The following is a 94,099-nucleotide window of genomic DNA, read 5'->3' as shown; positions in this document are numbered from 1 at the left end:
CGGGGGCGAGTCGAGGGGGGAGCGCGAGCTCCCCCCTTTTTTCATATGGAGACTTCTTATGTCGTATATCGCCTTTGTTATTGGCAACCTTGCATCTGGTAAGTCAACTGCCTCCCGTTATCTGTCCTCTCGTGGCGCACGACACATCGACCTTGATCGAATGGCAAAAGAGCTTTATGTGCCGGGCTCTGATCTGACACAGGCAATTGCCGATGAATTCGGCTGGGATGTTCTCGACGAATATGGCGACATTCGTACACCTGTTTTGGCTGAACGAGCTTTTGCCACTCCCGAGACAACTCATATCCTTAACGATCTTGTGCACCCTGTTTTGATTGAGCGGCTGAGCACGCTGCTTCTTCCCATCCAGTGTTGTTCAACGCTCGTACCTTCCTTTCCTCTCACTGTCGTTGAGGTTTCCGCACCTGCGGCGTTTTCTGATGCGTTTGGACTTGCAGATGAGGTGATCGCCGTCAGCGCGCCATTGGAAGTCCGTCGCGAGCGCGCGATTGCCCGGGGTATGTCCGTCGTGGATTTTGATGCGCGAGCTTCGGTTCAGCCTTCCGAAGATGAAATCATCGCCATGGCGGATCATTGTATCGACAACACTCGAGGCGATGATTCGTTGTTCGATGCCCTTGATGCATGGGTACGTCTTCGAGGTATTGAGAGCCTTCACGAAGGTGAGCGATAATGATCAAGCGATCCCGTTTTTTTACGTGGTATCGGGTGCTTCCACTCGCTATTGTTCTGGTGTTCGGCGTGATCTCATATGCCTATTCATTTGCCCCCTCGTTGATTTTCAAGTCCCTGTATCCTCTTTCATATGAAGACGAAATCACTTCGTCTGCCGCCGCCCATGGCGTTGATCCGTATCTTGTCGCAGCAATTATTCGCTCGGAATCAAGCTGGGATGCAGAGGCGCAGTCTCATCGCGGGGCCATGGGCTTGATGCAGCTCATGCCCGAGACCGCTTCTGACATGGTGAGCAAGGGTCTGGTCGATGGTTCTCAGTTCTCCGCCGATGACCTTCTTGATCCCCAGACGAATATCGAGTTCGGTTGCGCGTATCTCTCGTATCTCCTTTCGTATTTCAATGGCGCTACGGACAAGGCTATCGCTGCTTACAATGCCGGCATGGGTAATGTCGATATTTGGACACAGGAAGACGATCTGCTGCGAAACGCGATCACGTTCCCCGAAACTCAGGCATATCTCGTCCGCGTTACGATGGCACAAACTCGTTACCGGGAACTGTATCCCCAGGCTTTTTGCTAGCCGTCCGTGGTTCTGCCACGCACTAGCCCTGTCTTGAGATTGACATCCTGGGGTATCAACACATAGAATGCGTGACCCCCGAGAATCGAGCGAGTGGATGGTGCGGTATGGCCGATTTTGAAGTTGAGCGTGTGGGTGGTGAGCTTCGGCGATTCGGAGTCAGCGGTACGTCGGCCTCCTTTGAGGTGGTCTCGCCGTTTGAACCTTCGGGCGATCAACCGGAGGCGATTGCCTCGCTCGTTGAGGGTGTGGAACAAGGTGATCGCTACCAGGTTCTCCTTGGAGTAACAGGATCAGGCAAGACCTTTACGATGGCCAAGACAATCGAGGCTCTTGGAAAGCCGACCTTGGTCATGGCTCCGAACAAAACGCTCGCCGCGCAGCTTGCGAGCGAGCTCAAGGAGTTCTTTCCGCATAATTCGGTCGTGTATTTCGTCTCCTATTACGATTACTACCAGCCCGAGGCGTACGTACCTTCCAGTGACACCTATATCGAGAAGGACTCTTCGATCAATGAAGAGGTCGAGATGCTTCGGCATCAGGCAACGGCAAGCTTGCTGTCACGCCGCGATGTGATCGTGGTCGCCTCCGTCTCGTGTATCTACGGTATCGGTTCGCCTGAGGATTACGCGGGCCTTGCCCCCAATGTGGACAAGAAGGTTCCATTGGAACGCGATGAGTTCATCCATGCTCTCATCGATATTCAGTACGATCGCAATGACTACGACCTGTCGCGCGGAACGTTCCGCGTGCGTGGTGATGTGGTCGATGTGTATCCACCCTATGCCGAGCATCCGTTGCGATTCGAGTTCTTTGGCGATGAGGTCGAGGTGATTGCCGAAATCGACGAGGTGACCGGAGAACTCCTGCGCGAGTACGACGCCATTCCCGTTTGGCCGGCATCGCACTATGTGACCGAGAAGCCCAAGGTGACGGCTGCGCTCAAATCAATCGAAGAGGAGCTTGAAGAGCGCGTGGCAGAGCTTAAAGCCAACGACAAGCTTCTTGAGGCGCAGCGGTTGGAACAGCGGACGAGCTACGATCTCGAAATGCTGGAGACCATGGGTTTCACGACGGGTATTGAAAACTACTCGCGCCATCTTGATGGCCGAAAGCCCGGCGAGCCCCCCTTCACCCTCATCGACTACTTCCCCAAGGACATGCTCTGCATCATAGATGAGAGTCATGTGACTGTGCCTCAAATTCGCGGTATGCACGAGGGCGATCGCTCGCGCAAGGTGACGTTGGTCGAGCACGGTTTCAGGTTGCCCTCCGCTCTGGACAATCGACCGCTGAGGTTCGATGAATTCGAGGCTCGGATTCCACAATTCATTTACGTGAGCGCGACGCCGGGCGATTACGAGCTGCGCGTGAGTCAGAATAATGTTGAGCAAATCATTCGTCCTACCGGCTTACTCGATCCAAAGATCGACGTACGTCCGGTACGTGGGCAAATCGATGACCTTATCGATGAGATCCGCGAGCGCGTCGCTCGGCACGAACGCGTGCTGGTGACGACACTTACCAAGCGCATGGCCGAAGATTTGACGGACCATCTGCTTGATGCGGGTATTCGCGTTAATTACATGCACTCAGATACGGCGACGATGGATCGCGTTGAGATCCTGCGGAGTCTTCGTCAGGGGAAAATCGACGTGCTCGTGGGCATTAACTTGCTGCGAGAGGGTCTTGACCTGCCAGAGGTGTCCCTCGTCGCCATTTTGGACGCCGACAAAGAGGGCTTTCTGCGCAATCGCCGCTCGCTTATCCAAACTATCGGCCGCGCGGCACGCAATGCCGAGGGCGAGGTCATCATGTATGCCGACACGGTGACCGACTCGATGCGCGAGGCAATTGACGAGACGAGCCGACGTCGTGCCATCCAGATGCGTTTCAACGATGAGCATGGAATCAGGCCGCAAACGGTGCGCAAGGCAATCAGCGATATCTCGAGTTTTATCGCCGAAGCTGAGGAAAATGTGGGCAAAAAAGACCGCTCCCGCGGAGACAGCCTTGGTCACGGAGCCTTTTTCTCTCCTGTCGAGTCGACAGCGTCTGGAGCGGATGGTGGTCCCACAACGGGGGAGCGCCTTGCCAACGAGCTCTCGGAGCTGCCTCACGATGAGTTGATGCGCGTGATCGCCACCATGGAGGAGGACATGCGCGCCGCATCCGAGGCTATGGACTTTGAGGAAGCGGCCCGCTTGCGCGATGCCGTGGTGAGCCTCAAGGCGATGGTAGAGGGTACCAGTGAGGACGAGGTTATCGAGGCGCTTCGCAAGAGCGCCCGCAAGGGGTCTGCGTTCGCATCTGGCCGCAAGCGCCAGGGTACCCGATTCAAGAAGTAGGATGGTATACTTATCCTCGGGAAAACGTGCGGCGAAAGCCGTTGGGGAGGGATGGACATGACTAATTTCGATGCGATATTCGACCGCTTGCATGGGCTCTCATGGAGCCATGCGGTAATGGCCGCCGCCTGCTTCGTACTGGGTTGTGCGCTGTTTGTCGCACCGCTTTGGGATTATGCCGACACGATGAGCGCATTGCACCTGCTATCGTGGTTTGGCATTGGCGCGGGTGCACTCTCGGTGATCGGCGCATTTGCCTCCACGGCCCCGTTCACCCTGCGGGGTGCCGAGCCTGCTGTGGGTGCCCTTCTGCTTGTTTCCGGACTGTGGACGTTGAACTTCCCGGTCGCGGCGGGTGCGCTCAAGATCTCCCTCTTCGCCACGTGTGCTTTCATGGCTCTGTATATCCTCGTCACTGCCGTTGCTATGGAGTGCCGCGGCGTCGGTCGCTGGACGGTGCAGGTCGCCGTTGCGGTTGCCGCTCTCTTGGCCGCGTTTGCCGGGCTGTTTGGCTTGTTCGGCGCCGCGGGGATGCTTCCCGCGTTCGCCCTCGCCCTCTACGTGGCGGCATGGGGTTTCGTGTATGCAGCCGTCTCGCTTTCCGTTTCGGGCGGAGTCGAGGGTGCCCGCGGTTAAAGAGTCGACAAAAGGGCCTGTGCGCAGCGGATGCCGTCAGTTGCGGCGCTCATGATGCCACCCGCGTAGCCCGCACCCTCGCCGCAGGGATAGAGACCGGGAGTGCTGACGGAGACGCAGTTCGCACGATCGCGGACAACCGTGACGGGTGAGCTTGAGCGCGTTTCGGGTGCGGTGAGGACGGCGTCTGGATCATCGTAGCCCTTGAGCTTGCGCCCAAGCACCGGAATGCCCTCGCGTAGCGTTTCGGTGACGTGCGCCGGCAAGATGCCCTCAAGGGAGCCCCAGGTAACGCCTCTCGGATAGGTTGGCTCAATGCGTCCGTGGCCCGTGCTAGGCTGACGGGAGAGAAAGTCCCCGACTGTTTGCGCCGGCGCGCGATAGGCTCCGCCTCCGAGCTCGAATGCACACTGTTCACAGGATCGCTGCAGATGCATGCCCGCGAGCGGATTATCGCCGGGAAGATCGTTGGGCTCGATATTGACGAGGAGCGCCGCGTTGGCGTTGCGGCCGTTGCGTGCGCTGAGGCTCGCCCCGTTTGTCACCACGCCGCCCGGCTCTGATGCGGCGGCGACGACTTCGCCGCCGGGGCACATGCAGAAGGAGAAGAGGCTCCTGCCGTTTTTGAGGTGCGCGACGAGGCTGTAGGGAGCCGCGCCGAGCGAGGGATGCCCCGCTGCCGTGCCATAGAGGGCATTGTCAATATCGACTTGCAGATGTTCGATACGGACCCCCATGGCGAAGGTCTTGCGTGCGAGCGAGACATTGCGGCTAAGCAAGAGCTCGAAGACGTCTCGCGCGGAATGACCGCAGGCAAGAATGAGGTGTGAGGCGGGAAGATGCTCTCTTCGCCCGCCATGTTCGACGGTGATTCCGGCTATCTTCCCCTGGTCATCCATCGTGACGTCGACGAGCTTGGTGCGGAAGCGGACCGTGCCGCCGCAGGCGCGAATGCGGTCGATCATATGAGTGACGACGGTGGGAAGAACATCTGAGCCGATGTGCGGTTTGGCGTCCCAGAGAATGTCGCGCGGTGCGCCCGCCTCGACCAAAGTCCTCAGCACGAGACGGTGCAGGGGATTCTTGGTGCCCGTGTTGAGCTTGCCGTCGGAGAACGTTCCAGCGCCGCCGAGGCCGAACTGGATATTGGAGGCGGGGTCGAGTTCGCCCGTGGCGTTGAAGCGCGCGACTGCATCGGTGCGCCGCTCTGCGTCGTCGCCCATCTCAATGAGCAGAGGAGAGAGGCCTGCTTCGGCTAAGGTGAGCGCGGCGAAGAGTCCCGCGCATCCAGCTCCCACCACGATGGGTTGAGGATGGGGTTCGTTGTGCGAGGAACGCGTGAAGCCGTGCTCAAATGTGGGCTCGGAGAAATCAACCACACGTACGCGCCGCGCATCACGGGTGGAGACGCTCTCGATGAGCTCGAGTTCATCGAGGGCCGGGTCGACCTCAAAGCGTGCGCTCAGGGTGAAGTGCACCTGTGCCTTTTTGCGCGCATCAATCGACTTGCGATGAAGCGTGACGCTACGGAACGTCTTTGGGTCGCAGCGGAGTAACCGTGCGGCCTCGCGTTTGCATACGTCGAGGCAGCTCGCCTCCGTTGCGCCCTGCTTAAGCGAGCAAGGGATTTCCGAAATCTCTAGCATGAAGTTCCTTTCGAGGCGCACAGGCCCGCACGCATGCCCGACGCCCATGCCCATGCGAGGTTGTAACCTCCGCAATCGGCATCCATATCCAGCGCCTCTCCACATGCGAAGAGGCCGCTGGGAGATGTTCCGTCGTGAAAGCTCACAATGCCGCACGTCTCGAGGTTTACGGACGAAAGGGGGATGCCGCCGCGGTGTATGTGCGCTTGTGCATGTTCCGTCGTTCCATGGACGCGGAAGCGCAGGTGGTGAAGGAGGGTGGCGGCGTGTGCCATGGGATCGGCGGAGTCGTTGAGCATGGCGCAAAGCAGAGACGCAAGAGGACGGGCGACCAAGCCGTCGAACCACGATGCATCGCCGCAGCACGACCCGATGCTGCTGGCGCGCGAGCGGAGGAGCTCGGTCATGTCGGCTTGGCCCAGGCTGGGAAAGAGGTCGAGTTCGATGATGTCACCGGGCTCGATCCTCCGGGAGAGGTTGAGCGCCGCTATTCCGGAGATGCCATAGGGGCGGAAGAGGACCTCGCCTGCCTCGGACGCAATGACGGCGCCCTCGCGCATGAGCGAAAGCGCGCCTTCGACCCTCAGCCCGTCGAGATGCTCGAGGGCGAGTGCGTGCCGTGTCGCGCCTGGTGCGTTGGAATCGATTTCGCAGGCGATGGGACATAGGACGGGAATTTCATTGAGGTGTGCAAGGCGGAAGACCTCGCACGTGGATGCCGAGCGCCCGCCGACCGCGATGATGACCCGTCGAGCATGGAGCGTCCGTTCGGTGCGCTCTGCAACGGCGAGTGCCTTGCGCGCGTTGCGAACGCGAGCCTTGGCATCGCGCCCCTGCTTGAACGAGAGTGCGGCAGCGGGAACGCTCAATGTGAGGTCCCAATAGCCGGATGGAGACGTGCATGGAGCTGCGTGCGAGACGGTTGCACAGGTGAGAATGTCGACCCCGAGACGACTGCATGCGTTGAGGAGTACATCGCGTACGGATTCGGCCCGACGTGTCACGGGGTAGAGGCGCCCTTCGCCTTCCTCGGCGAGCATGAGCCCCAGACGCTCGAAAAAGTCGGCGATATCCCGCTCTGCGTGCGCACCGAACATGGCTCGTGCCGCATCTTCATGCAAGAAATGCCGGGGTGCCAGCCTGGCATTGGAGATATTGCAGCGGCCGTTGCCGGTGGCGAGGATACCCAAACCCGCCTCGACGTCTGCCTCCACGATGCAGCAGCGGGCGCCGGCGCGCGCTGCGGTGATCGCCGCGGCGAGCCCACTTGCGCCTCCGCCGATGATGGCGACGTCGTAGATGACGTCGCCGTTCTTCGTCCGCTTGTCCACGCCCACGGTTGTTACGCCGAGGCTTCGCCGGAGTCGGCGGGTTCCACGTGCTCCGGCATTTCGCTGACCTTGGCAAGCGCGCGGGGAAGGAGGCCCGATGGCAGATCGGCCTCGATGGAGCCCGCGTCGCAGGCGGCGGCGAGGGCGGGATTGATGGGAAGACGGCCGAGGACCTCGAGGCCGTATTGCTCGGCAACGGCGTCAAGCTTGCTGGGCCCAAAGACCTCGATTTTCTTGCCGCAATCGGGGCACTCCACGTAGCTCATGTTCTCGACCACGCCAAGGACCGGGATGTTCATCTTCTCTGCCATGTTGACGGCCTTGGCAACGATCATGGAGACGAGATCCTGCGGGCTCGTCACGATAACGATGCCGTCGACGGGAAGGGATTGGAAAACGGTGAGGGCGACGTCGGCGGTGCCGGGAGGCATGTCGACGAGCAGATAGTCGAGCGGGCCCCAGGAGGTCTCACTCCAGAATTGGCGGATGGCGCCGGCGATCACGGGGCCGCGCCAAAGAACGGGATCGGTCTCGTTTTTAAGCAGGAGGTTGCTCGACATGACCTTTACGCCGTGCTCGGAAATCTCGGGCAGTAGCAGGTTGCCCAGGCCCATGGCGTGGCGACCGCTCATGCCGAACATCTTGGGGATAGACGGGCCGGTGATATCGGCATCCAAAATGCCGACCTTGTGGCCGCCACGTGCCAGCTCAACGGCGAGAGACCCCGTCACAAGGGACTTTCCAACGCCGCCTTTGCCGGAAAGCACGGCGATAACGCGCTTGACCTCGGACAGGTTGTTCTCCTCAAATTCCTGCGGCGCGGACTGTCCGCCCGCCGCGGTTGCGTGCTCACAGCTCATGTGCGCATCCTTTCCTCATGATGCATAACTTTTTCCATTGTACCCCGAAGCGATTCGCATCCGATTGGCTCCAGGTTTTGCGCCGAGAAGCCGCGAGGATCTGATGTTTCTTCAGGCCGTCATTCCCAATCGGGTGCATGCTCCCCGCGCGACCTGTTTGACCGTCTGCCGAGGGACGGCTTGCCGTAGGGAGACAAAGCGGCGTTCCCTGTACGGGCTATTCGCTATAGTGGAAAAGATGGGCGCCGAGCATAGGGTGCGCCCCGTATTCGAAAGGGGAGCACGCTATGTTGCTCGAAGGCAAGAAGGCAATCATCACCGGCGGCACTCGCGGTATCGGCTACGCCATCGCGGCCCGCTTCATTGAGGAGGGCGCTTCCGTGACCGTGTTCGGTTCTCGTCAGGAGACGGCCAATCACGCGGTCGATCAGCTGCTCGCTACGTATCCCGAAGCCAAGGTCTGGGGCCGCACGTGCGACCTCGCCTCCCTCGACGCCGTGACCGAGGCGTTCCACGCCGCCGCCGAGGACATGGGCGGCGTCGACACGATCGTCAACAACGCCGGCATCTCCCAGTCCACCCCGCTGCTCGATTACACCGCCGACGAATGGCAGAAGGTCATGGACCTCAACGTAACCGCGGTCTTCAACGGTTGCCGCGCCGGCGCCCAGCTCATGATCGAAGCGGGTCACGGCGGCACCATCACCACCACCAGCTCCATGGTCTCCAAGTACGGTCAGCCCTCCGGCTGTGGGTATCCGACCTCCAAGTACGCCGTCAACGGCCTCACGCAGAGCCTGTCTCGCGAGCTTGCCCCCAAGGGCATCCGTGTGAACGCCGTTGCCCCTGGCGTCACTAAGACCGATATGGTTGCCGCACTGCCCGAAGAGGTCATCAAGCCGCTCATCGCCACCATCCCGCTCGGTCGTATCGGCGAGCCCGAGGACGTCGCCAATGCCTTTGTCTACTTGGCGAGCGACATGAGTTCCTACGTGACCGGCGCGGTCATTCCCGTTGATGGTGCTGCTCGCAGCTAAGCGCACCTCGCAGGCACGTCCACACTTAGCGGTTACGTGCGCTAAGAGCGCCCATTTGCAGCGCGCATAACCATACAGGCGACTCAGCGGCCCGGGAACGATCCCGGGCCGTTTTGCTCTTCGTGCCGGGCCCGCGCCGAGGATTGCGGTCTTGGGGCTATCGAGCACCCCGCCAAATCGAACAAAGCGTGCAGGAAACGTGGGCTCTCTCCAAGCGAACAGGCGTGCGCCGCGGTGGCGGTACACTAAAGGGTCGGATACGAATGTGTCCATAGAACATATCCGAATTCACGTCAGATAAGGACCTTCCATGTCTGATTCCTCCATCGTCATCAAAGGCGCCCGCGAGCACAACCTGCAGGATATCGATGTCGAAATCCCGCGCGACAAGCTCGTGGTGATCACGGGCCTTTCCGGTTCGGGTAAGTCGAGCCTCGCCTTCGATACCATCTATGCCGAGGGACAGCGCCGCTATGTCGAATCGCTGTCCAGCTACGCCCGCCAGTTCCTGGGTCAGATGGACAAGCCGGATCTCGACTCCATCGACGGCCTGTCGCCGGCGGTCTCCATCGACCAGAAAACGACCTCGAAGAACCCCCGTTCCACCGTGGGCACCGTCACCGAGATCTACGACTACCTGCGACTTCTGTACGCGCGAATCGGTATTCCGCATTGTCCCGAGTGCGGCCGCGAGATCGAGCGCCAGACAACCGACCAGGTTGCCGACAAGATCCTCGAGGCAGGGCAGGGCCGTCGTGCCCTTGTGCTCGCCCCCGTGGTTCAAGGCCGCAAGGGCGAGTTTGCCAAGCTGCTCGAGGACCTGCGCGCCGAGGGCTTTTCGCGCGTGCGTATCGACGGCGAGGTCCGCGGGTTGGACGAGACCATCGAGCTCGATAAGAAGTTCAAGCACACCATCGAGGTCGTGGTGGACCGCATCGTGATCCGCGACACGAGCTTGGGTCGCATCGCGGAATCTGTGGAGCAAGCGACCAAGCTCGCTCACGGCAACGTGAGCGTTTACCTGCTGCCCGATCGCGACGCGCCGGAAGGCACCGAAGGCGACCTGCTCACCTACTCGCTCGCGCTCGCCTGCCCCGAGCACGGGCATTCCATCGACGACCTGCAGCCGCGCGACTTCTCCTTCAACGCTCCCTATGGCGCCTGCCCCGAGTGCGATGGCCTGGGCTTCAAGAAGGTCGTGGACGCGGAGGCCCTCATCGAGGACCCGAACCTTTCCATCGAGGATGGCGTGTTCGGCAGCTTCTTCGGCAAATCGAACTATTATCCGCAGATCTTCCGTGCGCTGTGCTTGCATCTGAAGGTCGACCCCGCCACGCCTTGGAAGGATCTGCCCGCCCGCGTGCGTAAAGTGTTCCTCGATGGCATGGGTGACAAGAAGATGCGTGTGGACTACCACACGCAGGACGGCCGCGATACGCACTGGTTCACCAAGTATTCCGGCGTGCGCAACATTTTGTACGAGCGTTATGTCGAGACCACCAACGAGAACACCAAGGCGAAGCTCGAGCGGTATATCCGCGAGGAGCCCTGCACCACCTGCAAGGGAGCGCGCCTGCGCCCCGAGATGCTCGCCGTCACGGTGGGCGGCAAGTCCATTTACGAGGTCTGCTGCATGAGCTGCCGCGAGTCGCTTGCGTTCTTCAAGGGCCTCGAGCTCACCGAGCGCGAGGCGTTCATAGGCCGTGCCATCGTCAAGGAAATCATCGAGCGCCTGCGCTTCCTCGTGGACGTCGGCCTTGACTACCTCACCCTCGACCGCGCCTCCGCCACGCTCTCGGGTGGCGAGGCCCAGCGCATCCGCCTGGCCACGCAGATCGGTGCCGGCCTCATGGGCGTGCTCTACATCCTAGACGAGCCCTCGATTGGCCTGCACCAGCGTGACAACGAACGACTCATCGCCACGCTCGAGCGTCTGCGTGACTTAGGGAATACCGTAATCGTGGTCGAGCATGACGAGGACACCATTCGTGCCGCGGATTACGTGGTCGACATGGGGCCCGGTGCGGGCGAACACGGCGGCAAGGTGGTGTGCGCCGGCACGCCGGAAGAGATCATGGCCTGTCCGGATTCTTGCACGGGAGCCTACCTCACGGGCGCGCGCATGGTGCGTCTTCCCGATGAGCGCCGCAATCCTGGGCGCGGCGCGCTCAAGATCACGGGCGCCAAGGCGAACAACCTGAAGAACGTCTCCGCCCAGATCGAGTTCGGCACGCTCACCGTGGTGACGGGCGTCTCGGGTTCGGGCAAGAGTTCGCTGGTCACAGATACGATTGCTCCTGCCCTCACCAACGCGGTGCACCATTCGACGCGCGTGGTGGGGCCGTACAAGACCCTCGAGGGCATCGACCAAATCGACAAGGTCATCGATATCGACCAGAGTCCCATTGGTCGCACGCCGCGCTCCAACCCTGCGACCTATATCGGCCTGTGGGATGATCTGCGCGCGCTGTTCGCCAGCGTGCCGGAGTCCAAGGCGCGCGGTTACTCGCCTGGGCGCTTTTCCTTTAACGTGCCCGGCGGTCGCTGCGAGGCATGCAAGGGCGATGGTCAGATCAAGATCGAGATGCACTTCCTGCCCGATATCTACGTGCCGTGCGAGGTCTGTGGCGGCAAGCGCTACAACCGCGAGACACTCGAGGTGCGCTACCGCAACAAGACCATCGCCGATGTGCTCGACATGAGTGTGACCGAGGCGCTTGCCTTCTTTGGCAACATCCCGCAGATCAAGCGCAAGCTGCAGACCCTCTACGATGTCGGCCTGGGCTACGTGCGCTTGGGCCAGCCCGCCACCACGCTTTCCGGTGGCGAGGCGCAGCGCGTGAAGCTCGCCAAGGAACTGCACCGCAAGCAGACGGGCAAGACGTTCTATATCCTGGACGAGCCCACCACGGGCCTGCACTTCGAGGATGTGCGCCAACTCGTCGACGTGCTCCAGCGCTTGGTGGACGCCGGCAACACGGTGCTCGTCATCGAGCACAACCTCGACGTGATCAAGGTGGCCGACCGCATCATCGACCTCGGCCCCGAGGGCGGCAACGGCGGTGGGCGCATTGTGGTCTCGGGCGCGCCCGAGAAGGTCGCCGCGTGCAAGAAGAGCTACACGGGCACATTCCTCAAGCCCCTCCTCGAGCGCGACCGCATGCGGATGGCGGCAATCCCTGGTGCCTGATCTTGACGTTCAAGCTGCCGCTCGCGTGCTCGCCCGCGGCAGCTCTTACACGGTAATCTCGGGCATCTGAGGCATCCTCGACGAGCGGAGCACCCCTCCTTCTCACGTCGTTTTTGGAACTTGGGAGGTCGTTTATGGCCAAGCCGGCCAAATTGCAGAAGACCAACGCGATGCGCGAACTCGAGCGCGCCGGTATCGCCTTCACGGTTCATACCTATGAGGACGATGGCGAGGAGGCGCGGGGCCTGGGCGAGGCGATAGCCGAGCAGCTGGGCGAGGATCCCGGCCAGGGCTTCAAGACCCTCGTCACGTTGGGCGCGTCGGGCGCGCATGTGGTGTGCTGCGTGCCCGTTGCGGGGGAGCTCGATTTCAAGGCGGCTGCTCGGGCGGCGGGGGAGAAGGCGCTTGCCATGCTCCCCACCAAGCAGCTCACCGATGTCACGGGCTACGTGAGGGGCGGATGCTCCCCTGTGGGTATGAAGAAGCGCCTCCCCGTTGTCATTGACGAGACATGCCAGTTGTATGATGAAATTTTCATTTCGGGCGGTCGACGCGGTGTTCAACTTGCGCTCGCGCCCGATGACCTGATTGCATTCACCGGGGCGATCGTCGCCCCGATCGTGAGGGAGAGGTAGTCGCATGGCTCACGACGACGAAGCGTCACGCCCGGCCGGAGCTCACTTCGCGCAGCGCCCGACAATCGATCCGCGCGCGCCTCAGCGCCCGGATGAGACATCCCAATTCATCATGGCGGCTCAGGCGGGTGCTTCCTCCATGCGAGGAAACCGTCCCGTCTCACCCGATGAGACTGCCGTGTTCCTGCGTGCTGCGGCCTCACGCGATGCCGCTCCTGCCCCCCGGTTCGAGCCTGCGCCTATGGATGCATTTGACGAGACGAACGTATTCGACGAGATTCAGCCCGAGCCTGTCGCCTCAGTCGAGCTTTCCGAGCCGCAAGACACCTCCGTTGAGGAGGACGACCTTAGCCAGTCCGACTATGAGCAGGCTGGACGCTCGGCGGGCATGATGACCGCCCTCATCCTGGTGAGCCGTCTCACCGGCTTCGTGCGCACGTGGGCGATGGGCGCCGCGCTCGGCCTGTCCCTGCTCTCGTCTTCCTATCAGATCGCCTACAACCTGCCAAGCATGCTCTATGAGCTTGTGATCGGCGGCATGCTCATCACGGCGTTCCTGCCGGTCTACCTCGAGGTGCGCCGCGAACGTGGCGTCGCGGCGGGCAACGAGTACGTGGGCAATCTTCTCGGTATTCTGCTGCTCGTGCTGGGCGTCGCATCGGTTGTCGCCACCATCGGCGCGCCTGCGGTGATTTGGACGCAATCGTTCATGAGCGCCGACACCGGGCAGATGGACACGGCGATTTACCTCTTCCGCTTTTTCGCTATCGAGATCCTGTTCTATGGCCTGGGCTCGGTGTTCTCGGGTGTGCTCAATGCGCATCGTGATTACTTCTGGAGCAATTTCGCCCCGGTGTTGAATAACGTCGTGGTCATCGCGAGTTTCGCCGCATTCTTCGTCCTTGACGAGGTCCTCCACGTCGACCAGATCATCAGCGTCACTGTGCTCGCCGTGGGTACGACGCTCGGCGTGTTCATCCAGATGGCGTGCCAGATCCCCGCGTTGAAAAAGCACGGGGTGCATCCGCGCCTGCACGTTGATTTCTCCGACCCCAATCTGCGCAAGACCCTGGCCCTGGGCATCCCCACGCTCGCCGCGACGGTTTGCGCCTTCATAACCGCCAGCGTCCAGAATGCGGCTGCTCTGAACGTCCAACCCGAGACGGGCGCCTCGGTGGTGGCCTATTCGCGCCTGTGGTACACGCTGCCCTACGCCCTGTTCGCCGTCCCCATCACGACCGCCCTCTACACCGAGCTCGCCCGTGACGCGGCGCGCCACGATGACGATGCCGTGCGCGAGGGCGTCGCCCGGGGCATCGCGCAGATGCTCTTCATCCTCATCCCATTCGCGCTGTACCTCATCGTGTTCAGCGAGCCGCTCAATATGGTGTATTGCGTGGGCAAATTCGGGCTCGAAGGTGTGAGTCTGGTGAGCGAATACCTTTGCTGGCTCGCTCCGGCGCTGCCCATTTACGGCGTATGCGTCTTGCTCCAGAAGAGCTGCTCCGCCCTTATGGACATGAAGCCCTATGCCTTCTCGACCGTGCTCGGCGCCCTTGCGCTCGTCGTGGTCGCCTTGGGCGGCGGCGTGGCCTTGGGCGGCGGCATGCCCGTCATCGCATTTGCGACGAGCGCCTTTTACATCGTCGCCATCGTCATCACGTTGGTGTGGATGCGCAGGCGCCTCCACGGGCTGATGCTCGGCACCATGGCTCGGGGCCTGTTCTTCGGGCTCATCTTGGGTGGGATCGGCGCCGTGGCTGGCTGGGGCGCGATGCAGGCCCTCCAGTCGATTTTTGGCCCCATCATCATCCAGTCGGCGACGGGTCCAGTTGCCGCCCCCATTCTCAAGACGGTCGGCTATATCGCCGTCGCGGGTATCGTGTCCCTGATCGTGACGTTTGTGCCCGCGGTTGTCATGAAACTGCCCGAGGCGAGCATGTTCACCTCGATTCTCCGACGCTTTGCGCGTCGTTAGCGGTGGTGCTCGAGGTAATACGAAACGCAGCGGTCGGCGAGGACGTCCATCGAGTCGATGAGGTAATCGGGTTTATGCGTGAGGTCCTGATAGACGACTGATAGCTCGGTGCAGCCCACGATCACCGCATCGCACCCGTTCTCGTGCATTCGCCGTGCGAGGTCGAGGAACGCCGTGGGGTCGTAGGGGAGGTTTCGCTTGACGCGGTCGTAGATAAGCGGCATCACGATGCCGCGCTGGTCCTTCTCGCTCGGCGCCATCACCGAGAGTCCCGCATCGGACAGATAGCTTTGGAACACCCCGGAGGACAACGTGCCATCGGTCGCAAGGAGGCCGATGGTCGCGTGCTCCCCATGCATCTCGACGATTCGGGCGGTCGTTTCCCGCATGATGTTGAGTACGGGGACCGTCGCGCTTTCGGCGATCTGTTCGTAGAAATAGTGGGCGGTGTTGCAGGGAATCGCGATGAAATCGGCACCTGCGCGCTCGAGCCACAGCACGACGCGCGTCATCTCCGGAAGGGGATTGGGATTGCCGCCATCGAGGATATAGGCAGTGCGATCCGGGATCTGAGGGTCGTTGAAGACGATCATGGGGATGTTGTCCTGGTCGCAGCTGGCCGGCGTCTTCTTGATGACGAGCTCCATGAAGTATGCGGTCGCCAGCGGGCCCACGCCCCCAAGCACGCCGAGAACAGGCTTATGCATGTTTTGCTCCCTCGATGGTCTCTTGCTCACGGTAGGTCGAATCGCGCCCCGGGCCTGCCGATAAAGGGTAGAATGCGGGGTCGATGGAACGTTCGCGCCGTACGCGGTCCCACGCGACGGCGTCCATTATAGCGAAGGGATTTGTAGCTTATGAGACCCGCCCGCCCCGCCCAAAGCGACCTGCCGCGCGTGCTCGCTCCCGTCATCTTGGGGTCCGATTTCTGCTGCTATTCATATATCCGCTGCTTCTGGGAGGCGTATGGCGTCAAGCCGATCGTCCTGGCGTCTGCGGACATCAAGTCGGTGCGCAGCCGGTTTTGCGACTACCGCGTCATCCCCGGCATCGACAAGCCAGAGGTCTGCCTGCCTGAGCTCGCGCGCTTGGGCGATGAGCTCATCGCCGCGGGCAAGGTCCCGTTCCTCGTGGGCTGCGGCGACCATTATGCCCGCCTGGTGTCCGAGAACAAGCCCCAGATTGAGGAGCACTGGTACACGCCCTACCTCGACTTCGAGCTTCTCGACGACATCACGCAGAAGGAGCGCTTTTACGAGATCTGCGAGGAGATCGGCGTTCCGTACCCCAAGACGGTCTACCTCGATTGCGGCGACAAGACCGCGACGGTGGACGACGGCGGCTTCATGTATCCAGTGATCGCCAAGCCGTCGAACTCGGCTGCCTGGCACTACGCCGAGTTCGAGGGGCAGCAGAAGGTGTACCTCATCCACAGCCGCGAACAGCTCGAGGCGCTCTATAAGCAGCTCCAGGAGACGACCTACGACAAGCTCCTCATCGTCCAGGAGTTCATCCCGGGCGACGATACGCAGATCCGCATTCTGTCGACGTACCTGGACGCCGCCGGCGATCCCATCTTCATGGTGGGTGGCCGCGTGATGGTGGAGGACCACTCCCCAACTGCCATCGGCAATCCGGCGGTGATCGTGTCCGAGCAGCTCGATGCCGTGAGCAACGACGCCCTGCGCTTCATGCGCCATGTGGGGTATCGCGGCATGGCGAATTTCGACGTCAAGTACGACGAGCGTGACGGCACGTACAAGTTCTTCGAGATCAACGCCCGCCCCGGCCGTAGCTCCGATTTCGTGCGTCAGGCGGGCATCAACTTCGCCCAAGTCCAGGTGGACGATGTCCTCATGGGGGAGAAGCGCGCCCGCATCTCCAACACCAAGCCCTTCATCTACACCACGGTCCCTCCCTATGTGGTCAAGCGCTCCATTGACGACGCCGCGATTCGCAGACAGGTCCTCGATGGCTTCCGCTCCGGGCTCACCCATTACGCCCTCGATTGGGATAAGGACTGTCTGGGTCAGCGCTTCTGGTCGAGGGTGACCTACTACCACCAGATTGACAAGTTCCGCAAGTACTTCTGGGGCGACGGCGCCAAGGACTTGGCGTAACGCCGTCCGTCCAGCGGCCCAACGGCCCGAGCGCCTGAATTCCGAGGACCTATGGCAGATCCGAATACAACGCCGTCAAAGTTGCAGGTAGCGCACCCCGGCGTGCATATGCCCGTAGCGCCCTTCTCCGTGAGGGCGGCAAGCGAGCATGTGCGCGAGCAGGGCGCCGGGCATGCCCCGAGTCTTGTGGATCAGGTGGCGAAGGTGCCCACCGATCCCGGGTGTTACCTGTGGAAAGACGCCGATGGCGCCGTCATATACGTGGGCAAGGCCAAGAACCTGCGCGCGCGTCTTCGCCAGTACGTGACGCTCACCGACGATCGCGCCAAGATCCCGCTCATGATGCAGCTCGTCGCCTCGTTCGACTACATCGTGGTCGAAAGCGAGCACGAGGCGCTTGTGTTGGAGCGCGAGCTCATCGCTCAGTATCATCCGTACTTCAACGTCGATTACAAGGACGATAAATCCTATCCGTATATCGCCATCACGCGCGGGGACCTGTTTCCCGCCATCAAGTACACGCGTGAACGGCATCGCCCGGATACGCGCTATTACGGTCCCTACACCGATAGTCGCGCCGCGCGAGAGACGATCGACACGCTGCGCAAGGTGTGTCCTGTCTGCTCCGCCTCGTGTGCGGAGTGGAAGCGCGTGCGCCGTCTGCTCGACAAACGCCCCGCAGATGCCGACGTTATCGAGCTCATATGCGCACAAAAGGGGCGCCCGTGCTTTGACTACCATGTGGGAAGGGGCCCGGGCGTATGCGCCGGGATGATCTCATCGGACGAGTACGCCAAGAACGTGCGCCGTGTCGAGCGCTTCCTGTCCGGTCAGCGTCGCGAACTCACGAATGAGCTCAAGGTGGACATGGCGGATGCCGCGGCCTCACTTGATTTCGAACGCGCGGGGCGCATCAAGCGTCGGCTCGAGGTCATCGACGGCCTGGACGATCGACAGCAGGTCGTGTTTCCCACGGGCGTCGACCTCGATCTTATAGGCTTTTACCGTGAGGAGACCATTGCCGGTGCCTGCGTTTTCGTGGTGCGAGAGGGACGAGTTCAGCGCACGTGCGAGTTCATCTTGGACAAAGGCTTCGATGTGGATGAGGCTGAGCTCGTCGCGGGCTTTGTAAAACGCTATTACGATGAGACCGCCGACATTCCGGGTGAGGTGGATGTGCCGGTTGAGCTTGCCGACGCCGAGGTGATGGGGGGGTGGCTCGCCGCCAAACGCGGTCGTGCGTGCCGTCTGCATCATCCGCAACGGGGCGAAAAGCGCCGGCTGCTCGATATGGCGGCAAAGAACGCCCGGCATGCCCTCATGCGTTACATGATGCGAACGGGGTATTCCGACGATCGCACGAACCAAGCCCTGCTGCAGCTTGAGAGTGCGTTGGCCCTCGACGCGCCTCCCCTGCGCATCGAGTGCTTCGATATCTCGACCCTGCACGGCGCGTTCACCGTCGCCTCGATGGTCGTGTTCACCAATGGAAAACCCGACAAGTCTCAGTATCGCCGGTTCAAGATCCGGGCAGAGCTCGACGAGGCGAACGACTTCGTATCCATGTCCGAGGTCCTGGGACGGCGTTATGCACCCGATCGGATGGCAGATGAGCGCTTTGGCAGCCGACCCGACCTGCTTGTGGTCGACGGTGGCAAGCCGCAACTTACCGCTGCGATGCGGCAGCTCGCCGAGCTCGGGCTCGACATTCCCGTTTGCGGCCTTGCGAAGGCGGACGAGGAGGTGTTCGTCCCTTGGGATGACACTCCCATTGTGCTGCCGAGCGGCTCGGCGTCGCTGTACCTCATCAAGCAGGTGCGTGACGAGAGCCACCGGTTCGCCATCACGTTCCACCGCGAGCTGCGCGGCAAGGCCATGACGACCTCGATTCTGGATGAGGTCCCCGGCGTGGGTCCTACGCGGAAGAAGGCGATTATGCGCCACTTCGGCTCCATGAAGAAGCTCCGCGCGGCGCGTGTCGAGGAAATCGCGGCGGTGAAGGGCGTTCCCGCGGACGTGGCGCGGGCGATCTATGAGAGCCTGCGCGCACTGGATGCCGATCGTTCCGAGTAGCCCGGAGTATCTCCGGGCTCGGGGAGCACGCTGGTCGTCCCGTGTATGAAACTGGTATGAAATGTGGCAGGTTAAAAGATAGGTTTTCGATGAGTCTTAATACCAGTGAAACAAAGCAATAAGCTGCGCACTTTAGATAAATAAAGCGCTAGAATCCAGAACTGGTATTAGCGCTAGTACCAATACTGGGGAATGTCAAGAATCTCGTGAACGGTTCGATTTGCCGCCTGCGCGGAAGTCGAACCGTTCATCGAAGGGATTCTCAAAAAGCAAGGAGGTGCCGTTAGTCTTAACTTGTCTGTAATATGCGCCGCGGATGCGGCATATGAGCGCTTGATTGGAGTACCCATGCGCGATCTTCTGAACAAGGGTCTGTCCCGCCGCTCCTTCATCGGTCTCGCCGGTGGCACCGCTGCCGTTGCGGGCCTCGGCCTTGCCGGATGCGGCGGCGGTGGCAACGATGAGGGTTCCGCTCCTGCCGAGGGCGGCACCAAGGGTGGCGGCGTGATCACCGCCGGCTCCGCTTATACCACCACCAACTTCGACCCCTCCAGCACCTCCTCCGCTCTCGCTTGCGGCACCAACTGGCATGTCGTCGAGGGCCTCTATGGTCTTGACTTCCATGACTACAGCGTGTTCAACGAGCTTGCAGCCGACGATCCCGAGCAGGTCGACGACACCACCTTCGATATCGCCCTGCGCGAGGATGCCAAGTTCTCCGACGGCAATCCCGTCACCGCAGACGACGTCGTCGAGTCCTTCAAGCGCGCCAACGCCGACGGCAACATCTACGTTCCGATGCTCGCTCCTATCGCCGATATCGTGAAGAAGGATGACACCACCGTCACCGTTACCACCACGGTCCCGAACTTCTCGCTGCTCAAAGAGCGCCTCGCTATCGTCCGCGTGGTTCCCGCCTCCTCCACCAAGGAGGACATGACCGCCAAGCCCGTCGGCTCCGGCCCCTGGATGTATGAGACCATCAGTGACTCCGTTGTCGAGATGGTTCCCAACCCCGAGTACAACGGTGATCACCCGGCTCTCGACGAGAAGCTGCACTACGACATCCTCGTCGACCCGACCGCCCGCGTTCAGGCCCAGCAGGAGGGCACCACGCTCGTTATGGAGATGGTCACCGCTGACGCCGTCGATCAGCTCCAGTCCGCTGGTTGCCAGATGGACACCGTCGACGGCTTCGGCACCCGTTTCATGCTCTTCAACACCCAGAAGGCCCCGTGGGACAACGTCAAGGCCCGTCAGGCCATCATGTACGCCCTCGATTACGACAAGATGATCGAGAACGCGTTCGCCGGCCTCGCCACCGCCCCCACCTGCTACCTGCCCAGCAGCTACACCAACTACCATGAGGCCGGCACGGTCTACACTCACGATGTCGACAAGGCTAAGTCGCTTCTGGAGGAGGCCGGCGTGACCGGTGGCTCCATCAAGCTCCTCACCACCGACAACGAGCAGGTCAAGAGCATGTCCGTCCAGGTTCAGCAAGACCTCAAGGAGCTTGGTTTCGAGGCTGAGATCGTGACCCGCACCTCCGCCGACACCTATGCCGACATCGACGGCGGCGGCGATTTCGACCTCCTCCTCGCCCCTGGTGATCCTTCCTGCTTCGGCGCCGACCCCGACCTTCTCATGAACTGGTGGTATGGCGACAACGCTTGGATGAAGGTCCGTGCCCGCTGGAGCGAGTCCGCTGAGTGGAAGGAGCTCACCGAGCTCATGGCTTCCGCTCTCGGCCAGACAGGCGATGAACAGCAGGAGACCTGGAACAAGTGCTTCGACATGATCGCCGAGCAGGCCGTCCTCTACCCGGTGCTCCAGGTCAAGACGGTCACCGCCTCTTGGCGCGACACCCCGAACGGCGAAGGTGTCCGCATCGACGGCTTCAAGGGTATCGGCACCACCGGTATGTCCTTCATCGACTGCGCCACGGTTTCCGAGTAGACCGTATCATCGCAGTTTGCCCATCCTCTGTGGATGAGATGAGTACATGAACGTGGGGGGCTCGGGAGACGTGGTCTGCCCGGGTCCCCCACAAGTCATTTGCAAGTGAAGAGGGGGAAGTAGTGAATAACCTTTTGCGCCTCATCGGTCGACGTCTCGTCGCGCTGCCCATCATGGCGCTCGGCGTCACGCTGCTGGTGTTCGGCCTTATGTCGTTCACCGATCCGAGTATTCCTGCCCGCAATGCGCTTGGAGAGGGCGCATCGCAAGAGGCAATCGAGCAGTATATGGACGAGCAGGGCCTCAACGACCCGCTTCCCGAGCGGTATGTCAACTACATTGGTGGACTGCTGCAGGGTGATTTGGGCACGTACGGTGCCGGCCGCACGCCCGTTATCGACCGCATCTCGACGGCTTTGCCCGTTACGATGCAGCTCACGTTCATCGGCTTGATCATTGGCGCCGTCGTCTCGTTCGTGCTCGGCGTCATCGCCGCCCTGTATCGCGATAAATGGCCCGATCAACTCATCCGCGTGTTCTCGATCGCCGGCATCGCCACGCCGTCGTTCTGGTTCGCCGTTTTGCTGATTCTGCTGTTCTCGTCTTACATGGGTGTTCTTCCGGCGTCCGGCCCGCTGCCGCACTTCACCGCCAATCCCGGTGGGTACCTGGCCCGTATGCTCATGCCCGCCGTCGCCCTCGCGTTCCCGCTCACGGGCCAGATGACCCGTATTGTGCGTACCGCTATGGTCGAGGAGCTCGATAAGGATTACGTGCGCACGGCCCGCGGCGGCGGCCTTCCCGAGTTCGTCGTCATCGCGCGCAACGTGTTGCGTAACGCCCTCATCACGCCGGTCACCACGCTCGGCCTCAAGATCGGATACCTCATGGGCGGTGCTGTCGTCATCGAGGTCATCTTCAACCTGCCCGGCATGGGCACGGCCATCCTCGCTGGCATCACGGGCGGCGAGACCATGCTCGTCCAGGGCGTCGTCATTGTCGTGGCTCTGGCCTTCGTCATCATCAACATCGTGGTTGACATGTTGTACCTGCTCATCAACCCGCGCATTAGGACGGTGTAGGCCATGGTTAAGATTCGTGAAGAGCAGACCTCCAAACTCGAGGAGGCTGCTTCCAAGGGCATGAAGTTCGGCGGCTTCAAGAACATGAAGATGAGTAGCAAGATTTCGCTCATCCTTCTCGTTCTTGTGGCGCTCACCGCCATCTTGGCTCCGATCATCGCTCCGCATGACCCGCTCGAGATCTTTACGGCGCGTCAGGCTCCGGGCAACGGTTTCTTGTTCGGCACCGATGACAAGGGCCGCGACATCTTGTCCCGCATGCTGTACGGCGGGCGCTACTCGCTCGTCATCGGCTTTGGCGCCACCCTGTTCGCGTTGTTCTTCGGCTCGATCATCGGAGCCATCGCCGCGGTTGCCCGCAAGAGCATCTCCGAGGTCATCATGCGCCTGCTGGACATCATCATGTCCGTGCCCGGCATCGCCCTCGCCGCCGTCCTCGTGTTGATCTTGGGCAACTCCGTTCCCGCGATCATCTTCTCCATCGGTTTTATGTACACGCCGCAAATCGCCCGCATCGTGCGTGCGAACATCGTTTCGGAGTACGGTGAGGACTACGTTCGCGCCGTCATTGTCTCCGGTGCCCAGGCTCCGTGGATCCTTATCAAGCACGTCCTGCGCAACTGCATCGCCCCGATTATGGTCTTCACCGTGACCCTCGTGGCAGACGCCATCATCTTCGAGGCCTCCCTGACCTTCATCGGGGCCGGCATCACCGAGCCCACGGCCACGTGGGGCAACATCTTGGCAGATGCTCGCGGCGGCGTTCTCGCCGGTCGTTGGTGGCAGGCACTCTTCCCGGGCATCGCCATCATGGTCACCTGCCTTGCTCTGAACATCCTATCCGAGGGCCTCACCGACGCCATGGCAGCCAAGCCCGGCGCAATGGTCGCCACCGATGACGAGGACGCGGAGTCCCGCCGTGCCGACGATATTCTCGCCTCCGACCCGGTTCGCGCTTACGCCGAGCAGGCCGAGAGCCTCAATCGCCGCCTGGCTGCCCTGCGCGACGTGGAGCTCAAGCGCACGGATCGCCATGTACCCGACTTGAGCGTCCCGCCGCTGCTGCGGGTCAAGAACCTCTCGATCAACTTCGACCACCACGGCGACGTCAATGTCGTCGACAGCGTGTCCTTTGACGTGCGACCGGGTCAGTGCATGGCTTTGGTGGGTGAGTCCGGATGCGGAAAGTCCATCACCACCAAGGTCATCATGAGCCTGACCGATGCCGATGAGCATATGACTGGCGAGGTCCTCTTCGATGGTCAGGATCTTCTCAAACTGACCAAAGAAGAGCACCGTCAACTTCTCGGGCACGAGATCGCCATGGTGTATCAGGACGCCTTGTCCTCGCTCAATCCCTCCATGCTCATCTCGGCTCAGATGAAGCAGCTCACGAGCCGTGGCGGCACCCGTTCCGCCGAAGAGCTCCTCGAGCTCGTCGGCCTCGATCCCAAACGCACGCTCGAGAGCTATCCCCACGAGCTCTCTGGCGGCCAGCGCCAGCGTGTGCTCATCGCCATGGCCCTCACCCGCGATCCCAAGCTCGTCATCTGCGACGAGCCCACGACCGCCTTGGACGTGACCGTCCAAAAGCAGGTCATCAAGCTTTTGAACGACCTGCAGTCCCAGCTCGGCTTCGCCATGATCTTCGTCTCCCATGACCTCGCGCTCGTCGCCGAGGTGGCAAGCGAGATCACGGTCATGTACGCCGGCCAGGTCATCGAGCAGGCGCCTACCAAGGAGCTCCTCACCAACCCGATCCACGAGTATACGCGCGGCCTGCTCGGCTCAGTGCTCTCCATCGAGGAGGGCGCTAAGGACGGCACGCGCCTGCACCAGGTTCCCGGTTCGGTCCCGTCCCCACAGGACTTCCCCAAGGGCGATCGCTTCGCTCCGCGCTCGAGCCATCCGACGCTCGGCCTAGACGTCCATCCCGTCATGAAGCAGCTGCCCGGCAAGAACCACGTGTTCTCCGAGTTGCCTGACGCGTATCTCAAGGAGAACGGCCTCACGCCGTATCTTGAGAAGATTGCCACCACGACCGCACAGGAGGTGATGTAGATGAGCGCCGCCGCTGAGAAGGAGCCGACCATCTTCCTCGACGACATCTCCGTCACGTTCAAGACGCGCACCGGCTCGCTTTTGCATCCCAATCTGGTGCACGCCGTCAATCACGTCACCATCAAGCTCATGCCCGGCGAGACGATCGGCATTGTGGGCGAGTCCGGTTGTGGCAAGTCCACCACCGCGAACGTCATGTGCGGCCTGCAGTCGCCGACGTCCGGCAAGGTCTATTTCAAGGGCGAGGACGTGACCAAGCGCACTGCCGACCTGCGTCGCAAGATGGGTCGCGTGGTCTCCGTCGTCTTCCAGGACCCCGCCACCGCGCTCAACCCGCGCATGATCGTTCACGACCAGCTACTCGACCCGTTGCTCGTCCATAAGGTCGGCAGCACCGCCGAGCAGGAGAAGCGCATCAAGGAGCTCGTCGAGCTCGTCGGCCTGCCCAAGAGCGCGCTTCGTGCCATGCCCGGCCAGCTTTCCGGCGGTCAGCGCCAGCGCGTCGCCATCGCCCGTGCGATGTCGCTCAACCCGTCCGCTATCATCGCAGACGAGCCGACATCCGCCCTCGACGTATCAGTCCGCGCACAGATTCTGAATCTGCTCACCGATCTTAAGAAGGACCTGGGCCTGTCGATGATGTTCATCTCGCATGATATTCAGACGGTTCGCTATATCTCCGATAAGATCGTCGTCATGAATCACGGCCAGATTATGGAGGAGGGGCCGGCAAAGCAGGTCTTTGAGAACCCGCAAGACCCCTACACAAAGATGCTGCTCGGTGCAGCGCCCTCGCTGCTTCACCCGAACCTCGGGAAATAAGCGGCTGTCAGTCGCGGCGCGTACGGGCCTCGTGCGCGCCGCCTTTCTTCGCGGGCATGCGCGAAGTATGCCTTTTGCGAGCCAGGTATGATAGATGCCCGGCGTGTGCCGGGAATACGGATAAGGAGTACACAACAATGGCTAACAAACTTTATCGTGGCGTCATCCCGCCGGTTGTCGTCCCCGACACCGAGGACCGTCAGCTCGACGTCGCCTCGTTCGAGCGCAATATCAACCGCATGATCGAAGCGGGTGTCGACGGCCTGTTCTTCCTCGGCTCCTCGGGCGAGGTCGTATTTTCGACCGACGAGCGTCGCGACGAGATCATCCGTGAGGCCGTTCGCATCGTCGACCATCGTGTTCCCGTGTTCGTGGGCATTATCGATACCGAGACCGAGCGCGTGCTCGAGCACGGCCGTCGCGCACAGGAGCTTGGTGCCGATGTCCTCGTCGCAACCTGCCCGTTCTATGCCCTTGGTGGCCTTGCCGAGGTGGAGGAGCACTTCCGCATCCTGCATGAGGAGCTCGATCTTCCCATCTTTGCCTACGACATCCCCGTGTGCGTCCACACCAAGCTTCCTTGGAGGCTCCTTGCCAAGCTTGGTGCCGAGGGCGTTCTCGCCGGCGTCAAAGACTCCTCCGGCGACGACATTTCCTTCCGCTATCTCTGCCAGGAGAACGAGAAGCTCGGCCACCCGCTGAGCTTGCTCACCGGTCACGAGATCGTGGTCGATGGCGCATATCTCTCCGGCGCCGATGGTTCCGTGCCCGGTTTGGGTAACGTTGACCCCGATGGCTACGTGCGCATGTGGAAGGCCGCCGAGGCGGGAGACTGGGCGACGGTCAAGCTCGAGCAGGATAAGCTCAACGAGCTCTCCCATATCTTTGATTGTACCGATGGCGTGCAGGGTTACGGCGCGGGTGTGGGTGCTTTCAAGACCGCCCTCATGCTCATGGGTATCTTTGAGTCCAACCAGATGCTTCGCCCGGTCAAGGCACTCGAGGGCAAGAACGTTGAGGCGATCCGCGAGGTCCTCGCTGCCAGCGGCCTGCTGTAAGATTCGGCAAAGTCCGACCGCGTGCACGTTGAAGGGCACGCGGTCGGTACGTGTATTGGGAGGTTGAGCATGTCTCTTGAACCCCGCTACGTGTGTTCCGTCGATATCGGTGGTACCAAGATCGCCAGCGCCATCCTTGAGTATCCCGCTTCGGGCGGCCGCCCCCAGGTGGTGTATAGCGCCGAGGTGCCCACGTGCGCCCAAGAGGGTGGCGAGGCCGTGTACGCGCGCATCGAAGGCGCAATCCGTGCGGCGCTCGAGGAAAAACCTGAGCTCAGGGTGCTCGGCGTAGGCTTAGGTTCGGCTGGCGTGGTCGATCCCAAGACGGGGGCAATCGCCTATGCTAACGCGATCATGCCCGGCTGGAGTGGGATCGAGCTTGGGCCGCGTTTGCGCGAGGCTCTGAATATGCCGGTCGAGGTCATAGGCGATGTGCAGGCACATGCGCTGGGCGAGGCCCATTGGGGCGCGGGCCGCGGCCATTACTCCGTGTTGTGTTTGGGTATCGGCACGGGCATCGGCGGCGGCTACGTTGAGGACGGTCGCGCCATGCGCGGCTTCCACGGTGCCGCCGGCCACATGGGTCACATCGAGTGCACGGCTGCGGCAGGCATCGACTGCGCCTGTGGGCGTTCGGGCCATCTCGAGTCCGTGGCCTCAGGCACTTCGATCGGGCGCATGTTCGATGAGCGCTACGGTCGAGTGGATGGAAGCCGTCCCTCAGTGGGCCGCGACGTCAACGATCTGTGTTGTGCTGCTGACGAGCGCGGCGTCGACGTCATCCACGATGCCGGCTTTTCGCTCGGTGCGAGCCTGGGCTCCCTGGCCAACATTCTCGACCCCGAGGTGATTGTCCTTTCCGGTGGCGTCATCCATGGCAAGGACGGTTGGAGAAGCGTCACTTGGCGCGACTCCATCCGTGAGGGCTTTGCCAGCCAAGCGCTCGACCCACTGCTCGACACGCCGATTCTCATCGGCACCCTCGAGGGCGAGGCCCCTCTTATCGGCGCCGCCGAGAACCTTTTAGCGTCACTTTAGTCGGGCGGCTTTCCACTGCACCCCACCTCGCCCTTCAATCGTCGGGTGCCGCACGCCGGGCGTGCGCCCTCCTCATTCAAGGCGATCTGCAGCACTTGGGAAGGCCTTGGAAACCCCATACATCCGGGTAGATTTAACCTGCAAGGAGTAATCCTATGAACCCCATTATTGAATCGCTTAAGGGCAGGCTCATTGTGAGCGTCCAGGCATACCCCGGCGAACCACTGCGTACGCCCGAGCACATGGCGGCCATGAGCCGCGCCTGCGAGCTCGGCGGGGCGGCCGCCATCCGCTGTCAGGGTCTTTCCGACATCGCGGCCATCAAGGGCCGCGTGGAGATTCCCGTCATCGGCCTGTGGAAGGACGGACACGAGGGCGTCTATATCACCCCGACGCTGCGCCATGCCCGCGCGTGCATCGCCGCCGGTGCCGATATCGTTGCCATTGATGCCACGGACCGCCCGCGCCCCGACGGTAAAACGCTTGAGGACACGGTTCGCCCCCTCAAGGAGGAGGGCATCCTGCTCATGGCCGACTGCATGACCATCGAGGATATCCGCCGTGCCGTCGAGCTTGGATTCGACCTCGTGTCGACCACGTTGTCGCACAACAAACCGGCGATCGAAACCACGCTGGACGAGGGTCCGGACCTACCGCTGCTGCGTCAAGCCACCTCGGAGTTCCCTAACCTGCCCATCATTTGCGAGGGTCATGTCCACACCCCCGCCGAGGGCCGCGCCGCCATCGACGCCGGTGCCTGGGCCGTGGTGGTGGGCACTGCAATCACGCACCCCACAAGCCTCACCAGCTGGTTCAAGGCCGCGCTTGAGGAGTAGGCCCACCTGTCGGCCGGGGATATATTCTCTGCGGGCGCGGTTCCGCTTCGCTCCACAAAACACCCTCCAAGAATATACCCCCGGCTTTAAGGCGATATTGACGATCGAAAATGCCCCGCCTCATGTGAGGTGGGGCTTTTTACTGAGAAGGCTCATGATGCCGTAACGCGAAAGAGTGGGGCATATCATTCCGCACACAGTTTCGCACGAGCCGGGACTGTTTGAGCACGGGGATGATATGCCCGCCCTCTCGAGCAGTCGACCAAGTAGGTATACTGGTGGCAGTTGAACAGGAGGCACCATGTCAGATTCGAACAGCATCACCTCGGCTGAGCTTGCCGATCGCGTACCGGACATCGTCATCATCACGGGCATGTCGGGCTCGGGCCGTACGCAGGCGATGCACGTGTTCGAAGACATGGGTTACTACTGCATCGATAACCTGCCGCCGAGCCTCATCTTGCAACTCGCTGAAATCATCGGCATCAACTCCGGCGTGGGGCGCCACCTATGTGTGACGAGCGACCTGCGCAGCCAAGGCCTGTTTGACGAGTTGCTCGATACCATCGACTCACTGCGAGCTCATGAGATGACCTGCAAGGTCGTGTTCCTCGAGGCCTCCGATGAGGTGCTCATCCGCCGGTACAGTGAGAATCGTCGTCGCCATCCACTCGCGAAGCAGGGCGATACCACGGCAGATGCCATCCAGCGTGAGCGCATCGCCCTTTCGAGCATCCGCGAACGAGCCGACATGGTCATCGATACGAGCCGCATGCGCACGTCCGCCCTGCGCAAGCGTCTCCAGACCGCTTTTTCCGAGCTGACCGACCAACAGCTCATGGATGTCCATGTGTTCTCGTTCGGCTTCAAACACGGCTTGCCCGTCGAGGCCGATCTCATGATTGACGTCCGCTTCCTGCCCAATCCCTTCTACGACCCCGAAATGCGGACACTCACGGGCCTCGATGCAATGGTGGCGGACTTCGTGATCGAGCATCCCAAGACGAAGGAGTTCCTCGATGCGTGGTTCAAGCTTCTCGACGTCGTGATGCCGGGTTACATCGCGGAGGGCAAGCCCCAACTTTCCATTGCCGTGGGCTGTACGGGCGGCCAGCATCGTAGCGTTGCCATTGCGGAGGCGACCGGCCGCTATCTCGAGCGCCAGCACTATCACGTGGGCATCTCGCATCGCGATCTTGCCAAGGCGAACCTCAGGGGGTAGTCCGTGTCGTTTACCGCCGAAGTCCGCGACGAGCTCGCGCGCTGTGCGCCCGAGTGCGCATACTGCGACGTCTCCACACTCTCAGCGCTCGTGCGCGTGTGCGGCACCCTTTCCATCACGGGCAAGGGAGGCTATCAGCTGCAGGTCGCCACCGAGACAGGTGCCGTGGCACGTACGATGATCGAGCTCACGCACAAGATCCTCAAGCTCAAAACCGATCTCACGGTCCGCCGATCGATTTTGCATAAAGTCCGTAACTACCTCATCGTCCTGCCCGACCAGCCCGACCTTGAGAAGGCCCTCGTTTTACTGGGGATTCTCGATCGGTCGGGGAGCCTGGTCCAAGGGGTGCCCCGACATGTCGCCAACCGCGCCTGCTGTCGAAGGGCCTTTGTGCGTGGGAGCCTCATCGCCGGCGGGTTCGTCGCCGATCCCAAGGGCGACTTTCATTTGGAGATCGCTGTGCAGGGGGAGCAGTTTGCCCACGACCTTGCGAGCCTCATCGCGGGCATGGGCGTGAAGGCGCGCGTCAACCCCCGTCGCGGCGCGTATGCGGTCTACATAAAGAGCGCGGAGGACATTAAGCGCTTGCTCTCGCGCTTGGGTGCCGAGCGCGCAGTGTCTGAGATCGAGGACGCCCGTGCGGTCAAGTCGGTCAAGAACGAGGTGAATCGCCGGGTCAATGCCGAGCTTGCAAACCAGACGCGGTCGGCTGGCGCTGCGCAACGGCAACTCGAGCTCATTGAAGCTCTTGAGAAACTGGGCTTGCGGCGCAGCTTGCCCGAGGGACTCGAGACCTTTTGCGCGTTGCGCGAGTCCCATCCAGACTTGTCTCTCAGAGATCTGGGGGAGCTTGCGGATCCGCCGCTTTCGAAATCGGCCTTGTACCATCGCGTCTTGCGCCTCGAGAAGATGGTGGAGGAGGCGCACACGGGCACCGCCGAACCGTGACCCCCTGCTTGAAGGCTCATGGCGGGGGAGAAAGATACGCTCAGACATGATGAAGCGTTTCAACAGGCGAGATTTATCCGAAAGTTCCCAATCCCGCGAATGAGCAAGCGGAAAACGGTTATATTTGGTGAGTGGTTAGTTTTCGGACTTCAACGGCGGGCAGGGAGCCCGCGGGAGGTCCAATGAAAGGAGACACACATGGCAGTTAAGGTTGCTATCAACGGCTTCGGTCGTATCGGTCGTCTGGCCTTCCGTCAGATGTTCGGTCACGAGGGCTCCGAGATCGTCGCCATCAACGACCTCACCTCTCCCGACATGCTCGCGTACCTGCTGAAGTACGACTCCACGCAGGGCAACTACTCCCGCGATCACAAGGTTGAGGCCACCGAGGACTCCATCATCGTCGACGGCAAGGAGATCAAGATCTACGCCGAGGCTGACGCTAACAACCTGCCTTGGGGCGACCTCGACGTCGACGTCGTGCTCGAGTGCACCGGTTTCTACACCTCCAAGGCCAAGGCCCAGGCTCACATCAACGCTGGCGCCAAGAAGGTCGTCATCTCCGCTCCTGCGGGCAACGACCTCCCGACCATCGTCTACAACGTGAACCACGAGGATCTCACGGCTGAGGACAACATCATCTCCGCCGCTTCCTGCACCACCAACTGCCTCGCCCCGATGGCCAAGGGTCTGAACGACTTCGCTCCCATCGTGTCCGGCATCATGACCACCATTCACGCCTGGACCGGCGACCAGATGCCGCTCGACGGCCCGCAGCGCAAGGGCAACAAGCGTCGTGGCCGCGCCTGCGCCGTCAACATCGTCCCCAACAGCACCGGTGCCGCCAAGGCCATCGGCCTCGTTCTCCCCGAGCTCAACGGCAAGCTCATCGGTGCCGCTCAGCGCGTTCCTACGCCGACCGGCTCCCTCACCAACCTCTACGCCGTTGTTGACAAGGAGGTCACCGTCGATGAGGTCAACGCCGCTATGAAGGCTTACGCCGAGACCATCTCCGAGACCTTCGCCTACAACGAGGACGACATCGTCTCCACCGACATCATCGGCGAGACCCACGGCTCCATCTTCGACGCCACCCAGACCATGTGCAACCCGCTGGGCAACGGCCAGACCCTGGTGCAGGTCGTCTCTTGGTACGACAACGAGAACTCCTACACCTCCCAGATGGTCCGCACCATCAAGTACTTCGAGAAGTTCGTCGCCTAAGTTGAGCGGCTTCTCTCGCATCTAGACCAAGCGTCTATAGGAGGGCGCGGCCTCATGGCGTATGCCCGGGGTCGCGCCCTTTTTACCTGCAAGAGGCGATACCGCCCTTGCTCGATACAGAAAGGATTGGACATGGCTTTCACTAAGAAGACCGTCCGCGACATCGACGTCGACGGCAAGCGCGTCCTCGTCCGCGTCGACTTCAACGTGCCGATCAAGGATGGCGTCGTGGGCGACACCACCCGCATCCAGGCCGCTCTCCCGACCATCAAGTACCTGGTCGATCACAACGCTCGCGTCATCCTCATGAGCCACCTCGGCCGTCCGGATGGCACCGGCTTCCAGGCTGAGTTCTCCCTCGAGCCCGTTGCCGCCAAGCTCGCCGAGCTCTCCGGTCTTGACGTGACCTTCGTTGCCGATACCTATGGCGAGAAGGCCGCCGCTGCCGTTGAGGCGCTCGAGGCCGGCAAGGTTCTCGTGCTCGAGAACGTCCGCTTTGACAAGCGCGAGAAGAAGAACGACCCCGAGATCGCCAAGATCCTGGCCTCCTACGGTGACGTCTTCGTGCTCGACGCCTTTGGTACCGCTCACCGCTCTCAGGGATCCGTGGTCGGCCCCGCCGCCTACCTGCCCGCCGTCGCTGGCTTCCTGCTCGAGAAGGAGGTCGACACGCTGACCGGCATCTTCGCCGCTCCCGAGCGTCCCTTCGTCGCTATCGTCGGCGGCTCCAAGGTCTCCTCTAAGATCGGCGTGCTCGATCACCTCATCGATTCTGCCGACACCCTGATCATCGGCGGTGGCATGGCCTACACCTTCTTCCTGGCCAAGGGCTACAAGACCGTCGGTACCTCCCTCAAAGAGGAGGACTGGGTCGAGCGCGCTGCCGAGATGCTCAAGAAGGCCGAGGACAAGGGCGTTCAGATTCTGCTTCCGATCGACAACGTCGTTGCCGACCACTTCGGTGAGGACGCTACCGGCGAGGTCGTCGCTTCCGACTCCATCCCCGAAGACCGCATGGGCATGGACATCGGACCCAAGACCGAGGCGCTGTACGCCGAGGCCATCAAGGGCGCCAAGACCGTGTTCTGGAACGGCCCCATGGGCGTCTTCGAGTTCGATAACTTCGCCCACGGCACTCAGGCTGTCGCCGAGGCTGTTGCCGAGCTCAAGGACAACGGTGGAACGTCCATCATCGGTGGCGGCGATTCCGTCGCGGCCGTCAACAAGTTCGACCTTGCCGACAAGATGAGCTGGATCTCCACCGGTGGTGGCGCTTCCATGGAGCTCGTCGAGGGCAAGGCTCTTCCTGGAGTGGAGGCTCTGAACGATGCCGAGTAACCGTACCACCTTTATTGCGGGCAACTGGAAGATGAACAACGACCGCGAGGAGGCCAAGGCTCTCGCCTCCGCCCTCGTCGAGGCCCTGCCCGAGGTTCCCGCGGGCGTCGAGGTGTGCGTCTGCCCCCCGACGATCGATCTGTGCTGCGTCTCCCACAAGCTTGACGGCTCCGCTGTCAAGCTCGGTGCCCAGAACGTCTACTTTGAGGCCAAGGGTGCCTATACCGGTGAGACCTCCGTTGCCATGCTCAAGTCCGTTCCGGTGCAGTACTGCATCATCGGTCACTCCGAGCGTCGCGACTGCTTCCACGAGACCGACGAAGATCAGAACAAGAAGGCCGCCGCGCTCATCGCCGGTGGCATCGTTCCGATCTTCTGCTGCGGCGAGCCCCTTGAGGTCCGCGAGTCCGGCACCTATGTTGAGCACGTGGTGGCTCAGGTGAAGGCTGGCTTGACCGGTCTCGAGGTCACCGATCCTTCCCAGCTCGTTGTCGCTTACGAGCCCATTTGGGCCATCGGCACCGGCAAGACCGCCACTGCCGATGATGCCCAGGAGGTCTGCGGCGCCGTGCGTGAGGCTCTCGCCGAGATCTTCGGCGCCGAGCTCGCCGAAGGCATCCGCGTTCTGTACGGCGGCTCCGCCAAGCCCGGCAATATCGCCGAGCTCGTGGCCAAGCCCGATGTGGACGGCGCCCTCGTGGGTGGCGCGTCCCTCGTGGCCGAGGACTTTGCTTCGATGGTCGTGAAGGCCGCGGAGTAGCACCCGTTAGGTCCCGGGCCGTGGCGCAGCGCGCTGCGGCCCACTCTTTTGAAAAGGGGATAATTAGCCATGGCTAACCATCATCTTCCCGCACTCCTGTGTATCATGGACGGCTTCGGCCTTGCGCCCGAGGGAGCCAACAACGCCGTGAGCGCTGCCAGCACGCCGTTCATCGACGGTCTGTACGCCAAGTATCCGCATACCACCCTCGGCGCCTCTGGCGAGGACGTCGGCTTGCCCGACGGCCAGATGGGCAACTCCGAGGTCGGCCACCTCAACATTGGTGCCGGCCGCATCGTGTTCCAGGAGCTCTCCCGCATCAACAACGCCATCAAGGATGGCTCGATCAAGGAGAACGAGGTTTTCGTCAAGGCCATGGACGACGTTGCCGCTACTGGTAAGACGCTGCACCTCATGGGCCTTATGAGCCCTGGTGGCGTGCACTCCATGCAGAGCCACTGCGAGGCGCTCGTCTCCATGGCCGCCGAGCGCGGCGTTAAGACCGTGCGCATCCACTGCTTCATGGATGGCCGCGATGTCGACCCGCAGTCCGGCGCCGGTTATGTATCCGAGCTTGTCGCCTTCCTGGGCGAGTTGTCCGAGAAGACCGGTTGCGATGCTCGCGTCGCCACCGTCTCCGGCCGTTACTGGGCCATGGACCGCGACAACCGCTGGGAGCGCATCGAGCGCGCCTATGACGTGCTCGTGAACGCTTGCGACGCCGATGCCGACCCGGTCGAGGGCATCAAGGCCTTCTACGAGAAGGATCCGCGCGGCGACGAGTTCGTCGATCCCTTCGCCTGCCACAACGAGGGCATTCACGCCGGCGATGCTGTCATCTTCTTCAATTTCCGCCCCGACCGTGCCCGTCAGATGACCCGCGCCTTCACCGATGCGGAGTTCGACGGCTTCGAGCGCGAGAAGATCGCCCTTTCTCACTTTGTGACTATGACTGAGTACGACCCCACGTTCGACGTCGAGGTCGCCTTCCCCAAGACGTTCCCCGAGAATGTCCTGGCCGACGTCATTGCCGACAATGGGCTTAAGCAGCTCCACACCGCCGAAACCGAGAAGTACGCCCACGTGACGTTCTTCCTGAACGGCGGTATTGAGGAGCCCAAGGCCGGTGAGGAGCGCGTGCTCGTGGCTTCGCCGAAGGTCGCCACCTACGACCTCAAGCCCGAGATGAGCGCCCCGGAGGTCACCGAGAAGCTCGTCGCTGCCATCAACGAGGATCGCGCCGACTTCTACATCGTGAACTTCGCCAACTGCGACATGGTGGGCCACACCGGCGTGTTCGAGGCTGCCGTTAAGGCTGTCGAGGCCGTGGACCACGCGCTGTCCCAGGTCATTCCGGCCATCCAGGCCAAGGGTGGCTTCGCGCTCATCACCGCCGACCACGGCAACGCCGACCACATGTACGACGTGGTTGACGGCGAGAAGAAGCCCTTCACCGCGCACACCACCAACCGCGTGCCGTTCATCATCGTGAGCGACACCGCTAAGCTCACCGGCATCGAGGATGGTCGCCTGTCCGACATCGCCCCGACCATGCTCACCATGGCCGGCCTCGAGCCCAGTGCCGAGATGACCGGCCGCGTGCTCGCTGTCGAGGAGTAGCCGGACTCGCCAAAAGCCCCCGGCCCTTTTGGTTGGAAAGCTGTCACCTGTTCGAGGTGGCAGCTTTTTTCTTAGGCATTGGGTACAAGGTGGAACACGCGGGCCGATGGGGGAGGGGTTGCTATGGCAAGAGCGTCTCGATTGCTTTCGAGTACGGGCGTCTACCATGTTATGACGCGAGGTGCAGGACGTCAGATTATCTTCAACGATGACCTGGATCGTCGAATGTACCTTGATTTTTTACGGCAGGCTATCAAAAAGTACGATATCTCGTTGCTTGCATGGTGCTTGATGGACAACCACACTCACCTGCTGATTGAAGACGGCGGGGACGGTCTCGTTCGGGCGATTCACTATCTTGACTCGCGATATGCCCAGCATTTCAACATCCGAAACGGGCATATCGGCCCGGTGTTCCAAGGCAGGTTTCTGAGCAAGCCGGTTGAGAGCCAGGCATATATGCTCCAGGCAATTCGGTACATTCACGACAATCCCTGTTCATTGGGAATCGGGCGAGATGAGTATCGATGGAGCAGCTATTCTGAATATGCAAGAGGGGACGGCCTGGTGGATTCTCGATTTCTATTCGAGGCGATTGGCGGACGCGAGCACTTCGAGGAGTTCAGCGCTGCCGGCAAGGCAGACGTGTACTACCCGCGTATGGGTAGCCGGATGGACCAGGCAGAGCTTGCGGAAGCCGCGCGTATTGCGACGGAGGGAAAGGACCCGTCAGCGGTAGCCGCGCTGCCCGTTCCCGAACGCGATCGCATCTTGAGGAGAATGAAGGAGGTTGGCCTTTCATACCGGCAGATCGAGCGTTTGACCGGGCTGGGCCGTTATCTCATCAAGCGCGTTGTTGGATGAGTGAAGTACCAACCAGCCAAAAGGGCCGGGGGCTTTTAGTTGGGGAGGTTTCATGCTCGTATTGAGAAACGAAACGGCCATCCTGCGTGATTTTATCGAAAGCGATATCGCTGACCACATCCGCTGGGAAACGGACGAGACGGAATGGAAGCTGTGGGACGCTCCTTGGGAGCATGAGGGGAAGTCCGACAAAGAGCGTGCAGTCGAGCTCGAAGGGGATATCGAGCGCATGCGCGGATGGGTTGCGCGCAACAAGGCGCTTGCCGACGACGTGCGCCGTACCAAGTTCGAGGTTTGCCTGGCGGACTCTGACAACCCGCTTCGAGCGATCCATGTGGGCAGTTGTGCGACCTATCAGCAACCAAAAGGGCCGGGGGCTTTTGGTTGGGCTCTGAGCAGGCGCGTCCCGATGCCACGGTGCCAATGCGAACGCCGTACGGATATGCCGAGCTCCTCGCGATGAGCCAAGCGAGGGCGCGTGCTGCCAGCAAGATTGCCGTCGCCCACGACCTCGCCTTCCTCGACCGCAACGAGTAAAACGCTTTCGGGTGCCTCATGCGCGCTCGGCCTCAACGGAAGAGGCAACACATTCCGAGCCGAACGTGAGGTTATCGGTCTCTCCGCCCACGGTTTTCAAGCAGGAGAGCAGCGCCTCTGCGTCTTCACCGTGCGCTTCTCAGATAACAAGGTGATAGTCCGCCATGCGTGCTCCCCTCTTGATGTCTTTCTTGCCGCTATGATACTGCTTGAAAAAGGACGGAAACACCATGATGCTCGTTGGCGCGGGGTGTGTATGCACGCCTTGGCATCTGGGCCAACCGGGAGGTTCCATGGATCGGATAGTCTTCTTCGACATCGACGGGACGCTTACAAGGGGAGTGACCTCGGGTGCCTATCTCGCAAATCTGCTCGGCCATGGGCACACCATGGAAGAGGCGGAGGCAGCTTGCGCGCGAGGCGAGATTACAAACGACGACGTCTGCCGGATAGACGCTGCGGGATATGTGGGACGCTCTGCCAGCGAGCTATTCGATATGCTCGAGGACATGCCACTTGTGGACGGCATCACTCAAGCTGTCGATGCGATTCATGCGGCTGGCGGTGAGGCCCATATTGCTTCACTTGCTTGGGGCATTGTGGGGGAGTACTTCTGCAAGCGCTTTCGGTTTGATGGTTATGTTGGTTCGGAGCTGGAAGTCGAGAATGGCGTATACACGGGCGGCGTGGCGCATGCGCTTGAGGGCGAGGGAAAGTGCTCATACGCGCGTGAACTCTGTGAAAAGCGCGGCGTAGCTCTTGCGTCCTGCATGGCTATTGGCGACAGCCGTTCCGACATCCCGCTGTTCGAGCTGGTAGGCACTTCGATTGCCTTCAACGCCACCGAAGAAGCAGAGCGTGCGGCAACGAACGCCTACCGTGGGGGTAATATCGCCGAAGCGCTGGCGTGCGCCTTATAGGCAGCGAGAAAGCGTGGCCAACCAAAAGGGCCGGGGGCTTTTGGTTGCGAGGGCCTCACAAGGCCCGCACGAGGTCCGCTCGCCTACTCTCCATTTGTAGTTTCGTGGAAGAACAGGGGGAGTGTGGTACCATTACCCGCTGTACGTGAATTCAGCTTAGAAGGAGTCCTCGTGGGTCCGTTCCAGATCATCCTCTTTGGCGTGTGGGCGCTGTCCACGCTTCTGCTCATCGCGCTCGTCCTCATGCATTCCGGCAAGGGCACCGGCGTCTCCGATATGATCGCCAGCTCTCTGTACAACGCCAGCACCGCCACGGGTGTCATGGAGAAGAATCTCGACAAGCTCACCGTGATTGTGGCCTGCGTCTTCGCCGCCTGCGTCGTGCTCGCCATGTTCTTCTTCCCACAGGGCATCGTCGGTCTGTAGGCCAAACGCCCACCAACCACATTGCGTGCATCGGCCCGTTCGGAGTGAATCCGGACGGGCTTTGTCATGGGGCGATCGGGAGCCTATGCATGTCTGCATCAAGTGTTACACACTTGAAACAATACGTTGGCGAAAGATATCCATTTGATCGTTCTTTTATGCACTAAAGTACGGTTTATCATGCAAATGCTTCGCCAAACTAAAGAAAATGTGCGCCGATTACCAGAAACCTCATACTCCATTATGCAAAAGTGCGCTAATGTATTGACCATCGCGCGTGACCGATCAGCCTAACGGTCTCGCGAAGAGCAAGCGGGATGCGATACGTGTTCGCACCTCCGGTCGCACCAAAGGGGTGCATATCCGGCTCCGCGTTCCGTGAACCTGCATTATAAGGAGGATGGCATGGCTGATACCAAATTTACCCAGCCCGTGATGGGTCGTCGTACGTTTGTGGGCGGCGCCCTCGCCACGGGTGCCCTTGCTGCTCTCGCCGGTTGCGGCGGCGGTGGCGGCACTGAGGGCAGCGGCACCACCGCGGCTCCCGCCGGCGACAACGTGATGGGCTTCTATCTCTCCGAGCCCGCCTACATCGACCCGTACAACGCTCAGGAGAATCAGGGCACCGCTATCGCGCGCGCCATGTTCGATGGCCTCATGACCTGGGACTGGGACACCAACTCCGCTGTGCCCGTGTGTGCCGCCGAGGCCCCGACCGTCTCCGAGGATGGTCTGGTCTACACCTTCAAGCTCAAGGAGGGCATGAAGTTCCACAACGGTGACGCCGTCGACGCCGAGTCCTTCGTCCGCGGCTGGAAGCGCGTTGCCTCCCCCAAGATGGAGACCCCGTCCGACATCTGCTACCACCTCGCCCCGGTCGCGGGTTACGCCGAGTTCAACGCCGGCGACACCGATGAGTTCACCGGTCTCAAGGTCGTGGACGAGCTCACCTTCGAGGTCACCCTTTCCGCTCCGATGGCCGACTTCCCGGCCGTGTGCTGCCACCCTGGCCTTGTGCCGGTTCCCCAGGCCGCCGTGGACGATCCGAAGTCCTTCCTCGAGCAGCCGATCGGCAACGGCCCCTTCAAGATGGACGAGCCCTGGAAGCACAACCAGTACATCAACCTCGTGAAGTTCGACGAGTATCACGGCGAGGCCCCCAAGATCGACGGCGTGTACTGCTCCATCCAGAAGGACCCGGACACCGCTTACAACGAGTTCAAGGCCGGCACCATCGACTTCGCTCAGATCCCGACGGGCCAGATCAAGGACAATGTGGACAAGTACGGCAAGTCCGAGGACGGCTACACCTCCACCCCGGGCAAGCAGTGCCTGTTGGGCGTCGAGCTCTCCACCTACTTCATGATTCCGTGCTCCCAGGATCCGGTGCTCGCCGACGTGAACGTCCGCCGCGCCCTCTCCCTGGCCATCAACCGTCAGAACATCGTGGACACCCTGTACGAGGGTTCCCGCACACCCGCCACCTCCATCATGCCGACCGCCATTGACGACTCGGAGGAGAATGTCTGGCAGTACTGCAAGTACGATCCCGATCAGGCCAAGCAGATTCTCGAGGACGCTGGCTACACCGCAGACGCCGATGGCAAGCGCGGTCTTGAGGTTACGCTGAACTACAACGGTGACGGTGGTCACGAGGATCTCATGTCCACCATCCAGCTCGACCTTGAGGCCGTTGGCTTCACTGTCAAGCAGGACGCCGTCGAGTGGGCTACCTACCTCGACAACCTCTCCAAGGACGAGTTCTCCCTTGGCCGCCTTGGTTGGACTGCCGACTATCCGACCATGGACAACTTCCTGTATCCGAACTTCTACACGGGTGCCGACAACAACTACGAGAAGTACTCCAACCCTGAGGTCGACAAGATGATGGAAGAGGCCCGTCAGATCCAGGACGAGGAGGAGCGTAAGGCAGCTTGCCGCAAGGTCTGCGCTCTCATCGGTGAGGATATGCCGGTTATTCCGATCATGTTCTACGCTCACAACTACGTCGCCTCTGAGCGCATGAAGAACTTCAACTACGACGCTCAGACCATCCCACACTTCGAGACGGCTGAGATCGCCTAGCGACCGGGATCAAAACCCGATAGCGCATGAACAGCAGGACATCGCGCAAGCGGTGTCCTGCCTTTGTTTGGCGGGTAATGCTGCAAAGTGCGGAATCGATCGTGTATATCTACGCATAATCCCCGCAGTATTCCTTAGCGGGTGACGTATAATTGCAATTTACGCTGCGACATACTGCAGCAAAGTGTAGTGTCCAAGAGACTAGGGAGGGTATCGCTGTGCTCAGGTACATCCTCAAGCGAATCCTGCAGTTCATCCCGGTCTTCCTCGGCGTCACGCTCATTCTGTTCATCATGCAGAATGTCGTGCCCGGCGATCCCATCAAGCTGATCGCCGGCGAGAAGAAGCTCGACCCGGTTACCGAGATGAACATCCGCGCCGCTCACGGCTTAATCGTGACGGACGAGAACGGCGACATCGTTTTCGACGAGAACGGTGACACCATCGAAACCCCCATGTGGGATCGTTACTTCACTTATCTGAGCGGCCTGCTCCATGGTGACCTTGGCCGTTCCTACCAGCGTGGCATCGACGTGTCGACCATGATTCTCGATGCCTATCCCTACACGGTGCAGATCGCCGTTGTCGCCATCGTCATCGAGGCAATTGTGGGCATTGGCGCCGGTATCATCTCGGCTATTAAGCGGTACTCCTTCTGGGACATCCTCGTGACCCTCACCACCTCGATGCTCGTGGCGATGCCCGCGTTCTGGCTCGGTCTGCTCCTCCAGTTGATATTTGGCATCTGGCTTAAAGACGCTACCGGCGGTGCCGTTGCGTTGCCCGTCTCGGGCGTCCCCGGTCCGCGCCCGATGTTCCCCGGCTGGATGTACTACATCCTTCCCGCCATCACGTTGGCTGCGGTATCCACCGCCTACACGGCCCGTATCATGCGTTCGCAGCTGATCGAGGTCATGAACCAGGACTACATCCGCACTGCCAAGGCCAAGGGCCTCTCCAAGCGCTCGATCATCTTCCACCACGCGCTCAAGAACGCCCTGATCCCGGTCGTTACCTATGTGGGCATGGACTTCGGTGCGATGCTCGCCGGTGCCATCCTGACCGAGACAGTCTTCAACTGGCCCGGTATCGGCCAGATGACGTACACCGCTATCACTCGCCGCGACTGGCCCATCGTCATGGGCGCCGTCACGGTCATCGTCATCGTGGTCATGATCATCAACCTGATCGTCGACGTGAGCTACGCGTTCCTCGATCCGCGTATCCGCCTTGGTAACAAGAGCGATAAGTAGGAGGCAAGAGACGTGCAGTACCCAATGAATACAATGGGCGAGCAGGTTCGCGCCGCCGCGGCCGAGGCCCATGTCGTTGCCAATGGCTCCGACAAACCCACGCGCACCCTGTGGGGTGACGCCTTCAAGCGCCTGAGGAAGAACAGGCTCGCGATGTTCGCCATCGTGTGGATCCTCATCGTCGTCGTCATCGCGGTCACCGCGGACCTGTGGGTTCCGAGTGTGCTCGGCGATCCGAACGCATCCGACACGGCCACCATGGTTATGAACTCCCGCCTTGCACCGTCCCTCCAGCATCCTTTTGGCACCGACACCCTTGGCCGCGATGTGCTCTCCCGCGTCATCTACGGCGCGCGCATCTCGCTGACCGTCGGTATCGTCGCCACGGGCATCTCCACTGCCATCGGACTGGTCATGGGCGCACTCGCCGCATACTACGGCGGCATCTGGGATACCATCATCATGCGTCTGGCCGACATCTTCCTGGCGTTCCCCTACACGCTGTTCGTCATCGCTATGATCGCGGTCATCGGCAATGGTATTCAGAACGTGTTTATCGCCATCGGCATCCTTGGCTGGCCCTCGATCGCCCGCGTGTTCCGCTCCGCCATCCTCTCCGTCAAGGAGAGCGACTACGTGGATGCCGCCCGATCCATGGGCGCTTCCGACGCGCGCATCATCGCCCGCCATATCTTCCCCAACTCCGTTGCTTCTATCGTGGTCTATGCCACTATGAACATCGGTGGCGCCATCCTGACCGAGTCCGCCCTGTCCTTCTTGGGTCTCGGCGTCGTCCCGCCCGATCCGTCGTGGGGCACCCTCATCCAGGAGGGTCAGAAGTACCTGCAGACCGAGCCGTGGCTTATGATCATGCCCGGCATCGCCATCCTGACCACCGTGCTCGCGTTCACGCTGCTCGGCGACGGCCTGCGTGACGCTCTCGACGTGAAGATGAAGGACGCGTAAAACCATGGCTAAGAACAACGATACTTTCGTGGACCTCAAGACGCAGCCGATCCCCGAGGGCCAGCATCTGCTCGAGGTCGACGACCTGAAGATGTACTTCCACACCGAGGACGGCGTCGTGCATGCCGTTGACGGCGTGAGCTACACGCTCGATCGCGGCGAGACGCTCGGCGTGGTGGGCGAATCCGGCTCCGGCAAGTCCGTGACCGCCATGACCATCATGGGCCTCATCTCCATGCCTCCCGGTAAGATCGAGGGCGGTTCCGTGACCTATCGCGGTCGCGACCTCCTCAATATGTCTGAGGAGGAGATGCAGCACGTCCGCGGCAATGACATTGCGATGATCTTCCAGGACCCCATGACCTCGCTCAACCCGGTTTACAAGATCGGTCGTCAGGTGGGGGAGGGCCTTCGTCTGCACCGCGGCTACTCCAAGCAGGAGGCGCTCAAGCGCGCCACTGAGCTGCTCGACCTCGTGGGCATCCCTGAGCCCGAGAAGCGCGTGAACGAGTATCCGCACCAGTTCTCCGGCGGCATGCGCCAGCGCGTCATGATCGCCATGGCTCTCGCCTGCGATCCCGACATCCTGATTGCCGACGAGCCCACTACGGCCCTCGATGTGACCATCCAGGCGCAGATTATCGAACTTATGCAGGAGATGCAGGAGAAGAACGGTAACGCCATCATCATGATCACCCACGACCTGGGCGTCGTCGCCGACATGGCCGACAAGATCATGGTCATGTACGCAGGTCACCCCGTGGAGTTCGGCACTGCCGACGAGATCTTTTACGAGAGCCGCCACCCCTACACCTGGGGCCTCATTCGCTCCATTCCCGAGCAGGCTACCGACGAGAAGAAGCCGCTTACGCCAATTCACGGCAATCCACCGTCGCTCGTCAACCTGCCGCAGGGTTGCGCGTTCGCGCCTCGTTGCCCGTATGCCACGGAGCTCTGCCACAAGGAACGCCCCAAGAAGTTCGTCATGGACAACGGCCATTACTCCGAGTGTCATTACGCCGATGATGATGCCTTCGTGAAGAAGTTCGCACCCGACACCTCCCGCTCCCGCGGGACCATGCCGACCGCGATTCCCGATAACGTGGATGTCGCAGCTTCGAAGGGAGGCGAGGCCTAAATGGCAGACAACAATACTCCGCTGCTCAAGGTTGAGCACCTCACGAAGGAGTTCCCCACCGGCTCCGGTTTCCTGGGCGGTAGGTTCTCCAAGAAGGTCGTCTCTGCGGTGAATGACGTCTCGTTCGAGATCCGCGCTGGCGAGACCTTCGGTCTAGTGGGCGAATCCGGTTGCGGTAAGTCCACCACCGGCCGCGCCATCATGCACCTCGACCCGCCGACGTCCGGCAAGGTGTACTTTGAGGGCAAAGATATCTCCAAGATGAACAAGGCCGAGCTCAAGGATATGCGCCGCGACATGCAGTTCATCTTCCAGGATCCGTATGCATCGCTCAATCCGCGTATGACGATCGGCGAGATTGTTTCCGAGCCCATGGTCATCCATGGCATCGGTACGCCCGAGGAGCGCATGGATCGCGTTCGCGAGCTGCTCGACGTCGTTGGCCTCAATCCCGAGCACATTAACCGATATCCGCATGAGTTCTCTGGTGGCCAGCGTCAGCGCGTCGGTATCGCCCGCTCGTTCATTCTGCGTCCGAAGCTGATCATCTGTGACGAGCCCGTTTCCGCGCTCGACGTCTCCATTCAGGCCCAGGTTCTGAACTTGCTGAAGGACCTTCAGCAGCAGTACGGTACCGCCTATCTGTTCATTGCCCACGACCTTTCCGTCGTTCAGCACATTTCCGATCGCGTCGCCGTCATGTACCTCGGTAAGATGGTCGAGCTGTCCGACTGGAAGAGTCTGTACGCCGAACCGAACCATCCGTATACGCAGTCGCTGCTCTCCGCCGTGCCGGTCCCCGATCCGGACGTGCAGAAGAGCCGCAAGCGCATCATTCTTGCCGGTGATCCGCCGAGTCCGATCGACCCGCCGAGCGGTTGCCGTTTCCACACGCGTTGCCCGATCGCGCAGGGCAGATGTGCCGAGGAAGTGCCCGAGTTCCGTGAAATCGGCGCGGGCCACTTCTGTGCTTGTCATTATGCGACGCCGTTCCCCATCAAGGAGTCGTACATCGACCTGTAAGGGCCCCTCAGCCCTCATGACGCCAACCGATCAAACGTCCTCGAAAGCCCGCCTTTGGCGGGCTTTCTGCGGAATGTACGCTTGGATGTGAAACGCGAGGGCTGTCCGTACTTAGTCGCGAGCGTGGACGAGAAAAGTCTCATGCATGAGGGGACTTTGCTGGGATGGTCACTGCTCGGTTGGGGTTGCGCGGGTTTTGCTTTAGAGTGGTGGGATGAAAGTGCATCTGTGCAATAGATCCGGGAAGGGGCCGAGATGATCGACAGGCGTGCATTCCTAGGCGCTGCGGCATGCGGTGTGATGGGGCTTGGACTAAGCGGGTGCAGCCAGGTTGAGGGTGGCGATGCGGGCTCAAGTGATGACGTCCCGCCCTCATGGGTGACGTGTCGTATCGGCAAGCCCTCGGCAATCGACCCCCTGCTCGTCTCCGATCGGTTTGGCCTCCAGGTGCTTCATGCGCTTTTTTGCCCCCTCACGCGCATTGTGGACGGCGTGGCGACACCCGCTGCAGCCCGCAGCATTACCGCTTCCGATGACGCGCGCACGTTCACCTTCAGCCTTGTCGAAGGTGCGACGTTCCACAATGGTGAATCCGTCACGGCCTCTTGCTTCAAGCGGGCGTGGGAGCGTTTGGTCAAGCCGATGTCCGACGATACGGATGAGGATCGGACACACAAGGAGAATGGTGGCGAGGGCCCTCGTAGCCGCTGGGGATCCTTGCTTTCCGCCATCGATGGGTATGATGCCCTGTCTGGCGGCCGGGCCTCGGAATTGGTCGGTTTGCGCTGTCCTGACGACCTCACGCTTACCGTGTCGCTTACCGAGCCGCATGCAGCCTTCGCCTCGATTGTCTCGCATCCAGCTCTCGGTCCTGTTCCCGCGAGTGCGGAGGACAATCCCGTTATGTTTTCGGAACAGCCCATGGGCAATGGACCGTTCATGTTAGACCGCCCGTGGAAGGGAAAGGGCGACATTCGGCTCACGCGCTTTGACGAGTGCGCATATGGTGCGAGCTTGGTGGATGGCGTCCTACTCGCCATTCATGACGACACCGTTGCCGCATACAACCATTTCCAGGCGGGTGTCCTCGATATCTGCGATGTGCCCGTTGACCAGTTGAAGGATGCCGAAGATGCGCGCGGCATTTCGTCGAGCGTGGGGATCATGAAACCGGGCGAGCGGTTCGTTCAGGGGCCTGAAGCCGGGTTGACGTACATGGTGTGCAACACGCGTGTGGCCCCGTTCGACAACGCCGTCTTTCGCCGTGCGATTTCCTGCGGTATCGACCGCGAAGCCCTTTGCAAGAAGGTGCTCAATTACAGCGCCGCTTCCGCCATGAGCCCGGTTGCCCCATGCGTGGGCGAGGCGGTGTCGTGGGAGGCGTGCGCGTTTGATGCTGACCGGGCTCTGGAGCTCATAGAGGGGCTGAGCGCGCAGGAGCGGGAGGACGAGGCCCAGCAGACCATGGGTTCTGCCGAAGAGTCAAAAGACGCTCCAGAGATGACGGCGGAGCCGCTGAATCTCGATTTCACCCTAACGTATCGCGAGGGGGGCGTGCAGGGGCGCATCGCCGACCAAATCGCGAGCGATTTGTCCGACTTGGGGCTGACGGTGAAGACCGCTGCGCTGGCAGCGGAAGACCTCGCCGAAAGCCTTGATAAGGGCGATTGTGCGTGCTGCCTCGTCACGTTCGACCCGGCGGCTGCCACAATCGACACGGTGGTGTCCCAGTTGCTTGGCACCACGTCTGAGCGAGGCTCATGGGCGGGATACGAAGATGATGCGCTCACCGCCGCCCTCACCACCATGGCCGAGCAGCGCGACGCGACGGAGCGTACCGAGCGCGCAAGGGAGGCCCTTGTCCTTGCGTCCGAGGCGATGCCGATGATCCCCCTGGTGCATCCGGCGTATGCCAAGGTCGCATCTGATCGCGTGCAGATGGCGAATGTCTTGCCGAACGGGCTCGTCGATCTTGGTTCCGTAGAGCTCGTCTAGCCCTAAATCCCCAGCGGGGAAGGGCGGATCTTTCTTACTGCCAGGCCCCGCCTCTCACCTGCGTTCAGAGGGATCTTTGCAGGTACTTCTTGCAAGGAAGTCTTCTGCAGGCCCTTTCGCAAAACTTTTTTGAAAAAGGGGCTTGCGCGAATGATGGGACTCGGGGTACTATCTTCCTCGTTGCAGACGCGGTAACGCGAAAGCAAACGTCGGAGTGGCGGAATTGGCAGACGCGCTAGCTTGAGGTGCTAGTGACCACATTTCGGTCATGCGGGTTCAAGTCCCGCCTCCGACACCACGCATGTGAAACGCGAGCCCGGTTTGGGTTCGCGTTTTTGCTATATATCGCACGCGGCCGTGCGATTCGCCGGCAGCCCCCTCGCGCGTCCGCGTTATGTTGGTACGGCGGAGGTGGCGCATGGAACATATGCACAACGAGGAATTGAGCGACGTCGCCCGTTTGGTCGAGGTGACGAGTGACGCCGTCGCTATCTGTGATGCCGACGGCGCGGTACGCCATGTCAACCGCCAGTTTCTCGTCCTCCAGAAGATGAGCCGCTCCCAAGTCGTCGGCGCCGACATCAAAGACCTGCTCTACAGTTCGGGATTTGAGCGAGCCGCCGGTCACAAGATGCCTTTTTCGTCCGATGGCGAAGAGAACACGCTGATGCTCAAATTGCCCGACGGCTCCTTCATCCCCGTACGCGTACGTGCGCTTGAGCTCATCGAGACGGAGAAGGGCGACTGCCATGCGCATCGATATGTGGTCGCCATCCGCAGCCTCGAGGAGCAGTACGCCCACGATCGCAAGACGCAGCGCCTGCTTTCTGAGCTCCAAGCCGCCAATAAACGCCTCTCGGGCACGCTGTCGGTCATCATGTCCACGGTGGGCTCCAGCGATATGTCGACGTTGCTGGACACGGTGCTCAACCGCATGGCCGACACGCTCGATGCGGCGGGAACGACCATCTACTTTGCCGAGGGTGGCGGCTTCAAGCTGCGCGGTGTGAGCCGAGGCATTGCGGCCAGGTATGTACCCGATTTCATTCCCTATGGCGCGGGTGTGCCCACCCACGTCCTACGCGAGCAACGAGCCTGCCGACTGTCGCTGGTGCCCGTCGATCCCGCAGACCCTACGGCACCCGGCGCCTTTTATGACCTCGATGCCCGTGTGCGGCACAACGTGCGCCTGCAGGACATGCCTCCATTCAAGACCATGATTGCGGTCCCCGTGTACTTTGGAACGCAGGTTTTGGGCGTTGTTGAGCTCGGCTGGACGCGCCCGTGCAATCCGCGCATCTACGACGTCCGTGTTCTCGAGGTCATATGCGATTATCTGTCCATTGAGTTGATGGGGGTGGTGAGCAGTCTGCGTGCCGCGCGCACCTCGTCCCTCACGCGCTCGCTTAGTCGAATTCGCGAGCTTTTGTACGCGAACGGAAAGGACCCCATTGCGGCATGGACCGAGATGACAAGCGAAGTCACTGAGCAGTTGTCTTGCCACCTTTTGCCCGTGTTACATGATGTGGAGCGCGGTGCCTACGTGATTGACTTTGATGGCGGAAGCCGCATGGACCTTCCCTGCGACGTTGAGGAAATGTTTTTCTCGGTGACGACTCCCGCTGCCCGAGTGGGCGCTCCCGCATCGGCCGACCTGCTTGGTGACGAGGCGGGTGCCCTCGCGGCGCCCGAGCCTCCCAAGCAGATTCGCTTGGCGCGTGTGGACCGCATCACCTGGGTCGGTGAGTGGCTTGAGCGTCACGGCCTTCCGTGCCAGGGCGTTTTCGTGGATATGGGTCGCGAGCAAGACGAGGGCGCATTTGTCGAAGACGACGGCCCGTTCGCCGCCGTCCTCCCGCCCCGTCGATTCTTGTTGCTACGTGATGATTCCCAAGAACCCGTGGACGATATGGAGTTCGATTACCTGACGCATCTCGCGCATGACTTCGAGCTCATCATGGACGGGGCCGTGCAGCAGAAGAGCGAGCGTCGCATTGCCCAGACCTTGCAGGCTGGCATGCGCAACGACCTTGGGGTTGTTCCGGGCATCACCTCGGATTCGCTGTATTCTTCCGCCACGCGCCAAGCGCTCGTGGGGGGCGACTTCTACACCCTCATCCGCCTGCCCGACGATCGCGCCGTGATGATTTTGGGCGATGTGTCGGGAAAGGGCGTGGAGGCTGCGTCGATGTCCGCGCTCGTCAAGACGGCACTCACCGCATATGCCTGGGAGGGGGCGAGCCCGGCGCGTATGGCGCGGTCGCTCAACCGCATGCTCATGAGTTTCTCGCGCGTGGAGACCTTCGTGACCATGTTCATCGCAAAGCTCGATCTGCGCCATGGGCGCGCGACGTATTGTTCGGCCGGCCATCCCCCCACCATGCTCGTGAAGGCCAACGAGGCCGATGGCGTGGAGGCGGAGTTGCTGAGCGTCCAGTCGGGTGTGGTGGGCGCCTTCTCGAGTATGGTGTACGAGAACGGTACCTTCTCGTTTAACCCCGGGGACATTCTCTTTATGTACACCGACGGTGCCATCGAGGCCCGCGATGCTGCAGGCGAGTTCTTTGGCGAGGCTCGTTTGCGTGAGGTGCTGCTTCGTGCCGCTGCTGAGGGCGTTGAAGGCCTGTGCGCACAGGTTCTGGATGAGCTCGATGCATTTACGGGTTCGGCACTCGATGACGATATCGCCCTCGTGGCGTTGAGGTTCGACCGGCGCGGCGTCTGATGCGTTTGCGTGCGAGGGTATCGGTGGACGGTGAACGGGGAACCATAGCAACATGAACGAGTGGAATGACATAGCCGTAATCGCCCCGGCGGGCGATATCGATATCGCTTCGGTACCGCGCCTGCGTGAGCAGGTCGATGCCCTCATCGAAAACGGGGTACGGCGCATTCTGGTGAACTGCCAGAATGTGAGTTTCATCGACTCGACGGGGCTGGCGTTCCTGCTCGTGCGCGCGCGGACGCTATTCGATCGCGAAGGGCTGCTCTCGCTGGTGAACACCTCTCCCCAGGTGGTTCGCTTTCTCCAGATCGCCCGCCTGCTGGACGCCCTGCATGTTTCGGCCGCAGAAAAGCCGCCTATTCCGGTGCTTGCGCCCGATGCGCCGCCCCTGTGGAGCAAAACGCTCGCCATTCGACCCGGCGTCGAGAACCTGGGCATGTACCGGCACCGCATCGCTGAGTTGCTGGGTGGCCTGCCGCTGTCGCGCGATGACTGCTTCGACACCGCTTTGGCGGCGGGCGAAGCGCTGTCGAATGCCTACGATCATGCCTGCGGCGGCAAGGGGAGCACCATGACGGTGATCGCCTACACCGACCGCGTGGTGATCGAGGTGCGTGATTGCGGGTGCGGATTCGAGATCGCGGACGGCGAGGAACCTCCAGAGAGTCGAGAGCGCGGTCGCGGCATCCGACTCATGCGCATGTTGGTCGATAGCGTCGACGTGCGCCGTCGCGTCGACGCGCCTGGCACGCAGGTGCGCCTTATCAAGATGATCGCTTGATGCTCCTGCGGCGGGGCGGGGATCGCATTCGTTGCCACTGGTTTTGTTTTGGCGCCTGGGCAATGACCCCTCTTGACGAGCATGGTCTGGTACGGAAAAGGGCACCCCAAAGGATGCCCTCAATCAAATCATATGGAGGCGGCTCCCGGATTCGAACCGGGGGTAAAGGCTTTGCAGGCCTCTGCCTTACCACTTGGCCAAGCCGCCGAATGAATAGAGCCGATTCTTCAATCGGCTCTTTACAAACGATGGAGCGGACAACGGGGCTCGAACCCGCGACCCCAACCTTGGCAAGGTTGTGCTCTACCAACTGAGCCATGTCCGCTTGCGAGAAAGTACTATACGCAATCAGACGATAATGTGCAAGTCATTTTTCATGATTGTTTACGCTGCTGGGGTGATCCTTGGGGTCGTCCAGACAGCGACCGCCTGTCCTCACGGGCACGCCGCGACAAGTCCGCACCGGTGCCGCGGCGACGAGTTCTTGCCGCAGGGCTCGTTGGCTTGCGTGAGTCGCAGGCATCCTCCTCGAGATCGGTGCGCGGTAATCTGCGTAAAACCCGAGATTAGACTGCTGTTTCAAACAATTTTAAAAAAGATGGAAAAAGTTGTTGACCGAACGCTCGTATCTGGGCTATATTAATCCCCGCGCTGATGCGCACCTGAGTTGGGCGATTAGCTCAGGGGGAGAGCACTACCTTGACACGGTAGGGGTCACAAGTTCAAATCTTGTATCGCCCACCATAAGCGGACATGGCTCAGTTGGTAGAGCACAACCTTGCCAAGGTTGGGGTCGCGGGTTCGAGCCCCGTTGTCCGCTCCATTATATGCGCCAGGGCCGATTTCAATCGGCCCTTTGCATATAAGGCGAAGTGGCCAAGTGGTAAGGCAGAGGCCTGCAAAGCCTTTACCCCCGGTTCGAATCCGGGCTTCGCCTCCATATGGTTTAAGAAGGGCATCCAACGAGGTGCCCTTTTTTCAGCATGAGTCTAATTGCAAGTTCATACGCTCAATCACAACATATAGGCTTCCTGCGGTTATGGTGAGGGTCTCTTGTTCCACTTGTCGGCGACTGGCGGAGAACTTGTGGACACCTCGGTTGCGGCTCCCGCGCGCATTTTGGCATCAATGCAGGTGGGGGAGGGTGAGCCCTCTTCTACTAAGCGTGCGATTTTTGCAACTGTGAATGAGAGGTAAAAAAAGCACATTGCTGTTGACCTGCTAAAACACAACATATAGTGATTCCGTTTACGGATGTCACCAGATATTGATGACAAAATGCCGTATCATACTTGTGAAAGGCAATGATGAGCCTCGACCCCGCTGCCATATGCAAATGCGTGGGGCCGGGGCTTTCCTATCCCGTAACGAAGTCACGAGCAAGCTTGGGTCGCGGAGGAGTCACATGAAGATCATCAAGCGCAGCGGTTCCGAGGTCACGTTTGACCTCCAGAAGATCATCAACGCCATCAACGGCGCCAACAGTGAGGTCAAGAGCAGTGAGCGCCTCACCGATCGTCAGGTTCGCTACGCCGCGGAAAACGTCGCCGACCGCTGCGAAGAGGCCGGCCACACGGTCTCCGTCGAGGAGATCCAGGACATGGTCGAGGATGAGCTTATGGCCCTCGACCGCTTCGAAGTCGCCCGTCGTTACATCATCTACCGTTACGTGCAGGGCCTCAAGCGCCAGAAGAACACCACCGACGACAAGATCCTGTCACTCATCGAGTGCAACAACGAGGAAGTCAAGCAGGAGAACTCCAACAAGAACCCGACCGTCAATTCGGTGCAGCGCGATTACATGGCCGGTGAGGTTTCCAAGGACCTCACGCAGCGCGTCCTGCTTCCCGCCGAGGTCGTTGAGGCCCACAACGAGGGCATCATCCACTTCCACGACTCCGATTACTTCGCCCAGCATATGCATAACTGCGACCTCGTGAACCTTGAGGACATGCTGCAGAACGGCACGGTCATTTCCGGCACGCTCATTGAGCGCCCCCACAGCTTCTCCACCGCCTGCAATATCGCCACGCAGATCATCGCCCAGGTCGCCTCCTGTCAGTATGGCGGCCAGTCCATCTCGCTCACGCACCTCGCACCGTTCGTCGAGGTCAGCCGTCAGAAGATCCGTCGTCAGGTCGAGGCGGAGCTCGTCGAGCTTGGCGTGGATGCCCCCGAGGAGAAGGTGTCCGAGGTCGTGGAGACCCGCCTGCGCGATGAGATCCGCCGTGGCGTGCAGACCATCCAGTATCAGGTCGTCACCCTCATGACCACCAACGGCCAGGCGCCCTTTGTGACGGTGTTCATGTACCTCAATGAGGCCCGCAGCGAGGCCGAGAAGCGCGATCTTGCCATGATCATCGAGGAGACCCTGCGCCAGCGCTACGAGGGCGTGAAGAACGAGGCGGGCGTGTGGGTCACCCCCGCGTTCCCCAAGCTCATCTACGTCCTCGAGGAGGATAACGTCCGCGAGGGCTCCGAGTACTTCTACCTGACCCAGCTCGCGGCCAAGTGCACCGCCAAGCGCATGGTGCCCGATTACATCTCCGAGAAGAAGATGCGCGAGTTCAAGCTCTCAAAGGGTGAGACCGAGGGCAACGGCGATTGCTACACCTGCATGGGCTGCCGCAGCTTCCTCACGCCCGATCGCTCCGGCAACGGGTATGACAACGTGGCCCGCGCCAAGAACTACGAGCCCGGCAAGCCCAAGTACTATGGTCGCTTCAACCAGGGCGTCGTGACCATCAACCTGCCCGACGTCGCGCTCTCCTCGCAGGGCGACATGGACAAGTTTTGGGAAATCTTCGATGAGCGTCTGGAGCTGTGTCATCGCGCCCTGCGCTGCCGCCATGAGCGCCTTCTGGGCACCCTGTCCGACGCCGCGCCCATTTTGTGGCAGTACGGTGCTCTGGCGCGCCTGGACAAGGGCGAGAAGATCGACAAGCTGCTTTTTGGCGGCTACTCGACCATCAGCCTCGGCTATGCCGGCCTGTACGAGTGCGTGAAGTTCATGACGGGCGCCAGCCACACCGATGAGAAGGGCACGCCGTTCGCCATGGCGGTCATGCAGCGCATGAACGACAAGTGCAACGAGTGGAAGGCCGCGGAGGACATCGACTACTCCATCTACGGCACCCCGCTGGAGTCGACCACCTACAAGTTCTCCAAGTGCCTGCAGCGCCGCTTCGGCATCATCCCCGGCGTGACGGACAAGGGCTACATCACCAACAGCTACCACGTCCATGTCTCGGAGGAGATCGACGCCTTCGACAAGCTCAAGTTCGAGAGCCAGTTCCAGCGCCTGTCCCCGGGCGGCGCCATCTCCTACGTCGAGGTGCCCAACATGCAGGACAACCTCAAGGCGGTCATCCGCGTCATGCAGTACATCTACGACAACATCATGTACGCGGAGCTCAACACCAAGAGCGACTACTGCCAGGAGTGCGGCTACGACGGCGAGATCAAGATCGTCGAGGACGACGGCAAGCTGGTGTGGGAGTGCCCGCATTGCGGCAATCGCAACCAGGAGACGCTGAATGTCGCCCGCCGCACCTGCGGCTACATCGGCACGCAGTTCTGGAACCAGGGCCGCACGGAGGAGATCCGCGATCGCGTGCTGCATCTGTAGAGGGCGATCCCGATGGGCCGGAGGGGCGGCGTTATGAACTACGCAGAGATCAAGCATTTCGATATCGCCAACGGCGAGGGGGTTCGTACGACGCTGTTTGTGAGCGGGTGCCGCCGTGGGTGTAAGAATTGCTTTAACGAGGTGGCGTGGAACTTCGCCGCGGGCAAGCCCTTCACGGCCGAGGTGGCCGACGAGATCATCGGGAGCCTGCGCCCCGATTACGTGGACGGGCTGACGCTGTTGGGCGGCGAGCCCATGGAGCCCGAGAACCAAGAGGGCCTGGTCGAGTTCGTGGAGCGCGTTCGCAAGGAGTTCCCGCGCAGCTGCGGCAAGACCATCTGGTGCTTTACAGGCGACACATGGGACCGCGAGCTCGTGGCGGGTGGGCGACACCATACGGAGTTCACCGACCGCTTGCTTGCCTGCATCGACGTGCTGGTGGATGGCCCCTTCGTCCAAGACCTGCACGACATCACGCTGCGTTTTCGCGGTTCGTCCAACCAGCGCATCATCGACATGCCCGCCACGCTCGCCGCGCTCGCTGCGGGGGAGGCCCCCGCGGACGCTGTGCGTCTGTGGAGGGACGCCGAGGTGTACGCAGCGCATTCGATGTAGGCGCGGTCGGCGAGGACGGGATGGGCCGCGCGGTGGTCACGGCATCGCGGCAGTCGGTGGCGTTTGATGTGTGTCACCACGGCATGTGGCGCACGGGAAAGGGGAGACGATGCGAACGTTGGAGACAGATAGGCTCGTGCTGCGTCGCTTTACCGAGGCGGACGCGTCGGCGCTGTTCCCCATGATGAGCGATGCGCAGGTGAATCGTTTCTTGCCGTACGCCGTGCACGGGAGTGTGGCAGATACGGCGAGCTATCTTGAGGAGAATTACCTGCGATGGTATCGCGCGGCCGACGCGGACGAACGCCGCTCGGATGGGCTGCCGCTCGACATGCATTGCGCGATTTGCCGCAAGCGCGGCCGCGTAGAGGCGGGCGAGTTGCTCGGCTTCGTGAGCATCGACGCTGAGGGCGACGCATATGATATGGGGTACGCCCTGGCTCGCGATGCGCAGAGCCAAGGTTTCGCGACCGAGGCGGTGCGAGCGATGCTCGGTGAGGCTCGCCGAGCGGGCTATCCATTCGTCACGGCGACGCACGATGAGCTCAACCCGGCATCTGGTCGCGTGATGGAGCACTGTGGCATGACATATCGCTATTCGTATCGAGAGCACTGGCAGCCCAAGGGCATTGACGTGGTATTCAAACTCTGTCAAATCGACTTCGCGCCCGATGCGTCAACCTACTCGGGCTATTGGGAGCGCTACCCACAGCATTGGGTGTAGAGGCCGCATGGTGCGGCTCGTGTCTTCCGGCGCGTGGTACGATTGTCGATATTATCTGCGGAAAGTGAGTGAAACATGGTCGATCAAGATAAGGTGTGCGAGGCGGTTCGCCTGCTGCTCGAGGGCATTGGCGAGGACCCGACGCGTGAAGGGCTCCTCGAGACGCCCGATCGAGTTGCACGCATGTACGCCGAGCTCGCGGGCGGCATGGATCAAAGCGCGGCCGCGCATCTATCTAAGACCTTTTCCGTTACCGAGAGCGGCCTCGTCATAGAGCGCGATATCCCGTTCTACTCCCTGTGCGAACATCATCTGCTGCCCTTTTACGGCACGGTGACCATCGGGTATATTCCGAATGGGCGCGTGGCGGGGCTTTCCAAACTTGCACGCACGGTCGAAGTGTTCGCCCGCCGACTTCAGCTGCAAGAGCAGCTCACCGGCCAGATTGCCGACGCCCTCATGGACAATCTCGACTGTGCCGGGGCCATCGTGCTCATCGAGGCCGAGCACCTGTGCATGACCATGCGCGGCGTGCAGAAGCCCGGCACCAAGACCACCACGCTTGCCCGTCGTGGCGTATGTGCCGAGTCCGGCGTCGAGGCCGCGCAGTGGGAAGAGCGTTTCTTCCGCATGTTGGGGAGATGACACCGGCTGGCGTGCGGATGGTAGCATAACTAGGAAAAACCCCCCGATTTCGCGAAGTTTTGTCGAGTTGTGCTACCAGTTGGCCGGGCATCCGTGGGAGGTCTACCGGCCGTCAGCGGGGAGGAAGATGGCGGGGCCTTATGGACAGTCTAGAACCGATCGAACTGCGCTCTGAAGTGCCCTCGACGAACGCCGAGATGAAGAGGCGCGGCCGCGTGGGTGCGCCCCATGGTGCCGCGCTCAGGGCACTCGTCCAAACTGCGGGACGCGGGCAGCGCTCGCACGACTGGGCGTCGCCCGAGGGTGGCTTGTACCTATCCGTCCTCATCCGTCCCGAAGTCCCGGGCGAGGCCCTGCCCGCCCTGCCCGTTGCCTGCGCCTTGGGCGCCCTGGGGGCACTTCGCGAGGTGGGATGTCCCCGTGCTCGACTCAAATGGCCAAACGACATCGTGGTAGGTAATCACAAGCTCGCTGGTATCCTGACCGAACTTGTCGCAACGGGCGAGGACGTTTTCGCGGTGTGCGGTATTGGGGTGAACATGGAAGCCCCCGTCGTATCGACGCGATCGGGGAGCATTGCCGCGCTGCATCCGACGGGCTTGTTGGACGAGCTCGCACCGGGCATGACGCCTCCGTCGCTCGAGGACCTGGCAGAGCTCGTTCGAAAGCGCATCTTGGATGCCGCCTCGGATTGGGAGGCCGCTTACGGGAAAACCGCGGCGTACCGCGGGTCGGGGAGGCCTGGTGTGCGCGTTCCGGGATATGACATTGCCCGATGGGCGGAAGACCCCGTTCGCGGCGGCGCCGAAGGTCCTCTGGCACCCCTTCTGGCACCTTATAACGCTTGCCTTGCCTTTGTGGGACAGCGGGTGCGCGTATATGCCATCGACGGCGAGGAGCGAGCGCAGGGGACGTTTTTGGGAGTCGACGGGTATGGCCGCGCGCTCGTCGCGCAGCGGGACGGTTCGGTTGCCGGCTATGATGCGGCGGATGTCTCGATTCGTCCGCTCTCGCTCATGGGCGAGTAGCCCGAGTGCCTTAAGGTCGGAGACGAGGGGCCAGCTCCGTCTCGGCGGTTTACGGCGACGAGGCACGTGTCCAAGCGTGGTCTCCATGAGGGAGTTTGCGGGGTCAGAGACGTCGTTTCCAGTCCGTCGATCCTCGGGCTCACGCCGTCCTTGCCGAACCGATCTCGGCCCGCAAAAAGCGCCCGCGGCGTTGCGTGCCGCGGGCGCTGTGCGTTCATGGTGGCGGCCGAGCAGGATATCGGGCCGGGAGCTTGACGTCGGGCCGGGAGCCGGCCTGACTGTCCGGAGCCCCCTATGCCACGTCGATGGAAACGTTGACCTCCTGCACGGGGACGTCGTAGAACGGGTCCTCGCGGCGGCCGAGGAAGTCGCGTGCCTGCTCGGGGAACAGGGCGTAGGACAACACATCCTCCTCCGAGCGGGCGTACTGCGAGATCTCCTCGCGCAGGCGCGGCATCGCGGGTTCGATCAGGTCGGCCGGGCGGCAGGTGATGACCTCGTCGTCGCCGATGATCTGGCGGCGGATCTTCTCTGAGATGGTCACGGGCGGACGGCCGTATTGACCGCGCACGTAGTCCTTGATCTCGGCGGGAACGACTTTGTAGCGCTCGCCGGAGATGACGTTCATGAGCGCCTGGGAGCCCACCATCTGGGACAGCGGGGTCACGAGCGGCGGGTAGCCCAGGTCGGCGCGGACGCGCGGGACCTCGGCGAGCACCTCGGCGTACTTGTCCTCCACATGCATGTCCTTCAGGTTGGCAAGCAGATTGGAGAGCATGCCGCCGGGGACCTTGTACAGCAGCGCCTTGGGCTCGACGGCCATGACCTTGGGGTTCAGGCCACCCTCGTCCAAAAAGCGGTTGCGGATGGGCAGGAAGTGCGCTGCCACGGCCTCGAGCTTCTCGATGTCCAGGCCGGTCTTGTAGCCGAGGGCCTCCAGCGCGATGGCCATGGACTCGGTGGCGGGCTGGCTCGTGCCCTCCGCGAAGGGGGAGGAGCAGGTGTCGATGATGTCGGCGCCCGCCTCGACGGCCTTGAGGTAGGTCATCTGGGCGATGCCGGCGGTGCCGTGCGTGTGCACCTGCAGCGGCAGGTCGCAGGAGGCCTTGATCTCGCTCACGAGCTCGAAGGCGACGTCGGGCGTGAGGACGCCGGCCATGTCCTTGATGCAAATGGAGTCGGCGCCGGCGCGGGCCATCTCGTTGGCGAGGCTCACGAAGTAGCGCACGGTGTGCACGTCGCTGGTGGTGTAGGAGATGGCGGCCTGGACCTCGCCGCCCGCCTCCTTGGCGGCGCGGATGGAGGTCTGGAGGTTACGGGTGTCGTTCAGCGCGTCGAAGATGCGGATGACGTCGATGCCGTTCTCCACCGACTTCTTGACCAGGGCCTCGACCACGTCGTCGGCGTAGTTGCGGTAGCCGAGCAGGTTTTGGCCGCGCAGCAGCATCTGGAGCTTGGTGTTCTTGACGTGGGCGCGGATGGTGCGCAGGCGCTCCCAGGGATCTTCGTTGAGATAGCGTAGACAGCTGTCGAAGGTGGCACCGCCCCAGACCTCGAGCGACTCGAAGCCGCACTCGTCGAGGGTTTCCAGGATGGGGAGCATGTCCTCGATGGGCATGCGCGTGGCGATCTGACTTTGCTGGCCGTCGCGCAGGACGGTCTCCATGAAGCGGATCTTGCGGGTCATGCTAGGCCTCCTTCGACGGCGGGAAGAGTCGGGCGAGGGCGAGCGAGATCACGTAGATGACGAACATGACGATGAAGATGCCGCCCCAGCCTAAGATGAGGATCTGGATGGCGAGGGACAGGTCGGTGGAAAGTCCGAGCGATGCGATGAGATTGGTCATTACCAGCACCCCTTTCTAGAGCAAAAGGCCGAGGACGAGACCGCCGGCGACGACCGAGGCGATCTGACCGGCGACGTTGGCGGCAGCGGCCTGCATGAGGATGAAGTTGCCGGGATCCTCCTCAGTGGCGAGCTTTTGCACCACGCGCGAGGCCATGGGGAACGCGGAGATGCCCGCGGCGCCCACCATGGGGTTGATCTTCTCCTTGCGGAACAGGTTCAGGAGCTTGGCGAACATGACGCCGCCCACGGAGTCCATGATGAAGCCGATGAGGCCGAGGCCCATGATGATGAGCGTGTCGAATTGCAGGAACTCGCTGTACTCCATCTTCACGGAGACGCACAGGCCCAAAAGGATGGAGATGAGGTTCACGAGCTCGTTTTGGGCGGAGGCGGAAAGCGAGTTGAGCACGCCGCACTCGCGCAGGAGGTTGCCGAACATGAGGAAGCCCACGAGCGGCAGGGACACCGGGGCGATGAGGCCGGCGACCACGCAGATGGTGACGGGGAAGAGGATCTTGGCCGTCTGCGAAACCTGGCCGGGGCGGTAGGTCATGCGGATGGCGCGCTCCTTCTTGGTGGTGCAGGCCTTGATGGCGATGGGCTGGATGATGGGGACGAGCGCCATGTAGGAGTACGCCGCGACCATGATCGCGCCCATGTACTTCGAACCGAGCGAGTTGGCCACGAAGATCGAGGTGGGGCCGTCCGCGGCGGCGATGATGCCCGCGGAGGCGGCGTCGGCGATGTCGAAGCCGAACACGCCCGTGGCCACGATGGTCACGAAGAAGATGCCGAACTGCGCGGCCGCGCCGAATAGCAGCAGGAACGGGTTGGCGAGCAGCGGGCCGAAGTCGATCATGGCGCCGATGCCGATGAACAGCAGCAGCGGGAACAGCTCGGTCTCGATGCCGGCGTCGAACAGGATCTGGAACGGTCCGGGCTCGGTGCCGGTCATGAGGACGCCGGATGCGGGAATGTTCACCAGGATGGTGCCGAGTCCCATGGGCACGAGCAGCGTGGGCTCGTACTCCTTCTTGATGCCCAAGTACATGAGGACGCAGCCGATGAGGATCATCGCGATGCGTCCCGGCTCGGCGATGAGCGCCTGCACGCCGTCGAGTAGGATTTCCATAGTGCCTCTTTCTGGAAGAAAGCGCCGCCTTGGCGGCGGCGCGTCGGGGTGTACTTAGGCGAGGGTGAAGAGCGTGTCGCCCGGGTTCACCATGGCGCCCTTTTCGACGTTGATGGAAGCGATGGTGCCCGCCTGCTCGGCGACGACCTCGTTCTCCATCTTCATGGCCTCGAGGATCATGATGGGCTGGTTGGCGGCGACGGTATCGCCAACGTGCACGTGGATGTCGAGGATGGTGCCAGGCATGGGTGCGGTCTGAGAGAAGGCGCCGGCCGGAGCGGGGGCGGGGGCTACAGGAGCGGGCTCGGGCGTTGGAGCCGGAGCCGGTGCGGGCGCAGGTGCGGGGGCTGCGACGGGAACAGGCGCCGGTGCGGCGTCCGCCGGGGTCGGGGTCGGGGCGCCGACCTCCTCCATCTCCACCAAATACTGGGTCCCATCGATTGAGATCTTGAATTTACGCAGCATGGCTGCCCTCCTCTTTCATCTTGTAGATGTTCTTGACCGTGAACGAGCTTTGCTCGAGCGCACCGGCGGCGAGCGCCGTGGCGATGATCGAGACCGTGCGGTGCTCCGGATTCGCAATCAGCACGCGTTTGACGCGAAATTCGCTCGCGGGGTGGTCCCCCGCGGCAATGGCCGATGCGATAACACATGCGTGTGCGTGTTCGCGGGCATCGACCGGCAGGTATGCGGGAACCGGTTCCCACGCATCCTGCGCCTGCGTGCTCGACGCTGCCTCGGCTGCGGATTGTGGTGCTTCGACGGACGCGGGGGCCTGCTGCGCCCGCGAAGTCTGCGGAGCATCATGGTGCCCGATGTGCCTCTTAATCCAAGAACGTAGTCCCATGGCCCTTCCTTTCCCGTGGGGACGTGCCGTGACGCAATGGGGCAAGACCTCACGAATGCCTATGCTAGCGAGATTTGTAGGAATTGTGGCGCTTGGTTGGGGCTTCTTCGGTGACTGGTAGGAATTGGGCGGTGCGGTGGTGTTTCGTTTTACCAAAGCCGTTCACGCCGCTTTGTGCATGGATTGGGTACAACAGCTAAACAGCTGGCGATTGATGGAGACGAACATGCGACGTGTTCATGCGATAGAAGATAGCTTCGCATTCCGCGGGCACATGAGGCGCATCGAGGATGCCGAGCAAACGCGGGAGTTTTGCAAACATGGTATGACGCACCTGCTGGACGTCGCGCGCATCGCTTGGATTTTCAATCTCGAGCGTGGGCTCGGCTTTGACCGCGAGGTCGTCTACGCCGCCGCCCTCCTGCACGACCTCGGCCGCTCTGAGCAGTACGCGACGGGCGAGGACCACGACGTCGCGGGCGCACGGATAGCCGCCGACATCCTAGACAGCTTGCCCGATGGCCTTCGATTCGACGCCGATGAGCGGGCTGTCATCCTTGCCGCCGTCTCCGGACATCGGGGTGCGTGCGCGGACGGGGAGGTCGTTGTCGCACCGCGGGCTGCAGAGGTCCCTACGGGTGAAGCTGACGACCGGGGGTACATGGGCAGTGCGCGTCATGCGAGCGGGACGCGTCGCGGCGAAGGGGCGGAGTCACTCGCCCATCTCATCAAAGAAGCCGACAACCGTTCGCGCGCCTGCTACGCCTGCCGCGTCCGCGACACCTGCTATTGGCCAGACGAGCGCAAGAACCTTTCGATAGATATATAAGTGCGTGGAAACGTGAGGAGCACACCATGGATATGAAACATCTGCCCGAGAACATCGTCGACGACCGCGGTACGCTTGCCCGACGCGAGGCCGGCCTTCCCGCCACGCGCACGCAGCTCGCGCGCCTGGACCCGGAGCAGCTGCATACACTCGACAAAATCGCCATCGAGGGGCTCGAGGTGTTCGCCAACCACGGCGTCTTTCCCGAGGAGAACAAGCTCGGCCAGAAGTTCGTGGTGAGCGTGACGCTCTATACCGATACGCGTCGTGCGGGGGAGACCGATGACCTTTCCGTGTCGATTCATTACGGCGAGGCGGCTCATGCCATCGACGAGTTCATGCGTGTGCATACCTTCAAACTCATCGAGACGGCGGCCGAAAGCGTTGCCGCCATGTTGCTCGACCGTTACCCGGGCGCGTACGGCGTGCGCGTCAAGCTCGAGAAGCCCTGGGCGCCGGTGGGTTTGCCGCTGCGCACCGTTTCCGTCGAGATCGAGCGCACGCGGGCATAGGGCTCGCGTCGGCGGCGCTAGGGGCGCAGTACGATGCCGAACGTGATGGTGTCGACGCCGTTGGTCGTGCACAGGGCCTTGCCATGGTGCGCCTCGGCGATGGCGCGCTTTGCCAGTTCGGAGAGATCGCAATCCTCCATATCGAGCTCGCCGCCCTCGTCCATTTTCGCCAAAAAGACGAGGCGTTCGGTGAGCTGAGCCATGCGTGCGACCTGCTCGTGGATGCCTTTGGTCCATTCGCTCTCACCGTCGGTCATCTCTATGACCTCGGTGTTGGCGTTTATGACGGAGAGCGGGGTCTTGGGTTCGTGGCTTGCATCGGTGACGAACCGCCGCTGCTTGGCGTAACTTTCCGCTGTGGGCTTGATCGCCATGCCCGAAAGGCACGCTACCAATGCGTACACAAGCGCAAGGCCCACGCCGCTGATGATGCTGCTCGCTGTGCTCGAGGATGGTCGCGAGGGCACGGGCGAGGTTTTGTTCGTCTTCGGCGTTTTGGGCGGCATCGCCGGCGCCGCCGCGATGAGTGCAGCGACATCGTCGGGGATATTGTTGGAGCGCATGGGTAAATCGAGGAGATTGGTGGGTACGTCCCGCCATGGCGATACTGTTCGCCGCCGAGGTGCGCCGATGGCTCACTGCGGTTGGCGTGGGTCTTGGTGTGTTGGCGTGCCTAGCCGGTCCGTTTGCGTGGACGGCGGAGACCATCGCCTCGGGACATCACAGCTCATTGCCGACGGCTGGCCCCTCGGGTGAGGGTGAGCCCGGCGGTCAAAGTGGCGCATCCGGCCAGGACGGAGCGGGAGGTCTGCTCGGTGGCGGCGATACGAGTGACGAGCTTGTGAGCCTGCTGCTTGAGAACGCCTCCGGGTACCGTTGGGCCGCCGCGACGACGGGCTCGCAAAACGCAGCGGGCTATCAGCTCGCGAGCGAGTTGCCCGTGATGGCCATCGGCGGCTTCAACGGCAGCGATCCCGCACCTACGCTCGCGCCGTTCAGCTGCGCGCCAACCGCGCCTAGCGTGCAAGGGGAGAGCGGTCGCAAGCTTCTGAATCGCCCTGTGGTACAGTCATGGGAAACTTGAGCGCACGCGTAAGGAGGGCCTCATGGATTCGTCCCAGAGCAGTTCGGACACCCAGAGTGGCATTGACCCTGCCAAGGGCTGCCTGCCGTCTTGCGACCGTTCGATTGAGGGCGGGCGTCTCGGAGGCCCGACGCCTCCCGCGGGATACGAGCGTGACGTGCGCGTGCGAACGCCGGCGCCATCGTCGGGGGCGCCCGCCGCGCCGGGCACCTCCCGTGCGCTTCATTTCGTCAAGTGGACTCTCGCCATGGTCGGCGTGCTCGCCCTGTATCTCCTGCTGCAAATCGTCGTGTCGCTGATAGGGGGGACGGTCATCGTCTCCATCAGCTTCGCGGTCGGCGGCGCGGGCACCGAAGTCGGCGACGCGTTGTTCGACAACGGCATCCAGGTGGTCATGGCGGTATCGCAGCTCATCGCTGCCGCGATCTTCGGGCTCTGGTGGCGGCGCGTCCGGCTCGGCTCGTTCGCCGGGCGCCGCGGGGCGGGCGCTTCCGCAGGCGCCCCCGTCATGAAGACGATCGCCTCCCTGCTGCTCGTCGGCTTCGCCGCCCAGTTTTTCGTGAGCGGCATCCTCGGTTTTGTCGAGCTGTTCTTCCCCGAGACGATGGCGGAGTACGCCGAGCTCATGGAGGATTCCGCCGTCGGGGTGTTCGCGATTATCCAGGTGATCTCGACGGTCATCCTCGCGCCGCTCAACGAGGAGATCGTGTGCCGCGGCGTCATGCTCGAGTACGCGATGCGCGCCGTGAGCCCCGGTTGGGACCCTCGCCACCGCGCTCGTCGCAGGACCGTCTCCGTGCGCGCGTTTTGGGTCGCCAACGTGTTGCAGGCGCTCGCGTTCGGCGTCCTCCACATGAACATCATCCAGGGGAGCTATGCCTTCGCCCTGGGCATCCTACAGGGCTGGGTCTTCTGGCGAACGGGCAAGCTCGGGTACGCCATGCTGCTGCACTTCGCCCTCAACGCCTCGTCCTATCTCGTCGCGCCGTTGGCTCCCATGGTCAACGTGCTGCCCACGCCCATCGTGTTCGCAGTCTTTGGGGGCTTGCTTGCCGGAGGCATCGCCATGTTCGAGCGCGCCTGGCACGTCTCGGACGCCCTGCCTGAGGTCGAGGTGGCCGAGGACGACGAGGAGGACGGGGCGCCGGCGGATGACGATGCGATTCTGGGTGACGTTCTGCCAACCGACGATGCCGCCGCGCGGGCTTCTGCCGTCAGCACCGGCCCTGGTAAAGGAGGCAGCCCACTATAGAAGCGCAAGCGTCTTGGCGCAGTTCTCGCACACGGCGCCGAGCATGCGCTCGCGCAGTTCGCCGGCGCCCGGAATGCCCTTCGCTTCGGCCTCGTCGAATACCTCTGCCATGCTCACGGGAATCTCCTGGGCAAGATCGGCCATAATCGCCGTGCAAGAGTCTTCCGTAAACTCGGCTTTTTCGAGCATCGCGGCGAGCGCGGGGTCGTTGCCGCCCATGTAGCGGTGGATAGCCCCCGAGCCCACGCGACCGAAGCGGTTCTCCCCGCCGACCGCCATGGCAAGTCGCCCCTTGCGGCGCAGATTCTCGTAGGCCAGCCCGGACGCCACATCGTACATGGGAGCTATGATCCTGTCGTTATCGGGTCCGAGAAGCAGCGAATAGTTCTTGGCGTGGGCATCGGGGGCCCCAATAAGGCAGTTGAAGAACAGGATTTGCGTGAAAACCAAAAGATTGAAGTGAGCGCGATTGGTGCTGCATAGCAGGGCCAGCGCATCGCGTGTGGTCGGACCGCCATCTGAGGTGTACTTCTGGTTTGGCATTATTCCCAAAGCTTGGCAAAAGTCTTCTTGGTGCAGCCGGACGACGTTGCCGTTGGAGCGGCGGGCACGGTCGTAGCGAGTGACGATTAAGGCCGGTTCATCTTCGAAGAGGCGATATTCAACATCGGAAGTTGCGACACCGCAGCGCTTGGAGGTCGCCATGCAAATGTACTCGTTGAGGGCCTGAAACTTAAATCCTATGACGCCGTTTTTGAAAATGTGGGTCGTGCGAGCGGATCCCTGGCACTCGCACCATATGCCGTCATGTAGGCCCAATGCGAACTTGCCCTGATTGCCTCCTAGAGACCAACTTTCTTCGCCTCCCATCCACGAGGAATCGCCATCCTGCCTAATGCTGGCAAGGCGTGCTGCGATTGCCTGGTCGCTCAGCGGGAGGTAAGAGCCTTTGCGTCTGCGTGCCGCGCTGAGGTCCTCTTCCCTGTAAAATTGAACCCCTCCCGGACAGTCGAGACCGATGTGTTCCAAAAGCGCAAGCGGATTATTGGGCCTTACTTCGTATTCGGCTGCAATGGCGCGGCGCTGCTGCTCGCTGTCAGGAAGGAGCCCGAACAGGTAAGGGAGAACGGTTTTTTGGTCATAGCTTCTGTTGCTTATGGGCATGGAGCTCGAGAGGGGTATTCCGGAATAGCCTTCGTCATAACTAAAGCTAATGGCACCATGAGCATTCTGTTCGAGGGTTCCTGCTATGTCGTTGCAGACGATGACCTTGAGAGACCGTGCAGGCATGGCTTACCTCCTTGCAACAAAAGACGTTGCCACATCATCTATACCTTGATGTTTCAAAAAATCGTCAAAGACGGAATCGTAGTCGGCTGGTGATTTCGACGTATCGGTGCGTGGACGGCGTTGTGCGGCCCTGGTTCGATTTCTGGCTTGAATGATTGGGGAGCTGCTAGTGCTGGGATTGATTGCATGATTTTGCTTTTCGCCTGTGGCGATCACGTTGCGCCCGATGTCATCGCCTTGCGCGGCGAGGCCGATGCCGAGCGCGCCGAAGACGGCGAGGAGCTTGTCGAGGCGGATGCCGGTGGCGTCGCCGAGCTCGAGGGATGCCAACAAGCGCTCGGACACGCCCGCCGCCGCAGCGAGCCGGGCGCGCGTAAGACCCTGGCTCTCGCGGGAGCGGCGTACGTAGATTCCGGCTTGGCGCGGCGTGACAATCGGCATCGTGTCCATGGACTCCTCCTCATGCAAAAGTATGCAGATTAGTATATCTGCAAAAGTATGCATACCAAGAATAGTATATCGACAAGGTTTGATTGCATCTGTGCCGTGAATTGCTTCGATAGCCCTCTAGGCAAAGGTTCGGCGGGAAGCAGTTCCATGTTATTTCCGCCTACCGAAGAGCTCTTGCATATAGAACACAACGCTCTATATTAAGAACGAAGTATCCTATGGCATGGAAGGTGATTATGCGACTTGCCTCCCACATCGTTCGCTTTGATATGCGGGGCATTCCCGTAATCGGCAACACGGCTTCCGGCGCCCTTGTGGGCCTCACGCCGGAAGGGGCTGAGCTGTGCGACGCTATGTTGGAGCGTGAAGTCGCCATGGATGAGGTTCCCGCTGGATGCAAGGAGCTCGTGGCTCATCTTGCTGGTCATGGGTTTACGGAAGAGGCTGAAGCGGGTGGGTGCAACCACCTCGCGTCCGCCTATCTCCATGTGTCGAATACCTGCAACCTCTCGTGTGTTGGGTGCTACTCGGCCGACTGCAATCGCAACCGAGCTGTCGACCCGAGTCTTGATGATCTGTGCCACGCGATTGACGTCCTTGCCTGCCTGGGTGTCACGCGCTTGGTGATTTCGGGCGGCGAGCCGTTCTTGCGCGAAGATCTGCCGGAAATCGCGCAGCATGCGCGCGAGCAGGGGATGACGAGCATAACTGTTCTGACCAACGGCACGCATTGCGGTGACGAGATGCTCGCGAAGCTCGTGGGCAACGTCGACGTGGTTTCTGTCTCCTTCGACGGCGCGAGCCCGGATGCCCTTGCGCTCATCAGGGGAGAGCAGCTGTTCGAGGTGCTTGTCGACACCGTTAAACGCATCCAGTCTGCGGGAATCCACGCGCATATGCTGCCCACGCTGCATGCGCGCAACGTTCAGGATGTCCCCGCTTACGTCGAGTTGTCAAAACAATTGGGATGCACGGTTGGCTTTAGCCTGTTGAGCGGCACGCATGCAGACTTGGGCGACCTCATGCCCGACGATTCTTGTCTTGCCGAGCTTGCGGAAATCATGGTCGAGGTGGCGAGCAAGGGCGATGCCGTGTCGATTGACGACGCCTTCAATCCCATGCGGGCACTGTCCGTTCGCACCTGCTGTGGTGCCGGCAAGAACTCGGTGAGCGTTGCTTCGGACGGAACGGTGTATCCCTGCCACATGCTTCATAAACCCGAGTTCGCTCTGGGCAATGCGTTCACCGATGACGCAGCTGCGATTGCGGATAATCTTTCTCAGTTCACCTTGCCTTCGGCGGAGGAAATCGAGGGCTGCTCATCGTGCGAAAACCGATACTTCTGTGGAGGTGGATGCAGGGCTCGGGCATATGATGAGCACGGCTGCATGACCGAGCGCGACCCGTATTGCGCGTACTACCGCAGCGCAATCGAGCGGACGGTCGAGGCGTTCATAAATCATATTCAAGGATAGGAAGGGTAAAATGCTGTTCACTATTGAAGCGCAGGGCGTTACGATGACCGCCTGTAAAGATATTTTCGGTATTCATGTGGGGTATTAAGGATTTGGAAACGTGCAATGAGCCAGTTACCTGTTGGCAAGATGCCGCTTTTGCTTAGACTGATCTGCTTCGTTCTGATCGCAGTCGCGCTCTTCTCCGCCGTCAATATGGTGACGGGTATTGCTGCCTTGTTGGATGCGAAAATGGGCAGTCATCTTTTCGCCTTTGTTCTTAATCAACTTATCACTGTCTCGTTTGTGATTATCCCGCTTTTGGTTTTCGTGAGGTTGGTGCGCGCCGCAATCGTTTCCAAGGAGTTCTTCTCCCGGAAGCAGAGCCAAAGAATGCTGACGATTGCCATCTGCTTTGCACTTCGCGTTGTGCTGGATCTATTCGCTCCTTCCATTGAGGTTCCCGCTTTGCTCGAAGGCGCAGTCGGCCCCATGTCAGTCGGTCCCAGTCTAAACCTCATGACGCTTGCCACATCGATCATGTTCTTCGCACTGGCTGGTGTTTTTGAGTACGGCAGGAAACTGCAGGAGGATTCCGATAACATCCTGTGATATCCATTTAAAAGCGTTCAAAGGGAGGACAGCCGAATGCCCATCGTCATGCGACTCGACCGTGTTATGGCAGATCGGAAGATGTCCTCCCTTGAGCTTGCCGAGAAAGTCGGCATCTCTCCCGTTAACATCTCCCGTATCAAGACCGGTCGCCTCAAAGGTATTCGTTTCTCAACACTTGAGGCGATGTGTGAGGCTCTGCACTGCAAACCAGGCGACATCATCGACTGGATGGATGACGAAGAGTATGTCGAGACGTTTGGCGCGTTGCCCGAGGACTAAGCATATTTTCCATGAGTGGCAATCAGTGCAAAGTCAGAACTAACCGATTGCCGAATGTGGAACAACTGTGGATGTTCCCCATGCTTGACAATGTTATAGGGATTTTCGTCCCGTGCATTTCCCATGTGATAAACCAAGGGGGCTGTCGAGGTTCCTGTCCGTTTGCCGGGGATATACAACCGTCTGCCCGTATAGTATAGACAATATTATATATTAAGAAGATATTAGTAAATATAGGCCGAGAAGGGAGTAAGGAGGTTCCCATGAAGGTATTCAAGAGCCTTAAGGCAAAGGTTGCGCTGCTCGGCGTGTGCGTGGCCTTGGCATGTGGCTTCAGTGGGGCGGCATACGCTTCGTCCCATAATTTCGGCTACACGCTGCCCGGCTTCCAAGAAAATGTTACCGTCCAAGCGGGTACTCGTACCAGTGGATCTGCTTCTGCTAGTGTGAGCGTCAGCAGCGGCGGTACGCGAAAGTGCTGGTTATGGTGTGATGCTCCCAGCGTTGGAACGCGATTGACCGACTCCGTTTTGGTGACGGGTAACAATCAATATACCTTGTCATATTACAACCGCAATTCTGGTAATGTTTATTTGCGTGGTTGCACGGATGGTTGGCAAGATCCCAATTACATCAGTGGTTACGTGAGCTTCTAAGTTCTGTTAACCGATTTGACGAACCGTTTCCTTCTCTGCTTGATCTTCGCGGTCTCCCCCTTCCGTATCATGAGATAGGGGAGACCGCGGCTTTGCGGGAGGTGCAAAATGCCCATGCCGGCTCTGCTTAAGGTGCTATTCCTCCGTATGTTCAGACGGGCTGAATGCAGGATTGCAATTACGGTAACCCTGCTGTGCTGTCTTATCGCCTTTGGCGAAACGTGCTTCAAGTTCTATGGCGCAGACGTGGGTGAATTGCCCTCGGCAGCCTATGCATGGGCGTGGAACATGGACGCAATGCAGGTGAACGCCTCACGTGTGTACCTGTTCTTTGTAATGCCCGTCGCCGCAGCGCTGGTCTTTGCGGATGCCGCCCGACAGGACTTGCGGTCTGGTGCTGCCTGTCTGTTGGCTTCGCGAACATCTGTGACAACCTGCGTACTCGCCTATGGGATAACGAGCTTTATCGGAGCGTTTTTGCTGACGTTTGTGGCACTGGTACTCCTACAGGTGCTTGCGCTCGTTGCCTTTCCTGTGGAGGGGGCGTTTGAGGGCTATTTGGGGATGCCTATGTACCTCGATCTCCGAACGCCGGGAGGGCTGTTCGCTGGGATTTGGAATAGTTCGCCCTATGCATACAACATGATTTTTACCTGTGGCGCTGCGTTTTGGGCGGGGGCATCGGCGCTACTGTCGTGCTCGCTGGGAATGTTCATGCGCCGGAATAAGTTGGCGCTGATCGTGCCTGCCGCCATCTCATTGGCGGCGTTCGTGGTGCTTCCGTTAGTGGTTCCGCGCCTTGGCAATCTTCTGCACTTTTATGTGATGTATCCCAAGCTGAACGATCAGGTAATCAGCGTTTTTCGTTTTATTGCGACACCCTGCCTTTGTTTGATTCCGTCGGTGTGCCTCATGGCCGTGGCGTGTAAGCGTGGGAGGGATGTGTTGCTATGATTTCATGGCTGTACGTTCATGTCAAAAGAAATAGAAGTACATGTGGCACCTTGGCGGCAGCTCTCGTATGTCGTCTTTTGCAGATGACGGTGCTTGGCAGGCCTTCCCATGCTGCAGATTCGCTTTTCGATTCGTATCTCTCGATGAACGCTGTCGATTTTGCCACGTTTCTGTTTATTCCGCTGTTTTGCGTCGGCCAGATGCGCTCGCTCAAGTTGTATTCTTCGCCCCAATGCGCTTTGGCTTTGGGGAGCCGCTCGCGTGTGGCGCTGCGCATATGCGCAGATTGCGTGCTGACCGGTCTGCTCATGAGCGTTTTGCTACAGGTGACTTCCCTCATTGTTCTGTTTTGGCGGTTCGGGACGATTCCCATGTGGGAGGCGCTGCGTCCCGTCGACTTGGTTCTCCAAGGCGTTGTGTTGGCCAATGCCGGCATGGTGAGCTTTCTTGCTATGTTGGCATTCCATTCCTCGGCGTTCTCTTGCCTGACGGGCATTTTGTATGGGATGTGGGATTTCATGGCCATGAATGTTGTGGGCGGAGGGCTCCCGCCGATTGGATGGAGCTTGGCAATTGTCCCGGACGGCGCCGGTTGGGCGGCGATCGTTGTCCAAGCTGGAGTGCTTGTGTCGTTATCGCTGGTTTTGGGCGTCTTGCTTTGGCTGGCTGCGGGTAAGGTTGACTATCTTGACTGCGGCAGGGGCTTAAGCAAGGCCTAACGTTTCGTTTGAGCCGAAAGCGTAATGGAGGTTGCTATGGATACTGGTGTGGAAGGGCGCAAGGCGAGCCGCGTCGGGGTCCGTGTTTCCGCAGTGTCGAAGACCATCAAGGGCAACCGTGTGCTCGATGGTGTGAGCGCGTCGTTCCCCCTCGCGCGCGTGAGTGGAATTCGCGGGCACAACGGGTCGGGCAAGACGATGCTTTTGCGGGCGATTGCAGGACTGATTTCCATCGATGAGGGATCGATCGAGGTGTTTGGCGAGAAGCTGGATGCGCGAGGCGATTTTCCGGTGGGGATTGGATTCATGGTCGAACCCCTTGAGCTTTGGGACGAGTTCACAGGGCTTGAGATGCTCACGCTGCTTTCGTCGTTGCGTGGCAGGCCGAGAGAGAATCATCTCAGGTCCGCTCTCACTCGCATGGGGCTCGACCCCGATGATCTGCGACGAATTAAGAGCTTTAGCTTGGGCATGAAGCAACGATTGAACCTTGCTCAGGCGCTCATGGATGCTCCCCGCTTGTTGTTGCTGGATGAGCCCACCAACGCTCTGGACGAGGATGGGCAAGAGGCGATTCGACAAGTTCTGATTGAGGAACGCGACCGAGGGACTACGATTATCGTGGTGTCTCACGATCGTGAGGAGCTCGATCGCATTGCCGATGTCCAGTTCATCATGGGCGATGGACGGATACGGGAGGTGTAGAGCAATGAGACCGAGGTCTGTGTCCCGATGGGTGTTTGCGTGGGGGCTTATGCTGGTCGCGGCACTTGTGATTGGGGTCGTTACGCGCATAAGCTACGGCGACGTGTCCGCCCATCCCGAGACGATGGATGGGCTGCCGTATGAAGTGGCGCCCTATTCACAGGAACGGTTTGAGCAATACGCGAAAGGGATGGGCGATGCTAGCACGGCGCAAGCGTTAAGCAATGCTGAGCTTGTCGCTCGTGTTCAGAAAAAGGCTTCTTCTATCTATCGTTACAAGGCATTTGCCTCGGAAATGCGAGTTATGGAGGTGTTGCGCGGAGACGATTGCCTTCAAGGAGTATCAATTGATGTGTATGAGCCCGTTTCCCTGAGAGATTGGGGTGGAACGAGGTGTCTGGTTGCAGTCGACGCATACCAGTTCGGCTCTACTCCAATGCGCGAAGACGAGGAGTACGTGCTGTTCCTCAACCGCGCTCCTCATAATCGTGTGGTGGGCGATGCATGGACGCTTGTAGTGTCGCCATTCGCCAAGATTGCTGCCGACGGCAATCCTACTTGTATGGTCCATGAGGGGGTCGGGGAAAGCATGGAATTGCGCGAACTAAAGGATGCTGACATGGTTGCAGAGAGTGACAGGGACATGGAGGCATATCTTGTTGGTTGCGAAGATGTTCTTAGGAGTCTGGACGTCGAGCGGTAGGATTCGGGGGCTTTCGCCTTGGTGGGTACGGGAAATCTTACGTGATGGCAAGCGAACCTTGCCATCAGGTTCGATGGTTTTGCGTTGTCCGTGTTTTATGGGGAGCCGGAATGCGCCTCCAGCGTACATGATGTTTCAGTTGTAGCAAACCACTCAGTGCAGCCCGTGGGCTTTTCTTCGACGCGTCTCTTACGCGTGGGCCGTTTGAATGGAGGGGCAATCATGTTTAATTGGCGGCTTTGGGTATGCAAGCGCAAAGGCGTGTGACTGAAAGGAGAGCACGATGCTCACGTATGGGTCTTTGGGCTTCGGTATCCTGGCTGTGGTGGTCCCGTTGGTCCTGTATCGGGTCAAACGTGCCGAGGTGCCCATCTTTTTGAGTATGGCGTTTGGCATGGTGTCGCTGACGTGCGTGGCAGCGGTCATGGGAACGAGTGCGCTCGAGGGCGACGGCTCGATGTTCTACGACACGGCCCCGGCGTTTATGTACTGCTCCATCACGTTGCTCGTGCTGGTGCTCGCCATCAACGTATGGTTGCTGTGGCGTGCGTTTCACAGACATGTATGATGCCCACTTTGCGTTGGCTCAGCAGGCTGCCCTGACGAAAGGAGAGTGCAATGACAGGTATTGGTACGGCCGAGCTGTCGGTTTCGCTGGTAGTGATTCTGCTGCAGTGGATCGTCCCGATCGCTCTGGTATGCATCGCCGCATACTTCGGAGCACACAAGGGCGCCGAGCGTGCGTTGCGTGGCAAGCGCGAGGACGGCGAGCCGGGTGCCTGATCGCTCGCCCGTGTGGCTGGAGCCGGATTTCGGGCATCGCTGCGAGATGGTTCGCGGCGGCGCCCGATGCCGTTATGGGTCCGCGTTAATGCCGGTTCGCGCCTTGGCGCCCCTGGGCGGCGCGGTTGCGGGCGTGGGCATTGGCTGCCTTGTTGGGCGCGCCTCCGAACTTGGGTGCGCTGAAGGGCTTTCCCTTGGCGGTGGGCTTGCCGCCGAGGGGTGCCGTGCCACGCTGGCCCGTTTTGGGCGTTGCGCCGCGGTGCGAGCTCCTCGACTGGCCGCCTTTGCTTGGCTTGCCGCCTCCGGTGGGCATCTTGCCGGCCTTGTCCGACTTGTTGTCACCTGTCTTGCCGCGCGTCTTTCCGCCGCTCGCGCCCGGCTTGGGCGGCACGGGGCGGATGAGGCACTTGGGCCCGTAGCCGATCAGGTCCTCGCGTCCGGCGCGGCGCAGGGCCTCCTTCACCAGCTTGTGGTTCTCCGGCTTGCGGTACTGGATGAGCGCGCGCTGCATGGCCTTCTCGTGCGGGTCGCGCGCCACGTAGACGGGCTTCATGGTCCGCGGGTCCACGCCCGTATAGAACATGCACGTGCTCATGGTGGAGGGCGTGGGATAGAAGTCCTGCACCTGTTCGGGCATGTAGCCCATGTCGCGCACGGCCTCCGCCAGCTCCACGGCCTCCTTCATGGTAGAGCCCGGGTGACTCGAGATGAGGTAGGGCACCACGTACTGCTTGAGGCCGTATGACGCGGAGAGCCTCTCGAAGCGCTCGACGAACGCGTCGTAGACCTCGCGGCGCGGCTTGCCCATCACGCTGAGCACCGCGTCGCTCACGTGCTCGGGCGCCAGGCGCAGCTGGCCGCTCACGTGGTGTCGCAAAAGCTCGACCAGGAACTTGTCGGAAGCATCGGCCATGGTGTAGTCGAAGCGGATGCCGCTGCGCACAAAGACCTTCTTCACGCCGGGGATTTGGCGCAGGTCGCGCAGCAGCTCGGCATAGGCATCCTCGTTCGTGTCCATATTGCGGCACACGCTTGGCCACAGGCAGCGGCGGTTCTTGCACACGCCGTGCGTGAGTTGCTTTTTGCACGCGGGCTTGAAGAAGTTCGCGGTGGGCCCGCCCACGTCGTTGATGTAGCCCTTGAACTCGGGGTCGCGCGTGAGCGCCTCGGCTTCGCGGATGATGCTCTCGCGGCTGCGGACCTGCAGCATGCGGCCCTGGTGGAAGGTGAGCGCGCAAAACGAGCACTCGCCGAAGCAGCCGCGATTACTGCTGATGGAGAAACGGATTTCGTCGAAGGCGGGGATACCACCGGCCGCGTCGTAGTCGGGGTGCCAGTGGCGGGCGTACGGGAGCTCCGACACCTCGTCCATCTCGGCCGTGGTGAGCGGAGCCGCCGGCGGGTTTTGCACCACGTAAACGCCGTTCGGGTAGGGCTCCACCAAGCGCTTTGCGGTGATGGGGTCCATGTTCTGCTGCTGGATGTTGAAGGAGCGCGCGTAGGTAAGGCGGTCTGCCGTTAGGTCGTCCCAGCTGGGGAGCAGCTCGTAGTCGTATACGTTGTCGAGCGCATCTGGCCCGCTCACACGATACGCCGAGCCGTTCACGAAGGTGATCTGATCCACGGGCAGCCCGCCGTCGAGTGCGTCGGCCACCTCGACGATCGAGTGCTCGCCCATGCCGTAGAGCAGGATGTCGGCGCCGGAGTCGAGCAGCACGGAGCGCTTGAGCTTGTCCTGCCAGTAGTCGTAGTGCGCCAGGCGGCGCAGGCTCGCCTCGATGCCGCCGATGATGATGGGCTTGTCCTTGAACGTGCGGCGGATGAGGTTGCCGTAGACCGTGACGGCGCGGTTGGGCCGTGCGCCCGCGACGCCGCCGGGGGTGTAGGCGTCCTCGTGTCGCGGTTTCTTGTTCACGGTGTAGTGGTTGACCATCGAGTCCATGTTGCCGGCCGAGACGAGGAAGCCTAGGCGCGGCTCGCCGAGGGCGGCGATGCTCGCGGGATCGGTCCAATCGGGCTGGCAGATGATACCCACGCGGTACCCGTGCGCCTCGAGGACGCGGGTGATGATGGCCATGCCGAAGCTCGGGTGATCTACGTACGCGTCGCCGCAGACGTAGACGAAATCGCACCGGTCCCAGCCGCGGGCATCCATGTCTGCGCGCGAGATGGGCAGGAACGCCTCGCGCGGCGGGCGCCCCTTGGTGCCCGGACATCGGGCAGGGGTGCGGGAGCTGTCGGCTGCGCTCCTGCCCCGCTTCTTGTTCGATGTGCGAATGGGATTCTTGGCGGGATGCTTGGGCATGATGCTCGCTTCCATCGGTGTCGGTATCGTCCTAGCATACGCCAAGACCGGGCGCGCTCTGTTTTCGGGGAAGGCTATCGTTGGGAAACGCACAGCCGATCGAGGGACGCGGGCAGTTCGAGCAGGGAGGGCAACACCTCGGCGCAAAGCGCGCAGATTTCGTCTGTGGGTTCGTTGTAATCGGGGACCATGACCACGCGCATGCCCGCTGCGGCTCCGGAGCGCACGCCGTTGAAGGAATCCTCGACGGCGATGCAGAGCGCGGGATCGATGCTCAGACACCCGGCGGCGGCGAAGTAGACGTCGGGTGCGGGCTTGTGGTGCTCGATGTCCTCATCAAAGACCGCAGCATCGAACAAGTCCATGAGGCCGAAGCGCCTCATGCTGGTGACGGCGCGCTCGCGCACGCTGGAGGTGGCGAGCGCCACGGCAAGCCCCCGCTCGCGCGCTGTCGTCACGGCTTCGGCGGCGCCGGGTTTGAGCGAGAGCTCATCCTCCCAGGTCGCATCGAAGATCTCATGGCGGCGGGTGAAGAGGCGCTCGGTGAACGCGTGATCGCCGAATTCATCGTCGATCATCCTCATGGCGTTGGGGATGCTGCAGCCCACGAAGGCGTGCAAGATGTCCTCGGGGATCGTGATGTCAAAATCCCGCGCCGCGCGCCGCCACGATGCCTGGCTCACGCGCTCGGTGTCGATGAGTGTGCCGTCCATGTCGAAAATGACTGCCTGCATGGGTTCCTTTCGAAGAGATGCCTGAGGCAGTATGGTATCAGCTCGTGGCACGGGCCGCGATTTGCAGCAAAACGGTGCGGTCACGAGGAAGGGGTGCGGGGGAAGTTGAGGTTTTTCGTACTCATATTCGGAAAAGCCAAGTACATCTCAAAAAGACGCAATGCTGAGCAGGCATTTTGTCCTTCAAAAAAAGCGATGTACTTCACGGAATGAGAAAACGATACGAAAAACCTCAACATCCCTGTGGGGCGCGTCGTTCTGGAGCACTTCCATAAGAGATTCCGTCTACAACAACTCGCCGTGCGCGCGGACATACAGGGCTTTGGCGATGCTCGTGAGCAGCAGGTACCCCGCCATCATCGCCGCGAGTACGCCAAAGAACACGCCCGGTAGCGGAACCAGGTCGAGTGCCGAGTTCACGCCCGGGACGTAGGGCATTGCCGTGACGAGGCCCACGCCCAGCATGGTGAGGAGGGTGAGCGAGGCGGCGGGTCTGCTCTGCACAAAGGGCAGACGCTCGGTGCGCAGCAGGTGGATCACGAGGGTCTGCGTCCACATGGACTCGACGAACCAGCCGGTCTGGAACACGAGGGCGAACAGCGCGCGTTGGGCGGGGTCGGTGAGGGCGGCCCAGGGAGCGCCCACCACGAGCGGGCACACGACCCAGAACATCGCCGCGAAGGTCAGGATGTCGAAGATCGAACTCACGGGGCCGAGTCCGAGCATGAAGCTCACGATGCCGCGCGCGTCCCAGGTGCGCGGGCAGGCGAGGAACGATTCGTCCACGTTGTCCCACGGCAGCGCGGCGCAGCTCACCGTGTACGCCATGCCGAGCAGGAGCAGCTGCAGCGCGCTCATGGGCAAAAAGGGCAGGAACGCGGCCGCCGCCAGCACGGAGAGGACGTTGCCGAAGTTGGAGCTCGCGGTGGTCTTGATGTACTTGATGGTGTTGCCGTAGGTGCGGCGCCCCTCGACGATGCCATGGGCGAGCACGGTGAGGTCCTTCTTGAGCAAGATGATGTCGGCGCTCTCCTTGGCGACGTCGACGGCGGTGTCCACGGAGATGCCGCAGTCGCTCGCGCGCATGGCGGCGGCGTCGTTGATGCCGTCGCCCATGAAGCCGACGGTCTTTCCGCCGCGCTCGCGCAGCACGTTCACGATGCGCGCCTTCTGCAGGGGGGAGAGCTTGGCGAACAGCCCCGTGCGCTCGGCGCGCTCGGCGAGCTCGTCGTCGCTGAGCATGTCGATGTCGGCGCCGGTAAGCATGTTCCGGGCGTTGATGCCCACCTGCTCGCACACGGTTGCCGCCACGGCGGCGTTGTCCCCGGTGAGGACCTTGACGGTCACCCCCAGGCCGGAGAGCTCATCGACCGCCGCCTTGGCGCTGGCCTTGGGCGGGTCGAGGAACGCGAGGTAGCCGATGAGCGTCATGTCGCGCTCGTCGTCGGCGGTGAGGTCGCGCGCGGGCACGTCGTTTCTCTGAGCCACGCCCACCACGCGCATGCCGCGCTCGTTCAGGCCGCGCACGCGGTCGAGGATCCGGCCTGCCTGCTCGGGCGTGAGCGGGAGGACGTCGGCGCCCACCTCGACCTCGCTGCAGACGTCGATCATCTCCTCGACGGCGCCCTTGGTGATGAGCTGGCGCTTGCCCGTTCCGTCTGCGACCACCACGCTCATGCGACGGCGGTCGAAGTCGAAGGGGATCTCGTCCACGAGTCGCCACTGCTCGCGCGCGGCGGCGATGGCGTTGGCCTCGGGCGAGGTGCGCCGCGGGGCGGCGGGGGAGGCGCCCGCGCCGGCCTGACCGGGTGTCCCGGGCGAGGTGCGTCCGGCCCGCGCGTCCATGCTCCGCCCGCCCGCCGCCAGCGCCTCGGCACGCTCGATGATGGCCTCGTCCATGAGGTTGCGCAGGCCCGTCTGGAACAGGCTGTTGAGGTAGGCGTGGCGCAGCACGCGGTCGCTGGGCGCGCCGAGCACGTCGAGATGGCGCTCGAGCACGATCTTGTCGCGCGTGAGGGTGCCGGTCTTGTCGCAGCACAGCACGTCCATCGCGCCGAGGTTCTGGATGGAGGAGATCTCCTTGACCACGACGTCCTTCGCGCGCATGGCCTCGGCGCCGCGCGCCAGGCACGTCGTCACGATGACGGGCAGCATCTGCGGGGTGATCCCCACGGCCACGGAGATCGAGAACAGCAGCGCGTCGAGCCAGTCACCTTTGGTGAGGCCGCAAAGCACGAAGACGATGGGGCACATGACGAGCATGAAGCCCACGAGGACGCGGGAGACGGAGGCGACGCCGGCGTCGAAGCTCGTGGTGGTTGGGCGGGAGTCGAGGGCGCTCGCGATGCCGCCGAGGTAGGTGCGGGCACCGGTGGTCACCACCACGCCCGTGCCCGAGCCGCTCTGTACGGTCGTTCCGGCGAAGGCGAAGTTCGTGCAGTCGTCGATGACGAGCGCGCGGCCCGCCGGCTCGGCTATGGCCGCCGGCGTCTTCTCGACGGGGTCGGACTCCCCGGTGAGCGCCGCCTGGGTGAGGAAGAGATCCTTGGCGGTGACGATCCTCAGGTCGGCGGGGATGATATCGCCCGCGGCGAGCTCGATGAGGTCACCCGGGACGACATCTGCCAGCGGGATTTCGGCAGCTCCGGTGTCCTCGCGCACGCAGCGGCAGGTGATGGAGACGAGGCCCTTGAGGGCGTCGGCCGCCGCCGCACCGCGCGTGTCCTGCCAAAACGAGATGCCACCGGAGATGAGTACCATCACTCCGATGATGATGGCGGTGGAGGGGTCCTCGTCACCGGGGGCGGCGAGGTAGACGTTGGTGTAGAGCGAGATCGCCGCCAAGGCGAGCAAGATGAGGGTGAACGGCGTGAGGAACGCGCGGGAGAGGCGCGCGGCGAGTGGGTCGTGGTGCTCGGGCGCGATGATGTTGGCGCCGTGCACGGAGCGGATGCGATGGGCCTGCTGCTCGGTGAGCCCGCGCGGGCCGCAACCGAGCAGGTCCATGACCTCCGCGGCCTCGAGCGCCCCGATGCGGGCGATCTCGGGATCGAGTCCCTCGGTGCGGCGCGCGGCGGCTGCCGAACTCACGCTGTGGCGGACATGCGCACTCACACTGCCGATGATGCGGTGGATGCCGCGGCGCATATGGGTCTTTGTGGGGCGGGCGATCCCGGAGACCGCGAGGGGGTTACGGCCGAGGTTCGCCTGCTCGTTTTGTACGGTGTGCTTCATCCAGGTCATGAGGCACCTCCTTGACGTCGTGCTCAGCGCTGCTGAGCCGGTTGTCCAATTACCGGGGAGGTGCGCCCATGCAGAAACGGCGATGCGACGTTTGCGAGACGTTGCGTTGGAATTCAGGATGGGAAATGCGCCGAAAGGATGCTCTCGAAGCACAAACGAGCCGATTGTGGCAGTTTCAGGCAGCGAGAGTTAACTCTCGCGGAGCTCGTTGCTCGTCAGTTGTCTTCGATGTCCGCGACACGCTCGGTGCCGTCATGGCGCAATCGGGGTTTCGCCGTCTGCGGGGCGCAGCTACTGGCAGGGTGGTCCATGACGCACCTCCTTCAATGTCACGGCCGTGGCCTTCTTTGAGAATCGGACGCTAGTGTAGACCGGCCTACATGGTTGTCAAGCGCGATTCTACTCTAATCCATAAATTAGGTAGGTTTGTAAAGGAAGGGTAAAGCTGCGGAGCTGATAACCTCAATTTGGGGCAGGCATGCAATCGAGGCCGAGGAATCAAGACCCTGAACCGAGGATAAGCTGATGGCTATCGGTTAAATCTTCGCGGTGCTATCGCGCGCTGTGCGCATGGCATATGCTGTACAGGTGCCGGACATCATGACGTGGCCGGCGCGAGAAGAGGGGAGAGGTTCGTGCAGCGCGCGAAACAGGTTTCCGAGTCCATCGAGCTCGGCATCATCTTGGCTTTGGTCGGCGGTTTCATGGATGTGTACTCGTACATGGGGCGCGATGGCGTGTTCGCCAACGCGCAGACGGGCAACATCCTGCTCGTGGGCGTGCATCTCTCGGAAGGCGATTTCGCCGTTGCCATGCGCTATCTACTCCCGGTGCTGTGTTTCTCCGTTGGCATCATGCTGAGCGACCTCGTGCATGAGCGCTTCGCGAGTGTCATGCATTGGCGGCAGCTCACCGTGCTCGTCGAGGCGGTCATCCTGCTCGGCGTCGGCCTGCTCTCGTCTGAGTACAACATACTCGCCAACGGCCTCACGTCGCTCGCCTGCGGCATGCAGGTCGAGAGCTTCCGCAAGATCCACGGGCGTGGCATCGCCACCACCATGTGCATCGGCAACCTGCGCAGTGCCCTGCAGAACGTCGACGACTACATCATCACGCACCAGCGCGGTTTCCTCATGAACGGAGTCCTGTACTTTGGTGTCATCGCCGTGTTCGTGTGCGGCGCCGTGCTGGGCAATTGGTGTCTCGAGCGTTTCGGCCTGTCCGCCATCGGCATCTGCTCACTGCTGCTGCTCGCGGCGTTCTTCTTGATGTTCACCGACCGCGAGGCGGCGGCGGAGTAGGCCCCGGCGTGCCTTGGCCCGCCGCAAATGGCCCGCGTACAATCTACTGCACATGGGTAGAATAGTATCACTACAGTGATATAGCTAGGAGGCCCCATGGAGTTGTGGCACGGATCACCGGAAATCGTGTGGACGCCCCTGCGGGGGCTGTGCCGGCCCTACAACGATTATGGGCCAGGGTTTTACTGCACGCCCTATGCTGAACTGGCGCGCGAATGGGCGTGCCCGCAGCGCGGGAAAGACGGTATCGCCAATCGCTATGAGCTCGATCTAGGCGGGCTGGGCGTCCTCGACCTAGAGGCGGAAGGGTGCTCCGTGCTGACCTGGCTCGCGGTGCTGGTGAGTAATCGCCCCGTGCAGGTTTCGAGTCCGATCGCGCGTGACGGTATGGAATACCTTCGCCGTGTGTTCGGCATCGACCTCGAGCCGTACGACGTTGTTCGCGGTTACCGGGCGGATGACTCGTATTTCTCGTTTGTCCGGGCGTTTTTGAACAACACGCTGTCGGTTGCGCAGGTCGGTCGTGCCATGCGGCTTGGGGGACTGGGGAGTCAGGTGATGGTGCGCAGCGAGCTCGCCTTCGGACGGCTTTGCTTCCGGGGATATGAGACGGTCCCCGCATGTGAGTATTATCCGCTCCGCATGTGCAGGGACGCGTCGGCGAGAAGAGCGTTTCAAGACGAGCGCGCGGCGGCGGACCTGGACGGTCTGTACATCCGCGACATTCTGCGTGAGGAGGTGGGCCCCGATGATCCGCGCATACGATGAGGTGTACCTGTCTGACGCGATGAACACGCTGGGCGAGTTTTTCGACTACGCGGTGAACGACCACGGTGCCGAGGGGGACGAGATCGCCGACCTGTTCTGCATGAGCGAACTGGCACGGTCGTTTGGCCGAGGCGAGCCATGGACCGTCGCCGGCCTGTGCGGATGTGAGCTGTTCATACGTCTGAGCAGGGAGTTCGGATATTCCGTCGAGGGATTGGCCGCTCCTTGCGCGCGCATGGGAAAGACGCGGGAGTACTGGCTCGGCTGGATTGCGGCGTATGTGCAGTGGAGGCTGGACGTGCCCTTCGACAGGCTGTTTTCTGCCGTGCCATACGACGAGCTGCTGGCCATGTACGACCCGTGGCACGAGGCGTCCGAAGAACGGGTGGCAAAGCTTGTTGCAGAGAGAATCGAGCAGGCGAGAGGGGAGACGCGTCTCGCCGCGATGCGCAAGCGCCTGGGACTGAGCCAGCGCGAGTTGGCGCATCGGTCGGGGGTGTCCTTGCGTTCCATCCAAATGTACGAGCAACGAAACAAGGACATCAATCGCGCCCAGGCATGTTCGGTGGCGGCGCTATCCCGCGTCCTACATTGCACCATGGAGGATCTACTTGAGGTCGAACTGGGGGAGTCGGCGATATAGGCGTCCAACGGTTGGCGGCAATTCCAGTTCTATTGCATGTCCACCGCTCTCCCCGTCACGAACGGCCGGAGATCTGGGATGTCGAATTATTTGCAACGAATAGACCCCTGAATCGTATATAGAAGTAGATGGGGAGGTGATGAGATGGAGCTGGGAAGCGTTTTTGGTTTGGACGAGGCGCGCGGGGCAAACGCGGCGGCGCGGCGCGATGCGCGGCTGGTACGGGCGATTGTGCGCACGGGGTCGCGCGCCAAGGCGGACACGCTGGTGCGCGCGTATTACGACGAGATGCTGCGGTTTGCACTGAGGCAGATCACATCCGCGGAGGACGCGCGCGACGTGACGCAGGAGATTTTCGTGGCGGCGCTGCGTGGACTGCCGGGGTTCGACCCACGTCGCGCCTCGTTTCGCACGTGGCTCTATCGCATCGCCTCGAATAAGGTGATCGATTGGCTGCGATCAAACCGCTCGGCGTCCGCAACGGTGTCGCTGGACGAGCTCGACTGCGAGGTTTCCGATGGATGCGACGAGATGGGGGAGCTGTCGGAGTTCGCTGCGAATTCCGCGCGAGTCGCCCGCATCGGCCAGATCCTCTGCACCTATCCGGATGACGTGCAGCGCATCGTGCGGTTGCGTGTGTATGCAGAGCGCACATTCGGCGAGATCGCGGAGGTCGCAACGGCATGGTGCTGCATTGCGTACCTCCGTCAAATGCGTTGCGATCTCAAGACGAGGTGAGCGTCGGGGAGGCAGATGGGCTACTTGACCGCACGCACCACGGTGCCGCCGCCCAAGACGACGTCGCCGGCATAGACCACGACGGCTTGGCCGGGGGCGATGCCGCGTTCTGGTTCGTCGAAGACGAGCTCGAACGCGGCATCGTCGCCGCTCGTCGCCCGGCATAGGCGCGCAGGCTGGGCGGGGTGGCGGTAGCGGATCTTGGCGCGAACGGGGAGACCCTCGGCCCCCGCCTCATCCAGCAGCTCTTCCATGACGTGAGCAGGTGCGCTCCAAATCCAGTCGTCCGCGATGAGTCCGTGCGCCATGAGGTCCTCGACCTCGCCTAGGGTGACGGTATTCGCCACGGCGTCGATGCCCGTCACATAGACGGGGTGCGCGCATGCCACGCCCAGTCCCTTGCGCTGGCCCACGGTGTAGCGGATGGCGCCTTGGTGGCGCCCCAGCACCTCGCCGTCCGTGTTCACGATGTCGCCCTCGGGCAAGGGCACGCCGTTGCGCTGCTCGATGTAGGTGGCGAAGTCGTTGTTGGGCACGAAGCAGATGCCCTGGCTGTCGCGCTTACCGGCGTTCTCGAAGCCCTGCTCGCGAGCGATGCGACGCACGTCGCGCTCCTTGAAGAGGCCGCCGAGCGGCAGCAGCGTATGCGCGAGGCGCTCCTGCGTGAGCGAGTACAGGACATAGCTCTGGTCCTTCGAGGGGTCGAGCGCACAGGAAAGCGAGCGCACGGCCTCCGGCCCGTCGTGTCGATTGACGATGGCGGTGAGCAGGTCCACCTCGGTTGGGGGGATGTTGGCGTACGGGGCATGGTCGAGCGCGCCAATCTGCGCGTAATGCCCCGTGGCGATGTGGTCGCAGCCCCGCTCGCGGGCATACGCCAGGAGCGCGCCGAACTTCATATGCCGATTGCAGTCGATGCAGGGGTTGGGTGTCCGCCCCGCCTCATACGTGCGCACGAACTTCTCCACCACATTGCGCTCGAAGGTCGTGCGCATGTCGATGACCTCGTGGGCAAAGCCCAGGCGGCGGGCGATGGCGGCGGCGTCATCGGCGTCCGACCCGCTTCCGCATGCTCCCGGCGCGGCGTCGCCGTGCAGCAGCATGGTCGCACCGAGGCAATCGTAGCCCTGCTCCTTGAGCAGGAAGGCGGTGACGCTCGAGTCGACGCCGCCGCTCATGGCGACGAGCACGCGCTTGCGGGTCATGGGGCTCCTTGGTGTTCGGATGGTCGGTATGAGTACGGGCGCGGCTGCCTACTCGGCGAAGAGCGCCGTGGAGAGGTAGCGCTCGCCTGTGTCGGGCAGGAGGGCGACAATGGTCTTTCCCGCATTTTCGGGACGCTTTGCGAGCTCGAAGGCTGCCCATACGGCGGCGCCGGAGGAGATGCCCACCAGTACACCCGCTTTGCGCGCGAGCGCACGGCCCGTTGCGAGGGCGTTCTCGTTCTCTACGGGAATGATCTCATCATAGACCGCGGTGTCGAGCACCTTTGGCACGAAGCCCGCGCCGATGCCCTGGATGGCGTGCGGGCCCGCCGCGCCGCCCGAGAGGACCGGCGAGCTCGCGGGCTCGACCGCGACGACGTGGACGTTGGGGTTGCGGGACTTGAGGTAGCGACCCACGCCGGTGATGGTACCGCCGGTGCCCACGCCTGCGACGAAGATGTCGACTGCCCCATCGGTGTCCTCCCAGATCTCGGGGCCGGTCGTGGCCTCATGGGCGGCGGGGTTGGACGGGTTGGTGAACTGGCCGGCGATCCAGCTCTTCGGCGTGGCTGCCGCCAGCTCTTCGGCGCGTGCGATAGCGCCCTTCATGCCCGCGGAGCCCGGGGTGAGGACGAGCTCGGCACCGTAGGCGGCCAAGAGGGCGCGGCGCTCGGCACTCATGGTCTCGGGCATGGCGATGATCAGGCGGTAGCCACGCGCGGCGGCCAGCGCGGCGAGGCCCACGCCGGTATTGCCGCTCGTGGGCTCGATGATGGTGTAGCCGTCGTGCGGTGCGATGAGGCCCGCCGCCTCGGCCTCGTTCAGCATGTTGAGTGCTACGCGGTCCTTGACGGAGCCGGCGGGATTCTGGCGCTCGAGCTTGACGAGGACGCGCGCGTTGACGTTGGCCTCGCGCTCGAGTTGTGTCAGCTCCAGTAAGGGGGTATGTCCGATCAGCTGGTCGATGGATGCGTAGACGGCACTCATGGCGATCTCCTAACGTGAGGCCCCGCCCTCTGAGGGGGTGAGGTGCTTGCCTGTATGATACACGCGGACCATGGTACGCACCCCTTCAATTACATACCAATTATATAGGGAATAGGTAATCAATCTGAAACATGACGTTCATTTCCGCAGGAGTCGGCTGAAAAAACCATCGTTGCCTATAAAGGAAGGGGGGTTGTCTGTTATCCTTCGACATACCGGACCACTGCGAAGGGAGCACGGACATCATGTTGGTCTCCACAAAGGGACGCTATGCCCTGCGCGTCATCGTCGATCTTGCAGAGCACGCTTCGGAGGGCCGTATTCCGCTCAGGCAGATTGCCGACCGTCAGGGAATCTCGGAGAAGTACCTCGAGAACATCTTGTCGACGTTGGTACGTCACGGTATTTTGTCGGGGCTGCGCGGCAAAGGCGGCGGTTACTGTCTCACGCGTGAGCCCGATCAGTTCACGGTGGGGGAGGTCCTGCGTCTGACCGAGGGCTCGCTTTCTCCCGTGTCGTGTCTGAGCGAAGAGCACAACACCTGCGAGCGCGCGGCTACCTGCCGCACGATTCATGTGTGGAGGGAACTCGATCATCTCATCGAGGACTATCTGGAGGGCGTGACCATAGCCGATCTGATGTGCGCTCATCCGGAGGCGGAAGAATAGCCGGCCGCTTGCCTTAATCCTCGGTCACCACGCCGAGAATCGTGCACATGATGCTCACGATGATGCTGCCTATGAGCGCAGATCCGAATCCGGCAATGGAGATACCCGAACCGAGCAGATTCACTGAGAGCCAGCTTGCGAGTTCGAGCATGAAGCTGTTTACCACCAGCTGGAAGAGCCCCACGGTAAGACACGTGAGCGGCAGCGAGATGACGGTGATGAGAGGCTTGACCAACGAGTTGACCAAGCCGAGAAACAGCCCGACGAACGCGAAGCTGAGCCAGGGATCCGCCGCTCCGAACGGAGCGATGCCGGGGACGAGGAACGTGGCGATGGCGATGGCGATGGACGTCAGGAGCCAGTTGAGGAAAAAGCGCATGAGAGGCCTCTCGGTCTGCGTGCGACTCGGATACGCGATGACGGATCCGAGGACGTGGCGCGCACGCTAAGATAATGGTACGCGGCCGTGGCATCGCCATGGCCGTTCTCGGATATTCTACCCAAAGCCCCGTCATTCCGACGGACGGCGAGGAACGCCATGCAGCAGTACACCTATGCGCAGATCGAGACGGCGGAGCCCTATCCCGGCGAGGACGGCTCGCGCGTCATCTCATTTTTCGTCTTCAACACCGATGTGCACTTCCACGTGTATTGCGGGGACGGTCGCGAGAGGTCGGAAGACGAAGGTGCCGGGCGTACCGTCGAGGCACTCGATGACGCCTTGCGGGCATGCCGGGATCGGTGCCTCTTCTTTGAGCGCCATCTATCGCGGACCCGATCGGATTCGGATATCTCCCGCGCCCATGCCGCCTCCCCCCATCCGATCGATGTCGCGCCCGAGACGGCCGAGCTTGTGCGCCTGGCTTGCGGGTACTGCGCGCGAAGCCGGGGCTGCTTTGACATCACCATGGGGACGGTGACGCGCCTGTGGGATTTTCACGAGGGAGTTGTTCCGAGCGCCCTGGAGCTTGCCCGTGCGTTGCCACATGTGGACATCGGCGCGATACGCGTGAGCGCGCCCGACGAGGCGCCCTGGCTTGCCATCGAGGACCCCGCATGCTCTCTCGACGTAGGCGGGGTCGCCAAGGGCTACATTGCCGACGATCTTGCTCGGCTGCTCGTGGCCCACGGCGTCGAGCGCTTTGCGATCAACTTGGGCGGTAACGTGGTCGTGCGCGGCGGACGTCCTGCCGATGGGGCGTCGCGCCCTCCCGTGCATGCCGGTGACCCTTGGAAGATCGGCATCGTGAATCCGCGCGACCCCGCCCACTATCGCGCAATCGTGGACGTGGCGAATGGGTCGGTCGTGACGAGCGGCCTGCACGAGCGCCGCTTTTCGAAAGGCGGACGGACGTATCACCACATACTGAGTCCCGTTGACGGCATGCCCGCGCACACGGACGTCACGAGCGCGACGATCATCGCCGACCGTTCGCTTGACTGCGATGGCTATTCGACGACGGTGCTCATGCTCGGCATGGATGAGGGGCTCGCCTTTGCCGAGAGCATCGATGGCGTCGAGGCGGTGCTCATAAGTGATGCGGATGAGGTGCGCTGGACATCCGGAATTGCCGAGCGTCTCTCACTCGTCCCCACGCTCCCAAGCTGGTGACGCGTGCCGCTCGCGGATGACATCGGTGCTTTAGCACGCTAGTGTGCTAAACTTCGCCTTGGCAGTAGGGTTACTGCCAAGTACATTGATGATGCCTGGTGGTGACCATGAATATAGAAAAGATGTTCGAGCGACCCGATGTCGATCAGCTCGTCGAGGCGTTCCGTCTCGTCGAGGGCCCCGATGAGATTCGCGCATTCCTCACCGACCTGTGCACGCCGCGCGAGATCTGCGACTTCGCGCAGCGCCTGCAGGTCGCCCGTTATCTCGACGAGGGAGAGCCCTATGTTGAGGTGCAGGCGCGCACGGGAGCCTCGTCGACCACGGTGAGCCGCGTTTCCAAGGCACTCAACGGCGAGTACGGCGGCTATCGCGGTATTCTCGTCAAGCTCGGCGATAATTAGCGCGTGCCGACAACTGCCAAAGCCCGCCCCTCGCAGTCACGAGATTGCGGGGGGCGGTTTCTTTTGCGCGGCGGACGGGGACCAACCGCCGCATCGATCGCATGGGGTTTGCCCGCGCCACACGAACGTGTCCGCGCGGGCGTGTAGGATGGAATGACGAGACTTCTATCGAGGATGGGGACATGGGGCTGAAGGTTTACACGACGCAATCCGCATCGGCGCTCACGGGCGCCGAGGTATCGTTGCTTGCAGGAGCGGCGCGCGAGCACGGCCGCGCCACGCTGCTGGTGCCCACGTTCGCCGAGCGGGACCTGTGCCGCCGCGCCCTGGCCGACGCGCATGTCGGCACGGGCGTCGACGTGGCGACGCCCACGACGTGGATCGAGGGGATGTGGGAGCTGTTCGGCGACGGGCGCCGCATCGTGGCTCCGCTCGAGCGCCGCATGCTCGTCGCCGCGCTCATGGCCGGCCGCAGCGCCGCCTTTATCGCGCCCCTGCGGGACAATCCGGGCACGGTGCGGCTCGTTTGCCAGATTGCCGAGGCGCTGCTGCCCGAGATCGCCGCCCCCGCGGCGTCGGGAAAGGAACTGCCCGAGGCCGGCAATGACGCCGAGCGCATCGTGTTCTCATTGGTGCGCGATTACGCCGGCATGCTCGAGGCGCGCGGGCTCGTCGAGGCGTCGGAGGCCGCCCGCCTCTTGGCGCGGCTCGTCGACTCCGAGGCGCCCGCGTGCGCGCGTTTCGTCGCCGTGCGCGACGTCTCCCGCCTGCCCGGACATGTGATGCGCCTGTTGATGGCCGTCGCCGGCGTGGGCGAGGCAGCTGTGCTGCTCAACCCCGACCAGCGATCCCTCGTCGCGGGACTGCCCACCCCCGTCGAGGTGGTCGGGCTCGATGCGCTCGCATCTGCCCCGCGCTTCCAGGGCGACCCCGAGTTCCTCGAGGTCGCGGGCCCGCATGCTCGCGGAGCCGCCTACGCGCGCGCCATCAGCGGGCTCGTGGCGGACGGCCGTGATGTGGTGGTTGCCTCCGCTCGACCGTCAGACGTGTTCGATGAGGTCTCGCCCCGTTTGGCGGCTCGTGGGATCTGCTCGGAGTGCGCTCTCGTGGCACGGTTCGGTGACACCGAGGTCGGCCGTCGCTTCACCTCCCTGTCCGACGTGGTCGCCCGCATGAAGGAGGCGGGGGAGGACCCCGAACGCGCCGCGACGTGGTGGCCCGCGCCGGAACTCACCGATTGGCTCTATTCGCCGCTCTCCGGCATGGACTCCAATTCCGCGCGGAAGTTCGATAAGAAGATCCGCTCCAATCGCTCCCTGACGCCCGAGGTGGTTCTGCGCGCCCTGCAGAGCTACCAGAGCCAGACCGCGACCATGCGCCAGCGCTCCGAGCATTCCGGGCCCTATGCCCAGGTCCCCGCCGTCTGCGCGAGTGTCGTCTCGTATCTGTGGCAGGAGCGCCCCGTTTCGGCGCTCAAGGCCATGTGCGCCGTCGCTGCGGCGCTTCCCCCGAGCGCCTTCGGTTGGAGGGATGGGTCGGTCCGCGCCGGCCTCGAGGCCACCATGGCCGCCAAGGCCATCGAGGCCCTGGCGGATACCGCCCGTGAGATGGACGTCCCCCAGTCCGTGGCCGTGACGGTGTTGGACGGCCTAACCGTATCCGCCCGTCGTCGCGCCGAGTCGAGCGGCTTTGCGCATGCGGGCCCCGATGGGGGCGCGACGGCGCCCTGCGTGCGATTCATGACGCTCGCCGATGCCGCCCTGCTGCCCGCGGGCTCCGTGGACGCCGTCTTCATCGCCGATGTCGACGTCGACAATTTCTCGCTCGCGCACGAGGAGGGGGCCCTCGAGGCCCTTTCCGCCAAGCTCGGCGTCGCTCCCGTCGAGCTCGAGCCGGCTGCCCGCCTGCGCGACCTGTTCGACCGGGCGTTGGCCGCGGCGCGCTTTCGCGCAATCCTCGCCCGCGTCACGCATGACCGCCAGGCGAAGGACCGTTACCCCGCCGCGATGTGGACGGAGCTGGCGGCTGCCGTTCGCGCGTCGGGGCGTGTCGCGGATGTCGTCTCGGCGGGCGAGGGCGATATCGTGGGGGATCTCGACATCGCCGCCGGCGCCGGCCTGGCTTGCGAGCGGGTGGCGTGCCTGCCCCCGCAGGAGCTGGGGAAGGACGCCCTCCGTCATCTGGTGCTGTACCAACGCGACCCCGCCGACCCGTCCCGTCTCGTGCCGCGCCAGCTGTCCGCCTCGCAGATCGAGAGCTATGCGACCTGTCCGCTGTGCTGGTTCATCTCATCGCGCGTCCGCCCCCAGTCGCTTGATGCGGGGTTCGGCAATATGGAGAAGGGCAATTTCGTTCACGACGTCATGCATCGCCTGCACGCCGAGCTCATCGAGGAAGGGATCCCGCGCGTCACGCCCGAGAATCTCGCGGGGTGCCTGGAGAGGCTGCGGAGCGTGTTCGATCGCGTCCGAGCCGAGCATGCGCGCAACAAGACCTCGAGCTCCGGCGCGCTCGTCGCGCACTCGGCCCTCGAGCGCGCGCAGGTGGATGAGATCCTTCCGCAGCTCGAGGCGGTGGTCCGGTACGAGGCCGAGGCGCTCGCGCCCTTTGCGCCGGAATACCTCGAGTACTCTTTCAACGGCCTCGGGGTCGAGTACGCCGGGCGCCCGCTCGGCGGGCGCATCGACCGCGTGGACGTCGATGCCGAGGGACGCGCGATGGTCATCGACTACAAGCACCGCGCCGACGTCAACGCCTTCAAGCTCTCCGACCCCACGGTGGCGAAGCGCGACGGCACCGTCCCGGCGGATGACCCCGACTGGCTGCCCGAGCATACGCAGTCGCTCATCTACGCGCAGGCGTTGCGTCACTCCGAGCTCGCCCTCGACGCCCGCGGAGCCCTCTATTTCTCGACCAAGGGCGGCGCCCCCGCCATGTGTGGCGCCGTTTCCGAGGAATTCGCCGAGGTCGAGCGTGGCGATGGCCGCGTGCCCGGCCTGCGGACGGGCTTCCCCGACACCGAACGCGGCGGCTCCATGAGCTTCGACGAGCTGCTCGACCGCGTCGAGCGGACCATCGCGCGCAAGCTCGACTCCCTCGAGGCGGGAGACGTGGCGGCGGCGGAGAAGCCAGGCGCGCGGTGCGCGTTCAATCACGACCTTGGATTCGAGCGGAGGGACGCTTAAACGATGGATCTTTCCACCCTCATGCCGCAGCAACGCGACATCGTGACTACCCTCGACCGCCCGCTGTTCGTTTCGGCGGGCGCGGGCTCGGGCAAGACCTTCACCCTCACGCGCAGGATCTTGTGGGCGCTCTCGCCCGAGTCTGGACCCTTCATCCGGAGCCTCGACCAGGTGCTCGCCATCACGTTCACCAAGGATGCGGCGGCCGAGATCCGCGAGCGCGTCCGTGGCGCCCTTATCGAGGAGGGGATGGCCGACGTCGCCCTGCAGGTCGACGACGCCTGGATCTCGACCATTCACGGCATGTGCTCGCGCATTCTACGCGCCCATGCGCTCGAACTCGGCCTCGACCCCGAGTTCACGGTGCTGGATGAATCCGTCTCCGGCCCACTCATGGATCGGGCAGTCGATGCCGTGATCGGCCGTGAGCGGGACGGTTTGGGCGCGCTGAGGGAGTGGTTCCCGCTCACCGGCGAGCTCGACCCTTCCGGTTTCGAGGCGGGCACGAGTGCCAGGCGCCTGGTGCGCGTGCTGCTCGAGCGCGCGAGCGCCTCGCGCCACGGCTTCGACGACATCGATTTCGTCCGCGGCACGGCGGACCTCTCCGGCCTCATGGACGCCTATCGCCAGTGCCTCGGCGCGAGTGCCAAGGCGGCAGAGACCGCGCGCATCGCGCTGGACGCCCTCGAGGCGTACGAGAGCGGCCCCCAGACGCGCGGCGACCTCGCTTCCTGCATGCTCGCCTGCGGCATGCCCCGTCCGAGCAAGGCCTTTCCCAAGGAGCAGGTGGCCCTGCTCAAGGCGGAGGCGGCCGACGCCTTCGTCAACGCCTATCTGGGCCTCGGCGGCCCCGCACTCGATGAATTGCTCGCGCTTGCCCGCGCCGTCGGCGACGAGTACGCCGCCCTCAAGGCGGAGCGCTCGGCGCTCGACAACAACGACCTCCTCCGTCTCACCTATGAGGCGCTGCGCGACCATGCCGACATCCGCGAGGCGTACGCCGGCAAGTTCGCGATGGTCATGATCGATGAATTCCAGGACACCGACCAGCAGCAGGTCGACCTCATCAACTTCCTGACGGGCGAGGGCGGTCGCGCCCTGTGCACCGTCGGCGATGCCCAACAGTCCATCTATCGATTCCGCGGCGCCGAAGTCGAGGTCTTCCGTCGCGCGCAGCGCCGTATCGAGGATGAGGCGGCCGCGGGATCCGTAGGATCCGTGGTCGAGCTCGTCAAGAACTTCCGAAGCCACGCCGAGGTGCTCGAGTACGTCGCCCGCATCTTCGACGGCGGGAAGGGCGGCATCATGCCGGGCTTCCTCGATTTGCTCCCGCACGACGGGCGCGTCGACGGTCTGCGGGTCGCGGGCGCCTCGCGTCGTCAGGCCCTGCTTGTCGCGGGCGGCACCACCGAGGAGCGCACGGCGGCCAAGGCCGAGGCCATCGCCCGCCGGTTCCGCTCACTCGCCGATGCCGGTCAGCCCGTGGGGGGCATGGTGCTGCTGCTGGGCGGCATGCCCCGCGCCGGCGTGTACGCGGACGCGATCCGCGCGCAGGGTCTCGACTGCGTGATCAGCGGCGGATCGGTGTTCGCCTCCACGGAGGAGGCCAAGACCGTCCGCGCGCTCGTGCACATGCTCGGCAACCTGGCCGATACCGCGCAAGGCCTCGCCCCCGTGCTCGCCTCGCCGCTGTTCGCCCTGGGCGTCCAGGAATTCCTTGCCCTGGCCACGGCATGGGATACGCAGACCGGCGAGACTCGTCGCCGCAATATCGAGCTCGGCATTCTCGTCGATGACGACGCACCGGGCTTCGGGGAGCTTCCGCTGCTCGCCCGTGCCCGAAGCGTCCTGCGCCGGGCTCTCTCGCGCCTGGGGAAGGACCCGCTTACTTCGATCGTGCGCGATGTGGTCAACGAGTCCGGTTGGATGGTCCGTCTCGCCGAGCGGGGGGCGGAGGGCCGCGCGCAGGCTGCGAATGTCCTGAAGGCCATCGACGCCGTGGCGGAGGCCGAGGCCGAGTTGGGCAACGCGCCGCGCCAGGTGGCGCTCGCCTTCGACCGTTTCCTGGCGGGCAAGCAGGCACCCGGCGCCCTCAACGAGGAGGGGGGCAACGCGGTGCGCATCATGACGGTGCACGCCTCCAAGGGCCTCGAGTTCCCCGTAGTCGCGGTGTCGGAGTGCTTCGGCATCCGATCCAACTCCGATCGCATGCAGTCCGCCCGCCGCGATGACGGCACGATCGGCCTCGTTGCCCTGCCCGGCCGTTTTCCGAGTTGCCGCGATTCGTCCGGCTCCTTCGTCGACGGCGCCGAGGTGGAGAAGCAATTCAAGAAGTATCTGAGCGGATCGGGCGCCACGGGGCCCTGGCTCGATGCGAGCTTGGTCGACGATGTGTGCGCGACTGGATCGGCCGCCGAGGCATGGCTGTCCATGCGCAACGAGGAGGACCGCCTCGCACTCGAGGAGCGGGCCCGTCTGCTGTACGTCGCGATGACGCGCGCCCGCGAGGTCTGCCTGCTCGCGATGGATGTGCCCGTCGGCCGCGGCAAGGACGCGGCTCTCGCCCTCAGGCCCGAGTTGGATCTCACGCAAGCCGTGCTCGAGCGCATCCTGCCCGATGAGGGCGCCTCGCTCGCGTGCGACCGCCTCGTGTTCGACAACGCCCAAGCGGGCGATTTCGAGCTGATCGCCCTCAGGGACTTCTCGTATGGCGGCGCCGCATACGAGGCGAATGCCGAGCCGGCCGATGCGGAGGCCTCGGTTGCGGACGCCCCGGCACCCGAACCGACGGATTCCTTCACGCTCGTCGAGCCGGCGAGTGTGTACATGCGCGTCGTGCCCGCCGAGCGCGCCCCACGTGATTCGTACAGTTATTCATCGATCTCCGCCGAGTTGCACGAGGAGGGGGAGGACCGTGCGGCCGCCGCCGGGGCTCCCGAGGGCGATGACATCGATGAGGCGGTCGCGCCGAGCGAGGTCGACGCCCTGCGCGATGAGCGCGAAGAGAGGGCCGCTCTGTCGCGTGCCGGAGACCCGACCGCCCTGGGTAGCGCCTTCCATGCCGCATGTCAGTGGTTGATCGAACTTGATCGCGTCGATTTGCCCACCGAGCGCGCCGACGCCCTGTGCCGCTACTGGGGCTGCACGCCCGCCCAGCGCGAGCGCTTCGATGCCGCGGTCGCGCGCTGGCTTTCGAGCGATGTGCGCGCCGAGGCACTTGCCTGGCCGTGCCGCCGTGCCGAGGTGCCGTTTTACACGCTGGGCATGGACGGGCTCGTGGGGCGCTTTGGGCCTTATGCCGAGGGCGCCATCGACTTGCTGTGCACCGACCCCGCTCGCCCCGGTCATGCCCTGCTGATCGACTACAAGACCGGTGGGAGCCCGGACGAGACGCCCGGGCGGCTGCATGAGAAACACCGCCTGCAGGCCGAGGTGTACGCCGACGTCCTGCACAAGGCCGGCTTCGAGCGCGTGACGCTCAAGTTCGTGCGCGTCGAGGTACCCGACCCCGTCGACCCCGCGCAGCCCCAGGTCGTCACGTACGAGCTGTGATGCTTCCGATGAAACCCGCAAAATCGAGGTCGGGGGCGATCACTATGGCCGCTTGCCCCCGCGGTCAACTCGCTTGTTCGATGAGGTCTCTGTTCGGATCGCCTTGTGGCGGCAAACGGTAGCACAACTCGACAAAACTTCCGGAAATGGGCGTGCGGCAGAAATCTTGGAGACCGGGCGGAGAG

Annotated in this window: 82 protein-coding genes and 6 tRNA genes; 66 read left to right on the top strand and 22 right to left on the bottom strand. The window is 62.2% G+C overall.

Features of this window, described 5'->3' with window-relative positions; translation table 11 throughout:
* Window positions 1-58 precede the first annotated feature (58 nt).
* The 4 genes from coaE (at window position 59) to DWV48_RS06530 (ending at window position 4,262) form a co-directional block, all read left to right on the top strand.
* On the top strand, window positions 59-694 hold the full coding sequence (gene coaE / locus DWV48_RS06545; RefSeq protein WP_118654016.1) for a dephospho-CoA kinase: 636 nt from the start codon (window positions 59-61) through the stop codon (window positions 692-694).
* Complete coding sequence (locus DWV48_RS06540; RefSeq protein WP_118654015.1) at window positions 694-1,278, top strand: lytic transglycosylase domain-containing protein; 585 nt, start codon at window positions 694-696, stop codon at window positions 1,276-1,278. The genes coaE and DWV48_RS06540 overlap by 1 nt, the downstream gene beginning before the upstream one ends.
* Window positions 1,279-1,385: 107 nt before the next feature.
* Window positions 1,386-3,626, top strand: coding sequence for an excinuclease ABC subunit UvrB (gene uvrB, locus DWV48_RS06535; protein ID WP_118654014.1), 2,241 nt, complete (start codon window positions 1,386-1,388; stop codon window positions 3,624-3,626).
* Window positions 3,627-3,683: 57 nt separating this feature from the next.
* Complete coding sequence (locus DWV48_RS06530) at window positions 3,684-4,262, top strand: hypothetical protein (protein ID WP_118654013.1); 579 nt, start codon at window positions 3,684-3,686, stop codon at window positions 4,260-4,262.
* Here the strand turns inward: DWV48_RS06530 and DWV48_RS06525 are convergent.
* Genes DWV48_RS06525 through DWV48_RS06515 form a run of 3 tightly spaced genes read right to left on the bottom strand, consistent with a single transcriptional unit; the run spans window position 4,259 to window position 8,099 of the window.
* The gene (locus DWV48_RS06525) at window positions 4,259-5,908 is read right to left on the bottom strand and encodes an NAD(P)/FAD-dependent oxidoreductase (RefSeq protein WP_118654012.1); all 1,650 of its coding nucleotides are present in this window, start codon (window positions 5,906-5,908) and stop codon (window positions 4,259-4,261) included. The genes DWV48_RS06530 and DWV48_RS06525 overlap by 4 nt on opposite strands.
* Complete coding sequence (locus DWV48_RS06520) at window positions 5,902-7,239, bottom strand: FAD-dependent oxidoreductase (protein ID WP_233546202.1); 1,338 nt, start codon at window positions 7,237-7,239, stop codon at window positions 5,902-5,904. Before DWV48_RS06520 ends, DWV48_RS06525 begins: the two co-directional genes overlap by 7 nt.
* 11 nt (window positions 7,240-7,250) lie before the next feature.
* Window positions 7,251-8,099 carry an Mrp/NBP35 family ATP-binding protein gene (locus DWV48_RS06515; protein ID WP_118654011.1) on the bottom strand — a complete coding sequence of 283 codons (849 nt, stop codon included), beginning with the start codon at window positions 8,097-8,099 and terminating at the stop codon, window positions 7,251-7,253.
* Window positions 8,100-8,386: 287 nt separating this feature from the next.
* On the opposite strand from DWV48_RS06515, the gene DWV48_RS06510 reads away from it, so the two are divergent.
* The 4 genes from DWV48_RS06510 (at window position 8,387) to murJ (ending at window position 14,939) form a co-directional block, all read left to right on the top strand.
* Complete coding sequence (locus DWV48_RS06510; RefSeq protein WP_118654010.1) at window positions 8,387-9,136, top strand: SDR family NAD(P)-dependent oxidoreductase; 750 nt, start codon at window positions 8,387-8,389, stop codon at window positions 9,134-9,136.
* 310 nt (window positions 9,137-9,446) lie between these two features.
* Window positions 9,447-12,326, top strand: coding sequence for an excinuclease ABC subunit UvrA (gene uvrA, locus DWV48_RS06505; RefSeq protein WP_118654009.1), 2,880 nt, complete (start codon window positions 9,447-9,449; stop codon window positions 12,324-12,326).
* 134 nt (window positions 12,327-12,460) lie between these two features.
* Window positions 12,461-12,961 carry a Cys-tRNA(Pro) deacylase gene (gene ybaK / locus DWV48_RS06500; RefSeq protein ID WP_118654008.1) on the top strand — a complete coding sequence of 167 codons (501 nt, stop codon included), beginning with the start codon at window positions 12,461-12,463 and terminating at the stop codon, window positions 12,959-12,961.
* Window positions 12,962-12,965: 4 nt separating this feature from the next.
* The gene (gene murJ / locus DWV48_RS06495) at window positions 12,966-14,939 is read left to right on the top strand and encodes a murein biosynthesis integral membrane protein MurJ (protein ID WP_118654007.1); all 1,974 of its coding nucleotides are present in this window, start codon (window positions 12,966-12,968) and stop codon (window positions 14,937-14,939) included.
* Here the strand turns inward: murJ and DWV48_RS06490 are convergent.
* Entirely contained in the window at window positions 14,936-15,646 is a 711-nt protein-coding gene (locus DWV48_RS06490) for an aspartate/glutamate racemase family protein (RefSeq protein WP_118654006.1), read from the bottom strand. The two genes, murJ and DWV48_RS06490, sit on opposite strands and share 4 nt — an antisense overlap.
* A 150-nt stretch (window positions 15,647-15,796) precedes the next feature.
* Between DWV48_RS06490 and DWV48_RS06485 the strand changes: the two genes are divergently transcribed.
* From DWV48_RS06485 to DWV48_RS06410, 16 genes are all read left to right on the top strand, one after another.
* Window positions 15,797-17,059 (top strand): hypothetical protein, encoded by a 1,263-nt coding sequence (locus DWV48_RS06485; RefSeq protein WP_118654005.1) that lies wholly within the window; start codon window positions 15,797-15,799, stop codon window positions 17,057-17,059.
* Window positions 17,060-17,167: 108 nt separating this feature from the next.
* Entirely contained in the window at window positions 17,168-19,132 is a 1,965-nt protein-coding gene (uvrC, locus tag DWV48_RS06480; RefSeq protein WP_118654004.1) for an excinuclease ABC subunit UvrC, read from the top strand.
* A gap of 348 nt (window positions 19,133-19,480) precedes the next feature.
* Window positions 19,481-21,091, top strand: coding sequence for an ABC transporter substrate-binding protein (locus tag DWV48_RS06475; RefSeq protein ID WP_118654003.1), 1,611 nt, complete (start codon window positions 19,481-19,483; stop codon window positions 21,089-21,091).
* A 122-nt stretch (window positions 21,092-21,213) separates the two neighbouring features.
* A complete protein-coding gene (locus tag DWV48_RS06470) occupies window positions 21,214-22,173 on the top strand; it encodes an ABC transporter permease (RefSeq protein WP_118654002.1) in 960 nt (319 codons plus the stop codon).
* A gap of 3 nt (window positions 22,174-22,176) precedes the next feature.
* Window positions 22,177-24,234 (top strand): dipeptide/oligopeptide/nickel ABC transporter permease/ATP-binding protein, encoded by a 2,058-nt coding sequence (locus DWV48_RS06465; protein WP_118654001.1) that lies wholly within the window; start codon window positions 22,177-22,179, stop codon window positions 24,232-24,234.
* Window positions 24,235-25,056: an ABC transporter ATP-binding protein gene (locus DWV48_RS06460; RefSeq protein ID WP_118654000.1), complete on the top strand. Its 822-nt coding sequence runs from the start codon at window positions 24,235-24,237 to the stop codon at window positions 25,054-25,056.
* A 137-nt stretch (window positions 25,057-25,193) separates the two neighbouring features.
* Complete coding sequence (locus DWV48_RS06455) at window positions 25,194-26,114, top strand: dihydrodipicolinate synthase family protein (RefSeq protein WP_118653999.1); 921 nt, start codon at window positions 25,194-25,196, stop codon at window positions 26,112-26,114.
* Between the two features lie 69 nt (window positions 26,115-26,183).
* Window positions 26,184-27,152 (top strand): ROK family protein, encoded by a 969-nt coding sequence (locus tag DWV48_RS06450; protein WP_118653998.1) that lies wholly within the window; start codon window positions 26,184-26,186, stop codon window positions 27,150-27,152.
* 155 nt (window positions 27,153-27,307) lie between these two features.
* A complete protein-coding gene (locus tag DWV48_RS06445) occupies window positions 27,308-27,988 on the top strand; it encodes an N-acetylmannosamine-6-phosphate 2-epimerase (protein WP_118653997.1) in 681 nt (226 codons plus the stop codon).
* A 301-nt stretch (window positions 27,989-28,289) separates the two neighbouring features.
* Entirely contained in the window at window positions 28,290-29,210 is a 921-nt protein-coding gene (gene rapZ, locus DWV48_RS06440) for an RNase adapter RapZ (RefSeq protein WP_118653996.1), read from the top strand.
* Between the two features lie 3 nt (window positions 29,211-29,213).
* Window positions 29,214-30,161 (top strand): DNA-binding protein WhiA, encoded by a 948-nt coding sequence (gene whiA / locus DWV48_RS06435; RefSeq protein WP_118653995.1) that lies wholly within the window; start codon window positions 29,214-29,216, stop codon window positions 30,159-30,161.
* 198 nt (window positions 30,162-30,359) lie between these two features.
* Window positions 30,360-31,385 carry a type I glyceraldehyde-3-phosphate dehydrogenase gene (gap, locus tag DWV48_RS06430; RefSeq protein ID WP_118653994.1) on the top strand — a complete coding sequence of 342 codons (1,026 nt, stop codon included), beginning with the start codon at window positions 30,360-30,362 and terminating at the stop codon, window positions 31,383-31,385.
* Window positions 31,386-31,517: 132 nt separating this feature from the next.
* Entirely contained in the window at window positions 31,518-32,723 is a 1,206-nt protein-coding gene (gene pgk, locus DWV48_RS06425) for a phosphoglycerate kinase (RefSeq protein ID WP_118653993.1), read from the top strand.
* On the top strand, window positions 32,713-33,483 hold the full coding sequence (gene tpiA, locus DWV48_RS06420; protein WP_118653992.1) for a triose-phosphate isomerase: 771 nt from the start codon (window positions 32,713-32,715) through the stop codon (window positions 33,481-33,483). The genes pgk and tpiA overlap by 11 nt, the downstream gene beginning before the upstream one ends.
* Before the next feature lie 69 nt (window positions 33,484-33,552).
* The gene (gene gpmI, locus DWV48_RS06415; RefSeq protein ID WP_118653991.1) at window positions 33,553-35,103 is read left to right on the top strand and encodes a 2,3-bisphosphoglycerate-independent phosphoglycerate mutase; all 1,551 of its coding nucleotides are present in this window, start codon (window positions 33,553-33,555) and stop codon (window positions 35,101-35,103) included.
* Window positions 35,104-35,226: 123 nt separating this feature from the next.
* The gene (locus tag DWV48_RS06410) at window positions 35,227-35,967 is read left to right on the top strand and encodes a transposase (protein WP_118653990.1); all 741 of its coding nucleotides are present in this window, start codon (window positions 35,227-35,229) and stop codon (window positions 35,965-35,967) included.
* Here DWV48_RS06410 and DWV48_RS09210 read toward each other — a convergent pair.
* Together DWV48_RS09210 and DWV48_RS09530 are read right to left on the bottom strand one after the other, a co-directional pair.
* Window positions 35,948-36,301, bottom strand: coding sequence for a hypothetical protein (locus DWV48_RS09210; protein ID WP_158574841.1), 354 nt, complete (start codon window positions 36,299-36,301; stop codon window positions 35,948-35,950). The genes DWV48_RS06410 and DWV48_RS09210 overlap by 20 nt on opposite strands.
* Before the next feature lie 20 nt (window positions 36,302-36,321).
* Complete coding sequence (locus DWV48_RS09530) at window positions 36,322-36,474, bottom strand: GNAT family N-acetyltransferase (RefSeq protein ID WP_366921398.1); 153 nt, start codon at window positions 36,472-36,474, stop codon at window positions 36,322-36,324.
* Window positions 36,475-36,797: 323 nt separating this feature from the next.
* Here DWV48_RS09530 and DWV48_RS06400 point away from each other — a divergent pair, with 323 nt between their 5' ends.
* From DWV48_RS06400 to DWV48_RS06350, 11 genes are all read left to right on the top strand, one after another.
* Window positions 36,798-37,424, top strand: coding sequence for an HAD family phosphatase (locus DWV48_RS06400; RefSeq protein WP_118654020.1), 627 nt, complete (start codon window positions 36,798-36,800; stop codon window positions 37,422-37,424).
* 171 nt (window positions 37,425-37,595) lie between these two features.
* Entirely contained in the window at window positions 37,596-37,850 is a 255-nt protein-coding gene (secG, locus tag DWV48_RS06395) for a preprotein translocase subunit SecG (RefSeq protein WP_118653988.1), read from the top strand.
* A 405-nt stretch (window positions 37,851-38,255) separates the two neighbouring features.
* On the top strand, window positions 38,256-39,935 hold the full coding sequence (locus tag DWV48_RS06390) for an ABC transporter substrate-binding protein (protein WP_118653987.1): 1,680 nt from the start codon (window positions 38,256-38,258) through the stop codon (window positions 39,933-39,935).
* 218 nt (window positions 39,936-40,153) lie between these two features.
* Window positions 40,154-41,188, top strand: a complete 1,035-nt coding sequence (locus DWV48_RS06385) for an ABC transporter permease (protein WP_118653986.1) — start codon at window positions 40,154-40,156, stop codon at window positions 41,186-41,188.
* A gap of 24 nt (window positions 41,189-41,212) precedes the next feature.
* Window positions 41,213-42,154: an ABC transporter permease gene (locus DWV48_RS06380; RefSeq protein ID WP_118653985.1), complete on the top strand. Its 942-nt coding sequence runs from the start codon at window positions 41,213-41,215 to the stop codon at window positions 42,152-42,154.
* A gap of 4 nt (window positions 42,155-42,158) precedes the next feature.
* Entirely contained in the window at window positions 42,159-43,292 is a 1,134-nt protein-coding gene (locus tag DWV48_RS06375; protein ID WP_118653984.1) for an ABC transporter ATP-binding protein, read from the top strand.
* On the top strand, window positions 43,293-44,315 hold the full coding sequence (locus tag DWV48_RS06370; RefSeq protein ID WP_118653983.1) for an ABC transporter ATP-binding protein: 1,023 nt from the start codon (window positions 43,293-43,295) through the stop codon (window positions 44,313-44,315). It begins immediately after the preceding gene.
* A 255-nt stretch (window positions 44,316-44,570) separates the two neighbouring features.
* Window positions 44,571-46,310 (top strand): ABC transporter substrate-binding protein, encoded by a 1,740-nt coding sequence (locus DWV48_RS06365; protein ID WP_118653982.1) that lies wholly within the window; start codon window positions 44,571-44,573, stop codon window positions 46,308-46,310.
* A gap of 208 nt (window positions 46,311-46,518) precedes the next feature.
* Window positions 46,519-46,608: transfer RNA gene (locus DWV48_RS06360), tRNA-Leu, on the top strand.
* A gap of 120 nt (window positions 46,609-46,728) precedes the next feature.
* Window positions 46,729-49,035, top strand: coding sequence for a SpoIIE family protein phosphatase (locus tag DWV48_RS06355; RefSeq protein ID WP_118653981.1), 2,307 nt, complete (start codon window positions 46,729-46,731; stop codon window positions 49,033-49,035).
* 52 nt (window positions 49,036-49,087) lie between these two features.
* Window positions 49,088-49,816, top strand: coding sequence for an anti-sigma factor antagonist (locus DWV48_RS06350; RefSeq protein ID WP_118653980.1), 729 nt, complete (start codon window positions 49,088-49,090; stop codon window positions 49,814-49,816).
* 133 nt (window positions 49,817-49,949) lie between these two features.
* Here the strand turns inward: DWV48_RS06350 and DWV48_RS06345 are convergent.
* Together DWV48_RS06345 and DWV48_RS06340 are read right to left on the bottom strand one after the other, a co-directional pair.
* A tRNA-Cys gene (locus tag DWV48_RS06345) sits at window positions 49,950-50,023 on the bottom strand.
* Between the two features lie 42 nt (window positions 50,024-50,065).
* A tRNA-Gly gene (locus tag DWV48_RS06340) sits at window positions 50,066-50,141 on the bottom strand.
* A gap of 344 nt (window positions 50,142-50,485) precedes the next feature.
* On the opposite strand from DWV48_RS06340, the gene DWV48_RS06335 reads away from it, so the two are divergent.
* The 8 genes from DWV48_RS06335 (at window position 50,486) to DWV48_RS06300 (ending at window position 56,456) form a co-directional block, all read left to right on the top strand.
* Window positions 50,486-50,560 (top strand) — tRNA-Val (locus tag DWV48_RS06335).
* Window positions 50,561-50,563: 3 nt separating this feature from the next.
* A tRNA-Gly gene (locus tag DWV48_RS06330) sits at window positions 50,564-50,639 on the top strand.
* 43 nt (window positions 50,640-50,682) lie between these two features.
* Window positions 50,683-50,756, top strand: a tRNA-Cys gene (locus tag DWV48_RS06325).
* Window positions 50,757-51,221: 465 nt separating this feature from the next.
* A complete protein-coding gene (nrdD, locus tag DWV48_RS06320; protein ID WP_118653979.1) occupies window positions 51,222-53,444 on the top strand; it encodes an anaerobic ribonucleoside-triphosphate reductase in 2,223 nt (740 codons plus the stop codon).
* Window positions 53,445-53,477: 33 nt separating this feature from the next.
* The gene (gene nrdG, locus DWV48_RS06315; protein ID WP_118653978.1) at window positions 53,478-54,059 is read left to right on the top strand and encodes an anaerobic ribonucleoside-triphosphate reductase activating protein; all 582 of its coding nucleotides are present in this window, start codon (window positions 53,478-53,480) and stop codon (window positions 54,057-54,059) included.
* Between the two features lie 109 nt (window positions 54,060-54,168).
* Window positions 54,169-54,783, top strand: coding sequence for a GNAT family N-acetyltransferase (locus DWV48_RS06310; protein WP_118653977.1), 615 nt, complete (start codon window positions 54,169-54,171; stop codon window positions 54,781-54,783).
* A 75-nt stretch (window positions 54,784-54,858) separates the two neighbouring features.
* Window positions 54,859-55,428 (top strand): GTP cyclohydrolase I FolE, encoded by a 570-nt coding sequence (folE, locus tag DWV48_RS06305; protein ID WP_118653976.1) that lies wholly within the window; start codon window positions 54,859-54,861, stop codon window positions 55,426-55,428.
* A gap of 140 nt (window positions 55,429-55,568) precedes the next feature.
* Window positions 55,569-56,456, top strand: coding sequence for a biotin--[acetyl-CoA-carboxylase] ligase (locus DWV48_RS06300; protein WP_118653975.1), 888 nt, complete (start codon window positions 55,569-55,571; stop codon window positions 56,454-56,456).
* A gap of 292 nt (window positions 56,457-56,748) precedes the next feature.
* Here the strand turns inward: DWV48_RS06300 and DWV48_RS06295 are convergent, their stop codons facing one another.
* The 5 genes from DWV48_RS06295 to DWV48_RS06280 are packed head-to-tail and all read right to left on the bottom strand — an operon-like array spanning window position 56,749 to window position 60,284.
* A complete protein-coding gene (locus DWV48_RS06295) occupies window positions 56,749-58,143 on the bottom strand; it encodes an oxaloacetate decarboxylase subunit alpha (protein WP_118653974.1) in 1,395 nt (464 codons plus the stop codon).
* 1 nt (window position 58,144) lies between these two features.
* Window positions 58,145-58,303 (bottom strand): OadG-related small transporter subunit, encoded by a 159-nt coding sequence (locus DWV48_RS09285; RefSeq protein ID WP_199588912.1) that lies wholly within the window; start codon window positions 58,301-58,303, stop codon window positions 58,145-58,147.
* A gap of 15 nt (window positions 58,304-58,318) precedes the next feature.
* Window positions 58,319-59,437: a sodium ion-translocating decarboxylase subunit beta gene (locus DWV48_RS06290; RefSeq protein ID WP_006723662.1), complete on the bottom strand. Its 1,119-nt coding sequence runs from the start codon at window positions 59,435-59,437 to the stop codon at window positions 58,319-58,321.
* Window positions 59,438-59,491: 54 nt separating this feature from the next.
* Window positions 59,492-59,902, bottom strand: coding sequence for an acetyl-CoA carboxylase biotin carboxyl carrier protein subunit (locus DWV48_RS06285; RefSeq protein WP_118653973.1), 411 nt, complete (start codon window positions 59,900-59,902; stop codon window positions 59,492-59,494).
* The gene (locus DWV48_RS06280) at window positions 59,892-60,284 is read right to left on the bottom strand and encodes a hypothetical protein (RefSeq protein ID WP_118653972.1); all 393 of its coding nucleotides are present in this window, start codon (window positions 60,282-60,284) and stop codon (window positions 59,892-59,894) included. Before DWV48_RS06280 ends, DWV48_RS06285 begins: the two co-directional genes overlap by 11 nt.
* Window positions 60,285-60,510: 226 nt before the next feature.
* Here DWV48_RS06280 and DWV48_RS06275 point away from each other — a divergent pair, with 226 nt between their 5' ends.
* Together DWV48_RS06275 and folB are read left to right on the top strand one after the other, a co-directional pair.
* Window positions 60,511-61,113 (top strand): HD domain-containing protein, encoded by a 603-nt coding sequence (locus DWV48_RS06275; protein ID WP_118653971.1) that lies wholly within the window; start codon window positions 60,511-60,513, stop codon window positions 61,111-61,113.
* Between the two features lie 26 nt (window positions 61,114-61,139).
* Window positions 61,140-61,625 (top strand): dihydroneopterin aldolase, encoded by a 486-nt coding sequence (folB, locus tag DWV48_RS06270; RefSeq protein WP_118653970.1) that lies wholly within the window; start codon window positions 61,140-61,142, stop codon window positions 61,623-61,625.
* Window positions 61,626-61,642: 17 nt separating this feature from the next.
* Here folB and DWV48_RS06265 read toward each other — a convergent pair whose 3' ends face one another.
* Window positions 61,643-62,188 carry a histidine kinase dimerization/phospho-acceptor domain-containing protein gene (locus DWV48_RS06265; protein ID WP_118653969.1) on the bottom strand — a complete coding sequence of 182 codons (546 nt, stop codon included), beginning with the start codon at window positions 62,186-62,188 and terminating at the stop codon, window positions 61,643-61,645.
* A gap of 35 nt (window positions 62,189-62,223) precedes the next feature.
* On the opposite strand from DWV48_RS06265, the gene DWV48_RS06260 reads away from it, so the two are divergent.
* Together DWV48_RS06260 and DWV48_RS06255 are read left to right on the top strand one after the other, a co-directional pair.
* The gene (locus DWV48_RS06260) at window positions 62,224-62,709 is read left to right on the top strand and encodes a hypothetical protein (protein WP_118653968.1); all 486 of its coding nucleotides are present in this window, start codon (window positions 62,224-62,226) and stop codon (window positions 62,707-62,709) included.
* Window positions 62,710-62,731: 22 nt separating this feature from the next.
* On the top strand, window positions 62,732-63,961 hold the full coding sequence (locus DWV48_RS06255) for a CPBP family intramembrane glutamic endopeptidase (protein WP_233546201.1): 1,230 nt from the start codon (window positions 62,732-62,734) through the stop codon (window positions 63,959-63,961).
* Here DWV48_RS06255 and DWV48_RS06250 read toward each other — a convergent pair.
* Window positions 63,956-65,251 carry a type II toxin-antitoxin system HipA family toxin gene (locus tag DWV48_RS06250; RefSeq protein WP_118653967.1) on the bottom strand — a complete coding sequence of 432 codons (1,296 nt, stop codon included), beginning with the start codon at window positions 65,249-65,251 and terminating at the stop codon, window positions 63,956-63,958. The genes DWV48_RS06255 and DWV48_RS06250 overlap by 6 nt on opposite strands.
* 3 nt (window positions 65,252-65,254) lie before the next feature.
* Window positions 65,255-65,701: a helix-turn-helix domain-containing protein gene (locus tag DWV48_RS06245; protein WP_199588911.1), complete on the bottom strand. Its 447-nt coding sequence runs from the start codon at window positions 65,699-65,701 to the stop codon at window positions 65,255-65,257.
* 236 nt (window positions 65,702-65,937) lie between these two features.
* Here DWV48_RS06245 and DWV48_RS06240 point away from each other — a divergent pair, with 236 nt between their 5' ends.
* The 10 genes from DWV48_RS06240 (at window position 65,938) to DWV48_RS09205 (ending at window position 72,569) form a co-directional block, all read left to right on the top strand.
* Window positions 65,938-67,176 (top strand): radical SAM protein, encoded by a 1,239-nt coding sequence (locus tag DWV48_RS06240; RefSeq protein ID WP_233546200.1) that lies wholly within the window; start codon window positions 65,938-65,940, stop codon window positions 67,174-67,176.
* Window positions 67,177-67,281: 105 nt separating this feature from the next.
* Window positions 67,282-67,767, top strand: coding sequence for a hypothetical protein (locus DWV48_RS06235; protein ID WP_118653965.1), 486 nt, complete (start codon window positions 67,282-67,284; stop codon window positions 67,765-67,767).
* Window positions 67,768-67,803: 36 nt separating this feature from the next.
* The gene (locus DWV48_RS06230) at window positions 67,804-68,049 is read left to right on the top strand and encodes a helix-turn-helix transcriptional regulator (RefSeq protein WP_118653964.1); all 246 of its coding nucleotides are present in this window, start codon (window positions 67,804-67,806) and stop codon (window positions 68,047-68,049) included.
* Between the two features lie 263 nt (window positions 68,050-68,312).
* On the top strand, window positions 68,313-68,705 hold the full coding sequence (locus tag DWV48_RS09100; RefSeq protein WP_147352850.1) for a hypothetical protein: 393 nt from the start codon (window positions 68,313-68,315) through the stop codon (window positions 68,703-68,705).
* Between the two features lie 114 nt (window positions 68,706-68,819).
* On the top strand, window positions 68,820-69,659 hold the full coding sequence (locus DWV48_RS06225; RefSeq protein WP_147352849.1) for a hypothetical protein: 840 nt from the start codon (window positions 68,820-68,822) through the stop codon (window positions 69,657-69,659).
* A 263-nt stretch (window positions 69,660-69,922) separates the two neighbouring features.
* Window positions 69,923-70,378 (top strand): hypothetical protein, encoded by a 456-nt coding sequence (locus DWV48_RS06220; protein ID WP_233546199.1) that lies wholly within the window; start codon window positions 69,923-69,925, stop codon window positions 70,376-70,378.
* A gap of 36 nt (window positions 70,379-70,414) precedes the next feature.
* Window positions 70,415-71,083, top strand: a complete 669-nt coding sequence (locus DWV48_RS06215; RefSeq protein WP_158574838.1) for an ATP-binding cassette domain-containing protein — start codon at window positions 70,415-70,417, stop codon at window positions 71,081-71,083.
* Between the two features lie 49 nt (window positions 71,084-71,132).
* A complete protein-coding gene (locus DWV48_RS06210; RefSeq protein WP_118653960.1) occupies window positions 71,133-71,786 on the top strand; it encodes a hypothetical protein in 654 nt (217 codons plus the stop codon).
* A 283-nt stretch (window positions 71,787-72,069) separates the two neighbouring features.
* A complete protein-coding gene (locus DWV48_RS06205; protein WP_118653959.1) occupies window positions 72,070-72,354 on the top strand; it encodes a hypothetical protein in 285 nt (94 codons plus the stop codon).
* 50 nt (window positions 72,355-72,404) lie between these two features.
* On the top strand, window positions 72,405-72,569 hold the full coding sequence (locus DWV48_RS09205; protein ID WP_158574837.1) for a hypothetical protein: 165 nt from the start codon (window positions 72,405-72,407) through the stop codon (window positions 72,567-72,569).
* 85 nt (window positions 72,570-72,654) lie between these two features.
* On the opposite strand, the gene DWV48_RS06200 is transcribed toward DWV48_RS09205, so the two are convergent.
* The 3 genes from DWV48_RS06200 to DWV48_RS06190 all read right to left on the bottom strand — a co-directional run bounded on the left by DWV48_RS06200 (window position 72,655) and on the right by DWV48_RS06190 (window position 78,851).
* Complete coding sequence (locus tag DWV48_RS06200) at window positions 72,655-74,889, bottom strand: YgiQ family radical SAM protein (protein ID WP_233546198.1); 2,235 nt, start codon at window positions 74,887-74,889, stop codon at window positions 72,655-72,657.
* Between the two features lie 59 nt (window positions 74,890-74,948).
* Window positions 74,949-75,608, bottom strand: coding sequence for an HAD family phosphatase (locus tag DWV48_RS06195; RefSeq protein ID WP_118653957.1), 660 nt, complete (start codon window positions 75,606-75,608; stop codon window positions 74,949-74,951).
* A gap of 285 nt (window positions 75,609-75,893) precedes the next feature.
* Window positions 75,894-78,851, bottom strand: coding sequence for a magnesium-translocating P-type ATPase (locus tag DWV48_RS06190; protein WP_118653956.1), 2,958 nt, complete (start codon window positions 78,849-78,851; stop codon window positions 75,894-75,896).
* 635 nt (window positions 78,852-79,486) lie between these two features.
* Between DWV48_RS06190 and DWV48_RS06185 the strand changes: the two genes are divergently transcribed.
* The 4 genes from DWV48_RS06185 to DWV48_RS06170 all read left to right on the top strand — a co-directional run bounded on the left by DWV48_RS06185 (window position 79,487) and on the right by DWV48_RS06170 (window position 82,301).
* A complete protein-coding gene (locus tag DWV48_RS06185) occupies window positions 79,487-80,152 on the top strand; it encodes a YoaK family protein (RefSeq protein ID WP_118653955.1) in 666 nt (221 codons plus the stop codon).
* 96 nt (window positions 80,153-80,248) lie between these two features.
* Complete coding sequence (locus DWV48_RS06180; protein WP_118653954.1) at window positions 80,249-80,920, top strand: DUF3990 domain-containing protein; 672 nt, start codon at window positions 80,249-80,251, stop codon at window positions 80,918-80,920.
* Window positions 80,901-81,563 carry a helix-turn-helix domain-containing protein gene (locus DWV48_RS06175; protein WP_118653953.1) on the top strand — a complete coding sequence of 221 codons (663 nt, stop codon included), beginning with the start codon at window positions 80,901-80,903 and terminating at the stop codon, window positions 81,561-81,563. Before DWV48_RS06180 ends, DWV48_RS06175 begins: the two co-directional genes overlap by 20 nt.
* 144 nt (window positions 81,564-81,707) lie before the next feature.
* The gene (locus tag DWV48_RS06170) at window positions 81,708-82,301 is read left to right on the top strand and encodes an RNA polymerase sigma factor (RefSeq protein ID WP_118653952.1); all 594 of its coding nucleotides are present in this window, start codon (window positions 81,708-81,710) and stop codon (window positions 82,299-82,301) included.
* 20 nt (window positions 82,302-82,321) lie between these two features.
* On the opposite strand, the gene mnmA is transcribed toward DWV48_RS06170, so the two are convergent.
* Together mnmA and cysK are read right to left on the bottom strand one after the other, a co-directional pair.
* On the bottom strand, window positions 82,322-83,506 hold the full coding sequence (gene mnmA / locus DWV48_RS06165) for a tRNA 2-thiouridine(34) synthase MnmA (RefSeq protein WP_199588910.1): 1,185 nt from the start codon (window positions 83,504-83,506) through the stop codon (window positions 82,322-82,324).
* Between the two features lie 48 nt (window positions 83,507-83,554).
* Complete coding sequence (gene cysK / locus DWV48_RS06160; RefSeq protein WP_118653951.1) at window positions 83,555-84,493, bottom strand: cysteine synthase A; 939 nt, start codon at window positions 84,491-84,493, stop codon at window positions 83,555-83,557.
* Window positions 84,494-84,738: 245 nt separating this feature from the next.
* Here cysK and DWV48_RS06155 point away from each other — a divergent pair, with 245 nt between their 5' ends.
* The gene (locus tag DWV48_RS06155) at window positions 84,739-85,161 is read left to right on the top strand and encodes an Rrf2 family transcriptional regulator (RefSeq protein ID WP_118653950.1); all 423 of its coding nucleotides are present in this window, start codon (window positions 84,739-84,741) and stop codon (window positions 85,159-85,161) included.
* Between the two features lie 13 nt (window positions 85,162-85,174).
* On the opposite strand, the gene DWV48_RS06150 is transcribed toward DWV48_RS06155, so the two are convergent.
* Window positions 85,175-85,540: a phage holin family protein gene (locus tag DWV48_RS06150; protein WP_118653949.1), complete on the bottom strand. Its 366-nt coding sequence runs from the start codon at window positions 85,538-85,540 to the stop codon at window positions 85,175-85,177.
* Between the two features lie 159 nt (window positions 85,541-85,699).
* Here DWV48_RS06150 and DWV48_RS06145 point away from each other — a divergent pair, with 159 nt between their 5' ends.
* The 4 genes from DWV48_RS06145 (at window position 85,700) to DWV48_RS06130 (ending at window position 93,914) form a co-directional block, all read left to right on the top strand.
* Window positions 85,700-86,773 carry an FAD:protein FMN transferase gene (locus DWV48_RS06145; protein WP_118653948.1) on the top strand — a complete coding sequence of 358 codons (1,074 nt, stop codon included), beginning with the start codon at window positions 85,700-85,702 and terminating at the stop codon, window positions 86,771-86,773.
* A 107-nt stretch (window positions 86,774-86,880) separates the two neighbouring features.
* Window positions 86,881-87,177, top strand: coding sequence for a YerC/YecD family TrpR-related protein (locus DWV48_RS06140; protein ID WP_118653947.1), 297 nt, complete (start codon window positions 86,881-86,883; stop codon window positions 87,175-87,177).
* Between the two features lie 182 nt (window positions 87,178-87,359).
* On the top strand, window positions 87,360-90,362 hold the full coding sequence (locus DWV48_RS06135) for a PD-(D/E)XK nuclease family protein (protein ID WP_118653946.1): 3,003 nt from the start codon (window positions 87,360-87,362) through the stop codon (window positions 90,360-90,362).
* Window positions 90,363-90,365: 3 nt separating this feature from the next.
* The gene (locus DWV48_RS06130; protein WP_118653945.1) at window positions 90,366-93,914 is read left to right on the top strand and encodes a UvrD-helicase domain-containing protein; all 3,549 of its coding nucleotides are present in this window, start codon (window positions 90,366-90,368) and stop codon (window positions 93,912-93,914) included.
* Window positions 93,915-94,099 lie beyond the last annotated feature (185 nt).

It is taken from the genome of Collinsella sp. AF08-23 (assembly GCF_003479805.1).
GTDB lineage: Bacteria > Actinomycetota > Coriobacteriia > Coriobacteriales > Coriobacteriaceae > Collinsella.
The sequence above is the reverse complement of the archived record's forward strand: the minus strand, read 5'-3'. Positions and strand labels throughout refer to the sequence as shown.

Bases quoted from the DNA above. Each gene is read 5' to 3' on its own strand.
- coaE (WP_118654016.1), top strand. From the start codon at position 59: ATGTCGTATATCGCCTTTGTTATTGGCAACCTTGCATCTGGTAAGTCA.
- DWV48_RS06540 (WP_118654015.1), top strand. From the start codon at position 694: ATGATCAAGCGATCCCGTTTTTTTACGTGGTATCGGGTGCTTCCACTC.
- uvrB (WP_118654014.1), top strand. From the start codon at position 1,386: ATGGCCGATTTTGAAGTTGAGCGTGTGGGTGGTGAGCTTCGGCGATTC.
- DWV48_RS06530 (WP_118654013.1), top strand. From the start codon at position 3,684: ATGACTAATTTCGATGCGATATTCGACCGCTTGCATGGGCTCTCATGG.
- DWV48_RS06525 (WP_118654012.1), bottom strand. From the start codon at position 5,908: ATGCTAGAGATTTCGGAAATCCCTTGCTCGCTTAAGCAGGGCGCAACG.
- DWV48_RS06515 (WP_118654011.1), bottom strand. From the start codon at position 8,099: ATGAGCTGTGAGCACGCAACCGCGGCGGGCGGACAGTCCGCGCCGCAG.
- DWV48_RS06510 (WP_118654010.1), top strand. From the start codon at position 8,387: ATGTTGCTCGAAGGCAAGAAGGCAATCATCACCGGCGGCACTCGCGGT.
- uvrA (WP_118654009.1), top strand. From the start codon at position 9,447: ATGTCTGATTCCTCCATCGTCATCAAAGGCGCCCGCGAGCACAACCTG.
- ybaK (WP_118654008.1), top strand. From the start codon at position 12,461: ATGGCCAAGCCGGCCAAATTGCAGAAGACCAACGCGATGCGCGAACTC.
- murJ (WP_118654007.1), top strand. From the start codon at position 12,966: ATGGCTCACGACGACGAAGCGTCACGCCCGGCCGGAGCTCACTTCGCG.
- DWV48_RS06490 (WP_118654006.1), bottom strand. From the start codon at position 15,646: ATGCATAAGCCTGTTCTCGGCGTGCTTGGGGGCGTGGGCCCGCTGGCG.
- DWV48_RS06485 (WP_118654005.1), top strand. From the start codon at position 15,797: ATGAGACCCGCCCGCCCCGCCCAAAGCGACCTGCCGCGCGTGCTCGCT.
- uvrC (WP_118654004.1), top strand. From the start codon at position 17,168: ATGCCCGTAGCGCCCTTCTCCGTGAGGGCGGCAAGCGAGCATGTGCGC.
- DWV48_RS06475 (WP_118654003.1), top strand. From the start codon at position 19,481: ATGCGCGATCTTCTGAACAAGGGTCTGTCCCGCCGCTCCTTCATCGGT.
- DWV48_RS06465 (WP_118654001.1), top strand. From the start codon at position 22,177: ATGGTTAAGATTCGTGAAGAGCAGACCTCCAAACTCGAGGAGGCTGCT.
- DWV48_RS06460 (WP_118654000.1), top strand. From the start codon at position 24,235: ATGAGCGCCGCCGCTGAGAAGGAGCCGACCATCTTCCTCGACGACATC.
- DWV48_RS06455 (WP_118653999.1), top strand. From the start codon at position 25,194: ATGGCTAACAAACTTTATCGTGGCGTCATCCCGCCGGTTGTCGTCCCC.
- DWV48_RS06450 (WP_118653998.1), top strand. From the start codon at position 26,184: ATGTCTCTTGAACCCCGCTACGTGTGTTCCGTCGATATCGGTGGTACC.
- DWV48_RS06445 (WP_118653997.1), top strand. From the start codon at position 27,308: ATGAACCCCATTATTGAATCGCTTAAGGGCAGGCTCATTGTGAGCGTC.
- rapZ (WP_118653996.1), top strand. From the start codon at position 28,290: ATGTCAGATTCGAACAGCATCACCTCGGCTGAGCTTGCCGATCGCGTA.
- gap (WP_118653994.1), top strand. From the start codon at position 30,360: ATGGCAGTTAAGGTTGCTATCAACGGCTTCGGTCGTATCGGTCGTCTG.
- pgk (WP_118653993.1), top strand. From the start codon at position 31,518: ATGGCTTTCACTAAGAAGACCGTCCGCGACATCGACGTCGACGGCAAG.
- tpiA (WP_118653992.1), top strand. From the start codon at position 32,713: ATGCCGAGTAACCGTACCACCTTTATTGCGGGCAACTGGAAGATGAAC.
- gpmI (WP_118653991.1), top strand. From the start codon at position 33,553: ATGGCTAACCATCATCTTCCCGCACTCCTGTGTATCATGGACGGCTTC.
- DWV48_RS06410 (WP_118653990.1), top strand. From the start codon at position 35,227: ATGGCAAGAGCGTCTCGATTGCTTTCGAGTACGGGCGTCTACCATGTT.
- DWV48_RS09210 (WP_158574841.1), bottom strand. From the start codon at position 36,301: ATGGATCGCTCGAAGCGGGTTGTCAGAGTCCGCCAGGCAAACCTCGAA.
- DWV48_RS06400 (WP_118654020.1), top strand. From the start codon at position 36,798: ATGGATCGGATAGTCTTCTTCGACATCGACGGGACGCTTACAAGGGGA.
- DWV48_RS06390 (WP_118653987.1), top strand. From the start codon at position 38,256: ATGGCTGATACCAAATTTACCCAGCCCGTGATGGGTCGTCGTACGTTT.
- DWV48_RS06380 (WP_118653985.1), top strand. From the start codon at position 41,213: ATGAATACAATGGGCGAGCAGGTTCGCGCCGCCGCGGCCGAGGCCCAT.
- DWV48_RS06375 (WP_118653984.1), top strand. From the start codon at position 42,159: ATGGCTAAGAACAACGATACTTTCGTGGACCTCAAGACGCAGCCGATC.
- DWV48_RS06370 (WP_118653983.1), top strand. From the start codon at position 43,293: ATGGCAGACAACAATACTCCGCTGCTCAAGGTTGAGCACCTCACGAAG.
- DWV48_RS06365 (WP_118653982.1), top strand. From the start codon at position 44,571: ATGATCGACAGGCGTGCATTCCTAGGCGCTGCGGCATGCGGTGTGATG.
- DWV48_RS06355 (WP_118653981.1), top strand. From the start codon at position 46,729: ATGGAACATATGCACAACGAGGAATTGAGCGACGTCGCCCGTTTGGTC.
- DWV48_RS06350 (WP_118653980.1), top strand. From the start codon at position 49,088: ATGAACGAGTGGAATGACATAGCCGTAATCGCCCCGGCGGGCGATATC.
- nrdD (WP_118653979.1), top strand. From the start codon at position 51,222: ATGAAGATCATCAAGCGCAGCGGTTCCGAGGTCACGTTTGACCTCCAG.
- nrdG (WP_118653978.1), top strand. From the start codon at position 53,478: ATGAACTACGCAGAGATCAAGCATTTCGATATCGCCAACGGCGAGGGG.
- DWV48_RS06310 (WP_118653977.1), top strand. From the start codon at position 54,169: ATGCGAACGTTGGAGACAGATAGGCTCGTGCTGCGTCGCTTTACCGAG.
- folE (WP_118653976.1), top strand. From the start codon at position 54,859: ATGGTCGATCAAGATAAGGTGTGCGAGGCGGTTCGCCTGCTGCTCGAG.
- DWV48_RS06300 (WP_118653975.1), top strand. From the start codon at position 55,569: ATGGACAGTCTAGAACCGATCGAACTGCGCTCTGAAGTGCCCTCGACG.
- DWV48_RS06295 (WP_118653974.1), bottom strand. From the start codon at position 58,143: ATGACCCGCAAGATCCGCTTCATGGAGACCGTCCTGCGCGACGGCCAG.
- DWV48_RS09285 (WP_199588912.1), bottom strand. From the start codon at position 58,303: ATGACCAATCTCATCGCATCGCTCGGACTTTCCACCGACCTGTCCCTC.
- DWV48_RS06290 (WP_006723662.1), bottom strand. From the start codon at position 59,437: ATGGAAATCCTACTCGACGGCGTGCAGGCGCTCATCGCCGAGCCGGGA.
- DWV48_RS06285 (WP_118653973.1), bottom strand. From the start codon at position 59,902: ATGCTGCGTAAATTCAAGATCTCAATCGATGGGACCCAGTATTTGGTG.
- DWV48_RS06280 (WP_118653972.1), bottom strand. From the start codon at position 60,284: ATGGGACTACGTTCTTGGATTAAGAGGCACATCGGGCACCATGATGCT.
- DWV48_RS06275 (WP_118653971.1), top strand. From the start codon at position 60,511: ATGCGACGTGTTCATGCGATAGAAGATAGCTTCGCATTCCGCGGGCAC.
- folB (WP_118653970.1), top strand. From the start codon at position 61,140: ATGGATATGAAACATCTGCCCGAGAACATCGTCGACGACCGCGGTACG.
- DWV48_RS06265 (WP_118653969.1), bottom strand. From the start codon at position 62,188: ATGCGCTCCAACAATATCCCCGACGATGTCGCTGCACTCATCGCGGCG.
- DWV48_RS06260 (WP_118653968.1), top strand. From the start codon at position 62,224: ATGGCGATACTGTTCGCCGCCGAGGTGCGCCGATGGCTCACTGCGGTT.
- DWV48_RS06255 (WP_233546201.1), top strand. From the start codon at position 62,732: ATGGATTCGTCCCAGAGCAGTTCGGACACCCAGAGTGGCATTGACCCT.
- DWV48_RS06250 (WP_118653967.1), bottom strand. From the start codon at position 65,251: ATGCCTGCACGGTCTCTCAAGGTCATCGTCTGCAACGACATAGCAGGA.
- DWV48_RS06245 (WP_199588911.1), bottom strand. From the start codon at position 65,701: ATGGACACGATGCCGATTGTCACGCCGCGCCAAGCCGGAATCTACGTA.
- DWV48_RS06240 (WP_233546200.1), top strand. From the start codon at position 65,938: ATGCGACTTGCCTCCCACATCGTTCGCTTTGATATGCGGGGCATTCCC.
- DWV48_RS06235 (WP_118653965.1), top strand. From the start codon at position 67,282: ATGAGCCAGTTACCTGTTGGCAAGATGCCGCTTTTGCTTAGACTGATC.
- DWV48_RS06230 (WP_118653964.1), top strand. From the start codon at position 67,804: ATGCCCATCGTCATGCGACTCGACCGTGTTATGGCAGATCGGAAGATG.
- DWV48_RS09100 (WP_147352850.1), top strand. From the start codon at position 68,313: ATGAAGGTATTCAAGAGCCTTAAGGCAAAGGTTGCGCTGCTCGGCGTG.
- DWV48_RS06225 (WP_147352849.1), top strand. From the start codon at position 68,820: ATGCCGGCTCTGCTTAAGGTGCTATTCCTCCGTATGTTCAGACGGGCT.
- DWV48_RS06215 (WP_158574838.1), top strand. From the start codon at position 70,415: ATGGATACTGGTGTGGAAGGGCGCAAGGCGAGCCGCGTCGGGGTCCGT.
- DWV48_RS06210 (WP_118653960.1), top strand. From the start codon at position 71,133: ATGCTGGTCGCGGCACTTGTGATTGGGGTCGTTACGCGCATAAGCTAC.
- DWV48_RS06205 (WP_118653959.1), top strand. From the start codon at position 72,070: ATGCTCACGTATGGGTCTTTGGGCTTCGGTATCCTGGCTGTGGTGGTC.
- DWV48_RS09205 (WP_158574837.1), top strand. From the start codon at position 72,405: ATGACAGGTATTGGTACGGCCGAGCTGTCGGTTTCGCTGGTAGTGATT.
- DWV48_RS06200 (WP_233546198.1), bottom strand. From the start codon at position 74,889: ATGGAAGCGAGCATCATGCCCAAGCATCCCGCCAAGAATCCCATTCGC.
- DWV48_RS06195 (WP_118653957.1), bottom strand. From the start codon at position 75,608: ATGCAGGCAGTCATTTTCGACATGGACGGCACACTCATCGACACCGAG.
- DWV48_RS06190 (WP_118653956.1), bottom strand. From the start codon at position 78,851: ATGACCTGGATGAAGCACACCGTACAAAACGAGCAGGCGAACCTCGGC.
- DWV48_RS06180 (WP_118653954.1), top strand. From the start codon at position 80,249: ATGGAGTTGTGGCACGGATCACCGGAAATCGTGTGGACGCCCCTGCGG.
- DWV48_RS06175 (WP_118653953.1), top strand. From the start codon at position 80,901: ATGATCCGCGCATACGATGAGGTGTACCTGTCTGACGCGATGAACACG.
- DWV48_RS06170 (WP_118653952.1), top strand. From the start codon at position 81,708: ATGGAGCTGGGAAGCGTTTTTGGTTTGGACGAGGCGCGCGGGGCAAAC.
- mnmA (WP_199588910.1), bottom strand. From the start codon at position 83,506: ATGACCCGCAAGCGCGTGCTCGTCGCCATGAGCGGCGGCGTCGACTCG.
- cysK (WP_118653951.1), bottom strand. From the start codon at position 84,493: ATGAGTGCCGTCTACGCATCCATCGACCAGCTGATCGGACATACCCCC.
- DWV48_RS06155 (WP_118653950.1), top strand. From the start codon at position 84,739: ATGTTGGTCTCCACAAAGGGACGCTATGCCCTGCGCGTCATCGTCGAT.
- DWV48_RS06150 (WP_118653949.1), bottom strand. From the start codon at position 85,540: ATGCGCTTTTTCCTCAACTGGCTCCTGACGTCCATCGCCATCGCCATC.
- DWV48_RS06145 (WP_118653948.1), top strand. From the start codon at position 85,700: ATGCAGCAGTACACCTATGCGCAGATCGAGACGGCGGAGCCCTATCCC.
- DWV48_RS06140 (WP_118653947.1), top strand. From the start codon at position 86,881: ATGAATATAGAAAAGATGTTCGAGCGACCCGATGTCGATCAGCTCGTC.
- DWV48_RS06135 (WP_118653946.1), top strand. From the start codon at position 87,360: ATGGGGCTGAAGGTTTACACGACGCAATCCGCATCGGCGCTCACGGGC.
- DWV48_RS06130 (WP_118653945.1), top strand. From the start codon at position 90,366: ATGGATCTTTCCACCCTCATGCCGCAGCAACGCGACATCGTGACTACC.